Raw genomic sequence first — 103,819 nt, forward strand, 5'->3', positions numbered from 1 at the left:
ATAATATTATAATAATAATGTATATAAAAAATCCTTTAAAAACAATGGCTAATATTGAATAGGTTAAGATATTTTATAACATTAATAAGTAACACTTTATAATAATAGTCAAATAAATTAACTTATAATAAATTATTAGCTGATTTTTATTTACACAATAGATACATTAACCTGCATTAATATTTACATAATAGATACATCTATGAAAGTAAAAATGGGCATAGTGACACTGCATTTTTTAAATTTTATAGCAATATAATAATAGTCGATTATTTCCCACTCAATCATCAATGATAACCAATGATCATAATTATGAGAGCATTTAATACTAGCTGTGTACTTGTGACTCTGACGCTCCTGACTGGCTGCCAGTCCTTTCAATTTGTTGACAGCCCTATTCCGGTCATTACCAACCCAGTCATTGTTAGTCCGGTAATTGCGAAGATAAACGTAGCTAATGATCCTTAAGCAAATAAAAAGCAGATACAAGTTTTAGTATCTGCTTTTTATTTGCTTATTAAATGCCAATGAGAATTGATTAAAATTACCTTCTAATTAGTATCAGCTGCTGGCTGATGCTTGATAATCGTCTTCGCCAAGTGATCCCCATACCAAATAGCAGTATCAATATCGCCTTTACCTGGGGCTTCCTCAGGCGGTGCATTTGCTGACTGGGTCATGAGTCCTAAAAAGCTCGATAGGCGGTTCAAATCATTAATCTCATGCCCTGTTGGCATTAAAGGCATGCCAATCCAGTTCATACCATGCTGCATCGCAAATAAGCAAATCTGCTGTAATACTGACAGCTTATCACCACTCAACCCGCCTGAATTGGCGAAGCCTGCCGCCCACTTACCTTCCCATTTACGGTGGTACCAGCGCTTTGAGGTCTCATCCATAAAGGTCTTAAACGCTGCTGGTGCACTGCCCATATAGACGGCACTACCAAAAACCAACAAATCTGCCTGATCGACAAAATCCCAATCGACATCATGGACATCGACCGCTTTTACCTGCGTTGCTGGTAACTGTTGCCGCGCACCAATGGCTACCGCTTCGGCAACGCGCTTGGTATGACCGTAATTGCTATGATAAATAACAGCAATCGATACACTGGGAGCATTATCGGTAGTTATGGTGGTAGAAGGTGGTACAGAAGGCGTTACAGATGTATTCATACGTACTCTAATAATGGCTAATAAGTGATTAATTGAATAAAAACGGTAAAGTTAACAGTCTAAAGCTTACTCAGTGTGAATTGTATCAGTCATGGGTAAACTGCACACGATAATCAACGTCATATGTCCCGTCGCTGCCTGTTGAAAATGGGGCCGACGCCCATAAGAGCAATAACTCTTACTAGTATATCTACATTGATAAGGCGCATAGGAACATATGATAATACTAGTAGCAGTCAGTTGGTAGGCAGCAGACTTCGACAAGTTCAGCTTTATTTTATCAGGGTCTTTCTTATTAATGCTGAGTTTATTAGTGACTGCTTTATCACCGCTTACTTTAGCGAAATTTTACAGATTATCAACTGTCTTATGGTAAGCACTCATTATAAGTCTGAATATCAGCACCAAAATTAGTATTAGCAGGTAGACAAAATAACCGATCAAAGTAAACACCCCGCTTAACGTCTCGCTCCAACTCTTCACTCAAATAACGTTGCAGCTTATCCGTCGCCCCTCCATTTCACTTTCAGTCTGAGCAGGAGTGACACCAATTGCAGATACTACTTATGAGCTTCCAGTATTTTGTTCTATGCTTTCTTCTTCAGTATTTCTACGAGCCGTCAATACTAATCTTAGCACTAATGCCAATCTTAGCTAAGTTGCTGTTATTCCATATCTTCATATGCTAATTCTCATTCTTCTAGTACCTTCATTTTTATTTTAATAGAAATAGGATTATGATATAGCGATTATTCATCAGTCGTTCAATACAATTGAGGAATTTAGCTTGGTAAAGCCATGCCCCTTCGCTTTCGAGAGTATATTTTTCTTGCCGTTATTGACACCTGCTATATTGACAAGCTCAAAAAATCAACTTAAATATTCCAAAATATTATTATAAAACTTAATTCCGACAAAATGCGTTGGAAAAGGACGTTATTATATTGACTACTACTAGAGTTCAACCCGTGAACGATACAAAAGGTCCGATTGTAAGAGAAGATCTGGCATTGGATGCACCACAAAAAATCTTGATAGCGGGAGGCGCTATTGCGGGCTTTCTTCTACTGGTTTATTTACTGGATACCCAGCATATTTCTCAGTCGCTTCTGCTTGGAATTGGTTTACTACTAGGCTATACACTCTTTCATGCCCGTTTCGGATTTACCTCTGCATTCAGACGTATAATGTCGGTAGGTAATGGGCAGGCTATGCGCTCGCACATGCTGATGCTAGCGGTCGCCGTTACCTTATTTGCGCCAATCCTTGCTTATGGCACTACATTTTTTGGTGGGCCGCTCGCAGGTTATGTATCACCAGTAGGTGTCAGTCTTATAGTGGGGTCCTTTGTATTCGGAATCGGCATGCAACTTGGTGGCGGCTGTGCTTCTGGTACCCTTTACGCTATAGGCGGCGGACGTTCTGTCATGTTTGTAACTTTCATCTTCTTCATAATCGGAGCCACAGTTGGCGCTTACCATTTGCCGTTCTGGACAGAAGAGATGCCAGCTTTTGAACCATACTCGCTAGCCACGTCTACTAATCTTGGCTACAGTGGTGCTTGGCTTTTGTCTCTTGCGCTTTTCGGTTTGATTGCTTGGGTAACGTTGGTTGTTGAAAAGAAAACAAAAGCACCTAAAATGGCGCCAATTCCATCTGCGACCGGATGGAAACGAATTTTCCGTGGTTCTTGGCCAATATTTGCAGCAGCGATTGTTTTAGCCGTCCTTAATGCATTGACCTTGATGACGCGTGGCCAGCCATGGGGCATCACTTCCGCGTTCACATTATGGGGCTCTAAAATTGCTAGGACCTTCGGTGTCGATGTGGCCAGTTGGGGCTATTGGCAAGGGGCTAATGCAGCAGCGCTTGATGCTTCAATTTTTGCAGATTCAACTACTGTATTAAATATCGGTATCATCATTGGCGCTTTTATCGCTTCGGCTGCGGGCGGCTTATTCAAATTTACACAAGTTACTGCGGGCAATTTCGCCGCTTCCGTTATTGGCGGATTGATGATGGGCTATGGTGCGCGGCTGGCATTCGGCTGCAACATCGGTGCTTATTTTGGTGGTATTGCCTCGTTCAGCTTGCATGGCTACGTTTGGGGAATACTCGCACTGGCTGGAACTTTCTTGGCTTTATACTTGCGACCATTATTTGGATTATCAGTGCCAAAATCGAATGACTCTGTATGCTGATGCGGATTAATAGCTGCTATTAATTACTAAAAATTATTATTAATTAAAAAAAAGAGATAGCAGGCTAAAAACCTTCTATCTCTTTTTAGCATGCGTCATGGATAAATATTAAACAGGTAAGCTGCATGCGATAATCAGTGCCATACGTCCCGTCGCCGGCTGCTGCAAATGAGTCTGACGCCGATAAGAATAATAATGGGCATCAGCATAACTACAATCGACTGGTAAATCGATACACACCGTGATACCGACGGCTACTAACTGATCGTTGGCAAGTTTGGGTAAGTTCAGCTTTACTTTACCCGCGCCTACTGTAGCGTGATCGGATAACTTAGCACCCATCTTATCTAAGCGTTCAGTATTAGCAACATTATTAACAGCTATACAATACAGCTGATCAAAGTAATCAAGGTTAGAGGGTGCTAAGGTTTTATTTTTAACGCAACCTTCTAGTAGCTTATCGCGAACCTGACGGCCCACTTCATAGTGCGCTTGACTGATACTGACGCCAATCCACGCCATGATTTGCCCTGCTGCCGTAAAACGCTCAGCGGTGGCTTTAATAATGCCACAAGCCAGACCTTGCCAGCCAGCATGAATGGCTGCTATCTGTCCACTTACCGGTTGATATAACACGATGGGCACACAGTCTGCGGTCATGATGGCTAGACCCAGACTGGCTTGCTGACTGACTATCGCATCGGCATCCATTGGGCGCATAGTGAGAGTGCCGGTATCAACATCATAAATCTGCTTGCCATGGACTTGATTAACCCAGTGCAAACTTTTGATAGATAAACGCTGTTGTATCGCCAGTTGCTCATTAATAGCCGCTAACAAACGCATGCGGTTATCCAATACTTTGGCGGCATCATCATTAACATGCAAGCCTAGATTCAGCTCACCATAGCTCGTCTGCCTTGCTTGAAGTATGTGCTCGCTATTTTGTGCTGCGATATCAGTTTCAGCATCGATTGCGCTTTCGGTTACAGTATTTGCAAGATCGGCAGTCTGAAAAGCCGCTGTTTGAAACACAGTCACGTCACCAATCTGAGCAAGTGCAGTCATAGGAAACTTATTGGTCATGGCTTAACTACCATAATTTGTCTAGCAGGATTAATACATCACATCGTGTGATTTAAAAGTACCTGCTCAGCACCATTTATTCCATATCATAACCGTCACTTAAGACTGCCATCAGTTGCTGCATGTCTTCAGGTATCGGCGTGGTCACCTCAACATCTTTACCAGTAGTCGGATGAACGAAGCCTAAAGCATAGGCATGCAACGCTTGACGCGGGAAATTACCGATAGCTTGGCGCTGCGTTTCTGTTAAGCCAGCACGCAATTGACGGCGTCCACCATAAACACGATCGCCTACTATCGGATAGCTAATGTGGCTGAGATGGACACGGATTTGATGCGTACGTCCAGTTTCAAGTCCAACGTCTAATAAGCAATAATTGTCATTCAGCGGCGTAATATCTAATAAATGCGTCACTGCATCGCGTCCAGCCGTCATCACTGTCATTTTAGTACGCTGATTACGATGACGACCTATCGGCGCATCAATACGACGATGGCGCATTAAGCTTGCCTGATCACCCGCTACCACGCATTGATAATGACGGTATACTGACTTGTCTTTTAGCTGCGCCATAAGGGCCATTTGTGCCGGTTTCGTTTTACCGATGAGTAGCAGCCCTGAGGTGTCTTTATCGATACGATGTACCAGTCCTGCCCGCGGCAGATGATGCTGCTGCGGATAGTGATAGAGTAAGGCATTGACTAGCGTTCCCGTTTGATTGCCAGCTCCTGGATGCACGATCATGCCGACGGGCTTATTAATGACCAGCACCGCATCATCTTCATAGACCACATCGATATCTATGTCTTCTGGCAAGTCTTCACCATGCTGCTGCAAGGTGGTAGACAAGTGCAAAACATCTCCGGTTTTAATACGATGTTTTGACTTTTTCTCTTCACCGTTGCACAGTAAGCTACCATCGCTAACCCAGCCTTGTAATTGGGCGCGCGAGAAGTCCGTGAAGGCTAATGAAGCAAGTTTATCAATGCGCAGACCGGCTTCATTTTCAGTAACCGTATGAGTCACATCAATCACTTCTGGAACGGCAAGTCTTGCTGCAGATACGTCGTCATCTTGTTCGTCATCATCATCCAACGCTAATGCCTCATCATCAATTGAGTCGTCCATTGTCTCGTCACCATTAAGCAACTCGCCCGCAGATGCTGAAGGCGCAGCCCTCACATCTTCTAGCGAATGCTCATCTTGAGCGGCGTGCTCTTGCGCTGATAACTTAATATCCGAAGACTGAGTATCTGGCGACTGACTCGATTGTAAATTCGGTGGTACGTTTGTGGTCATAGCATCATTATTCATAGCAAATTCATATGTGGCAAAGCCACAACAGTGGCTTTATAAAAGAAATAGACGGACAACTCGCTAACTATTAACTGCTGATTAAAAACAAAAACAGCCCAAATAAAAAAACAAGTCCAATGTTATCATAGTGTAGCACGCCACGCGCTTAAGCCCTATAGCAGCACACTGTTATCTGTGGTCCTACCGTCATAAATGCCGAACTTAAACTTTTAGCTTAATCAAACGTGCCATTGCTGGCTATCATCTAATTCTAGCGGTGCTGAGCAGTTATTTATCGTTATTGGCGTCATTTGCCAGCACCCAGTAGCATCACCCGTGCTAAACTGTAAAAAATTATGGTGTCATGATGAGTGCCTACCTGCTAACGATAAGCTAAGTACAAATTAATTATAAACTTGCCTAGCAACTACAAAATAGATAACGAAAAAATAGACGAGACCTACTTTATTCTATAAAGTAAGCAATATTTTGCGGGTTGTAACGCGACAGATATTATCGATCACTCGCAGCCAATTTATTGACTGCCAGGGTCGTGATTGCTGTTCATCGTTACCCTATTCTATATTTTTACTATTAGCTTGTTCTATCCTTTTTACCATTAACCTGTTCTATAGTATGATAGCGCTGCTGCTATTATGCGTCTTGTGCGGAGAGAAGTATGCGCCCTGTTGGCAACACGTTTATCAAACTATCATCAGTAACTCTACTGGCCTTAAGTGTCAACTTAGTTGGCTGTCAGACCTTCAAAAACCTGACCGGTAAAAATGACGATGCAGTAGAGACTGCCGAGAAGTCAGAGCAAGGCTATTATAGTGATGCGGTTACTCAAATCGACAAAGACCGCTATGCGCAAGCCATTGAAGACTTGACCAATCTGCGTACTTTTTATCCAACTGGACAATACGCAGAACAAGCGCTGCTTGATATGATGTATGCTCAATACGCAAGCGGCAGCTATGAAACCGCTGCTTCTAGCGCTGAGCAATTTATTCGCCTATATCCTTCTAACCCGCAAGTCAGCTACGCGTATTACGTGCGCGGTGTGGCCAATATGCAGGGGTCATCTGAAGGTATTAAGCTGTTTAAGATGAATCAAGCTGAGCGTGATACTGCTTATTTGCGCATTGCTTTTGCCAACTTCCAAGAGCTTGTTAATAAATACCCAAGCAGCCCCTATGCACCAGATGCGGCTCAACGCATGACCTTTATCTATAACCAATTTGCCCAAAGTGAGCTAACGGCTGCCAATTGGTATATTGAACGTGAAGCCTATGTCGCTGCGGTTAACCGTGCTAAATGGGCATTCCAGTATTACCCACAGAGCGAATCCGTACCCGAAGCTATTGCTATCCTTGCCTACAGTCATGAAAAGTTAGGTCTGACAGAGTTGGCAACGGAATATAAAACGCTGCTGCAAATCAACTATCCAAATTGGCTCACCAAAGATGGTCGCGTCAAGCTCAATACAAAAGGCGACCGCTCATTACTGAATAAATTGACCTTTGGACAGCTCGGCCGTGTCAATCTATCAGACGCACCAAACGCTACCGGCCAATATGATAGCGCCACCAAAACGCAAATGATTCGTAGTGCTACCCAACTGCAACTGCCGAATGACAATGCGGCTAACGCTGCTACATTTGGTGCCGCTAGTCCCACGCGTACTGGTGGGATTAATATCGGCCTAGGTCTGCCTGAAAGTGCCACTGAACAAATCTCAGGCCAAGGTAGCTCTAGCGCCGCTGCAAAAGAAGCCGCTGTTGATCCATCAAATAGTAATCTAGGCCGCCGAACAACGCTTCCTAATGCTGACGGCCGTGATCGTATTCGTTTAGGTGGTATTGAAAATAATAATACTGATAGGGATGACGATAACTAAGATCATAATCAAGATGACAGTTAATATGAGAACAATTAATATGACCATAATTAACAACACAACAATTAAATTGTCTAAATAATTATTATCACTCTAAGTCGTCTATGACTCCCAATAAAAAGGTAAGGCCAACTGTATAGTTGGCCTTATTTTTCTGTTTTTATCCTGCCGTTATTGTCCTACTAACTTTGTCCTATGGTAAACTATTTTTTGTATGAGTATTCCCAACCATATCCTCGAACAACTAAATAGCCAATCTGATCTAATCAGCATTATTGGCCGCCACACCACGCTTAAACGTGCAGGTAGTGAGTATAAAGGCTGCTGCCCTTTTCACGGTGAAAAGTCGCCCTCATTTTATGTCAATCCACAAAAAAACATATATCATTGCTTTGGCTGTAGTGTCGGCGGCAATGCCATCAGCTTTTTGCGCGATTATGAAAACCTAACCTTTATCGAAGCCGTCAATGAGCTGTCAAAACAGACTGGCATCGAAGTACCAAAAGACGAGCAGCAAAATGTTAGCTATCAGCGTAGCAAACCTACACCAACACCTAAACCCGTTTCTAGGCCAGCTCCTAAACCAGTAACTGACGTCATAACCCAGCCAGCATCTAAGCCCGCACCCAATTTTTTATCGTCAGAAAATAGTCCCCCTAGCTACCATAACGAAGGCGATTCTACGTATAACGACAACGCAGGCTACGATAGCGCGCCAAATCATATTCCTTATGCCGATATTAATTACAGCAGCGATTATGGCGGTGCGGATTATATCAACACAGACTATAACCCTACTGAGCAACAGGGTTACCCGCCTGCATGGTTAATGGATGACGACTCTACAACTATCAGTAGTAATAACATTGCTGCTGATAAAGAAGGTAACTTATACGAATTATTATCCCAAATTCAACAATTTTATCAGCACAACTTAACCACCCACCCGCATGCCAAACATTACTTTACGGCACGCGGCGTCTCTGAGCAAAGTTTAGACACTTTTGGACTAGGTTATGCACCCTTTGGTTGGCAGCATCTTGAGCATCAGTTTCCGCACGATATCGAGGGTCTAAAGGCCCTTGGTCTCGTGCGTCAATCAGAATCTGGACGTGACTATGATTTACTGCGCGATCGAGTTATTTTTCCGATTCGTGATAATCAAGGACGGGTGATTGGCTTTGGCGGGCGGGCGCTTGATGATGAGGTCAAGCCAAAATATATTAACTCCTCGGACTCACCAGTATTTCATAAACAGCACGTGCTATACGGCTATTATGAATCCCGCCAGCAGCGTGCTAATAGCTGGATGGTGGTCGAAGGCTATATGGATGTGATTGCTCTTTACCAAGCGGGTATTTATGGTGCGGTTGCCTCAATGGGTACGGCAATCAACGAGAGCCAAATCTCGCGCTTATTAACCTTGAATCCGACTTTAACCTTAAGCTTTGACGGCGATGGTGCGGGACAAAAAGCCGCTTGGCGCACCCTTGAAGTCAGCCTGCCAGTGCTCAGTGATGATAAAGAACTGCGGTTTTTGACACTGCCTAACAACCAAGACCCAGATACGTTTATCAAAAGTCAGGGCGATGATGCCATGCGTGAGCAAATCACCAATGCTATGCCGCTATCACAGTATATCTTTGCCTATTTAAGTGAGCGCTACGACTTATCTTTAGCAGAAGGTAAAGCCAAATTGATGTCACAAGTGCGCGCGCTGACTGGCTCCTTGCCCAAAGGCAGTAGCTTTCGCTATCTACTCAACAATGATATCTATCAAAAGCTTGGCGGCAAGCGCAACCAAAATATTGAGGCAAAGGATGCTCTGCTCGACTTCGATGGCGATATGACCATCAGTCAGCAGTTGCAGCTGTGCTTCCTGTTCCAGCCGCGTGCGCTACAGGATGACCCTATTGAGGCGATTTGGCAGCAAGCCGGTATTAATAGTTTAGAGTTGCCTGCCCATATTAAGCGAAGAGCGCCTACCGATGCCAATCGACCCTTGGCTTGGGCAGATTTACAAGATGACGCCCTATTCGATGTGGTCAGTACCATTCAGCGCTGTTTGGCCTATTTGCCGCAAGATGCTAACGCTGCCGCGCATTTTATTTTATCCAATCTGAGTCCTTTAGCTCAAGAGGCGCTTAGCCGCAGTTGGGGCGCATTTTATAAAACCCTCACGGCAAGAAATATTCTGAACTTAGATGAACAAATCGAAAACCTAGTCATACAATTAATCAAGCTGCATATGCAAAAAAAGATGCAAGAACTGATAAAAAATCCGGATCATATCAAGCTTGCTATCGTACGCAAGCAGACGCAGCACTTAAATGACTGGTTACGCGAGCAGCAAGCGGAACAATCGGCACAGATGATTAGCATTTAATACTAGCAGTTTAATAAGGGCTATACATTGAATTTTTAGGGTTAACTTTTTGTTTATACTGTGTTTAGCGCTTAAATAATACGCTTACCCTTTAAAATAGGACATGTTGACCCCATTATATAAAACTATAGGCAGCACGATTGATAGCCATAGTCTGTATTCAGCATACTATGGTAAACTACGCTGCTGCTATGATTAATACAGATTTAATGCAGCACTAATGCAAAATCGAGGCAGGTTTTGGGCCGATTAGATTGGCTATATCAAATTGCATTTTTAATCATTATTTTTTAGGGTTTATAATATTATAATTTATTTTAAGACTCTTACTATTTAAGTATATTTTCTATTATTTAAGTACAATTCTGAGCATTTTACTGTAGTTTTTTGAGCCTTTATTCATATTAACTCATTTTCGTTGTTATTGATGCTGTTACTGCCGTTGCACTGCTTTTTGTGATCAATCCATAGATTAGATCAGCGCACGGAGCAAGCGGTAGCCCGTCATATCACGAAAATGTCCGACACAAACAAAGTGAGTATTTATGAACGATAAGTCAGTTTCTAAGTCCACGTCTCAGCTGGCCACCTTAATCCAAATGGGTAAAGAGCAGGGGTATTTGACCTATGCTGAGGTGAATGACCAACTGCCCGACTCTATCACAGAAAGCGATCAGATCGAAGATATCGTGCAGATGCTAACCGACGTTGGTATCAAAATATTTGAGTCCGCGCCTGATGCTGATGATATCTTGATGAACGATGATTCAAGTGATGACGAGTCAGCAGCTGATGAAGCAGCAGCAGTATTGGCGGCTGTTGAGACAGATCCTGGCCGCACCACTGACCCTGTACGTATGTATATGCGCGAGATGGGTACCGTCGACTTGCTGACCCGTGAAGGCGAGATTGCGATTGCCAAACGTATCGAAGAAGGCATCCGTGATGTTCAGCACGCGATGTCTTACTGGCCAGGAACGGTGCAATATGTGCTTGATGAATATCAGCGCGTATTGGATGGCGATAAGAAACTCTCTGACGTTATCACAGGCTTTTTAGACCCAGAAACTGAGGAAGATAGAGCCGCAGCAAAAGTGGCCAAAGAAGCGGCGAAAGAAGAAAGAGAAGCGGCTAGAGAAGAAAAGCTGAAAGCGCCGGTCGTTAAGCCAAAAGCAAATCCTAAAGTCAAAGCAGACAGTGATGACGAGGAAGAAGAGGTCGAAGAAGAAGCTGAAGAAGAAACCGGTGGTATTGACCCAGAAGAAGTACGCGCCCGTTTAGAAGAAATCGAAGGTTTATTTATTACTGCCAAACAAGCCCTGCTTGATTTCGGTCGTGGTAGCACGCAAGCTGACGAAGCTTATAAACAGCTTGCCGAGCGCTTTATGATGCTCAAATTGAATAACCGCATGTCAGACCAAGTTATGGCGATTATGCATGACGTCTATGATGATGTTCGTAAGCAAGAACGCCAAATTATGCGCCTTGTTATTCGCCGTGGTCGGATGCCGCGCGAGGAATTCCGTAAAACCTTCCCAAGTAACGAGACCAACGTTGACTGGTTGACTGAGCGACTTAAAGGCAAGCCGGCCTTTGCTGGAACGTTAGAAAAAGTCACTGACGATGTTATTCTATTGCAACGTCAAATTCTTGATTACGAGCAAAGGCTCGACATGGAAATCCATGATATGAAAGACGTTGCTCGCCGTATGGCTATCGGTGAAGCCAAAGCTCGCCGCGCCAAGAAAGAAATGGTCGAAGCCAACTTACGTCTTGTGATTTCAATTGCTAAGAAGTATACCAACCGTGGTTTGCAGTTCTTGGACTTGATCCAGGAAGGTAACATTGGTCTCATGAAAGCGGTCGATAAATTTGAATATCGTCGTGGTTATAAGTTCTCAACCTATGCAACCTGGTGGATTCGTCAGGCAATCACCCGCTCTATCGCCGATCAGGCGCGCACCATTCGTATTCCGGTGCATATGATTGAGACTATTAACAAAATTAACCGCGTATCTCGTCAATTGCTCCAAGAAATGGGACGCGAGCCAACGCCTGAGGAATTAGGCGAACGCTTAGAGATGGACGAAGTCAAAGTCCGTAAAGTGCTCAAAATTGCTAAAGAGCCAATCTCGATGGAGACCCCTATTGGTGATGATGAAGACTCACACCTAGGCGACTTTATTGAAGATGCAACTATCTCTAGCCCCGTTGATGATGCTACCTCAGCTGGCTTACGTGAAGCGACGCGTGATGTGCTTAGCAATCTAACTGAGCGTGAGGCTCGGGTGCTAAAAATGCGCTTTGGTATTGATATGCCAACCGATCATACTTTGGAAGAAGTTGGTAAGCAGTTCGACGTCACTCGTGAGCGTATTCGTCAGATTGAGGCCAAAGCCCTACGCAAATTACGCCATCCTTCACGCTCTGAGCATCTACGCTCTTTCCTTGAAAATGACTAGTTCTTGAAAATAACAAGCTAACCCCTTATAAAGGTATTAGCTTTTAAGTTTAGTACCTTTAAATCTAGTATTGGACATAACACTAAAAGCTGAGCACGTCTCAGCTTTTTTGTGGCTTATCGATAAGTGTATTAAGCAGCCAGTTAAACCGTACTATTAAATAATTCTATTAAACAGAAATAAGGATTCAATCATGAGCGACAACCAACAAAACCCTAAAAAAGAAGTCAACGTCTCTGATGTGTCATTAGGGAATGATGAAATTAAAGGTAAAAAAACGGACATTCAAAATCCTGAGCTATGGAACTTTCCCATGGACTATCCAATGAGCATCATTGGCCATGAAGGCGAGCATGAAAGCTTACTCAATGAAATCAAACTTATTCTTGGCAGTCAGTTCCCTGATTTTGACTTGGCCTCTATCGAAGTAAAACCATCAAAGACTGGGCGCTTTTATTCAGCACGGGTCAATCTTTATCTAACCACTGCTGAACAGGTTAATACCCTCTATGCGGCGCTTGATGACGCCAAAACGGTACGACTGGTAGTATAAGTAAATACTACTAAATTACATGTGTTTTAAAAGCAGAAATTTAAAAAATTATTAATGACAACCTGGATAATAACCACTGTCGTCACCCTTATGGGTGGCGATTTTTTATGGTCTCAGGTACAATCACTACCCCATTGTTGTGGCTATCAGAACGATTACTATAGATAGTTTGGTAGAATTATAAAAAGCAAAACGCAAGCCATTTTTTTATATTTATTTTATTTTTATAGAAATCTTACCTAACCCTTACCCCATCGTCCTTTGCTAAAAACTGGACACATCAAAGCCCCTCAGCAACATATTATCCAGATAAAATCAATATAGCATTTTCAGAAAATTACCGCTATATTGTGCCTACTTACTAACGAACACGCTATATGTAGTGCTCAGTGATTTTTATCATCACTATGAGTAGTGCTATGCTTTTGCCTAAAAAAAGCTGCGACGGTATGATAATGCGTAATAGTGACTGAGGTTAGTAAGCAATAACACAATAAATAAATGGTTAGTGGTTTTAGCCATATAACGAACAATATAGCAATTAACAACAGAGGTTAGCATGACACATATCGATAAAATCCAAGTGACCAAACGTGATGGACGTTTAGAGCCTATTGATTTAGAGAAGATTCATAAAGTCATCGAGTGGGCGGCTTATGATTTAGACAATGTGTCAGTATCACAGGTTGAGCTAAAGTCACACATTCAGTTTTATGAAGGTATCAAAACTCGTGATATTCACGAGACTATCATCAAATCTGCCGCTGATTTAATCTCTGAAAACACCCCGGATTATCAATATTTAGCCGCACGTTTAGCCATTTTTCATCTACGTAAAATTGCTTATAATAGGTTTACTCCACCACCTTTATTTGATCATGTAACCAAGCTCACTGACGCTGGCAAATACGATCAACATATCCTAGCCGATTATAGCCGTGCCGAATTTGATGAGCTCAATGACTATATCGACCACTGGCGCGATATGACTCTGGCCTATGCCGCCGTTGAGCAAATGGCCGGTAAATATCTGGTACAAGACCGTGTGTCCAAAACTGTATATGAGAGCCCGCAGTTCTTATATATGTTAGTCGGTATGTGTTTGTTTAGCCGATATGATAAAGCTGAGCGCATGGACTATGTGAAGCGCTTTTATGATGCCACCTCACAGTTTAAAATCTCTCTGCCAACGCCGATTATGTCAGGCGTACGTACCCCATCACGTCAGTTCAGCTCCTGCGTACTCATTGAGTGCGGTGATAACCTTGATTCTATCAACGCCACCACCAGCGCGATCGTACGCTACGTATCGCAGCGTGCCGGCATCGGTATCAACGCCGGTCGTATCCGCGCCCTTGGTAGCCCTATTCGTGGCGGTGAAGCACAACATACTGGCTGTGTACCTTTTTATAAACTGTTTCAAACGGCTGTTAAATGCTGCTCACAAGGCGGCGTTCGTGGCGGAGCTGCCACCCTTTTCTACCCATTATGGCATTTGGAAGTTGAGTCGCTATTGGTACTCAAAAATAACCGCGGCGTTGAAGACAACCGTGTCCGTCATATGGACTATGGCGTACAGATTAATAAGACTTTATATAGCCGTCTGATTAAAGGCCAAGATATCAGCCTATTTTCGCCATCTGATGTGCCAGGTTTATACGATGCCTTCTTTGAAGATCAAGATAAATTTGAAGAGTTATATACTAAGTACGAGCAAGATGAAACAATCCGCAGCCGTCAAATCCCAGCGGCTGAACTGTTCAGCTTGATGATGCAAGAGCGTGCCAGCACCGGTCGTATCTACATTCAAAACGTTGACCATTGCAATACTCATAGCCCATTTAATGCGAGCGTTGCGCCTATTCGCCAATCCAATCTATGTATGGAAATTGCGCTACCGACTAAGCCCCTTGATAATATTAATGACGAGGAAGGCGAGATTGCCCTATGTACGCTATCTGCGGTTAACTTAGGTAAAGTTGATAATATCAGCGATATCGAAGAGCCTGCTGAGCTGATTGTACGTGCACTTGACGCCCTACTCGACTATCAGGACTATCCGGTTAAAGCTGCTGAAAATGGCAGCATGCGCCGCCGTACCTTAGGTGTCGGTGTTATTAACTACGCCTATTATCTTGCTAAGAATGGCGTGCGCTATTCAGATGGCTCAGCATTAGGTCTAACTCATCAAACCTTTGAAGCTTTGCAATATTATCTCTTGAAAGCCTCAAATAAATTGGCAAAAGAGCAAGGCGCGTGCCCTGCCTTTAATGAGACCACGTATTCACAAGGTATCTTGCCGATTGATACTTATAAGAAAGACTTGGATAAAATCTGCCAAGAGCCACTACATCTCGATTGGGAAACGCTACGTACTGACATCACCACTCACGGTCTGCGTAACTCAACCCTAACCGCCTTGATGCCGTCTGAGACCTCTAGTCAGATTGCCAACGCTACCAATGGTATTGAGCCACCACGCGGTCTGGTGTCTATCAAAGCGTCAAAAGATGGTATCTTAAAACAAGTCGTACCTGATATTGAAAAACTGAAGCACAACTATGAATTATTGTGGCAAATGCCGAATAATGACGGCTATTTACAACTGGTCGCTATCATGCAAAAGTTCGTCGACCAAAGTATCTCAGCCAATACCAACTATGACCCCTCGCACTTTGAAGGCGGTCGTGTGCCTATGAAGGTCTTACTCAAAGACTTATTGACCGCGTATAAGCTGGGTGTAAAAACGTTGTATTATCACAATACGCGTGATGGCGCGAATGATGCCCAAGCGGATATGGAAGATGATTGTGCTGGTGGGGCTTGTAAGATTTGAGAACCGTTAAAAAATTGTACTGCAACTTTAGGTTCGCAAGAGAAATTCTTTAAATAGAATTTCTGACGGATGGCGAGTTTGGCTTTTGGGTTAAGCTCGCCACTAACTACTATTGAAATGAATGATAGAAAGGAGATGTAATATGATTAAGAATTAAAAAAGCCCAGCAAAGCTTTTTGAGCTCAAACTGGGCTTAGAAAACTAATTCAATAAGTGACCGTTCAAAGTGTAACTTGAGTAGTCACTGATAGTTAGTTCTCATGTCTTCGAGGACTTGATGATATTAACATCATTGATTATTGAATGTCACGCCTGAACGGTCACTAAAATTATTTTAATTTAGTTGCTATTCAGGAGCACAACATGAAGTGTAGTTATCCAAAAGCTGTGAGCGTATGCTCTTATATGCGTTTTAGATTCGGACGTTGGGAAATAGTACGCAGACATTGTCGTAGTTATCCTAACTAATTAATAATTATTTATATTTTAAAATGGTAATAGCTTTCGAGCTGTTATCATCCTTGACCATTAAATAAGTTCAATTTTCAAATACGATTAAGTTAGTCATACTTGAAAATTGAAGATAATAAGCTACATTATATTGAATTAGCCGAAGTGCAATCGAACTACTTAGATAAAAAGGAAATATAATTATATGAATAATACAAATTTAAACTTGGGTAACTCAATTTTCGACGGGTTCAACGACCAAAATGGCTTGATGATTTGTGGTTATGAATGGGGTTTTAGTAAGAAAGATGAGAAAGAGCAAGAATTAGGCAGTTGGGTTGAACCCAGTGAAGAAGTTGAGCATACTTTTGCCAATAAAGCTCGACATTGGGGTGAGGTTGCAAATACTTGGCGTTATGATAATAGTATTAAAAGATGGTTTGAACTCTGGGATTTTCCACTAGATAGCCAAGAGCTAGGAGGCGATTTTGAGAAGTCTATTATTCAAACTAACTGGGCAGACACACAGGGTAACTCTATTAACGATAGTGACTCTAATAAATTTCTATTAGAAGAGCACGTAGATAACTTTATACGTCACGTTGAAGCTTTAAGACCAAAAGTTATTATCTTTATGGGTAGTAAACTAATGGACTACCTCCAAAACCCTGCTGTATTGACTAGATTTGAAGACATAATGGGTGAGATAACAGAGCCACGCCATATCGTTCAAAAAGAGTCTTCTCACACAAAATTCAAAGTTCAGTTTCAATCATTTGAGAATTGTCAGGTAATTGGGTTCCCTCATCCTAGTGGTAGCCATGGTATATCGTATGACTATATCGAACTGTTTCAGCCAGAGATGAACGAAATAATTTCTAAATTTAAAGATGAACGTAAGTTTTAATTAATACCACTCTTATTAAAACTTACTACTGAAATCTCTTACTTTAAAAAAATAAAGGCACCCTCATGACTTACTCCATTTTTAATCAAACGCCAAATGACGCTATGAAAGAACCGATGTTTTTTGGTCAACCAGTCAATATTGCCCGTTACGACCAACAAAAGCATCCTATCTTTGAGCAGTTGATTGAAAAGCAGCTGTCATTTTTTTGGCGTCCAGAAGAAGTCGATGTCTCACGTGACCGTATCGACTTTGGTAACTTATCTTCGCATGAGCAGCATATATTTTTAAGCAACTTGAAGTACCAGACCCTACTCGACTCTATCCAAGGTCGTAGCCCCAACGTCGTGCTATTGCCGTTAGTCTCTATTCCAGAGCTTGAGACTTGGATTGAAACGTGGTCGTTTTCAGAGACCATTCACTCACGCAGTTATACCCATATTATTCGTAATATCGTCAACGACCCTAGCGTGATATTCGATGACATCATGACCAACGAGAATATCCTTGAGCGCGCATCTGACATCGCCCAATACTATGACGAGCTGTATCATAGCTCGCAATTGTATAGTTCCTATGGACCGGGTACGCATACCATCAATGGTGAGGAAGTTACCGTTAATTTAAGGTCACTGAAGAAACAGTTATACCTTTGTATTACAGCCGTTAACGTCTTGGAAGCGATTCGCTTTTACGTGTCATTTGCTTGCTCCTTTGCCTTTGCTGAGCGTAAGCTTATGGAAGGTAATGCCAAGATTATTAAACTTATTGCGCGTGATGAAGCGCTACATTTAACCGGTACTCAGCATATGCTCAACCTGATGCGAAACGGTAAAGATGATCCAGAAATGGTAGATATTGCCAATGAATGCTATGAGCAAAGTATTGAGATATTCCGTAAAGCGGCTGAGCAAGAAAAAGAATGGGCAGGTTATTTATTTAAAGATGGCTCTATGATTGGTCTTAATAAAGACATTCTGTGCCAATATATTGAATATATCACTAACTTGCGTATGGAAGCGGTTGGCTTGCCATCAGCATTCCCGCATTCTAAATCAAATCCGATTCCATGGATTAATACGTGGCTGTCATCAGATAACGTGCAAGTTGCCCCGCAAGAGACAGAAATTAGCTCGTACTTAGTCGGTCAAATTGACTCAGATTTATCAAATAGTGATTTTGATGACTTTGAACTATAAGATTTGAGTTGTAAGCTGACTCTTAATAGAGTAATGATGGAAAACTCATCGAATTAATAAGGCAATGCTCAAAACCTCTTGCGCCTGACAGAACTGATTACGACAGGATCAACCATGACTTGGGTAGTGACCAATAAGATGACGTTTTATTTACATGACGATGAGAGCCTACTCGATGGGCTGCTGCGTACGGGTCACAAGGTCGATTATCAATGTAAGGAAGGCTATTGTGGCAGCTGCCGTATACGCCAAGTGACCAGCTCACAGCCGATTGATTATCCGTTTGCACCTTTAGCGATGATCGAAGACAATGAGATATTGCCTTGCTGTTGCCGTGTCCAAGGGGTGGTTTATATCAATCATGAGCTGACAATAAAGTAAAACGCTGGATTTTTAGTATTAACTACCAGCCACAAAAAAGCGCGCTATCTTCAAGGAGATAACGCGCTTTTTTTAATACTTTACTTGCTATAAATCACCAGCTATAAGCTATAAGCTTTGAGCGCTATTGAGCCTCGGCATCTTTTTCGAACAGTTTCAGTAGCTCTTCGCGCTGACGCAAACGCTCTTCTTCTGACATCATCGGTGTATCTTGAGGGTCATCATGATAGTTTGGCTGACCGTCGAAACCGTCCTCATAGAAGACGGTTGGCGGAGCCACTGTAACTTCTTCTTGTGCAGGGCGTTCCATTAGCATGATTTTGACTGGTTTATTTTTACCATTGCGCAGTACTTGTGTATTTAGCTCAGTATTAGGTGGCTTACGAGCAACATACTGCACGAGAGTATTGTCATCAGTCATCTCGACTCCATCAATGGATAGGATAACATCACCAACCTGTAGACCACTTTTGGCAGCTGGACTCTTAGGGATAATATTAAGGACTTCTACCCCAGTTGAGGTTTCCAGACGCGTAGGATCACGCATCTGTGACTGTATCTCAATGCCTAACCAGCCGCGACTGACGCGACCATCTTTAATTAAGGCATTCATAACCTGTTCAACCAACGCGGTCGGAATGGCAAAGCCAATACCCATAGAGCCGCCTGAGCGTGAAAAAATCACGGTATTAATACCGACCAATTCACCACGGGCATCGACCAATGCACCTCCTGAGTTACCAGGGTTAATAGCCGCATCCGTTTGGATGAAGTCTTCAAACTTATTGACCCCAAGCCCCGTACGACCTGTCGCCGAGATGATACCTTGGGTAACCGTTTGTCCTACCCCAAATGGGTTACCAATGGCCAAAGCTAAATCACCAACGCGAATAGGTAATTCACGGAAGCCAAGCGGCGTCAGCCCCGTCATATCAACTTTAATCACGGCCAAATCACTGTCAGGATCAGTACCGATTACTTTGGCGCGGCTCTTACGACCATCGTTAAAGGCGACGGTAATCTCATCTGCTTTTTCTACCACATGCGCATTAGTCACGATATAACCATCTTCTGACACGATGACTCCAGAGCCTAAGTTGGTAGGTCCCTGATCTTGTGGCGACTCACCATGAAACTCAAAAAAACGGCGCAATACTGGGTCATCCATATAAGGATGCTCAGCCACCGTTTGGGTGGTATAGATATTGACCACCGACTGCGAGGCACGCGCTACGGCATTATGATAAGAGGATATCGGCGCTGGGTCATCAGCATTTGGAGCAGAAGCTTGTTGCTCAGCCGGCGTGGTTCTGGGCGGCTCCCACGTTGCATTCGATGCTGTCTTCATACTTGCGAACAACCAAACAAACGCTACAATCACTATGAGCAATAATATCCAAGGCAGCCATTTTATAATAGCAGCCTTATCGTTGGTATTCGGGAATGACGACATAAGAAAACCTCTATAAATTCTATATAAATAAGCGTTAATAATGGCTATTAGCTGAGCACTTAAGATGCATACGTGCAGGTATGCAAATTATAACCGGCATCATCATACAATAGTAACGCATCGTGTACCATTTCAGTTATTACGTTCGTCTTAAAGCTTGCAGGGCTGTGATAACATGATGGTCAGGAGTATTCTAGCGGCTTGTTTTTAGGTGATGAGCTTTAGTTTAGATAAAAACGCATCATATAATAACCTACAGTGAATACAGCACCCCTATTTAGTAAAAATAATTTAGATAGTAGCTTTTAATAACGAGCTTAATAATAAATTTAATAGCAATTTTGAATAGTAATAAGGAAATATCATGACGACAAAAGATAATGCACCTCGATCGACGGCTACCGTTCACCAGCCTCTAACAGCACAAAGCCTAACGCAGTTCTGTGATGATTACTTGTCCGCTGATTCTTATAAAGACTACGCGCCCAATGGCTTACAAGTTGATGGTGGCAGACCCATTCAACGTATTATTACCGGTGTTACTGCTTGTGAAGCGCTAATTGATGCCGCGATTACGGCTAAAGCCGATGCGATTATGGTACATCATGGTTACTTTTGGAAAGGTGAGCCGGCTCCCATCGTTGGGATGAAAGGCCGGCGTATCCGCAAGTTATTACAGCATGGTATCTCTTTAATTGCCTATCACCTGCCCCTCGATGGGCATCCGGTCATCGGTAATAATGCTCAACTTGCCAACATGCTAGGCTTGACCATTACCGGACCACTTTATCCGAATGAGTCGCATCCCGTCGGTAATATCGCTACCTGCCCACCGCAAAGCGCAGAAAGTCTAACCACTACCATTACCCAAGCATTGCAGCGCACACCACTACACATCTCAAGCAATTATGACCAATCAAACCTCTCTACCAGTAATCACTCTACTAATAACCAATCGGATGTAATTACTCCAAAACTTATCAAACGTGTGGGTTTATGTACCGGCGGCGCACAAGATATGATCGAGCAAGCAGCAGCCACGGGCTGTGATGCCTTTATCTCCGGTGAAATATCCGAGCGTACCACTCATAGCGCCCGTGAATTAGGCATTGATTACTTTGCTTGCGGCCATCACGCTACTGAGCGCGGCGGTATTCAAGCATTGGGCGAGCTAGTATCGCAGCAGTTTGACGTACCGGTGACCTTTATCGATATTGATAATCCAGCTTAATAAATTAGCTCAATAAGACTCTTAAACTGCTGACCATTAATAGTAGCGCCCTTATTCTTATTTAACCACACCAACAACTGAGTGACTTTAAGAAAAATACAAGAAACTCTCAATTCATCCGCCTTTATTTATAAAATTATAATAAAAAACCGATTCGATTTTGACTGCTCGTATCGTGACTATTAAGTCATTAGCACTCTTTTGTTAATTCAACTTGAATAATATACTTGAAAACCATATATAGTATAATTGTAAGAAAATGTTTTGTCATGAAACTTCCTATTTATTACAGCCTCCGGTTATGAGCACTTGCTGCATAGAGCCTTAGAAGTTCAGAGGTCTCCCAGTGTTGCTCGACGATAGCGTATTAATAGCACCCTGTTCTATAAGTTATTTATAGAACAGGGTGCTATTACTGATTTTTAAAAACTAGTAATTTTAACGGTTCGGCGATAAATATTTTATTTGTACCTTTATTCTAAAATAAATACTTGGTTTTACTCTTATCGCTTACGCTTTTGTCTTAATAACTTATTCATGACCTTACCTAGACTTAATATATCGGACTTTACGTTAATTACCGCTATATTTAAGCAGTCATATGCGGCGCTCATACCAATAGATAGTGAGTGGTCACATGATTGAAAAATGCTTTGGCTTCTGTTTGTCATTCATGATCGTCATTGTTTGTTATTCATGATCGTTATTTATATTGATGAACTAGATATGCGCCAAATTTTTTTCTAACAGGTAAGTAGGATGGCTAAATCAGGAGACATCCATGCAGCGTATTACTTATCGTGTCAAAGTATCTGCGCAAGGTGCTAAACGCCGTATTTCTTATTTACTGCGTCCAAGCAAAGGCCTACTTAGCACCAAAAGTAACTTCGTTCCTTCCGTTACCTCTATTCAAGCATCACGTTTTACCAAAACCAAAAGACTGATGCAGTTATCTAGCATTGCATTCCTCTCCCTGCCCGCTGAGAGTCTAACGACTATGAACGCGCCGATGCCGACCTATGACCATGTCATGCTACAGAAAACTTTGACTATTGCTGCGGTACCAGGTGATAGCACCTATTTTGCTACCGATGGTTTTCAGCATGGTTTTGGTTATGATTTAGTGCGCAGCTATGCGAATGAGCTGGGCGTAACTATTAATCTAAAGGCCTATGCTAATGAAGAAGCCGCGCTTAAAGCCTTAAGATTAGGCTCTGCTGATATGGCATTGACCACGGCTAGTACACAGCTCAAAAATGAGCTAGGTCTATCGTCAATTAATGTGAGCTGCGGTTATGATAGTAGCTTGACTAAAAATGGCCTGCATCCTAAGGTCAGCTGGACATTTAAACAAGCGGACGACCCCTTATCACAAAAGGCCAGCTACTTTTTATGTGACAATATAAAGTTAGAAAACACCCAAAATTTGGCAGCATTTTATAATCAGAACCTACTCAAAGACGCTTACAGTCAAGAGCATTTTCAAAAAACCCTTACCGAAAAACTACCTGATTATCAAACTTCTTTTGAAACACAAGCTCAAAGCTACAATCATGACTGGGAGTTATTAGTGGCGATGGGTTATCAAGAGTCGCATCTTGATGCCGATGCGGTATCACCGACGGGGGTACGCGGTCTCATGATGCTGACCAGTAATACCGCTGAAGCAATGGGTGTCTCAAATAGGGTAGATCCACTACAAAGCATCGGTGGCGGAGCAAAATACTTAAAAGAGATGAAAACTAATTTTGCCGATGTGCCAAAGACAGATCGCATTTGGTTTGCCCTAGCCGCTTATAATATGGGCCCCAATGCTCTCAAACGCATTCAGAGCAAATTAACGTCACAAGGTATTGATGATAAAAATTGGGCAAATATCTATGCCTATCTATCAAAAAACCAGGCGTCAAACAGTCGTTATGTTCAGTGCATGCAGTATGTGAGTAATATTAGAAGTTATCTTGAGAGCATTAAAACACAAATGGTATAACCAGCGAAATGTGAACCGTATAGCGAGTAAAATGCAAAGTATTGAACCAAAAAAGCTGCTCTTATTAAAGAGCAGCTTTTTTTATAGTATGGTTTCAGCTAATACTGTCTTTTTCAAACCACTAACGATTGGGAACGGTTAGACGTTGGCCGCGCTGTAACATGGTATCAGCAGCAATCTTATTCATGTCAGCAAGCTCTTGGGCTGAGACCCCATATTTACGTGCCAGCCCAATCAAGCTATCACCTGAACCTACGGTATAACTGACTGTGGTTTTGGGAACTTTGATAGTTTGCCCAAGCTGTAACTGTCCAGTAGTCGCCATATTATTAGTCGCTGCTAAATCATCGACTGAGACCCCAAAACGCCGCGCTAATGCAATCAAACCATCACCGGGTTGGACTTTATAGCTCTCAATATTACTAAGGTCTTTACCACCGCTACTGCTCGACGATGTGCTACTACTACTTTTAGACGTCGATGGCGTAGCCCTGCTACCATTGGCAGGGATAGTAATACTGCGCCCTAATATTAAGTTTGAATTGGTGTTTAGCTCATTGGCTGATGCCAAATCACTGATACCGATGTTGTAGCGTTTTGCCACGCCCGTCAAGGTGTCACCTGACTGTATTTTGTAGCTGATTGGCTTGGCATTTAACTGGCGTTCAGCTTGTGCCTTAGTTACCGGTACTTTAATGGTTTGCCCACGTTGCAGGCGGGCTTGGTTATCAAAGCTGCTGTTGACAGCGGCTACTTGGGTAGCACTGACGCCAATACTATTGGCAATACCTGTTAAGGTATCCCCTGATTTTACCGTATAGTTACTGGTAGGCGTCGAGGTGTTTGTGTTGCTGCTATTGCTAGAACTGCCGGTGTTTTTAGAGCCAGTACTTGCTGTGGCAGATACTTTACCAGCTATTAACCACAGCTTTTGATCTCTCAATAAATCCGCATGGGTACTTAAATTGTTATAAGTAGCCAGTTGAGATACTGATAAGCCAAAGCGATTGGCGGTACCAATTAGCGTGTCACCTGCTTGCACAACATAGCTATCAGGTTTTCTGGGTGCAGTACTGGCGCTAGAGCTGCTGTTGCTAGTAGAACTGTTACTCTTGGTGCTAGAACTAGTGGTGCTTAATGGCTCAATAGTTTTAGCATTATATAAATATAAGGTGCTGCCAGTGTATAGCTTAGCGCCTGGATCTATTTGGTTCCATTCAGCGATATCACGCCAGCTAAGATCTGCACGGCTGGCAATATTAACTAAGGTATCGCCACTTTTTATCTTATAAGTCGTTCGGGTGCCCTTAGGTTTTGGCGTACTGGCTGGAGTGCTAGCAAAGCTAAGCTTCTTATCTTTGCCGCTAGCTTCTAGGATAGATAGCTGTGTCTGTACCGCTGACAGTTTAATATTACCATCGATGGCACTAATCACATCACTCACGCCTGGTGACTGTCGCATAATTTGGGCAGCAATGAAATCGCGCTCTTCTCTAGTTAGCGCCGGCTCTTGGGTAATCGTATTGTTTTGGGTAATTTGGGCTGAAGTGGTCGGCAGGCTATTACTACTTTTTAGCTCAGCATTAATTCTACTGGTTTCTTTACTAGTAATAGGAGGCTCACTACTGATAGGCGTATTACTACTATAGACAGAACTGCTAATTAGGGTGGACGATGGCGAGATGTAACTGGTCGTTTGCTGTGGCACATTAGCGCTGGCAGCATATTCAGCTAAGCCGCTCCCCGTAGAGGGTAATGATGAGTTGCTATAAGGCTGGTTATTATAGCTTGGCGTTGTAGTAGTAGAACTAGATTTCGGTGGCGTGTAGCTAGGACTGGGACTTGGCGTATAGCTAGGGCTTGGGCTGCTACTAGGCACACTTGAGGCTATCACATTACTGGTGCCGTTGCCTTTTAATGAGCTGAGACTAGCATCAACGTTAAGATCAACATCATTAGGAATGATGACTCGCTGTGGGCCTGAACCATCAATACGCGCTGAAGTAAGGGCCGTATTAAGCTTTTCTAGCTCATCGTAACTGACCCCTGTCAATTGTGACACTTCCGCTAAGCTCACGCCATAATTAGCTGGTACACTGCGAAAATGCTGACGGTTAGCAATCGCTGGTAAATACACACCATACTGCTGAGGATTGGAGACAATATCTGCGACAGCTAAAAAACGTGGGACATAATTCATGGTTTCGGTTGGTAGTTTAAGCGACCAATAGTCAGTTGGCAGACCACGCGCAGCATTGGCATCGATCGCTTTTTGGATACGGCCAGGTCCAGCGTTATAAGATGCTAAAGCCAGCTCCCAACTGCCGAACTGATTGTGTAATGCCGTAAGATAATCATAGGCAGCGCGCGTTGATTCAATCACATCGCGGCGACCATCATAGGTGCTACTTTGATTCAGGCCAAAGATACGACCGGTACTAGGAACAAACTGCCACAAACCTGCCGCAGCAGCACTACTAGTCCCACTAGGATCGTAAGAGCTTTCAATCACTGGTAACAATGCCAGCTCAGTTGGAATGTTACGGCGTTCAGCTTCACGCACAGTGTGGTACAAGTAACGGCTTGAACGAGCAGTCAAGCGGTTTAGATAATCCTGCCGACTGGTAAACCAGCTTTTTTGAGCTTCAATACGTGGATCATATTTTACTTTACCACCGTTAACCTGATAGCCGGCACGTAGCCTGTCCCACAAATCCCCGTACTGTTGAATAGCGAGCTGACTACTCTCAACCATCGTCATATCAGTTGCTTCTAACAAATCTGCCAACTCATCTAAACTGTCTGCATCCAGATAGGCAGTTGAATAGTCATCGCTGGTTGTAGGCGTATTCGATGGCCTAGGTCTGGGAGTGGCGGCAGTATGATTGACTGGACGTTTGGTCACAATAGGCGTGCCAGTAGTCGCACCTGTATTTTTTACAGTTGACGTATTACTACTACAGGCGCTGATGAGCAAGGTCGAGACGGCAAGCGTGAGTGGTAAAGCAATGAACGAGCGATAATTTAAGGTCACAATAGGCATGATAGTGAGATTTTCCTAACGAGATAAATAAGAATAGACTAACAATATAGTATGCAATATAAGCCAAACGCCTCTATCCTATAAAAAGGATAACGGACAAAATCCATACGACTCAGCTAACTAATCAATAGTCACTTGCGATACAGCACGCAATAATACCGCATTACCAGTCGTTACTGTCAGCGTTACTCGTGAAGTGGTGACAAACGAGACATTTTTGCCATCTTTTACCCAGCTCTCAGTCGTATTAACATTGGCTTTAGCTTGCGAGCCAGTAGTCACGATATTATCAATACTGATATCATAGCGATAGTTTGAGGTTTGATTCCAGCTGCTTTGGAGCAATTTTAAATAGGCATTCTTATCCAAACTGGTAGATTTTCCTTTTCTTGACAGTGAAATAAGCGCATCATCAGAGACCAATTGGGCCACTTGATTGATATTTTTACTATTAGCAGCTGACTTCATAGCAGTGGCATAGTTCTGTACCAAGCTTTCATTCATGGTTGCAGCCTGCGCACTGATAGTAACGGTACTTGCGACAGCGGCTAAGCCACCTACGCTGATGCTTTTTATCAATAGAGCCAATAGCCCTTTCTTCCAAATACGTTTCATCACAGTCCTTAGCTTAGTCTTTAGCAATTTTGCTTTATTTTATTGACGATCTGATTGACGTTTTTTGATTAACGGTTCGCACTTTTAATTAATTTTATCCACTTTATTAATTCTTGTTTAAATTTTAGTAGTAACCACTTATGCTATCACTAAATTCTCACACCTATGTAACGCCGTGTGCAATTATTGATAGCATAAATGGCGGTATATTTTTCAATATTTATTCATTTCAGCCACTAATCATAATGCACCGAATGTAGCCTTTAAGCTCTTTGCTCGGTAAGCATGATGCTATTTTAATATTTAGAGTCAGTCACCACTCCATCATCATAGGACTCATCATCATTAATTTTCATGCCAAGGCGCTCAACGCGTCTGTCCATCATTTGCCGAGCCAGCGCCTGCATGTCTTCAACGCGGTCTATCTCATCGACAATCTCAAGTCCGAGCAAGGTTTCGAGCACATCTTCTAAGGCGACTAATCCCTTAACTTCACCGTATTCACCGACGGTAATGGCAATATGTATGCGGTTTTTTAGCATTAGATCTAATAAGTCAAACAATTTCATTTTGGAGAATACAAAGGTAATCTCGCGCTGAAACTGAGTCAGCGGCTTATGCACCGCGTGATTAACCTTGGCTAATAGCATGTCGGTTTTTAATACAAAACCGGTAATATTATCCAGATCGCCGTCATAAATTGGCAAGCGCGAAAAGGTCAGCTTAGGCCGATCGACTAACAATTCAGCGACCGTTTTATTTTCCTCAAACGCCAGCATTACTGAACGCGGGGTCATGATATCTTCGACCTTAATCGCACCGAATGCCAGCAAGTTACGAATAATACGCGCCTCTAACGGATCAATTTGGCCAGCTTCCTCACCAATACTGGCAAGGGCAGAAAACTCTCGGCGGCTAAACACATTGGTATCTTTACCACGTACTAGTAGTTTAGTTAGACGCTCAGACAGCCAAATAAGAGGATATAAAATAACAATAATGCCGCGCACAAAATAAGCCACTGGGCCGCTAAGCTGTCGCCAATATACTGTGCCCAATGTTTTGGGGATAATTTCAGAAAAAGTCAAGATAGCCAACGTCATTAGCGCTGAAAACAGTCCAAACCATGCGCTACCAAATACAATGGTTGCTTGTGCACCCGCGCCAATAGAGCCTAAAGTATTGGCCATCGTATTCAAGGTTAAGATAGCGGCCAGTGATTGATCGACTTTGTCTTGTTTTAAGCGCTTGAGCATTTGCGCTTTTCTAGGGTTGCTGTCTTGAACATCAGCAATATAGGAAGGCGTCATGCTCAGCAGTACTGATTCTGCCATCGAGCAGACAAAGGACAGGCCAATTGCCATACTGACAAAACCAATCAACAATACCACATTGGTAGTAGTGGGCTCGGTAATGGTTTCAGCGGCTAGGGCTGGATAAGGCAATAGAGTTAATAATAAAGTTATAATCGCTGTTACAACGGTCAAACGTGAACGATAACCGGTTGTTGTCGGGGGAGGTTTAGAAGACGCCGCTTTACGACAAGCGCGCGGACGACATAAACGGGGTGCAAATAAAAAAGTGTTGAACAAGTTAGGTAACCTAGACAAAGAAGCGAGATAAGAAAGGCGGTAAACATTTGCGCCTTTTAACTGTAAACATAGCGATTTTATATTAGCATTGATAGTCCAATTTAACAATAAGTCGCTATTTCAGTTGCTTGTTTCAGTTGGGTGCTTCGATAAGCTGTTTTAATCAATTATTTTAGATATATTCAAGTAGCGGCCACCCCTACTCCAGCACGTCATTATTTAAACTTTATTTTCAAAACTTTCTTAATATGAATAATAGTCTAAAAGTATTGCTATCGATGGCGACTAGAATGATGCTGGTCAGGCGATAATAGAAGAAAAATAGGCGTGTCTTATGATTAACAGTTACCAAGTCTGGGAATTTTTGTTACTATGCGTCTAATTTATTATCGTCTACAACTCATTGAGAGATATTATGAGCTTTTTTATTCAGTCTGCCCACGCCGCTGACGCGGCTGGTGGCGCTTCACTATTCGGTCAAATCTTACTGCCAGTAGCTTTTTTTGCTATTTTTTACTTTTTGGTCATTCGCCCACAGTCTAAACGTACTAAAGAACACCGTACGATGGTGAATGCGTTAACCGTTGGCAGCGAAATCATCTTTGCTGGCGGCCTCATGGGTCGTATCAAAAAGCTTGAAGGCGACTACGCTATCGTAAGCTTGAATAATAATACCGATATTAAAGTACAGCGCGCCTCGGTCATCTCAGTATTACCTACTGGTACTATCGAGAGCGTTTAATTATTCAGATTGTAATATCAGTTATGGTATGAGTAACCCTGTTTGTACTTATCTTTATGATAGTATTTATGACCGTGTTTAAGGACGTTATTTAAGAGAGTGACCGCTAATAATTCGAGGTCACTTTCTACTATATATTATATTGTTAACACTCCATAGCTTTACGCTTTATTATCATAGCGGATAAGCGCAATGATGGGTGATTGCAAACGCTGAACATTTATGGCTGCCCATAGCAATCGCAAACTTCCCATCTGCTGACTTGTGGCCTGCATCGCCAGTATTTTATCAACCTAAAGAAGTGATTATGCAATATCCCGCTTGGAAATACTTTGTCATCCTCCTCGTACTCATCGTTGCCGGCCTGTATGCTGCTCCTAATCTTTACCCTGATGAACCTGCGGTACAGATTACTAGTGCAGCAGCGGGAACGCAGCTGTCTGAAGGTATCTTAACCCAATCACAGAGTCTACTCGAGGATGCGGGCGTGAGCCATCATGACGGTACCTTTGAGGGCAATAGTGCACTGGTACGCCTAGACAATCCAGTCGCTCAGCTCAAAGCACAAGAGGTCTTACGACAGAACTTGGGCGATGACTATGTGGTGGCGCTTAACCTTGCGCAAACGACGCCGCAATGGCTACGTGACATCGGTGCTAAGCCAATGAAGCTGGGTCTAGATTTGCGCGGCGGGGTACGCTTTGTCTTAGAAGTGGATATGAATAAGGCGCTGGAGCAGCGTTTGACCAGTGCCAGTCGTGATGTGCGCCGTGACCTACGGGCTGAGCGTATTGCTATTAAAGGGATTAAAACTGAATCCCAAGGTGTTGTATTACATTTTGCCGATACCGATATTCGTAACCGTGCTCAAAACATCTTGCAAGGCTCGATGGGCAATACTTTTACATTGCAGTCATCTATTGATGATCAAGGTCCTGCGCTAATCATGGCATATAACGATGCCACCTTAGACGAGATTAACAGCTATGCGGTCAACCAAAACTTGACTACCCTGCGCAATCGTATTAGTGAGCTTGGCGTTGCCGAAGCCTTAGTCCAATCACAAGGTGCTAGCCGTATCGTCGTCGAGCTTCCAGGTGTACAGGATACTGCTGAAGCCAAACGTGTTCTTGGTCGTACCGCGAACCTTGAGTTCCGTATGGTCGCCAAAGACAGCGCAAACTTCATGGGCGGCATTCCGCCTGCGGGCACCGAAGCTTTCCCATTTAGAACGCTTGATGGTCAGCCAGTATTGCTAGAGCGCCAAGCGATTGTTACCGGTGATAAAGTGACTAACGCGCAAACCAGTCTCGATGAGAGCGGTCGTCCTGAGGTTAATATTACCTTGGACAGCGCGGGTGGTAAGCTGATGCAAAACGCTACCCGTACTGCCGTCGGTGAGCAAATGGCAGTTCTGTTCATTGAAAATAAACAGAAAGTTACTTATGAGGAAGATCCAGCTACTGGCGAGACCGTTGAAGTACGGACGCCTTATGCAGAAACCAAAGTAATTAATCGTGCTAATATTCAAGCAGTACTGGGATCATCATTCCGCATCACAGGTCTAGATAGCAATGCGGAAGCGGCCGAACTGGCATTATTATTACGCTCAGGAGCACTTGCTGCACCAATGTATTTCGTAGAAGAACGGACGATTGGTCCCTCACTGGGTCAAGAAAATATTGATAAAGGTCTGTTTTCAACGCAAGTCGGCTATCTATTAGTCTTTGCCTTTATGATTATTTTCTATCGTCTGTTTGGTTTAATTGCTAACGTCGCCCTAGCGATTAACGTCATTATCATCATGGCAATTATGTCTATTCTAGGCTCATCGCTGACTCTACCCGGTATTGCTGGTATCGTACTGACCATTGGTATGGCAGTAGATGCCAACGTACTGATATTTGAGCGTATACGCGAGGAGCTAGCAAATGGGGTGCGACCCAAGTCCGCTGTTACGGCAGGCTTTGATCGCGCCTTTAGTAGTGTTTTCGATGCCAACATCACCACGTTATTGGTCGCATTTATCCTGTTTGCTATCGGCACCGGTCCGATTAAAGGTTTTGCGATCACCTTAGCAATCGGTATTGTCAGCTCGTTATTTACGGCACTTTTGGTGACGCGTGCGCTGGTACAAATTGCTTACGGTAAGCGTAAATCACTCAAACGTTTGAGCATCGGCTAGGAGAAAAATATGGCGATTGAACAGAACAATCCCCCAAGAAAAGAAAATACGCCAGCTTCTAACAGCTCAGGTGGCGGCTCAAACGGCAATCCCAATGACCCAAATGAAAAGGTGCGCCGCCGTAATAAACCACGCCGCGACGGTAAAGGCAGCAATAATCAAAAAAAAGCCTCTACTCGTCCATCATCACGCAAAGGTAAATCACAACGCGGTGACAAAAGCGGTCAAGAGCTAGCGACGCAAGCACCTATTACTGATATCGATGACTCTAATGAGTTGATGGATAGTGCTGATGATGCGGCAGCAAAAGCTGAAGGTGGTATTAAAGCCGTTGGTAATATGCGCATTATTCCTTTTATGAAGATAGAAAAGCCAATGGCAATTTTATCTATCTTTTTAGTCATTGCTAGTATTATTGCCATTGCGGTTAATGGTCTTAACTTTGGCCTCGACTTTACAGGCGGCGTCTCTACAGATGTCCGCTATGAACAACCTGCTGAGCAAACTGAGGTGGTTAAAGCATTAGCAGATAATGGCTTTGATGATGCCGTCGTGCAGTATCTCGGTACGCGTCAAGAGCTGCTAGTGCGCTTGCCGCCACAGTCTGATAATATCGAAGGTCTAAATACAACCCTTAATGAGGCGCTAGATCTACCTAATAACAAAGCTGAAATCAGTAACGTTAATATTATCGGTAGCCAAGTCGGTAACGAAGTCTATTTAAACTCAGTGATGGCCTTGGCATTAGCCTTGGTCTCCATGCTAGGTTATGTCGCCCTGCGCTTCCAATTTAAGCTAGCACTCGGCGCAGTGGTATCGTTATTTCATGATGCTATCGTGACTATCGGTGTGTTTGCCTTGTTCGGCTTTCCGTTTGACTTAACCGTATTAGCAGCGATTTTAGCACTGATTGGTTATTCGCTGAACGATACTATCGTGGTCTATGACCGTATTCGTGAAAACTTCCGCCGCGTGCGTGGTATCAGTCCACGTCAGACTATTGATTTGTCACTAACAGAGACTTTACGTCGTACTATTATGACGATTTCAACGGTCATGCTGGTCGTATTAGCGATGATGTTCTTAGGCGGTGATGGCCTCTACTGGTTCGCTGTCGCCCTATTCATCGGTCTGATTGCTGGCACCTACTCATCGACCTATATTGCAAGCTCTATTCCACTAAGCATGGGATTGTCGCGAGATGACTTTGTGGTAAAAGTGAAACCCGAGTTTGAAGAAGAAATTGTCACTTTTAATGATCCAAAGATGTTTGAACAAGACTGATATAGTCTACTAACAATAAAAGCAGCAGATACCAAGCCGCCAACCTACAAAGCACCTAATTCAATAGGTGCTTTGTTTTTATGTCATTTTCACTTTTATTCATGCTACATTTATTAAATATTAAATTATTTATTCTGTCGCCACACCATAAATGGGTGGTTAACATCACCTGTATTTTTGCATAAGTGATTATTTTATGCCCTCTACTGTTCCGCCAACTGCAATGTCGCCTATCGATACTCGCTATGCCCATATTATTGCGATTGCTGTGCCGGTACTGCTCGCTAATTTGGCCATGCCGCTACAGAGCGTGATTGATACCGCAATTGTGGGAAATATGCATGATGCTGCCAAGCTTGCTGGGATGGGATTGGCGATTCAGCTGTTGTCATTATTGCTGGTCAGTTTTAATTTTCTGCAATATGCCTCCTCTGGCCTGTCCGCACAAGCCTTAGGGCAACTTGCTGAGAATAATCACGCGCCAAGTGGTCACTCAGAAAATAACCCGCAGATGCAATCGCCATTGCTATCGATTTTGCAGCGCGCACTGTTATTAGCATTGGCTATTGGTGCCGTGTTATTACTGGCAAAACCTTGGCTCATTGATTATGGGCTACAGGCATTATCTGCTAATCCTGAAAGCGGGCTCGCCGCAAAAACTTATTTAGACGTGCGTTTTTGGGGTGTGATTGCGGAACTGATGAACTTTGCCTTTATTGGCTGGTTTGCAGGACAAGGTAAGACCCGTTACATGCTTTATCAGCAAGGTTTTATTGCCATTCTTAATATTATTCTGACCCTGTTTTTTGTATATGGTATGCAAATGGGCATAGCAGGTGTGGCATTAGGGACGACTATCGCCTTTTGGTCGGGTGTGGTCTTAGCGTTATGGCTTAGCCGTCGTCATCTACAACTGACTTGGACCGCCCTATTCGCTGTAGACTCACAGCATTTTGCTAAAGAAAAAATGCTTAGGCTACTTTCTTTAAATAAAGATATCTTTATACGTACCTTAGTTTTAACTTTAAGCTTTGCTTGGGTTACACGTTTATCTGCGCAGAGTGGCGATTTGGTACTGGCTGCCAATGCGATTTTATTACAGGTATTGAGTATTTCAGCCTTTGCACTCGATGGCGTGGCTGTATCAGCGGAGACTCTAACGGGTCAAGCCGCAGGACGACGAGATTGGCCGCGTTTTAGCATTATCGTCAAGCGTACAGGAATAGTTAGCTACGGCCTCGCCTTAGGGTTAAGCATCATTTGGTGGTTAAGCATGCCCACTTATTTGCAGCTAATGACCAATATCGAGCCAGTTCTAGAACTGACTATGGCCTATAAAGGCTATGCAATACTATTACCAGTAATTGGTGTGGGAGCATATTGGCTCGATGGGATATTTTTTGGCTTAACTGCTGGTCGAGTAATCCGTAATGCCGCTTTAATATGGGCAGTTATCTTCTTTCCGCTCAGCTGGATGTTATATCAGCAATGGGGTATGACGGGTATCTGGCTCAGTGTGTGGAGTATATTATTGCTGCGAATGCTGGTGCTTAGTGGGTTTTTATACCACGCGCATGCAAAAGGTGGTTATGAGACCTTGCAGCCCAGTTTATAATTGATAATCAGTAATATCATTTAAGTACTATGACACTTGATTATTATAAGCATTAAATAGTATGACGCTTGAGTGGTAATATGCCTGAGGAATGAGCAAAAAATTAATTAACCCGTTAGAAAAATTTAGGATAGCACGTGAGCATTCATTCTAAGCAGCAACGACAGCCGACCTATCAATGGGCTGGCGGCTTTAAAAAAAGTATTCCGGTAGCAATGGGTTATATTCCAGCTGGCATTGCTTTTGGTGTATTGGCACAGGTTGCAGGCGTGCCTATTTGGGCAACCATTATGCTGAGCATCGTATTGTACGCTGGTGCTGCGCAGTATGCGTGCTTGCCGATGCTCAGTGCTGGACTACCGGTTGGCAATATAGCCACCAATATTGCCGCTATTAATCTGCGCCATGTGTTTTATGGTGCGCCATTATTGCAATATCTACCGACTCAAAAACTTGCCAAGATTTACTGTTTATTTGCCCTCACAGATGAGACCTTTTCGGTGATGACCAGCTTACCTGCCGATACAAGGCAAGCGCTGATACTACCGATAAGTTTATTTAATCAAAGCTGGTGGGTATTGGCGACGGCTATTGGCGTAGTAATAGGTAGCGCCCTCGACGATTTAGTACCGCACTTAGATTTTGCTCTGATTTGTCTGTTTGTTATCTTGGCTTACGAGCAATTTCAAGCTATTAAACGCTACTTCCCGATTGGTATTGCCTTTATTGCCTTAGCTATTGCCTCTTTATTTACCAGTCATTGGTTATTATTGGTGGCTATTGCGGTTTGTATGCTACTGATTTTAGCACGTGCATTTTTGTTACAGCGTACGGTGACAGGAGGTTTTCATGACCAGTAGTTACCTAATTACAGCGACCTTTGCCATGGCGACAGTCACTTTTATTACCCGTGCTATACCAGCATTAATACCGCAAAAATTGCTGGATAAGCCATGGCTACATCGTCTTAATGAGAGCTTACCATTATCAGTATTGATATTATTAATTCTAACCAGCCTTGCCTATCAAGATTTATCACTAACAACTGGCTTGAATGACGCTGCGCTGCATTTATTACTGGCTCAAATTGGCGCTTTATTGCTAGTATTACTCATCTATCATATCAGTCGCCAACTACTGGTCAGCATGGTGGTTGGTATTGCCGCTATCAACGGTTTACTATGGTTATTTAATCACTTTTTATAATTTATCTGATTTTATAAGTGAGTTGCGTCTTATAAATAAATACGCTATATCAAATTGACCATAACAAAACAGGCTAAACCCTATAGAGGATTTAGCCTGTTTTTATTTAAACGAGCTTATTTTTGGGCGTGCTTTTACATTTCTTCTACACCCGTCATATCGACAGGCGTATCTGCAACCACTTGCACGCCTTTTTTACCAGTTTTGGCAGTTTCACTACGCAGCTCTTGTAAATGATCAAGATACGCTTCGTTAATTTGACCGGTGATATAGCAGCCATTAAATACTGCACAATCAAAGCCTTCAACCTTACTGTACTTGGTGTCTTTCACCGCATCAATCAGGTCATCTAAATCCTGAAAAATCAAACGATTAGCGCCGATAATTTGGCGGACTTCTTCTACGCTATGACCTGAGGCAATCAACTCGCTGCGTACCGGCATATCAATACCATAGACATTAGGGTACTTTACTGGCGGCGCGGCGCTCGCAAAAAAGACCTGTTTAGCACCAGCATCGCGTGCCATTTGGATGATCTCGTGGCAGGTGGTTCCGCGCACAATAGAATCATCGACTAATAGCACATTCTTACCTTTGAACTCTAGCGGTACTGGGCTAAGTTTTTGACGAACCGACTTTTTACGCTGCTGCTGACCGGGCATAATAAAGGTACGCCCAATATAGCGATTCTTCATAAAGCCTTCACGGTACTTAATGTTCATCATCAGCGCTAATTCCATCGCGGAAGTACGCGAGGTATCAGGAATCGGTATCACGACATCAATATCGTGATCTTCGCCCCACTCTTTAAGAATCTTTTGGCCAAGCTTTTCACCCATACGTAGGCGGGCTTTATAGACTGAAATGTTATCCATAATCGAATCTGGACGTGCAAAATAGACATATTCAAAAATACAGGGCGTATACTCTTGTTGCTCTACGCATTGATGGGTATGCAATTGGTGGTTTAAATCAATAAATATCGCCTCACCCGGTTTGACATCACGAATAATGCTAAATCCTGAACCGGTAAGCGCAACCGACTCTGAGGCCACCATATATTCTGTGCCCCCATTTTCTCCTAGACGCTCACCGAAAATCAATGGACGGATACCGTTCGGATCACGAAATGCGAGTAAACCATGACCAGTAATCAACGCTACTACGCCATAAGCCCCTTCGCAGCGGCTATAAACTGCCGTTACCGCTTCAAAAATATCATCAGGGGTCGGATGAGTTTTATTGAGATTTTGCATTTCGTGCGCCAATACATTCAATAAGACTTCAGAGTCTGAGTCAGTATTTAAATGACGACGATCATCTTGATACAACGACTTTGCCAAGCTCTCAGCATTGGTCAAATTGCCATTGTGCGCCAAAGTGATACCATAAGGCGAGTTGACATAAAAAGGCTGCGCCTCAGCACTGCTAGACGTGCCAGCGGTAGGATAGCGAACGTGACCGATACCGAACTTACCCACCAAACGCTGCATGTGCCGATTCATAAAAACATCGCGTACCATGCCATTTTCTTTACGCAAATATAAACGCCCGTCTTGTAAGGTCACAATGCCCGCCGCATCTTGCCCGCGGTGTTGTAACATGGTCAAGGCATCATAAAGAATTTGGTTGACTGGCTCATGAGCTGCAACCCCAACGACTCCACACATAGTTATATCCTATTTTTAGCCACGCATTAGTAAGGCAATAATGACACGGTTACTGACAACACTATCTGTCAGACAATCGGTACTGATGATTTTGCTTGCTGAAATTAGAGTGTTATTAAAGATAAAGAATTGATAATCTATGAATGTTGCTTTATGAATATTAAAATTATGAGTATTAAAAACCATAAGCGTTAAAAGCTATGAGCGCTAAATGAGGTTAGCTAACCGTTTATCAATGGCTCATTTAACAGGGCTTGATTCAAAACAGTCCTGTTGATCGACGCCTTATTTATCATAGCTTATGATTCATTTATTTGATCCCAAGCGACATCTAGTATATCTGACGCTAAATTCTTGGCCATAGGGGCATAAGGTAATAATTCAGGCGCTAATACTGACGTTTGCCATTGCGGCATCTGTACCAATAACGGCGCACTTACACTGAGTACTACTAAGATAATGAGGACATTTTTGGCCGCACCAAGTACGCCGCCAGCCATTTTATCTACTACGCCCAGCCGTAAGGTTTTAAGCACCCCTGAGAATACGAATGCCACCAGATGCATAACCGCCAATATGACTATCACTACTAATAAAAACGCCATTGCCATTTGTAGTACAGGGCTTTCTATTAACCCTGACAACTGCGGCGCGATGGCACTTGCCAGCCTAGTAGCAGCAATTAGAGCAATAAACCACCCTACCAAACCGACTGCTGTTTTGATCAAACCCACTTGAAAGCCGCGCCATAAACCCATTAAGACAACAACGGCAATCACAATATCCAGACCACTCATGTTTACCACCTTGTCTTTATTGATCTAATTAACCAAGTTGTTAAGTAGGCTATTTAACTTTCCATAGCATCATAATAGCCGCCAATCGCTTGAATACAGGACTGTACCAAACCTGGACCTCGGTAAATAAGTCCGGTATATAATTGCACCATATCGGCACCAGCTTTGATTTTTTTCACAGCTTTTTCGCCGCTATCGATACCGCCAACCCCAACTAATGCAACTTTATCATCCAACTGGTCGGAGAACTGTTGTAATATTTGAGTGCTAATGTGGCTGACCGGACGACCTGATAAGCCGCCAGCTTGCTCGCCATCGGTTAAATCTTCGACACCAACTCGGCTTAGAGTAGTATTAGTCGCAATCAAACCATCAATTTCGAAATCTAGTAGTTGCTGCGAGATATAATCGACCTGTGTTGGTTCTAAATCAGGAGCGACTTTGAGCACTAGCGGCACATAAAACCCATATTCGGTGGCCAACTGGTCGTGACGATTTTTAATAGTATCTAACAGACGAGTTAAGGCCTCGCCGCTTTGTAGATCACGTAAATTTTTAGTATTGGGTGAGGAGATGTTAACTGTAATATAGGAAGCATGCGGATAGACGCGCTCAAGACAATAAACATAATCATTTGCTGCATTCTCAACGGGCGTACTGGCATTTTTACCGATATTAATACCGATATTGCCTTTATACTTGCAGCGTTTGACGTTCTCAATTAGATAATCAACGCCTTGATTATTAAAGCCCATGCGGTTAATAATCGCATCTGCCTGTCTAAGCCTAAATAAGCGCGGCTTGTCATTGCCAATTTGCGGTTTTGGAGTAACAGTGCCCACTTCGATAAAGCCAAAACCCAATTCGGCAAGCGCATCAATATAGTCACCGTTTTTGTCCAAGCCTGCTGCCAGCCCAACAGGATTAGAAAACTGCAATCCCATACAATCTATCGGCTGCATATGCTGACCATAAACCAAGCCTAAGGTACGCGCTTTATGGGCTTTGGACAATAAAGACAAGGTCATATCGTGGGCGTGCTCAGGGTCCATCTTAAACAAAAACGGGCGAAGTAAGGCGTAGGACATAGTAACGATGAACCCTGATTAAAGAAAAATGGTGAATGGGACAAAATGTATCAAATTAAGCGCTGTAATTATATCAGCTTAACAGAAATAAGACCGAAATTTCATACGCTAGGACTTAAAAAAGACAGATTAATTAATCAATAGTCAATGAATAAAAACTTAACTAACCTAAACAATGTTATGGCACAGGACGATTATCCGTCAGTGCAATCCAGCCACGGACAATACGGTATAGGTGCCAAATAAAGGTGAATGCCATAATAAGCAGACCCAGTCCAGTCAATAAAATTGACCCGATGGCACCGTTACCACTATCTGCCATCACACTCACGCCTAGACCCCCTAAGGCAAATACTAATAACATACCACCGATTGCAAACAAGACGATGCTGTACCAAAAGGTCTTAATCTGCCAATCAAAATGGGTTGCTAACCATGAACCATCAGCATCATGTCGCTTAGTATAGTTCATGACAATAGGCACAATCCACAGCAGTCCAGCCGTAAAATAGCTCACTACATATAGTAAATAGGTTATGTGGTTATAAGTAATTAAAGTGCGTTGTTTATCATCAGTCATTACGCTACCTTGACGGCTTCAGTTAGGTTAATGGTTAGGTTCTCAGCTAGCCTCTTGGTTAAATTAGTTTAGCCGTTCTTTTAAATTATAGCTCTTAGAATATTGTCTTGAGAACAGCCATATCTTTATTATCATTGTGGCAATGACGCCTGTTTTCAAGATGATGGCTGCATCTATCTCCTAACAAGCATCGTTAAAAAATCACCGTCGCTTGTACCTGGATATTCTTGGTAATAACGTCTTGCTGTATGGATAATTGCGTAAATTGCCAGCCCTGCTGTTCAAGCTTCGCAAGTGCCGCACTGACGATGGCTTGGCTAGGATAGTTAAAACTAAATTGCACGGCATCACCAGTTGCAACGACTTGCACATTGTCGACACCGGAGGCACTAAGCGTAGCATTCACACTACTAGCCGGTAGCATTGACGCGCCCTCTTGGCCAGTAGCCGTATTTAGAGTGCTATCAATATTACCCGCTTGCGAACGCAGCCAAAAATAATCGGCCACTTGCTCTTGATAATCCGCCTTACTGTCTGTAGCCGCTTGGCGCACGCTATAACCGCCGTAACCACCAATGAACAATAATAAAAAAGCCAACAATATGTATAAAGCCAGCTGATCGCGAGGTGGTAATAGCTGCCAGCGTGACCACAGCAGGTTTTGATACTGAATAATACGCCCTGACAAAACACTGGCTGTTGGTGTACGGATTTTGACACGATGCTGTAATATTTTCATCACTCAACCTTGGTTGCTTATGCTACTTACTAATTATTAAGCACTAATTACTATCATGTCTAAAAGATGTGAATCGTGAACAATGACAGATATATTATCGATGCTGTTAGTAGTACATTGATTAGTAGTGCATCCACGCTGCTTTAAGATTCAGTAGCCGAAGCTGGTGCTGAGCTGTCGGCTATCACATTCACCGTTATTTGACCGCTAAATTGCCCTTGCTCATTACTATCGACCCGCTCCAAATTAGCACTCAAACCTTGTGTATTAAGCGTATTAGCAAACTCATCAAGGCTACTACGGTCTGGCGCGATTAATGTAAATCTCAATACAGACGGCTCCATAACCAGAGCTTGCGCTTGCAGAGAGGACTGTTTAATGAGCGGGGCTATGCGTGCCAATAAGGCAATATGAGAAGCCGGTGCTTGGCTATCATTGCGCAATTTTGGTTGCACCTGTGCTTGCAATTTCGTACGAGTGCTCAACGCCTCATCAGGAAACCACGAATTATACTGAGCAGCAACCTCTGTCTGCGTGACAATAGCAGCTTCACTGTAGCGATACCACTGGACGCCATCGGTGGCTATTTGCAGCACCAAAGCCGATAACGCTACCATCATAGCCACGCGCAGATAAGGCGATAAATGCGAGTCTGACGATTTAATAAAGAAGTTAAGCGCATGACGCTCAGGATTGTCAATAGGCGTAGGCGTAGCTGGTAGGACGGTCAGTAATAACTGACGTTCTGCAAGTAGCGCGGCTGTTTCTTTCGCTATATTGCTTGCTGGATTTGACCCTGTTTTTTGTAAGTTAATGCCGTTATCTGCATTGTCTGCACTGTCAATAACACTATTAACTATGGAGTTGGCAGAGATATCGAGCATCGGTAGCACACAAACTTCGTTTAACTGTGGCAAGCGCTCAAAGATTAGTGGCAAATAACTGACCGCCAGCCCTTGGTATGATGACTGGCGTAGTAAGGTGGTATATTCATCTTGATATAACACCACTTGCTGCCTTGCGCCCTCCTCGGGAACGGGTAACATTAAAAAATCAGGCAATAACGCTTGAATGGTCAAGCCTGCTAGCACTGCGCTTTGCTGCCAAGTCTCGATATCACTTTGCACCAGCGCATATAAATAATGATTATTAGCATACCCAATCTGCCGTACGGCTAATTGTTCGACCGGAGTAAGGGACGTCTCTTCAAATAAATATTGTTTGCCTGTACTCCCTAATTGCTTAAGCTGGGCAATGCTAAGCTCAGTATCTACTTGTAACAGATTGCTTGAAGGGAAATATAGACATAGGGTTTTATGGCCATGTATGCTATAGATATCATGCAACTGTTGCCAGCCATCGACCGCATGCCACTGTTCTGTATTCTCATGCCAAACAGCCAGCGGACTGTGCTGCGCTCTTAACCAAACGTGTAACACTAAGCGTGTCCTTAATTGTTAAACCGCTTATTAAAAAGAGCTGTCAATATTAACGCGGCTGGACAGAAACGAAGCGATCAATCTCTTTTGCCATACCAGACATAACAAATTCCATCTCAAATACCCGCGCCTCTGCCAACGAAAACGACTCAGGACTGACGCCAGTGAGTAAGCTAGCAATATGCGCCACAATTGACATATGGCAGACCACTACCAAACATTCTGCTTCAATATCTGCAAGTTCTGTTAAGGCGGCGCGCGCATCATCAGCTGGGGTGATGTTATCTTGAACTGTTACGGGTACATTGGGCGCTCGCGTTTGCAATTGTGTTAAGGTTTGCTGCGCTCTATCATAAGGGCTAACCACAAAATAATCCGGCGTATAATGCGCGGTAATATAATCAGCTGTTTGGGCGGATTGCTGTTGCCCAAAGTCGGTTAATTGACGCGCGCTATCTGGGCGTGTCTCATCTTCAGCTTGCCCATGGCGCATTAGTATAATTTTCATAATAGTTCCTATACTTCTTATTAATTGCTTCTCAGCACATTTTTCTTACTGAATTTTTTTATATATTGTTTTTAGTCGTCAGTATTGTCAATGCTGTCATCACTTGCGGCTTGCATCTGCGCTGTGAGCGAGGCGTTACTCTGGTCGTGGGCCATTACAAACTCGACATCACTACGAAAGCCAGCTTCCATTAAATGTAAAGCCACGCCAAGAGCGGCTTTATCTTCATAAATGACGGCATATAACGCATGAGTAATGGGCATATAAATACCTTCTTTGGTCGCCTTTTCATGCACTTGCTGAATAGTATTCACCCCTTCAGCGGTTTGTCCGAGTTTTTTGACTGCCGCATCAATATTCATGCCGCGCCCCAGCATATTACCGATACGATAGTTACGGCTAAGCTCTGAGTTACAGGTGGCATATAAATCACCAACACCTGATAAGCCTAAGAAGGTTAATGGATTCGCGCCCGTTTCTACTCCAAAGCGGCTCATTTCTGCTAAGCCACGCGTTAATAGCATTGCTTTAGTATTTTCGCCGACATCATAAGCAGCTGCCATGCCCATGGCTATGGCGTAAATATTTTTGAGCGCCCCGCCAAGCTCGACGCCGCGAATATCATCACTGGCAAATACCCGGAAAAAGGCACTGTGCAGCGCTGCTTGTACCGCATGGCGTAACGGCTCTGAATCACTGGCAATTACCGTAGCAGACGGCATATTTTTCATGATTTCTATCGCAAGGTTGGGGCCTGACATAACTCCAAAATTCACTTCCGGCAGCTCATCTTTAATGATGTCGCTCATCAGCGCAAATGTATCTTTTTCCATACCTTTAGTCAGGGATACAATCGACTGTCCAGTAAGAAAAGGGGCAATATTTTTGAGAGTTTCTCGAAAGGCTAAGCTGGGAACCGCAACAAAAACGATATCTTTATCTTCTATAGCATCTTCTAAATCATGGCTATATTTAAGGCGTTCATCAAGCTTATAGCCTGGCAGATACTTTTTATTCATCTGCAATTTGGCCATTGACTTGACGGTACGCTTGTTACGGACCCAAAGCGTGGTATCACAGCCATTACGCGCTGCTAAGTTCGCCATTGCGGTACCAAAGCTACCGCCACCCAAAAATGCTAAGCGCAGTTTGGCAGGATTTTTGTGGATTTTTTCCATATTTCTAGCAACATCGGCTTCAACGCTGCTCGGATCAATCTTTTTACGGCCAAGTCCTGATTTGGTCGCGCGTTCAATAATACCTGCCAGCAATCCGCCGTGCTTTTCATTATGGCTGCCGTCGTTTTCTTCCTTTGGCTTAAGGGGTTTCTTTTTATCAACCACTTTTTTAGCAATTACTTCTTTATTAACAGCCACCTTATCAGGGGTGTTATTTTTGCTAGTATTTGCAGCTTTACTGTCGTTAGCAGAGTTGTCAGCGTGATTTTCAGTAGGGCTTGTCATATCCAATCATCCGTGTTGACCGATTTATATCGTTCATGCAGCTTATACGCTTGGCATAAGAAGGTATAGCATTATATTGCGCTTCAACGCCCAATAGTGTAAGCATGTAAGCTTACGACTCAAAGCGTATCAGCGGCTCAATATCAATAGGTTTACGCACAGGCGTATCACAAGGACTGGTACCCGTATAAACAAAAGCCGTGACATAATCATCTGCGCCCACATCAAAATAAGCTTTTACAGCTGGCTCATTACACAGCAGTCCGGTACGCCAAACGGTGCTAAACCCTTGTGCTTTTAAGGCTAAAATTAGGTTTTGTACCGCAGAACCCGCGCTTAGCATTTGCTCAAAGGGCGGCACTTTTTTATGTTCTTGCATCTTAGTCACGACAGTTATAATAACTGGGGCACGTAGTGGCAAATTAGACATTTTTTTACGCTCTTTGTCCGAAAGCTCATCCCCTTCTCTAGCAGCTTTTGCTTCAGCAGCGGCCACTAAAGCACGACCAAATTGGTGACGGGCATTGCCTTCGGTGATAATAAAACGCCATGGACGCAGTTTTTTATGATCAGGAGCGGTAGCCGCACAGCCAATCGCCGCTTTGATTTGCTCATGTGTGGGCGCAGGAATGCTCAAATTACCAATGCTGCGTCTTGACTTTATCCAGTTAATCAACTGCTCATCAGTCACTTGCGCATTTTTATTGTCTACTTCTATAGTATCTATTTGGGCTATACTTACTCTCTGGTCTTCAGTTGCATTTACTACCGTATCTTTAGACGTGCTCATTATTTATCCTTATTTTTATTAATCTGAATACTTTATCATTAATACACCATCAATATCCTATCAGTAGCCCATCAATAAAGTCTCTACGCGGCATCATCAAGACGGTGCTTCATTTTTAGATAATCTTCCGATTGCATCTCAAGCAGTCGTGAGCGCGTACGCTCAATCTCAAACGACAGCTTTTCGCCTTGATATAAGTCAAGAATAGACTGCTCAGCACGAATCAATAGCTTCACGCGCCGATCATAAAACTCATCAACCATATAAATGAAGCGGCGAGTCGGATCGCGCAAATTATCATCTAAGGCCGGTACTGCATTGACCAAGACTGTACTGTAGCGATTGGCAATTTCAATAAAATCAGCCGCTGAACGAGGCTCCATACATAAATGACGGAAGTCACAGAATAAAATGGTTTCCGTTCGGGCATTAACTATTATCTCACGACCATTAACTTCAATCGGCTCATTACTTATTTTTATATTGTTAGAGAGACTGGCAAAACGGTTCGCAAGCCAATTGTGATTACTTTTAGTCATTGGTGATTTGTAAAGCTCGGCTTGCTGCAAGACCCGTAAGCGATAGTCAATGCCCGAGTCAATATTCATGATCAGCGTGTGGCACTCGAGCTCAGCAATGGCGGGCATAAAACGGTCACGGTGTAGACCATCTTTATACAGTCCGGACGGCTTAATATTGGAGGTGGTGACTAAGGTAATACCTCGATCAAAGAGCATGGTAAATAAGTCGCCTAAAATCATCGCATCGGACACGTTCGAGACAAAAAACTCATCGAAGCAGATAATGACCGCTTCTTTATAGATAATATCAGCGACTTTCTCTAACGGGTCAGACTCACCATGGATGTCGTTTAGCTCTCGATGAACGCGTTGCATAAAATGATGGAAGTGCTGACGCATCTTGCGCTCGATGGTCAACGAGTCATAAAACATATCCATCATCCACGTCTTACCGCGCCCAACTCCTCCCCACATATACAGACCCTTTGGCGCGACAGGTTTCGCTTTTAAAAAGCTAAAAAAACCTTTTTTTTGTTCTACGCTATTCTCGAGCTGATGGTATAGCTCATCAAGGTAACTCATAGCCTGATACTGCTGGTCATCTCGAGTAAAATCATCGGTACTGATAACTTGCTCGTAGCGCTGCAATGGAGATAATCTCATAAGGCGACTCGTCTTTAAACAAAATGAATAAAGTGTTAAGACCGTCAGCTACTACTAACTTATGATTTTTGCACTGAGACAGTAGCAGCTGATATATCAAATGGCTCATCACGTCCATTCTTTAGGTTAACACGGCTTTAGGTATAACCAACAAACAATAATCGTAAGCAATTAAATGCAACCATTGATGACTTCATAAAAATAGAAATACACGCTAATAACAAATGACACTTTGAATCAGGGCGAGCAAAGACTAATCCACAGTAATTAATCTGTATTGCCAAAACTATGCTTTTCTAACAGCTTTTTCAACTCAGTCAAGCGCCCGTGAAAGAAATGTCCAGCGCCATCAACCACGCTGACATCAATACCCAAATTATCAGCAAAGGCTTGCATATTAGCCGGTGCAATCACCTCATCAGCATTACCATAAATCTCAAAAGTCTTGTCGATGGGTAAGCTGATATCACTACTGTCATTTTTTTCTATTGACGGTGAGATGAGGGCAACTTTATTAATCTCAAAATCACTCAGGCCCCACACCTGTGGCGACACCAGCACTTGCTCAGCGACACGCGCCGTTACATAACCGCCAAAAGAGAATCCGCCAAGCCATAGTTTGCGTGCATTAGTCTGCCCTGCAAGCCATTGTAGCACGGTCATTGCGTCCAGCACTTCACCGTCAGCATAGTCATGCTCGCCAGTCGATTGCCCAACCCCGCGAAAGTTAAAACGTACCACATGCATGTCATTATCACGGGCAAAACGGTACATAGTGGTCACGACTTTATTATTCATCGTCCCTTCAAACAAGGGGTTGGGATGACACAATAATGCTACCGTGTCGGTATTCGGATCATTAGGATTGTCTTGTTGCCACAGCGCATCAACTTCTAACACGCCAGCAGGAGCAGGAATTAAGGGCATATATTTCATTACTAATTGAGAATGGAGGGGCTAATTATCCTAGATATGATTTATATTTCAAGTCATTTGCTGTGTATCTACCGTGTTTACCTTATTTAACGTCTAATACAAACCAATAACTATTAATAGTTGCTGCAAATTGCATGCTGCATAAGTAAACCCTGTTAAGCATCACTTCGTAAATAGGAGCAGGCAACATGACCGCAATACCGCACACAATGACCGTCTAGACGCTAAGGATATAAATAGGTTAAATATATAATGCTTACTGCCCGATTCTATGTTTATTGATTAATTCTAACCCATTTCTTATTTTTGTCCCATTTATAGGAAAATTTTATGAACACTTTCATCAAAACTGCCGCTTTTACTAGAACCGCTACTTTGACAGCCACTTTAGCAGTGGCGATGGCCTTGAGTGCCTGTCAAACCACTACATTATCTCCCGTTATTCAACGCGCGGACTCTACTTATGAGACCACTGGTATTAGTGATACAAAAGCCAAAGCGCAGCAAAATGCTCTCGACAGTGCGAAGAAAAATTGCGGCTCTCGTCAAGTAATTATTGTCGATGATGAAGCCAAATATAACGGTATTTTAGGTGAGCGTACTGGTCGTGTGATTGGACAAATAGGCGGCGTATTGGGTGGTGTGTTAGGTACAGGTTCACCTGACTTATCGCGCAATGATGATTATGAATATAAGATTAATTTCCGTTGTCAGTAATCTATTTAGCATCACTGTTTTGAATGAATAATAATTGCTATTTTTTCTGATTGTTTGTTATTTAGTTTTCTAAAAGCAAACTACTTTCTAGCTGTTAGATAAGAAGTGACTTCCAGCCAATAAGTATGGGATAAGGATAAATTCCTGATTGCAGTTTTATTGGCGATGCCTTTTATACCTACATTTTTTATAAACAAGCTTTTTGTCTGCCTAATTTTAGGCTAAGCTATCAGGCTGGCACCTTCATACTTTATATCTTTTATATCTTTTCTAACTTTTATAGATTTTATTCTCCCTATATCCTCTTGGTCAAATATTATGCGCAAACCCAATCTTGCTAATCTCGCACATGCAAACGCTAAAAAAGATAAGGCGGCTAAGGTAATAGTACCTGCCAAGGATTTAGCGACTTTAGAGGCTGAGCTTGCTGAGCAAGAAAGCAGTCTTGAAAACCATCTTGAAGATACCGTGCTGCGTCTCAGTGATTATTTAGCAGCGGTAGAGATGGTCGTTAAGCAAACCTTTGAGCATCGGGTATGGGTCAAAGCTGAGATTCGCAATCTATCTAGCAAAGGCGGGCACTATTACTTTGAGTTGGCCGAAAAAGACGACGATGGCAAAGTAGTGGCGAGCTGCCGTGGTAACCTTTGGCGCTTCAAAGCGGCGCGCGTATTAGCAAAATTTGAGCGTGCAACCGGCATGCCACTCAGCCGTGATTTAACGGTATTACTAAAAGTGTCCGCCGGTTTTCACCCGCAATACGGCTTTTCACTCACTATTGAAGATATTGACCCCAGCTATACCTTAGGTGATTTAGCCCGGCAATACGCTGAGATGATAGACCGCTTAACCGGTGAAGGACTGATGCATCTCAATCAGCAATTACCTGCCCCGTTCGATATTGAGCACGTTATTGTTATTGCTCCTGAAAAGGCTGCCGGATTAGGTGATTTTCAAGCGGATGCTGATAGATTGGCCAGTACAGGTGCTTGTCAATTTCATTATCATCACGCTACCTTTCAAGGTAATCATGCGCCAATGGAGATTCGCCAAGCGATTGTTAGCGCCCAACAGCAGTTCTATACGACCTATCAGCGTCTGCCAGATTTGCTGGTTATTATTCGCGGTGGTGGTGCAGTTGGCGACTTGGCCTATCTTAATGATTATGAGCTGGCCGCGCTGGTTGCAGAACAGCCCGTTCCGGTATGGGTCGGCATTGGTCACGAGCGCGATAAGGTCGTTTTAGATGAAGTCGCGCATATTAGCTTCGATACCCCATCAAAAGTCATTGCGGCCATTTTTGCCCACTTAGCGCAATTAGTAGCACAAGTTTTAGGTTACCAAGGGCAAATTAAACAAGCCGCTCAGCGACAATTAAAACTAGCTGAACAGCAAGCTACGCGGCAACTCAGTCAAGTACAATCGCAGACTATCGGCCAATTGACTGCCTTGCAAAAGGACAGTAATTTTGCGTGGCAAAGTATTCAGCAAAGTGCCCATCGGCAAGTAAAACAAGCCGCGCGACTAACAGCTGATTGGCAGAAGCAGGTACAGACTGCTGCCTATCAACAACTAGGCAAAGCACGTAATGACAGCGCTAATTATCAACAAGTAATCATGCACTATGCTCAGCAGCATGTTATACAAGCGCAGCGAGAAAGCGTACATCTACGTGATATCGTACTTCTGCATCGCCCAGAACGGGTGCTGGAACAAGGCTATACCATGCTCACCGATGAGACAGGCAAGCAGATATTAACCAGCAGCGCCCAGCTTTATTCTGAGCAAACCGTTAAAATTATATTAAAAGACGGGCAGGCGACTGCGCGTATCAGTCAGGTCGAAATATCCGATACAAGAGACACGGATATTGAATCCATATCAGATGATAATGAACTAAGCTAAAGGTATAGAAAGATCTACCTACTATGTTGTTAACTTTAAATCTAAAAAATTAGGATAAATGATGACCGTCACTCAAACCAAACCAGCCACTCGCAAACGTAAAAAAGCCGCCCCAAAGACCTTTAAGGCGGCTTACGATATCCTAAAAACCAATGCCGCTGAATTGCAGCAACAAGATGAGCCAGATATTGATAACTTAATGACTACCGTTGAAGAGTCTATTGCCGCTTATCGAGTATGCGAGACTCGTATTAACGCTGTGCAACAAGCTTTAGATGCTGCTTTTGCCGAAGAGACTGATAACAGCGCCAGCTAAGTTACTGATAATCTAGACCGTTAAATCTATTTAGGCTCATCGACTTCAAATACTTGGCGCAGATAAGCCAAATAGGTATCGTTATTAATCATGGTTTTGCCAGGACTATCAGATAGCTTAGCTACCGGCTGACCGTTACACTCGACCAGTTTGAGGACGATATTCATCTGCGTTAGGCCCATATCATTGGTCAAGTTTGTGCCAATACCAAAGCTGGTTTTGATGCGGTCTTTAAAATACTGATGTAGCTCCCAAGCTTTATTTAAATTTAACCCATCGCTAAAGGTTAATACTTTAGTTTTTGAGTCTATTTTTAATTTTTGGTAATGGGCAATGGCTTTATCGCCCCAAATGTATGGATCGCCACTATCATGGCGCAAACCATCAAATAGCTTGGCAAAATAAAGATCAAAATCACGCAAGAATGCATCCATTCCGACCACATCAGTCAGCGCAATACCCAAATCTCCACGATATTCATGGACCCATGCCTCTAAAGCGGCTTTTTGTGAGTCGCGCAGGCGCACATCTAACGCCTGAAAAGCTTGCATAAACTCATGTGCCATTGTGCCTATGGGAGTCATCTCTAATGTTTTGGCAAGCAGCACATTGGATGTACCACTGAAAATATCTGGTTCTGCTTTATGTAAAGTTTCTACCACATGAGCCTGCCACTGTTTACTAAAACGCCGACGCGTCCCAAAATCAGCAACGATAAAGGGCGGTGCATCTGTCTTTTGCTGCTGAGCATAGCTATGTAACAGCGCAACCTTTTCGTCCAAGCGCTTTTGCCCCTCTTCCATAACGCTAGGGTCTGTTAAAGCATTAAAATACAGCTCATTAACGATAGCCAATACAAACACTTCAAAGAACATCGCTTGAATCATCGGGCCTTCAATATCGATAAACAATCGCCCTTTACCATCGGTGCTCACTGTAACGAAACGACGTTTAAGTTGGAATAGTTCTAGATAGTCAACGAAATCTGAGCGCATAAAGCGTAAGTTACGCAAATAATCAAGCTCATCTTGTAAAAATCGCAATTTACATAAGCTGTCTAATTGCTTCTCAAGTGCCTCCTTGATATCAGCAAGAGGATAAGCGGCATCTTTGTTATTGCGACAACGAAAACGATAAACACCATGGGTTTGTGGAAACTGGTGCAGCATGGCTTGTAGCATTGTGAATTTATATAAATCGTTATCAAGTAACGAGGTAATGATAGGGGCATGGGCAACGATCATGTTACGGCCTTAAACACAAAAATAAAAAAACACCGCTTAATTAAGTTAAGCGACATCATATAAGGGTAAAAATGGATAACGCTAACTCGTAGCGAGCCATTGATAATGGCGTTAAGTATAACGGCATTTGCTGCTATTTTCAGAGTTCAGGACTGATCGCAGCAAAACTACTACGTTTAATAAAGCCGTCTATAAAATTAACTCGTAAATGCCTGTCATAAAAAAGGCGTTAAGATTGAATCTTAGCGCCTTTTTTATGAATTAGGCTATAATTATACGGCGGCTATTAATAACTAACGTATGAATCTTAATAACTAGGATTTAACCAATTTTACCAATGGCGCATAGCCAGATTGCGGCATCACATCCACAGGAATGAATTGTAGCGACCCGCCATTGATACAATAACGCAAACCACCACGATCTTTAGGGCCATCAGGGAATACATGACCTAAATGCGAATCAGCGACTCGTGAGCGAATCTCGGTACGTGCCATATTAAAGGCCATATCGTCATGCTGAGTAATCACTTGCATATCAATCGGCTTAGTAAAGCTCGGCCAGCCACATTGTGAATCGTATTTATCTGTTGATAAGAACAACGGCTCACCGCTTACCACATCAACATACAAACCTGGCGCAAATAAATCATCATATTCGTGACTAAACGCGCGCTCAGTACCCGCATTTTGGGTGATATTATATTGCTCTTTGGTCAAGGTATTTTTGAGTGCGTTTTTATCCCCTGCCGCATAACGCTTAGGATTTAAAGTTTCAGCGACGGTATTAACTGGGGCCAGCTTAGTACGGGCCGTACCGACAGGCTTATCATCCGCAAGACTTAAGTCAACATGGCAATATCCATTTGGATTTTTGGCAAGATAGTCTTGATGATACATCTCAGCCACGTAGAAGTTATCTAACGCCTCGTTCTCTACCACGATTTTTTGTTTATACTTGCCTTGTTGCTCTTTAACGGCGGCATCAATGACGGCTTTATCTTTGCTATCGGTGTAATAAATGCCCGAACGATATTGTACGCCGCGATCATTACCTTGCTTATTCAGGCTGGTCGGATCAATCACTCGGAAGTAGTACTTCAGTATGGTATCGAGATCAGTTTTATCGGCATCATAGGTGACCTTAACCGTTTCAGCATGTCCAGAGCCGCGCATGACCTGCTCGTAACTTGGGTCTACCTTATCAGCGTCGCCATTGGCGTACCCTGATACCGCATCTACCACACCGTCAACGCGTTCCATATAAGCTTCAATACCCCAAAAACAGCCACCAGCAAGATAGATTGAGCGGGTGTTAATTGGTTTGCCTTGAGCGTTATAGTAAACGTCACCTTTTTGCTTAATGGTTTCAATCTTACTGTTGTTATCTAGCGCTTGAGTTGCAGCCGGTTTCATATTACCGCTTTTAAGCTCAGCGAAGTCATTGCCGGCATTTTCAGCCAACGCATAAGCTTGCTCAGCGGTCATGTTACCTTTAACTAAATGTACTAAATTACCGTTTTTATCCAATATTGCCCAGCTTGGATAAACCTGTACCCCCAGCTTATTAATGAGCTCGCCTGAGGCATCAACCAATACTGGTAATTGTGGATAATCCGCTTGCACGCCTTCATACCAAGTACTGAATTCACCATCGGCTTTTTCATTCAGATGCCCAGGACTGGCAACCGTCACTACGTTGAGGTCGGCAAACTTAGGATCAGTGCGCCAGCTTTCCGTTTCTTCCAGCGTTCCTAAGCACAATGGACACCAGCTTGCCCAAAACTTTACCAAGGTCGGCTTATTAGGATCAATGACTGCAGCACCATTCGCACCAAGCCCTTTGGTTAATTGCGGCAACGCTTGCATTTGCTTGAGCATATCAGATGGCAGCATATCGCGTGAGCTGGTCACGCCGCTATTTTGGCTGCCCGATTTAGAGCTACTATTAGCACTATTTTCCGCACCACTCATTTGACCGCAACCGATTAATATGCCTGCGCTTAGTACACTGGTTACCCCAAACGCACTAACGTTTTTTAGCCAACGTGATGATTGACGCTGCGACTCTAAAGCTGAATCTAGCATTGAATTAGTATCGCTATTATTTCGGTCATTACGAGGATTTTTATGTGGCATTGTATGTCCTTTTTACGAAGCCTTGCGGCTATATATTGCATGAGAGCTTATCATCTACTTGAAAGTGCCCTATCAAGGACTTCCTAAGTAATAACGGTATTCAATAATAGTTCTTTATAAAAAAATGATTTTATAGAAACAAATATTATAAAATAAAAACAGTTTAGAAATTTAAGAAGAAACCTCATTTGTAGGTAGATATTACAGGGATATGACCATAAATACCATTAGATAATATTAATAAGCAGTATTTATAATTTAGTTTAAGTTAACAGTAAAATACGCACTGACACATTTTTTTAACAGGTCTGTAAGAGCACGAATATAGAAGGAAGATTAATGAAGATTTGAATTGCGGTTCACAACCTATATAGGGATAAATGCGGAAAATCAGATATTATTAAAAGATAATATAAAAATAAAGATCATGGTTTCACACTTGCAACTTATAATATATACTTAGGCTATTTATGATTTAGCCGTCATAAACTGTGCTACATAATCATCAGCAGGATGATGGCGTAAGTCGGCTGCAGTCCCAGTTTGTATTAAACGTCCACCATTTAAAATGCTAATACGCTGACCAACTTTTACCGCTTCATCAATATCGTGAGTGATAAATACAATAGTTTTATTAAGCCGTGCTTGCAGCTCAAGCAATTGATCTTGTAATTGGGAACGAATAAGTGGATCAAGCGCAGAAAATGCTTCATCCATAAGCAAAATTGGGGTATCAGCGGCCAAAGCTCGTGCCAGACCCACTCGCTGTTGCATACCGCCTGATAGCTCATCAGGATAGCTGTGCTCTAAGTTAAGCAGACCGACTTCATTAAGCCAATGCCGTGCAATATCATGACGCTCGGCGGTCTTCATCTTACGGACGCGTAACCCATAGGCGACGTTTTGAATCACAGTCATATGCGGCACTAAACCAAAATGCTGAAATACCATGCTGGTCGTTTGCTGACGATACTGCTGTAACGCTTTCTCTTCAAGCTCTAAAATATTAATAGGAGCTGAAGATAAAGCTTTTGGAGAAATATCGTTTGCGATATTAGTCTGCGCATCAATAGCCGTATCGACCCATATTTTACCGCTGCTGGGATCAATTAAGCGATTGATGTGACGTATCAGCGTTGATTTCCCAGAACCTGATAACCCCATAATACAATGCAGCTCGCCCGCTTTAATCGCTAAATTAATATCATAAAGCCCCACCGAATATCCGGTCTGAGATTTTACTTCGATGCTATCCATACCTTCGGCCAGTAGTGCCATTGCAGACTGTGCTTGGACCGCGTTAGCATTATAAATTTTACTGATATTTTCTAACCGAATATGATTCATCATTGTTCTCTTTATAGTTTTACGGCAATTGGTTTTGCAACAACTGGTTTTTGCATCTTATGAAGATAAGCTCTAAACGAACCTTTTAACCAATCTGTCGTCTACCCGCTTTGATGGTCTTTTGTCTTGCACGCCGACCTTGGCCAAAGGCTTGGGTAATACGGTCGATAATAATCGCCACAATGACGATTGCCGTACCCGCTTGTAAGCCTTGACCGATATTAAGAGTCTGAATCGACTGCAATACGTCCTCACCAAGACCGGGCGCACCAATCATAGAGGCAAGCACCACCATCGCCAGCGACATCATCACCGCCTGATTAATCCCTGCCATTATATTCGGTAGCGCTTGTGGTAGTTTAATCCAAATTAATAGCTGCCAATGCGTACTACCAAATGAGCGTCCTGCTTCGACCATTTCGTGATTTACTTGAGTAATCCCTAAAGTAGTCAGGCGAATGAGCGGTGGCAGAGCGTAAATGACGGTAGCAAATAACGCGGGTACTTTACCAATACCAAAGAGCATCAGTACGGGTATTAAATATACAAAGCTGGGCATGGTTTGCATGACATCAAGTATCGGCGTAATGATTTTGCTCAGCAACCGACTGCCAGACATCGCAATACCAATAGGGATACCGATGACCACTGTCACCAATACCGATATGATTAATAGGGCTAAGGTATCGATCAATGCGCCCCACAAACCAAAGGCACCAATCAAGAATAGCCCGACCCCACAAGCAAGTGCAAACCATATTTTGCGCACCCCAAACCATGCCAATACCGCTACTAAGGCAATGATTAACCATGGTGGAATGAAGGTGAGAAAGCGCTCAATGGGTAATAATAAATAGGTCAAAGCGATTCTACTAATACTACGAAAGACATCGCCATAATTTCTGACAACCGTGTCTAACGACTCATTGAGCGGCGTTTCAAGCGACCATGACGGAAAGCTTGATGACAGCCCTAATATATTATTAGTTTTTGCAGTCGTATTAAGCGGTGTATTGATGCTGGTATTGCCAGCACCATCTGCTGTCAAACTAACATTAATTGCAGCGGCAAGGTTATTAGCCGCCTCGTCCGACAGCCACGCTTGCCAGACATTCGGATTGTCCCGCAAAAATTTAAGCGCTTGCTCATCACCACTGCGCTTACTTTCACTCATCTCTAAAATAGCGCCATTAAGCTCATCGGATGTAAGTTGCACTTTTTCAAATACCGCCGACAGCTCGGGATTGGCATTAAGAAAAGGCGTCGATACCGCAATTTTAAGTGGTGATACTGGCGCGCCAGAGACACAATCTGAGGTGCCATTAGCCAGTAGCAAGTCTTGCCAGCAAGCTTCATTATGAGCGGGAAAATTAAGTTCGGCAAAGTCGTATTTGGCGATTAAACCTGTCGGCTGCCAATAATAAAATAATAATGGTTTACGCTGCTCAAAAGCAGAGGCAATCTCCGCATCAAGTGCAGCGCCCGTTCCGGGATGGACATTATTAAAGGTCGTATCCAGACCGGTATTCTTAAGTAGACGAGTATTAAAAATTTCACATGCCCAGCCTGACGGACAGTTCATAAACCTTGATTTGTTTGGGTCTTCAGGGTCTTTGAACAGCTCAGCGTATTTTGGTAAGTCTTGATAACGACGTAGACCGGGATTGTCCTCCATCACATATTTAGGAACGTACCAGCCTTGGGTCGCACCGCCTTTCAGTGTGTCACCAATCACAGCCACCTTATTATCATTAATGGCCTGTTCCATAATAGGCGATCGCCCTACCCACTGCTCACCGATAACTTGAATATCATTTTGAGATAAGGCGCTCTCCAGCGCAGGACCTGCTCCTGGTACTTCTTCAATAGTGCAATTATAGCCACTCTCAGCAATATATTTCAGGATACCCGTAGTGAATTGACCACTTTCCCACGTCAACGCACCGAATTTAATCGGCGTTGTACATGCCGGCGATGTTGCCAAGGCTGCCGATGCGGAGAGGGACAATAATAGTGAGCTTATCAATAGTAAACTTAACGCAATCCATTGGCGCACGGCAAATCCTATTTATGTTATCGTTAATGTGGTTATTGATATTGTAGCTATTAATATTATAGTTATTCGGATATTTATGAGAGCGTGCCAAAGCTTATGTTCGATAGTAAATAGAAACATACTCTCATTAGCGTTTAGTCTTACTATGAAGTGTAGCGATTTATGTTATTGATAACAAACTTTTATTTAATGATTATTAAGCAATATTTTTAGTTAAATAATTTATAAAAAAATAGCGCCTAAATTAATAGACGCTATTACAATGAAATAGTCATAATTGAATAGAATTTATTTTAATAACAATGCCATGCCTTTCTTGAACAGCTCGCCATAAGGTGGCAAGAGCAGATTCATACCATTTATTTTGGCTTGTACAAAGACGGGTTTCATATGGCTGAAACGCTCAAAACCGGTTTTGCCATGATAAGCGCCAATCCCAGAATGCCCAACCCCGCCAAATGGCAAATCATGCTGCGCCACATGAATGATGACCTCGTTGACACAAACACCGCCCGACACTGTATGGGTGCGGACTTTTTCAATATCGTCATCATCATTACCAAACACATAGAGTGCTAATGGACGCGGACGCGCATTAACAAACTGAATGGCATCATTAAGGGTTTCATAATGTATCAGCGGTAGAATCGGCGCGAATATCTCGTTTTGCATTACATCACTGTCAGCGGCAGGTTCAGTGACAATAACTGGCGGCATTAAACGGGTCTCAGTATTGACAGCAACGTCCGTTAACTGATGAATACTATCCGCTGGTAAGTCTTGCAGATAACCTTGTACCCGTTTGAATTGTGCGTGGTTGATGATATGAGTGTAATCTTGGTTGTTATCAATATTAGGATAGTGCTCTTGCATCCACTCTTTTGCTAAACTAATAAAACGCTCATGATACTGGCGCGGAATAAGCACATAGTCAGGGGCAATACAAGTTTGCCCCGCGTTGAGAGTTTTACCCATCATGACCCGATTGACCATACTTTCAAGATTGACATCATGCGTTACAATAACGGGAGATTTGCCACCCAGCTCAAGGGTTACTGGGGTTAAATTGGGAGCTGCAGCAGCCATTATTTTTTTGCCTACTGCAGTCGAACCGGTATATAGTAAATGGTCAAAAGGCAGTTTACTAAAGGCTTCGGCAATATCAACCTCGCCGATTACCACACAAACCATATCCGCTGAAAAATAATGAGCAACGGCTTCAGCAAAGGCATCTGCAAATTGCGGCGCCGACTCGCTCATCTTAATCATCACCCGATTACCAGCAGTTAACGCATCAATCATCGGCCCTATCGCTAAATATAAGGGATAATTCCACGGTACCATAATACCTACCACGCCCAATGGCTGCGGCTGAATTTCGTTATGGGCCGGTAAATATAGCGGTGAGATAGAAGCGCGGTAGGTTTTCATCCATTTTTTGCCATGCTTTTTGGCATGACTGATGCCTGTAAAGCTTGGAAATAATTCAGCAAACTGGGTTTCTGACACGCTACGATGCCCAAAGTCGACGCTAATGGCTTGCGCTAAACTGGTTTGATTATCACTTAATAGCGCGTCTAAATTGTCTAGTTGAGTGGCGCGAGTGGCCCAATCCAGAATTGGCTGAGTGCGACTAAGCGCCTGCAGACGCGAAAACTGCGCTTGCAGCTGCTTAATGCTCGTAATCGTACTAAGCACAGAGTCAGTATTGCTGGTGGTCTGGTTGTTATCGGTCATGAGTCGTCCTTGTCATATGAGCTAGAGTCAATATGCTCTAGCCAGTTGCTATTTAATGTAGCGTATTGATTAATGAATAGAAAGGGCGTTTGGCATACTGGTAAGGCTGTATAAAATTATTTTTGGCTTTTCATAAACGTAACTGCTACCTCATTATCAAAACTCATCCTGATTTAAACTTGGGAGATAATATTAAAAACTGCTACACTCAATAGCATTCATAAACGATAAAAAATAAGACACCTATCCTAATGACCCAACAAATGAATGATACTGTTATCAATAATACTCTAATTAGTAAAACCCTGATAGCCGCCGACTATAATCCCACTCATGAAGCCATGCTAGCGCGTACTTTAGAACGCATCGCCTTAAAAAAAGAACAAGGCTTGCGCACACCTGATGAGCTATGGATTGTCGATCATAACGATGTTTATACTCTTGGACAAGCTGGCAGAGAAGAGCATATCTTGCAGCGTACCGATACGCCTATTATTAAAACTGATCGCGGTGGACAAGTCACCTGGCACGGTCATGGACAGCTGGTCGTTTATTGGCTGTTTGATTTGCATAGTCTGGGCTGGAGCGTGCGCAACTTAGTCTCCCATGCCGAGCAAGCAATAGAAGATGTGGTCAATGCTTGCCTAAGTCATTATTCAGCACCCAATGATACGCATAGTAAAATCAGCGCGCATGCCCGCCGTGATGCTCCAGGCGTATATTTATATGCGAATTCGTCTGACAGTACTGACAAGCTTGATAGCGAAAATGGTGACGAACGCTCTCATACGCCAGCTGCTGATGATGATAGTAGCGCTATTATGCTCGGTAAAATTGCCTCGCTGGGCTTTAAGATCAAGCATGGCTTTAGCTACCACGGTATTGCGCTCAATATCAATTGTGATTTGTCCGCCTTTAATGCTATTAATCCTTGTGGTTATGCTGGAATGCAAATGCTAAGGTTGTCAGACTTTTCGACAATAAATGAGAATATCAATGAATTACTAAGCTATGAGCAAATCACCCAAAAACTCATCGATAATATCACTCAGCGTCACTCAGGATTAATCGAGTTACGCCTAACAGCCTCCTCTAAATAGAGACTTAACCATAATATTTATAGCGGATTTAACATGCTGAGTCTTATTCTGCATAATATCGTGCCCGCTTAGACTTAAGCATAACGAGAAAAACGAATCCAAACTTGTTATACTCACAGGCGACACAAATTAGTCGCAGCAATATCTATCCTTGCCGTGCCTATAGTTTTTTGCTTAACCATAAGATAAATGGCAAGCAAGATTATTATTTTTACCAATCCTCTATCTTTCAACCATTCATAACAAAAGCAGCTAGGAGTACTTTATGGCAGATTTTAATAAAATTTTAGATGCAGGCGACGTCGACAGCGGTATCATTAACGTGGTCGTTGAAATTCCAACGGGCAGCAATCAAAAGATCGAATGGAAACGCGAGTTGGCCGTATTTGAGCTGGACCGTATTGACCCACAGATTTTTGCTAAACCTTGCAACTATGGTTTTATCCCGCAAACCCTTGATGAAGATGGCGATGAGCTTGACACGCTAATCATCACTGAGCATCCTTTAACTACGGGGATTTTCTTAAAAGCCAAAGTTATCGGTATAATGAAATTCGTCGATGATGGCGAAGTCGATGACAAAGTAGTAGTCGTTCCCGCCGATGATCGTAACAACGGCAACGCTTATAACAGTTTAGAAGACCTACCTGAGCAGCTGATTAAGCAGTTACATTTCCACTTCAGCCACTATAAAGATCTTAAGAAAAAAGGCAGCACCGTGGTCGAATCATGGGGCGATGTGGCTGAAGCGAAAGAAGTAATTAAAAAATCTATCCAACGCTGGAAAGACAAGTAAGTCATCATTTTTTATAAAAATAGTCGCACCCAAATTTGCCGCAATCATCGAAATGATTGCGGTATTTTTTTGCATACGTTTTATGTGTATAAAGTTGCTGATATAAAGTTGCTATAATAACTTATATTATAAGTACGCATGTTCGCGCCAGTAGACGATAAGAATAACCATAAAGGATAACCATGTTCAACTCTGATCCCAACTTAAAACCAATAGACGCCAAGCTGCCCAAAGCCGTCATGATGATGATCGAAAAGAACAACCTAGTGATGGCCATTAAAACCTTAGCTGAAGATGAAAATATCAGTATGGACGCTGCAAAAGTCCGTATTGATGCTTATGAGACTGAGCTTAAGGTGAAGCAGCAGCAAAAACTAACCACTATTGCCAGTAAACAAGGGATTCCGAACGAGGCGCTGAGCTTTGATAGAGAGCAGTCCGACAAGATTCACCAAGAGCAACTGATTAAAAATCGGGTTAAGACCACTCCCGATGAACAAGGCTTTAAAAGTCTGCAAAGCGGCGTTGATAGTCAACTCAATAATTTAGGTTATAAAAAGCGGCTCATACCCTATTGGGCCAAGCGGCTATTAGTTATTGCTATCATCATGGCAGGCCTGTTTTTGATATTATGGAACATCTTTGGTTAGCTGAATCTTCAGATTCATGAGCCATTATTAAGATGATTTTATATTAAAGCGGATTTAAATAACTTCAAAACTGTTGAGCTCTGAAGTTATTTAACTTTAAAATCATTCATGAGCACGCAGAAACTCTGCTACCACGCGGAACTGTCCAGCGGTGCTCTCTTCACCATACATCGCTTGGCGAAAGGCGTTAGAATTAGGAATACCCGTGGTATACCAAGCGATATGCTTGCGGGCGATACGGCAGCCTGAATATTCGCCGTAGAAGTCATACAGCTCTTGCAAATGAGCCAGTACAATCTCTTTAATCTCGCTGACACTAGGTGCAGCAAGCATCTCGCCAGTACGCAAGAAGTGCTCAATATCGCGAAATATCCATGGCTGTCCTTGCGCAGCGCGCCCTATCATCACCGCATCACAGCCGGTTAACTCATAAACGCGCTGGGCTTTTTGCGCGCTATCAATATCACCATTAGCAATTACTGGAATACTGATGCTTTCTTTAACTTCGCGAATCAGCTCGTAGCGCGCCTCCCCAGTATACATATCTTCGCGGGTGCGCCCATGAATCGCAATGGCGGCAATACCTGCCTGCTCAGCACGGCGCGCCACTCGCAGGATGTTCTCGCGTCCGTTTTCATAGCCCAGTCGCGTCTTTAACGTTACGGGTGTATTAACGGCATTGACTGCGGTATCGAGCAAGCGCGCAACCAAGTCTTCATCTTGTAATAGTGCTGAACCTGCCAGCTTACGGCAGACTTTTTTAGCTGGACAGCCCATATTAATATCAATAATCTGTGCACCATTATCGATCTGATAGCGGGCCGCTTCAGCTAATTTATCGGGTTCTGCTCCCGCTATTTGTGCTGAGATGGGCGCAATTTCACCGTCGAAATTGGCACGATATAGCGATTTTTTACGCGCATAAAGCGCGGTATCGGCAATTATCATTTCACTAACGGCATGACCAGCACCAAACGACTTACACAGTTTACGAAAGGGATTGTCAGTTACCCCTGCCATCGGTGCCACTATTAAACGGTTTTCAATCGTTAATCCGCCAATTATCAATGGCTGCAATAAAGGATGGTCATTATTATTTTTTACTTGCAGCATAGAGTTACCTGCTGGTGGAGAACGATCATCTGAAGTATTTATAGACATAAAAAACGGCTTGATTTGCAATGAAAACAAGCCGTTATTCTATGCATTCTTACGCATATTGCAAGTTATTAACCTGAATAACTTATTTATCAAACACACTACCCTGCTCTAAGGTAATATCATCATCGTGCTCCTGCATACGCCACGGCAAAGTATCTGGTGAGATATTTATGAAGTGTAAGTATTTCTCAAACTGATCAATGATGTCATTAATGACTGCGTCAGACTCATAACCATATAAATCATAGATCTGACCGCCACGTCGCAGGTACACTTCAGCGCGATGGTCATGCTGTTGCGCTAACTCATCCGCGCCCTCCTCAGTATAATAATCCGGTGCCTCATGCTCAGACAAGCGAACCTCATACCAAAACTCAACATCATCACCGCGTTGTAGCTCTAATACCACACGATTATTGACCACATCATAATTGACCTCAGTCGTCCAGCCGGTTTCCCCAAACTTGGTAGACACTTCGACCATTGATGGCATCACTATTTCTTTAATATAACTCAAAACCTTATCACGCGTTGGCTGATCATTAAGATAATCAATCCGGTCACGCCATGATGATAGCTTAAGCAGATGCGGCGGTATCCTATTATTGCTCCCTAAGCTTTGATTACGATACCCTTCAATTCGCAATGCCTTCCACATGCCAAACATCGCCATCAGCATAATAATTGCAAATGGTAGCGCACTGACGATAGCCGCCGTTTGTAGCGCTGTCAGGCCACCTGCGAGCAGTAATACGGAGGCGACCAACCCTTCCGCCACCACCCAAAATGTGCGCTGCCATGCTGGTGTATCGCTGCGACCGCCTGCTGCTAATGAATCAATGACCAAGGAGCCTGAATCTGACGAGGTTATAAAAAAAGTGATAATCAGCATCACTGCGAGTGAAGACACAATTTGGGTAAAGGGTAAGTTTTCCAATAATTTAAATAAGGCAATCGCTTGGTTGTCTTGTACATCAGTGATTAATGAGGTGTAACCATCAACCATAATCATATGTAGCGCCGTATCCCCAAACACTGCAAACCAGAAAAAGGTAAAGAGGGTTGGTACCAACATCACACCAACAATAAACTCACGAATAGTGCGACCACGGCTAATTTTGGCAATAAACAGACCGACGAAAGGCGCCCACGAAATTGTCCATGCAAAGATAAATAGCGTCCAGTTACTAATCCAGTCACTGAGCCGATAAGCTTGCAAGCTAAAGGTACGCTCGACGATACTGCCAAGATAGCTGCCCGTATTTTCCATGAAGGCATTCAGAATAAAGATGGTCGGCCCAACGATAAACACAAACAGCATTAGCGCCGTCGCTAGTCCCATATTCAAAATAGAGAGCCGCTTCACACCTTTATCCATCCCAGCAAGCACTGATACCAGTGCCGCTGCGGTGATTAACGCGATAGCGATGACCTGTACTGTACTATTAACCGGAATCAAATCGGGTAGCAGATAGTTTAACCCGGCATTAATTTGTGAGACAGAAATGCCTAAGCTGGTTGCCAGACCAAACATAGTACCCAAAATCGCAAACACATCCACCGTATGTCCTATAGGACCATAGATTTTGTCGCCAATGATAGGATACAAGGTTGAACGCATGGACAATGGCAGTCCGTGACGAAAGGAGAAATAGGCTAACGTTAACGCAACCACAGCGTTAATGGCCCAAATATGAAAACCCCAATGGAAATAAGCAATCTGCATCGCCTCTTTTGCTGCCGCAATAGTCTGCGGATCCGACAGTGGCGGACTGGCAAAATGTAGTATGGGCTCCGCGACCCCAAAGAACAGTAATGCAATCCCGTAACCAGCTGAAAACAACATCGCAAACCATTCGCCAAATTTATATTCTGGCTCCGCATGATCCGGCCCCAGCTTAATACTGCCATAAGGCGAAAATGCCAGCACAATAATAAACATCAAAAACAATGCCGTTGCCAGCAAATAAAACCAGCCAAAGGTGTCAGTCATAAAATTAAGCACGTTACCAAATAACGCGCCAGCCGCCTCGGGATTAAGAGAGGTACCTATGACCAGCAGTATAATAATGACTGCTGCCGGTACAAATACTGGCAGCAGAATAGTAGATCGGGGAAGCTTACTCATAAAACGGTCTCACAGAAATAAAATCTTTAAACAGACTTTGAATATCAGCCTCTAAAAAGAGTTTTCCTCAAAGTATTAAAGCATATTTGATAATCACAAATAGACGCTATCGATGGTTAAAACTGTCTCGGAACAAGGTTGGGTCTATTGCTATACAACAAAAAAGGCAACTTGTCAGCTGCCTTTTTTGTTTGTTGGAAAAACTAAGCATTTAATACTAAAACTTTAAAAAAATCAATTAAATCATACCTCAGTAAAGACTTTATTTATCAAATACACTGCCTTGTTCCAGCGTAATATCATCATCATGCTCTTGCATACGCCACGGTAGACTGTCTGGCGAGACATTTAAGAAGTGTAAGTACTTCTCAAATTGGTCAATAATGTCATTAATGACTGCCTCGGACTCATAGCCATACAAGTCATAAGTCTGACCACCACGGCGCAGATAAACCTCAGCGCGATGATGATGCTCTTGCGACAAGTCATTGGCCATGTCCTCTGTATAGTAGTCCGGTATATCATGCTCAGATAATCGCACCTCATACCAAAACTCGATATCCTCGCCGCGTTGTAACTCTAGTACCGCCCGATTATTAGCGGCATCATAATTGACATCAGTCGTCCAGCCGGTTTCCACAAACTTAGCAGATACCTCAATCATTGAAGGCATGATCACTTCTTGGATATAGCTTAAGACTTTATCGCGAGTTGGCTGTTCGGTTATATAATCAATACGATCACGCCATGCAGACGGCTTGAGCAAATGCGGCGGCAGTCTGTTATCGTTGCCAAGACTTTGGTTACGATGTCCTTCAATTCGCAATGCCTTCCACATGCCAAATATAGAAATAAGGATAATAATCGCAAAGGGTAATGCACTCACAACGGCGGCGGTTTGCAAGGCCGTTAGACCACCAGCAAGAAGTAGCACAGCTGCCACAGCCCCTTCAGTTATTACCCAAAACGAGCGCTGCCACCATGGCGTATCACTACGTCCACCAGCAGCCAACGAATCAATAACTAATGAGCCTGAATCCGATGAGGTCACAAAGAAGGTAATGATTAATAATACCGTTAATGAAGAAACAAACTCAGTAAAGGGTAAGTTTTCTAACAATTTAAATAAGGCAATCGCTTGGTTATTTTGCACATCAGAAATTAATGAGGTGTAGCCATCATACATAATCATATGTAGCGCGGTATCGCCGAACACTGCAAACCAAAAGAAGGTAAAGATGGTTGGTACCAACATCACACCGACTACAAACTCTCGAATGGTGCGACCACGGCTAATCTTGGCGATAAACAGACCGACAAACGGCGACCATGCAATCGTCCATGCAAAGATAAATAGCGTCCAGTTACTGATCCAATCACTGAGCTGATACGCCTGTAAGCTAAAGGTACGCTCAACAATATTGCCCAAATAGCCACCAGTATTTTCCATAAAGGCATTCAGGATAAATATGGTCGGACCCACGATAAATACAAACAACATCAGCGCAGTCGCTAGCAACATGTTCAGAATAGACAGCCGCTTTACGCCTTTATCCATCCCTGCCAGCACCGATACCAGAGCCGCTGCAGTAACCAGCGCAATAATAATGACTTGGACCGTGGTACTCACCGGAATCATATCTGGCAGCAAATAGTTTAAACCGGCATTAATTTGCGATACCGACAGCCCTAAGCTGGTTGCAAGTCCAAACATGGTACCCAAAATCGCAAACACATCCACCGTATGCCCGATAGGGCCATAGATTTTGTCCCCGATTATAGGATATAAGGTTGAGCGTATCGATAATGGCAAGCCATGACGAAAGGAGAAATACGCCAGTGACAACCCTACTACCCCGTAAATGGCCCAAATATGAAAGCCCCAATGAAAATAAGCAATTTGCATCGCTTCTTTTGCTGCTGCAATAGTCTGCGGATCCGACAGTGGCGGACTGGCAAAATGTAGCACAGGCTCAGCGACCCCAAAGAACAATAAGGCAATGCCGTAACCCGCTGAGAATAGCATGGCAAACCACTCGAGGAATTTGTATTCCGCCTCAGCATGGTCAGGCCCGAGCTTAATACTACCATAAGGCGAAAATGCCAATACGATAATAAACATTAAAAATATGGCGACTGCCAGCATGTAGAACCACCCAAAAGTATCGGTGGTAAAGTTCAGCACGGTGCTAAACAATTCACCAGCAGCTTCAGGGTTAATAGCGGTGCCAATCACTAACAACAACATAATGATAGCTGCCGGCACAAATACCGGCAGCAAAATAGTGGAGCGTGAGAGCTTACTCATAAAAAGGGGTTTCCTCAAAGCAAAAGCGCCTAATTTAAATGACTTTAAATAACCAATCTTATATTAAGAAAGTGAAATCACTAAGGCGCAAGGGGCGATAATGCCCAAATAAAAGTAATGTGTACCATAATCTTGCCGTGAACCCCAGCGCAGCTTGATATTTGTAACACTATTTTAACGAATATTACATGACTGTTACCCAGCAATAAAAAAGGCAACTTGTCAGCTGCCTCATTATACCCATTAAAAAACTTAGACTATTCTGCTAAAATTTTAAAAATCAATAGCATTACTCGCTATCTCATTATTCGTAAATTAGGCATTAATCACAGCGGCAAGCTGTTTAGCAGTAGCAGCAAGTTTTGCATGGTCAGCTTCTGTCGCCGCATGACGTCCCAGCTCATGAATATTGGTAGGAATAAGATGCACATGATAGTGAAAGACGGTTTGTCCTGCCTGTGCGCCATTTAACTGCATTTGGATAATACCTTCACGCGCGAAGACTTGACGCTGGGCTAGCATGACTTTCTTGGACGTCATGAGTACAGCAGCGGCGTACTCGGGTTCAAGGTCACCCAAATCAATGGCTTTTTGCTTCGGTATTACTAATACATGACCTTCTGCTTGTGGCATAATATCCATAAAGGCCAACGTTTTGTCATCTTCATAAACCTTGTGGCATGGAATATCGCCATTAAGCATTTTGGCAAAGAGGTTGTTGTCGTCATAAGCGGCTTGGGTATTATTACTAGGCTGGCTCATTGAATTATCCCTTCATTAGTTATTCATTATCGGTATGGTGTATGTTAGCTAGAATATAATGGACGAAACTCTATGACAGTACAAGTTACGCTTTTATAAGCGTTTAAACGTTAGAATTGACATAAAGCATGCGTTTGTAAGGCAGATGATAACGTCGATTGTTTAAATACGCTAATTTATTGATGAATATGGCGGTTTAAATGTTATATTAAGGTATTACCTTTCTAACCTACGTTTATGGATTTGACTGCCTTGCCAACTCAATTATCAGAACATACTGAACCTTACCTAGAACCAATCAATGCTATAGCAGCGCCTACTTCAAATAGCGAGGCGCAAGAGTCAGATGCTGATAGCAACAATAATAAAATTGATCCAAACACGATTATCTTGGCACAGGCATTGACCGATACGGCTATTAGCTGGCGTATTCATAATTGCAAAATAAGTAAAAAGACAATCACGCAAGACATGCCATTGCTGTTCTTATATCACTATGATAGCTTGGACGACTCTATTAAACAGGCGTATCCACTAACGCCGGTCTTGCTGGCGCAATTTAATACCCCGATGACTGCTGCTGCTGCTGCCAAACTGATTGGTATTGCAGACGATTTATTGGTAAGTCCTTGGCATGTGAAAGTTGTTGGTTCATTAGTCATTTTCAGTGAAGCATTGCAATTGGCGGTACGTTTGCATTGGACCAATACGGGTAAGAGCACGCAGCAGATTTATACTCAAAGCGCAGAAGAAGCCGTTACTGCCGCCTTTAAAGACTGGCAGTTTTTTGGCCGTATTGATGTGCTCTATAAAAATGGCAAGCAGACGCTAGTTAGTATTGATGAAGCCAGCGATGATGATGAACAGTTACTTGCTATTGATACTAGCGCCGACTACCAGTACCTACCAGCGACTCATGCATTGGCCGTTATTGCAAAGCTAGAAGCGGATAAAGCAGAGCTGCCGTGGTTTGAGACGGCGATTCTAGAACGCCTTGAGTAGCGTTTCGCACCCAAGTCCTTTATTATTGATTGACCCCTTTTTATTATTGTTTATGAATCCGCTATGTCTCTATAGATAGCACTTTGCCTCTTATATTTAAAATTTAGCGTTATAAACACTACCCTTTCTTAATTTTAACCAAGCGTTTAGCATTTAATAATCAGCGCTATCTGCCTTGTTTCGAATACACATCGCCTAATCGTAAGGAATATTGTATGGATTATCTCTCAAAAACATCTACCGGTGGTCGTAATATGGCAGGTGCGCGAGCACTATGGCGCGCCACGGGCATGACTGATGGTGACTTTGGCAAACCCATTATCGCCATTGCTAACTCATTTACCCAGTTTGTGCCCGGTCACGTACATCTTAAAGACTTAGGACAAATGGTCGCGCGCGAGATTGAAAGTGCTGGCGGCGTCGCCAAAGAATTTAATACCATTGCAGTCGATGACGGTATCGCGATGGGACACAGCGGCATGCTGTACTCCTTGCCCAGCCGTGACTTGATTGCTGACTCTGTGGAATATATGGTCAATGCTCACTGTGCGGATGCCTTGGTGTGTATTTCTAACTGCGATAAAATTACTCCGGGTATGGTGATGGCAGCAATGCGTCTAAATATTCCAACGGTATTTATCTCAGGTGGCCCGATGGAAGCGGGTAAAATTCTAGCCAGTACGGTTGGTAAAAGCCATAATACTGACGACAGTAACGGCAGTAAGGTTCGTAAACTAGACTTAGTCGATGCGATGATGGACGCCGCAGATGACAGCATTAGCGATGAAGATGTCGCCGCTATTGAAGCCTCAGCTTGTCCCACTTGCGGTTCGTGCTCTGGGATGTTCACTGCTAACTCTATGAACTGCTTGACCGAAGCATTAGGCTTAGCATTACCAGGTAATGGCTCGCTGTTAGCGACTCACTCGCTGCGTCGCGAGCTGTTCTTAGAAGCCGGACGTACTATTGTGTCCCTTGCCAAACGTCGCTATGAGCAAGATGATGATTCAGTTCTGCCGCGCTCAATCGCTACTAAAGCGGCCTTTGAAAATGCCATGACCTTAGATATCGCCATGGGTGGCTCGACCAATACCATTTTGCATTTACTGGCTGCCGCTAATGAAGCAGAAGTCGACTTTAAAATGCCTGATATTGACCGCTTAAGTCGCAATGTGCCTTGTCTGGCTAAGGTTGCTCCTGCCTCGGAAAAGTATCATATGGAAGATGTGCATCGTGCTGGTGGTGTATTTGCGCTGTTGGCCGAGCTTGACCGTGCCGGCTTGCTCACCACTGACTTGCCGACCATTCATAGCCCGACAATGAAAGAAGCGATTGATAAGTGGGATATTATGAATCCTGACAATCTTGAGGCGCGGGCACGCTATATCGCAGCTCCAGGGGGCGTACGAACGACTGAGGCCTTCTCACAATCACAAGAATGGTCAAACCTCGACGTTAACCGTGAGTCAGGCTGTATCCGTAGTGCCAAGCATGCTTATTCAGAAGATGGTGGCCTTGCGGTGCTTTACGGTAATATTGCCGAGCGCGGCTGCGTGGTCAAAACCGCCGGCGTTGACGACAGCATTTTAGCCTTCACCGGACGCGCGCGACTCTTTGAGTCACAAGATGACGCGGTAGCCGCTGTATTAGCTGATAGTATCGTTCCCGGTGATGTAGTCATTATCCGTTATGAGGGTCCTAAAGGTGGTCCCGGTATGCAAGAGATGCTTTACCCTACCACTTACCTGAAGTCCAAAGGTTTGGGTAAAGAGTGTGCGCTATTAACTGATGGACGTTTTTCTGGTGGTACATCAGGCTTATCGATTGGGCATGCCAGCCCTGAAGCGGCTGAAGGCGGCGCGATTGGTTTAGTACAAGAAGGCGATACCATCCACATCGACATTCCGAACCGTACCATCAACATGCTGGTTGGTGACGCTGAATTGGCTGCCCGCCGTGAAGAGATGGAAAGTCGTGGACGTGATGCGTGGAAGCCTACCAGCCGCGTGCGTCATGTATCACCTGCTCTACGCGCCTATGCTGCGATGACTACCAGTGCCGATACTGGTGCTATACGTGATGTGAGCCAAGTCGAGCGCTAAGCACCCTTTAAAATACTCACGCTTTTTTTATTAGGGTGGGTGTTTTAAAACAGTTTAAAGCGATTTTCAATCACTCTTAGTTTTTTAAGTTAAATGATTCTTAGATTAAAAAGAAGCCTGCTTAATGCAGGCTTCTTTTTCACCAAAAAACAACGTAGTAGCCGTTCTGATAACGATTGTTTGCGGAACTTGCCTGCTTTTACCGTCATGATAGGCGGCAGGTTACCAGTTGACTATAAACCTTATAACCATCCGCTTTAAGACTCTATTCCTGATTAAAATTAATATAACCGTGTGCGCCAAACTTATGATTGAAAACTATAATTTATTCTTATTAGTCTGCGGTATCGCATTTTTATTTGGGGCATTGTTTCCCATTATGTTTAAACGCGCGCCTATATCCTTACCCATGCTACAGGTGAGTTTTGGAATGATGATGGGCTACTGGTGGACAACCTTGTCATTTTTAGACCCGTTAAATCACGGCTTTATTATCGAGAAGCTCACTGAAATTGTGGTGCTGGTATCGCTAGTCGGTGCAGGTATTAAAATCGATACGGATCTCGCTTGGCGATTATGGCGTCCTACCGTGCGTCTATTACTCATTACCATGCCGATTGGTATTTTTGCAATGGCATTTTTGGGCTACTACGCATTTGGTTTGAGCATGGGGGCAGCGATTTTGCTCGGGGCGGCACTTGCGCCTACCGATCCCGTGCTGGCCTCCAGTATTCAGGTGGGACCGCCTAACACCGGCGGTGAAGATACAGCGCGCTTTACCTTAACCTCAGAGGCAGGATTAAATGATGGCTTAGCATTTCCCTTTGTTTATTTAGCAATTAAAATAGCAGAAGCCTATGATAAAGGGCAGCGTTTCAGCGGTGAGATGTTATGGTCGTGGTTTACCTATGATGTGCTATGGAAAATCGGTGCAGGCTTAGTAGTTGGGGTAATGGTCGGCAAAATTTTGGCGAAATTAATATTCTCAAAACGTACGCACGGTACTGCGATTTCTCAAGGCTATGTAGTGATTGCACTGACATTACTCGCTTATGGGGTGGCCGAATATGTCAACAGTTATGGTTTTATTGCCGTATTTGTCGCCGCTTTTGCATTTCGGCGATCAGAGTGGGAGAACACTTACCATCAAAAGCTGCACGATTTTGCTGAACAGTCAGAAGGCCTTCTGATGTCACTGGTACTGGTGACTTTTGGTATATTTATCGGACAAGGGTTACAATCAGGAGTCGAGCTGACGTGGCGAGTATATATTGTTAGTTTTATATTCTTATTTTTAATACGCCCAATTGGTGGGTTTATTGCACTATCAGGATTGAAGCTGCCACGTACAGAAAAATACGCCATATCCGCGCTAGGTATTCGCGGTATTGGGACGCTATACTATTTATCTTATGCACTCAATCAAGGTTTTTTTAGCGAAGATGACGCGATTAAATTATGGGTGGTCTGCTCTATGGTCATCTTAACGTCCATCTTTATACATGGGATTCGTGCGCCAAAATTGCTAAAAAAGACACCTATTAAGGCTAAGCCAAGTGCATAATATTTACCGAACTTTATAACAGCCACTCAGTAAAAAACCTACCGTTATTTTTAACGGTAGGTTTTTTTACATCTATTTAAGCGTTATATGCTGAATAGTCTATTAATTCCCTAACACAGCACGGGGATCAATGGGATTACCACCAAGACGTACTTGGAACTCTAACCCTACCTGATTGGTCTGGCCAGTCTTACCCATGCTAGCAATACGCTGACCTCGTTGTACGGGATCACCCTCTTTTACCATAATCTGACTGTTATGTGCGTAGGCTGTGATGTAATTTTCACTGTGGCGAATCATAATAAGGTTACCATATTCTGACAAGCCATTACCGGCATAAAGTACGGTGCCGCTTTGGCTAGCAAGTACGGGATCCCCTTCTTTACCCGAAAATAACATACCCAGTTGATTAGCCGCCTCATCAAAATTACGAACGACAGGATTACTACTTGGATATTCATAGCCTGAAGTAGCATTGGCCGTCACTTCATAGGCATTATTGGATGAAGAGTTGGGAGATGAGCCTGGCGTCTGATTATAGACTGGTGCTGAATTGGCATTGCTATTAGCAGACTGAGATTGACCACCTTGCCAGAGTTTGAGCATCTGCCCACTATAAATAGTGTATTGACTATCAAGCCTATTAAGCGCACCAATTTGACGATAGCTCAAGTGATAACGTGAGGCAATCTGGCTGACGGTATCACCGCGCTTCACCAAATGGTAATTAGGCACACCTTGGGCATTAGTAATAATCTTAGGGCCTGACGATGCCGGCTGATAAGTAGGCTTAGTTGCACAGCCCGTCATCGCAAGCGTCAGCGTACCGACTAATGCTGCGGTCGCAAGCTGCGATCCAAAAGTGAGCTTTTTCATACAAGGTTTCCTATACTTTATGTTATTCATGAGCACGCTATGGCATTTGGCAGTATACATCGCTTAAATCATACGCAATGTGGAAAATGCGTTAGTCATTATATAGGCCGCAACTTATAATGCCAATGCTGACAACTAATCCAGCGTGGTGGTCGGCGTATGATGCAACCTAACGGGTGATAGACTAATATAGCCTGCCGTCACGGCCTGATCATCTGTATCGTTAGACCAATAGGCATCACGCCCGCGTGGATCAACCACATGAGGTACCGGCTGCGCCAGCTGACTGTGATTTAGACGTGTAATTTTGCGCCCTTTGATACTGGTTGGCCTTGTCTTGCCCGCTACCTTTAATAGCGCCACCAACTAAAGAGGTGGCAATCGCTGGTATCCCAAACAACTGCGCGGACAATGCTGCCCCAAAAGTACCCGAAAACAACACGTCTTGCCCTAAGTTCGCGCCTGAATTGATACCTGTAATCACACAATCAAAATCTATCTCACGATATAATTGGTGCAAAGCCAAATAGAAACAATCCGCTGGCGAGCTATTAACAGCTATAAACCCTGACGCCAGTTCATGGGCATATAATGGCTGGGAGATATGCAGTGTACTAACAGAGCCGCTTTGTTCGGCATCGGTGCCGACAACCATCACCTCCCCAATTTCAGACAACGCCTGATACAGTGCCAGCAACCCTGGCGCATGTACCCCATCATCGTTACTAATCAAAAACTTCATGTCGGCTTTTATACTCATAGCTGCTACTCATATCTGACCGTCTGTCTGCTTATCCATTTTGTTATTATAAAATTGCTATAATAAGCCAACGCTTTAATGCTGTTCTTGTGCTTTTGTTATCCTATTTTGCAATGATAAGCATTAATATATAGATAGTAGCATCCTATATAACACTATTATGAAAATAGCTTTTTATTGGCAAGACAAGCAGTTGGATATAGATATGAAAGGTGAAAGATAAAGTCTTACACATAATATTTGCACAGAAGTATTATGTAAGACTACAATTATTAGCAATAGCAGAAGTTGGCTAGAGACTGACTCACTCTTAATAAATCCAAATCGGCAGGGCAAGCTTATAACTTTAGGGCGAGTATACCTGAATAGTGAACGGTCATAAACTAAGTCTTAACTTAGATGATAAATACAAACCGTAAATTAGCAAGTTAATGTCAAATTCTTAAAAAGTGGTCTATCATCCAAATTAACTTACCATCAAAAGTGGCTCAAAATATTAGTTCCCTAGAATAAGCACTCCTGTCATTGTCATAAAATATATTCTACCGCTAATGTTACCAGCCGCAACAATTTCCACTCATCTATTAATCTTGGCGTAACTTGTTAGCAGATGCTACGGATTTGTTGCTACAGACGGCCATTAGGTCACAAGATATCTACACATAAATCAATATTTTATGTGACTTTTGTTTTTTTTCCCATTACCATAAGACCATCAAATAAAGCAAAGCGAGTGTGATACTGAATGAATATGCAATCGATATTATCTATAGTTTCCATGGCATCAAAAACAGCATCAAAAGTTGGCGTGGTGGGGCTGATAACTTCGGTTGCCATGCTGTCTCAAACTACCAATGCGGCCAATAACACAACGACTATTCCGCTTGATATGTCTGGAATGAATATTACCAAACATGAAATTGCCGTGATGCAAGTGTTGTCTGAGATTTGTCCGCCGATGCTGAATGGCAATCAAAAGCAGCGTTTTTATAAGTCTTATAACGTACAGTTGCATGAATTAATGCCAACTTTGGATGATCCGAAAGCAGCGATTCAATATCTATCTACTCAGCAAGACTATCGTCAAATTCTACAAGGTATTCGTAGCTGGACGATGGGTTTCTCTAAGCAAGATAACAAAGCGATATGTGAAGATTTAGCCAATGCTGATTTTTAAAAAGTAATTTATGTAAAGAGCATGCAAACTGTAAACATGTAAAACATAAAAGGTAATGATAATCACGACCTTTTATTAGTTACAAGTAATTTTTATTAGCGAAGTCTTAGTTAAGCCGCATGAAATTTAGTAAAGAACTTGCTGCCAGCCGTTTAAATATTAAGTGGTTTGCAGCAAGTTTTTTTTATGCTTATAGATAAATCTAAGTGATACTGCCCCTGCCTATTGCCGCGAACTGCTTTTTAGACTATTCTTGCCTGCGTTATTAATATCTTATGTCAGCTTAGCTATCGTTTCCTTTTAAGGAAGTATATTGCCGCGGTAAGGCCTTAATCTTATGTCTATCGTTCTTTATAGTCACCCCTATTAGCGGATGGCAATCGCAGCGTTAGACCACTTGGTTTCATGATGTGGTGTAACAGTTTATGACAGTAAAGCATGTAAAAAAACAGTTCGTACAACTGGTAGTGAGTATCAGTATTTCTATGAGCGTAGGGATAGCGAATGCTGCCATTCAACCGCCTGAAATGGAAAATGTGGCCTATGTATTGATGGATTATAATACCGGTGAAATATTAGCACAAAAAAATGCCGATCAGGCGCTGCCACCCGCATCACTGACTAAGATGATGACCAGTTATATCATTGAGCAGCGTTTGGCTGCAGGTGATCTGACTGAGGAGGAACAAGTGCTGATGAGCGAGAATGCGTGGTGCCGTGGTAGTAGCAGCCAGTCTTGCATGTACGTACCCGTCAATAAAACAGCCAGCGTTATCGACATGCTGCGCGGCATCATCATTCAATCCGGCAATGATGCTTCTAAAGCCATGGCTGAATATATTGCCGGTAGCGAATCTTCATTTGCCACGCTAATGAATGATCAAGCAAAGAATCTAGGGATGAAGAACACCCATTTCGTGAACGCCACCGGAATGCCTGATGTCGGTCATGAAGCTTCGGCAATTGATTTGGCCACTCTCGCCCGTGCTATTATTAAGAACAGCGGTAAATATTACGATATCTATGCGGAAAAAGAGTTTACTTATAATGGTATCACTCAAGGTAACCGTAACGCTCTACTCGCTACCGACCCTACTGTTGATGGCCTAAAAACAGGTCATACCAATGCCGCTGGCTATTGTTTGGTTGCTTCAAGCAATCGCGATGATATGCGCCTAATTTCTGTCATTATGGGCAGTAAGAGTCAGCAAGAACGTGCCGATCAGTCGCGCGAGCTACTCAACTGGGGCTATGGTCACTTCACTACCGTTACTAAGGCGCCTACAGGACAGTTCGTTGGCAATCTACCAGTATGGTTCGGAGAAGCAAAAGAGATAGAACTGGCTACCGCTGATCACCTGCAAGTCCTAACCCGTAAAACTGAAAGAAATAGAATCTCTACCGCCATTGATATTCCAGATAGTGTAGAAGCACCTATCAAAAAGGGCCAGCAAGTTGGCCAAATGATGGCCGTGATTGATGGCAAAACAGTAGCTTCAGTGCCTATCGTCGCGACCAATGATGTTGCACAAGCAGGCTTTATAACTCGTATGTGGCAACATGTAATGCGCTGGGCACAAGATCTATTCTAAGCTCTCGCAATAAACAAACCGTATAATCCCCAATAAAAAAGAAGCCTATCTATTGATATTTGGCGTCTTTTTTATTACCATCGGCAATTAATTATAAACACTACTTAAGCCAGCCATTTTTTGAGCAGATTGCGTAGTACCTGGCTATCGCTCGTCGCACTATGACACAAATCAACGCCCACTGCCCTTAAACCATACTCAAAACTGTCCAAAGAATAGCTTTTATGCGGCGGATACCAATAGACTAATAATACCCGAGTGGTACCCTCCTGCTCACGGATATAACGCGCTAACTGGACGGCTTTCTCCGGCAATACACCTCTGCAACCATCACCATATCTACGTGAGTCATCGTCAACTGTTCTACGACGGATAGCTCATACTGATGACAGCTTACCGAAGCCCCAAGACGTTGCAGCTCCTCAACGATAATTTGTCCTGATACCGTAAACTTAATGGCATTTTCTATTAATGTCGAGATGACTTGCTTAATTTTATTGATATCCCCTTCAAGAGCATAGTCCATATGTTGAGTTCGGCTGGTAAGCTCTAGGCCTTTTTGCTTAGCTATTTGCTCGAACTCAGATAATAAATCCGCTAATAGCTGTAAGGGATTAAAGTCACCGAGACTGACCCCAACTTGGCCCTTTTCTATCTTATTTAGCTGAATAATTTGCTCAAACGTGCTGTCTAAATGCTGACTGCCTTTATGTATAATGGCTAATACGTCATTTTGCTCCTCATTCAGCGTTTGAGGATTTAGCAGCTGTAAGCCGCCAGAGATGGCATTTAACGATGTTTTTAGCTCATGAGTGATCATACTTTGCAAGTTGTAACGCTGAACATCGAGCGACAAGTTTTTATTGTGCAGCTGCTCCTCAAAAGCGGCCAGCTTCTCAACCTTTTGCTCCGCCACTTTTAAGCGGTCAAATAAGGTGGTAAGTGCCAATCTCGCAAACCTTTGCTAGATTCGCGATGTCTTTAGATAGCCAGTTCAGTTTACGCAAGATAAAATATATCCAGCCCAGACTCAAGCCAATAGTCGCCAGCCACAACCAAATATTTCTAAAAAACCAATTCCAACGTAGCTTATCAATATCTATAGTGATATTAATATAACCGACTAGGATATTGTGATCTGATAGCGCATCATTAATCACATTCGCAGCACTGCTACTACTAGACAATGTCGTTGATAGCTGCTTACTAAGATTAGAGTATTGGGTCCCGCTGCCGGTCATATAATGGCTGGTGACCGCCCGGTTGAAGCTGATACTATCGGCAAACAAAGCGTTGTACCAATCATTGGTTGTCTGTCCGACGGCGGCTCGATTAAGGGTAACGACTGGATGATCGGTTGAATAAAAGACAATGCTTTCGATACTCAAATCATCTTCTAATAAGACGCCGACTTGTCAGACGACCAAATTAGCACCATCAGCAGTAGAGTCACTGTTGATAATGAGGGACAAAGCCATAAACAAAAGATAATAAAAAAGTGGCGATAATAACAATGGCAATCGCTTGCAGGACAGAACGTCGAATATGAGTAGGGATAGTTCTAGCAGAATATGTATACATGCGACTTAGTAACGTTGGGAGCACTTAGGTTGATATTACATGATAAGAAAAAATTATGTTTATTTAGTGATAATTTATAATGATGGCTTCTGGAGCCACCATTATAAATTACGGGTAAAAAGTTATAAAAACAGATAATATAAAGACAAAAAATATTGGAATAAAAAATAGTGAAAAACTTAATAGACACCTTAAGCAGCATATTTAACGTTTTTTAGTGCTATTTTTATCATTCTTTTTATCACGCGTTGTGAACTTTTGCGCACGATTACGCTCACGCTGGCGCAGCTGTTGCTCTTTTGCTTTGGTTGGGGTGTCACTTTTATTAGCGAATGGATTTTCATTGAGCTTAAAGACCACATTAAGCGGTGTGCCCTCTAACTTAAATACTTGACGGAATTGGTTTTCAAGGTAGCGCTGATAGCTCTTAGGTAGAGAGCCCGTTTGGTTACCATGAATAACAATCACCGGTGGATTATGACCGCCGATATGGGCATAACGCAGTTTAATTCGGCGACCACCAACGGTTGGCGGTGGGCTGGCTGCAACGGTATCTTGCAAGATTTGGGTCAAGCGATTGGTTGATACCTCGAACATCGACGATTGATAAGCACGCAAAATTGATGGATATAAATTGCCGACATTAGTACCGTGCAAGGCCGATATTAGATGCACTTTAACATAGGGTATAAAGTTAAAACGGCGATCCATTTCTATCTTAATATAGTTTTTTTGATCGGAGGTCAGACCATCCCATTTATTAATCGCCACCACTAAGGCGCGACCCGCATCAAGCGCATAGCCAATCATATGCAAATCTTGATCAACGATGCCTTCTTGCGCATCAATGACAATGATGGTGACATTGGAATCTTCAATGGCTTGCAAGGTTTTAATAACCGAGAACTTCTCTACTTTTTCATCGATCTTGCCACGGCGACGCACGCCTGCAGTATCAATCAATACATAATCTTTGCCATCACGCTTATAGGGAATATAAATACTGTCGCGAGTGGTGCCTGGCATATCAAATACTACCACTCGGTCCTCACCTAACAGACGGTTAACTAAGGTCGATTTACCCACGTTTGGACGACCAATAATGGCAAGCTTTAGGCCATTCGGCTCCTGTACCGTCTCTTGTTCAGGCATATCTGCGGTGAGCACTTCTAGTAAATTGCCCACCCCGCGCCCATGACTGGCTGCCATAGGATAAGGCTCGCCCAAACCTAAGGCATAAAATTCAGCGGGTGCGGAATCATGAACGCCATCAACTTTATTAGCAACCACATAGACTGGCTTGCCTAATGTATGCAAAAACTTGCCAATCTCAGCATCAGCACCAATCATACCTGCACGCGCATCGACCACAAAAACAATGATATCAGCTTCATGAATCGCAGTATGCGACTGCTCAGACATATAATCGTCAATATCACCCCTGCCATCGTCCGCCTCACCGATACCACCGGTATCTACAACGATAAATGCTTTACCTTCATATTCGGCATCACCGTACTGACGATCGCGGGTCAGACCTGATAGGTCGGCAACCAATGCCTGCCGACTTTTGGTGAACTGATTAAATAAGGTAGATTTACCTACATTTGGGCGACCAATCAAGGCGACCACAGGCTTAATACTCATGTGTTACTCTCAGTGACGGACAATGATGACAGCGAATAGGCTGTATATTACCGCAAACTTAAATGGATTATAGTAATAAAAAAAGTCATAATAAGATAGATAGCTGACGGCTACTAAACGATTGATTAGTATAGCAATTTAATTTGATGGCAATCGATCGACCACTCAATAACAAATCAGCGTTTAACATATAGCGAATTTGCTAAGGGCGCATAGATTACGCGAAACAAAGGTTTTAAACAAGTAATTTACACAAGGCGTTAAACGCTGTCCAAGCAGCTTTTAAATTTTATACCATTAAGAGTCGTTTCTTTACAATTAAGCTCGATGATAACCATTAATCAAAGTCTTATAAATAGTCATCACTGAGCTTAACATGCTAACGGCTTAACGTGCTAATTGCCAAAAGGCTACTTGCCCTGATTTACTTTGGGTCATCAAGCGGCTGTCTTGTACTTGTAAATTGGTCAGCGCCCCTTTGGTCTGGACGCGGCTCACGATATTACCAGTCGCCGGATCGAATAAATGCACCACCCCATCAAGGTCACCGACAGCAATATAATTACCAATCATAACCGGATTGGTTAACTCACGATAACCGAGCGCGTCACTTTCCCACAATGTTTGTCCATTGCTGCGGTTATAGGCGATAACCTTGCCGTCTAAACTGGTGCCAATCACTTGCTGGTTATTGACTGCCAGTGCTTTAAGACTGGCAAGCTCATTGACGAACATGACCTGCCGCGATGCCAAATCAATGCCTAACAGCTGACCGCTATAGCTGACTGCAAACAGCTGATTATTATCAACGATAGGCATGCCATCGACATCGCTCATGCGTTCGACTTCGCTACTACCCACGCCCACACCGACGCGACGTGACCACTGCGGCAGACCGCTATCAGTGGTAATAGCATGTAAGCGACCATCAGCGGTAGCAATCAGTGCGGTTTTATCATCTAATAGCGTTGGTGCCGCAGCGCCGCGCACACTGATTGCCGGTACTTGAGTGGTAAATTGCCAAACCGACTGACCCGTTTGTAGCGACAAACCATGCAAGAGACCATCATTACCCGATAAAATAACGCGGTTATTACTGATCAATGCTGGCGTCAACACTGAGCCTGATAGCTGCTGCTGCCAGCGTTTAGAACCTGTCATACTGTCAAAGGCCAGCACTTTCCCGCCACGGGTACTAATAACCGCGGTTTGACTGAACGCATCTAAGGCCACGCCGCCAGTGATTTGTTCGCCGACATTGATTGACCATAAGCGCTGACCAGCATTATCAAAACCGGTTAAATCACCACCCCTTGAGGCAAGAACGATTTGGCCGTTATCATAGCCCACTTGTAAACTGAGCGGATCTTTTTTGCTGGCTTTTTTATTGCCAACATTGACATTGAATACTGGCTGCAGCACACTAATCGGCTGGGCAATTTGTACTAATTTTACAGGATCATGAATAACCGGTTTGATACCACGGTTACACCCAATAACAGCAGTCGTCATCAGCGCCAACACTGCCACTTGCATGACAGTCGCTTTTATAGTCTTGCCTGTTATGATTTTATTGGAGCGAATAGATGGGTTCATTATATGTTCTCACTACGAATAAATGGACTATTATTTAACCAATAAATGACTAATATACCCGCTAGCAATAAAAAAGCAAATAGCGCTATGCATTAATATTAGTATGACAGTATTACCTGTTTATATTATTCTACTGACTTACTGTGTCGCTTGGGCTGGCGTGCTTGGAGCATTAGGTGCGCTAGGATTATTAGCAACTTCACCTTCTTCAATATTCTCGATGACTAACGGCTGCTCAGAGGCAGTAGAAGCTTGAACAAGACTGGCTTGCTCACTGATTGCTTCAGGAACAATACCCAAACTTTCCATCTTTAGCCCTAATACCGCACGCGTCTCATTGCGACCGCGCAATAATTCCCAAGCATTACTATAAGATTTAATCGCGGCATCTTTATTGTTTCTTGCTAAATGAATGTCACCCAACAGCTCTTGCTGACTGGCTTCAAACGAGCTTGGCATATCATTATTAGCTTGAGCTAACGCCGCATCAGCATCGCCTGAGGCTAGCAAAGTTTCGGCATAACGCAGACGGGTCACGGCACTTAAACCGGCATCACCCAAATCAATCGCTAAGGCCTTTTTTAGACTATCAGTTGCGCCTTTAAAATCATCACTATCAACTTGCCCGCGCGCTTTAATCATGAGCGCTTGCCACGCATAAACAGAGCCGCCATGGGTGCTGACCAGCGCATCAATGTCTTTATTGAGCTTTGCACGACCGTCTGCAAGTGCGGTTTGGGCTTCTGCCTCTAGGTCTGGATTTTGCGCAGCCAAACTGACTTCTTCATTTAGCCTTTGAATATCTGCATATTGATCGGCGGCAACGGTATCTACGCGAGCATGGTTATCTTGCCAGTACGTCCAGCCAAAATAACCAGCTAGCGCCAATAAAATAGCGGTAATGATATAGCTACCATACTGCTTAAGCGCTTGCGTCGAATTGTCTGCATTTGGCGAATTAGGGGTCAGAGCCATGTTTGTTTACCTGATAAAATCTAGTGACTAGAGGTATAGTTGCTATAAGACTAACTTCTTAAATTAAGTCTATATACAATCATTTATTTATATTGAGAAATTTTCTGCAGCCGATAACCAATCTTGCGCGGCAGTCGTTTGCTCACCGGTCTGCATGTTTTTAATACTGATAATATTATCTTCAAGCTCTTGCTGCGCCAAAATCACTGTCAAAGCGGCCCCTGACTTATCGGCCTTTTTCATTTGCGATTTTAAACTGGTGGCACTCGCCATTTTAATCCGCAAGTCTGGACGATCATAACGCAATTTTTGCGCATAATTAATGCCAGCGCTATACACCTCAGGGTGCGTAACCACAAAGATATCACAAGCTGAAGTCTCAGCAAATGGCGCAACCGCATCAATCAATAATAATAGACGCTCAAGACCCATCGCAAAGCCAACAGCAGGCTCAGACTTAACAGGTTTATCATTACGGGCACCGATAGATTTTAATTGTCCAATCAGCCCGTCATAACGACCGCCGGCACAGACTGTCGCTTGGCTACCAAGCTTATCCGTTACCCACTCAAAGACGGTTTTATTATAATAATCAAGACCGCGTACCAGATGCGGATTGATTTCATAGTCGATACCAAGCGCCGTTAGATAGGTTTGTACTTCTTCAAAATGTATAATACTATCGGCACCTAAGAAGTCAGCCAGCTTGGGGGCATCGGACAACACGGCTTGAGTGCTCGCCTCTTTACTGTCTAAAATACGCAGCGGATTGGTAGTCAAGCGGCGTTTACTATCCTCATCTAACTGATCGTGCTTATCGGTTAAATAAGCAACTAGCGCTTCACGATACGCATGGCGCTCATCAAGCTCACCTAAACTATTTAGTTGCAAACGCATCTCATCTTTTAGGCCCAATTCTTGCCACATTAGATGAGTCATAGCAATGAGTTCCGCATCCGCATCCGGTAGCGGACTACCGAAGCTTTCCACCCCTAATTGGTGAAACTGACGGTAGCGACCTTTTTGCGGACGCTCATAACGAAACATCGGGCCGATATACCATAATTTGGGCGTGTCACTGCGCAATAGATTATGCTCAATGACCGCGCGTACTGCACCAGCTGTCCCTTCAGGACGCAACGCGAGCGGCGTGGGTGGATCAGACTTATCCGTAAAGCTATACATCTCTTTTTCGACAATATCCGTAGCACCACCAATAGCACGAGCAAATAAATCAGTCTGCTCAACAATAGGCAAGCGAATATGCTCATAACCATATCTGCCTAATACGTTTGCCAATACGGCCTCTAAATGCAGCCACTTTGCCGATTGTTCTGGCAAAATATCGTTGAACCCTTTAATTGCTTTAATCATGGTACGGTGACATCCTCAAACGTTATCGCTGTTATCTTTATTTTTAGTACTTAAATTTATATTAATGGTGCTAAACGCTATTTTACCCGAATGATTTCATTTTCGCGTAACTTCGCTAGCTCTTCGGCATGAGAACGTACCATACCTTCAATCTCATCGACCAAATTATTGGTATCGATAAGATGGCTTTTTTCGCCCATGCGATATACTAGCGATTTTTTTGTGGCACCGACAATACCAATATCTGCTTCTTTAGCTTCACCAGGGCCATTAACTTTACAGCCAATCACTGATAAATTCATTGGTTCACGAATGTCTTCCAAGCGTGACTCTAAAGCGGTCATCACTCTAATCACATCAAACTCTTGTCTTGAGCAGCTAGGACAAGCAATAAAATTGACGCCATTAGAACGAATATTAAGCGATTTTAGAATATCAAAACCAATTTTAATTTCTTCTTCAGGTTCCGCAGCTAGTGAGATACGGATAGTATCGCCAATACCATCGAGCAACAAGCCGCCGAGCGCAATAGCAGACTTGACCGCACCTGTACGATATACACCCGCTTCGGTGACCCCTAAATGTAGCGGATTATCAATTTGCGCTGATATTAATCGATACGCATCCAAGGTTAAAAATACATTACTGGCTTTAACCGATATTTTATATTGGTCAAAGTTTAAACGCTCTAATATATCAATATGGCGCATGGCGGATTCGAGCATCGCCTCACCTGTCGGCTCACTATATTTGCGCTGGATTTCTTTTTCTAGCGAGCCAGCATTTACACCGATGCGGATAGGAATATTATGATGCCTAGCACAAGCGACCACTTCACGGACTTTAGCATCGCTACCGATGTTACCGGGGTTAATACGCAGGCAATCAGCACCCGCTTCGGCAACGGCAAGAGCAATTTTGTGGTCGAAATGGACGTCTGCTACTAACGGTACACTGACTAATTTGCGTATTTTACCAAAAGCTTCTACGGTATCCATCGTTGGCGTAGATACCCGCATAAAATCGGCACCGGCCTCAACACAACGCTCTATTTGCGCTACGGTTGCTGCCACATCACAGGTGTCAGTATTGGTCATACTTTGTACACTAATTGGTGCATCGCCACCAATGGCAACATCACCGACGTATATTTTTTTAGTAAGACGACGGTTAATAGGCGCTGACGTTGACATACAAAAATCCTTAGATTGAGCAAAACATATAAAAATAGAAATAGCGGCTTAAAAAAACGACTGCTTAAATAAATTATAAATTAGGGTGACAATTCAAAACTCGCCCGCTTACCTGCTGCATATTGATCGAGAACAACAGTTTCTTGGTCTAGCAATAAGCGCACATTATCGACATTATCAATTTCAATATTGAATGGCAGCATGCCCGTTAGTTTATAATCACCGCGAGTCTGACTGCCGCTCATAAGGCTATTGCCGGAGGCATCAGTGATATTAATAATGGCTGTATCAGTCAATATCACTTGTAAGGAAGCATAGCCTAGGCTCTGATTATCGCTATCACCGCCCAAATTGAGCGCAGAACCAGACGCGCCAATCTCATTACTTTGAGTATTAATCGCTGCGCCTTGCGCTTGTTCTGTGGCGGTTAATTCATCAGTAACCGGACTTGTTGCTTGGTCATTTTTACTGGCATTACTGACCATACGAAATAAGAATATCACTAAAACAATCAGGGCAATAACGGCCACAATCAATAGTGGATTAAAACGAATTCGGCTCTGGCTATCACGCTGCAAAGTGCCCATAGGCCGCAGTGGTAACTCGCTGTTGCTTGCTGCGCGCAACTTAAGCGCCTCAGGATAAGTGGCATCAAAGCTGGTCGCTACTTGAGCGGCGTCTAAATCCAAAAACTTCGCATAATTGATCGCAAAACCGCGAGCAAAGGCGGCTTGTGGCAAGTCATCAAAACTTTCATCTTCTAGCGCCTGCAAATGACGCTTTAAAATAAACAGCTCACTTGATGCCTCCTCTAAGCTCAATTTTTTACTTTGTCGGGCGTGCTGCAACATAGCCCCAAAGGATTGTTGAGCTTTAGCAGGCTGTTCGTTTGATAGTGATTGGGTCATGTCCAAGGAGCCTGTGGATTATTAAGCCAAGTTTTAAGCTTTTTGGCCTCCTCACTTAATGGATAAGCGGATAAAAGCTGCTGCGCTAACTGCTGACGCGTAGGGGTATCATTTTGAGCGGCGGCAAGTTTAATACCTTGCAATAGCAAACGCGGACTTGTACTCTGACCTTGCACCAATATCAACGTCTCTTCATAGAGGCGCTGTGCTTGCGGTATACGCTGCTGTTCAAGCAACAAGTCAACCAGCTCAATATGAGCAATTAAACTATTACGATTGCCATCTAATGCCCGCAAAAAAGCTTTTGCGGCAGCAGGATGGTCATTCAGTGTCATATAAGTGCGGCCCAAGTTTTCAAGCGCCCCAATACGGCCGTCATAACCAAGCGCTGACCCTGCAATTTCAAACTGCTCTACCGCCTCACTATAGCGATTCATCTGTGATAAATACACACCATAATTATTACGTGCCTGCTCAAAGTCTTTATCAAGCGCAATCGCTTTTTTAAAATATTGATCCGCTTTTTCAAGATTAAGACGACTGCCTTCTTGCTGCAATAAAACGCCCATCATATCATAGGCCGGCGCGTATCTGCTATCTGCAGCGAAAGCTTTTTCCAGTTGCTGCTGCGCAGAATCAAGCTCATTTTTACGAATATATTGCGCGGCAAGCGAGGTGCGAACACGTGCTACCTCTTCTTTATTAGTGTTACGGTTATTGCTCGGCTGCGTTGACGTTTGATAGCTTGTGCTACCCAACAAATCATTCGTTGGAGAATTTTGACACCCTGTCAGTAAGACGGCCAATAGCGCAGTTGCTAGTAAGTAAACGTATTTTTGAGATTTGATCTGACAAGAATATTTAGAGCTCATTATGGCCGCCATCATAAAACTGAGGATCGATATCAAGGTTCATCACTGTAATTCAACGAGCCATCAGTTTAATGGATTTAGTCTGCATAAGTACAGTTTAGTTGCTATAACTACATTTCTGTTACCATCAACGTGGATAAACAATAACTGACGCGCTATAAATGACTCATTTTTAAGCGTTTTCACGATCTTTAATACTTTGCTGCCACGCCGCAGAACGTCTGGTACGATCCGCGACCTGTCCAACCAATTGACCACAAGCGGCATCAATATCATCGCCGCGAGTTTGGCGAATGGTACAAACAAATCCGGCTTCGCTTAAGATATTACTAAAGGCATGAATACGATTATTACTAGATTTATCGTAACCGGCGTGTGGAAAAGGATTAAATGGAATCAGATTGATTTTGCTAGGCAAACCTTCTAATAAAGCTACCAACTGATGAGCATGTTCATCGTGATCATTGACGCCATCTAGCATGACATATTCAATAGTGACATGTTTCTTATGGCGGGGATTAACGTCATGCACATAATTTTTTGCAGCGGCAATCAGCTCATTTAAAGGGTATTTTTTATTAATCGGAACCAGCTCGTTACGCAATTCATCGTTAGGCGCATGCAAAGATATCGCCAGTGCCACATCGACATCTTGCGCAAGCTGATACATTTTGGGTACCACACCTGAGGTTGATAAGGTAACGCGGCGCTTGGATAAGCCATACGCATGATCACTTAACATCAGCTCCATAGAGCCAACAACTGGACGGTAATTCAACAGCGGCTCGCCCATACCCATCATGACTACATTAGTCACTTGGTTGTCCCATAAGGTATGGTCAACGCCCTCTAAGCTGTCTTGATCATCGGTCATATAAGAGGCGTTAGCGACCCACAACTGACCGATAATTTCAGCGGCAGTCAAATCACGCTCAAAGCCCTGTTTACCGGTACTACAAAAGCTGCAATCTAATGCACAACCCACTTGTGATGAGACACACAAAGTCTTACGGCCATTGACCTTGCTATCATCTGCCGGTATCAATACCGTTTCGACCAACGAGCCACCAGTGACTTCAAATACCCATTTACGGGTGCCATCATCACTATATTGACGATGGATGACTTTTGGCGGGGTCACACAAGCATTGGCTGACAATTTATCACGCAAGCCTTTGCTTAAATTGGTCATCTGTTCAAAGTCGGTGACCCCCTGCTGATAAATCCACTTAATTACTTGGGTAGAACGAAATGGCTTTTCGCCAATACTTTTAAAGTAGTCAGCAAGTTGCGTTTTTGTCATACCTAATAGATTAGTTTTAGCCTGCGTCTCATCCAATAGCTTGATGCTATTGTTGCGTTTAGCTGGGGTGTGCGCTTGTACTGGCTGAGCGTGCGTGGCAATAGTTGTGGCATTAGTTTCAGTGAGAGTTGACATAATCGGTGACCTGTTGGCATAGAAGCTTATTAACGTAAAAGCTTGTTAGCATGGAAATTTGTTAGCTTAAAAGCTTGTTAGCATAAAATAAAAATGCAATAAAATCGGGTATTAGCAATCCATTATGAGCGCAGATGGTATGGCTTATATATTAAGTCTATGCTGATAAAGGATTGATAACGCTGGTTAATTAACAATGGTTGGTTTTTATGAATGATTGGCTTTTAAAATCCATGATATAGAATGAAGATACACTTATCATGAGGGAAGCGGACAGCAATTTCAATAAGCAATCAAACCTATGAAGCAATTAATAATAGGTCAAACGGCTTATACCCTATCGGATATAAGCCGTTTAGCAATGCTATTTTGTTGCAACACTACTGGTTAATCCTAAACCCTATTGATAGTTATAAATTCATAGGGTTCACTATTAATATAATACTTAGCGCGTGCGTGCACATACTTCGTCATCATTGAAGAAGTAGCTGATTTCACGCTTGGCTGATTCAGCTGAATCTGAACCATGAACCGCGTTTTCATCGATGCTGCTAGCAAAATCAGCACGGATAGTGCCTTTGTCAGCGTCTTTTGGGTTAGTTGCGCCCATGATTTCACGATGCTTAGCAATGGCATTTTCGCCTTCTAGCACTGATACCAATACCGGACCTGACATCATAAAAAATTTTAGATCATTATAAAATGGACGCTCAGCGTGCTCAGCGTAAAAACCGCCTGCTTTTTCGTCATCAAGTTGCAGCATTTTAGCCGCAACGATTTTTAGGCCGGCTTGTTCAAAACGGTCGTAAATTGCGCCAATATGGTTGCCAGCAACAGCGTCAGGTTTGATGATAGATAAGGTACGTTCGATAGCCATGAAAATCTCCTAATAAATGAAAAATTGATACACAAAGCATATTATATATGATTACCATGCCTAATAACTTTATAGTGGTTTACTAAGCGTATGATTGTTGTCTATTATAATGATTGAGACTATAAATGATAGGGGCAATTTATGAGAGCAGCCTACCTAAACGTAAACTTAATGTTCATGCTATGAATAAAACCTTATATAAATAGTATAAAAAACCCCAATGCTTAGCACTGAGGTTTTTTTTCAATCACAACAAGCTATTTTAACTATATAGCAGATAAACTATGCATCATACGGATCACGTAAAACGATAGTCTCATCACGCTCAGGACCGGTTGAGATGATATCAACTGGGCAATCGATTAACGCTTCGATGCGTTTGATGTAGATTTTGGCGTTTTCAGGTAAGTCATCATAGTTAGTAATGCCAACGGTAGACTCACTCCAACCTTCAAGCGTTTCGTATTTTGGCGTTACTGACTCATAGAATTCAGCATCATGTGCGCCGGCACATTCGGTTTCTGGTAAATCATAACCAACACCAATAAGCAGCTCTTCTAAACCGTCTAAGACGTCAAGCTTGGTCAAGCAAATACCTGTTAGTGAATTTAATACAACTGCACGACGCAAGGCTGCAGCATCGAACCAACCACAACGACGCGCACGCCCAGTAGTCGCACCAAATTCATGACCAACTTTGGCTAAATGTGCGCCAACATCATCGAACAATTCAGTTGGGAATGGGCCACTACCCACACGGGTGGTATAAGCTTTGGTAATACCCAATACGTAGTCTAAATATAATGGGCCAATACCAGTACCGGTAGATACGCCGCCAGCGGTAACGCTTGAGCTGGTCACAAACGGATAAGTACCGTGATCGATATCAAGTAAAGTACCTTGTGCGCCTTCAAACATCAGGTTTTTACCGGCACGGCGCAGTTGGTCGAGCTCTTCGGTCACGTCAGTAACCATACCTTTAATTGCTTTTTTCCACTCTTGGCACAGCTTATAAGTCTCATCAAAATCAATAGCATCGACTTTATAATACTGAGTCAATTGGAAGTTATGATATTCGATAAGGTTACGTAATTTTTCTTCTAAGTCATCACGGAATAAGTCCACAAGCTTAATCGCACGGCGCGCGACTTTATCTTCGTACGCAGGCCCAATACCGCGACCAGTAGTACCGATTTTACCGCTACCGCGCTTGGCTTCACGAGCTTGATCCAGTGCCACGTGATAAGGCATGATAAGCGGGCAGTTTGGAGAGATACGCAAACGCTCACGAACCGGTACGCCATTATCCTCTAGACCTTTCATCTCTATAAGCAAAGCATCAGGTGCTAACACCACGCCATTACCGATGAAGCAGGTAACACCTTCACGTAGAATACCAGATGGGATTAAATGTAAGACGGTAGTTTTACCATCTACAACTAGCGTATGCCCTGCATTATGACCGCCTTGAAAGCGTGCAACTGCTGAGGCTTTTTCGGTAAGCAGATCGACGATTTTACCTTTACCTTCGTCGCCCCATTGGCTACCTAAAACTACGACATTCTTACCCATGATCAATCCTTACCTTTATGTATTGAGGTGTGTACGATAACTATTCTTATACTTGAAATTAAATACTAGAAAAATTCGATATTAAAACTATTAATTGCTAAAATTAAGAAAAAAACTGTAAGTTAAATGCTTGTGAGCTGCCATTGAGTGCCCGCACCGTTTAAGCGGTGCGTGACGCCTACAGGACAGTCATCTATATCTAACGGCATAGTGACGCGATAGCCTCGTTGGCGTAGACTCGCAACTTGTTGCTGTAATGCTTGTAGTTGTGTTTCATCTGCATCATTCATAGCGGTATAATCGACAATAACGACTGTCGGCTTATCAAGCTGAATATGAGCCAACAGACGACTGACATCCATACTAAAGCCCGTTGCAGCGCGAGGCTGTTGCTCATTACTATTACAGTTGCTTTGACTGTCGCTTTGCAAGCCATCAAAACGCCCGCCGCGAACTAAGGGTTGGGTCTCATTATTGATATAGCCGTTAAAGACGATACCGGTATGATAGTGATAACCTGACAGCTCAGTCACATCAATGCTGACTTGACATTGCCATTGGTCTTGCAAATGAGTGGTTAAGCGTTGTAATTCATCAACCGCTGTCGCGATATACGCGTCTTTTTGAGCGGCGTCTGATAACTTGGTCAATAGCTGCGTCATGTCGTGCCCAAAGCGCGCCAAGGCATAAAAGTCATCACCCATCGGTAAGGCTTGGCAGACGCGCTTGAGCTCAGGCAAATTCTTATTGGCATATAAATGCATGAGTTGTTCAGTGTCATTATCAGACAACTGCGCTAATACTGCTAAGCGCTTGAATATGGCCACATGACCCAAATCGACATGCAACGCAGCGCTCATATTTAGCTTATCTATCATACCAAACAGCACATCTATCAGCTCAATATCGGCGCTAAGTGACGCACAACCGAAAATCTCCGCGCCTAATTGTAATGGCGTACGCGAACCAAATAAGCCCGATGGTAAAGTATGAATCACATGACCGGCGTAACAATAACGCGCAACACCCTCGCCGCCATGATGCGCATCAATACGCAAAATCTGCGGGGTAATGTCCGCACGCACGCCCATTAAACGACCAGTAATTTGGTCAATAATCTTAAAAGTTTGGCGTTTTAAATCTTCTGAGGCTTCACTCAACAAAGACTCAGTAAACTCAATCATTGGCGGACAAACCATCTGATAGCCGTAGGTGACAAGCTGTTGGGTCAACTGATGACGCAGCATTTCTTGTTTTTGGGCATCCTCAAATAATACATCAGCCACGCCATCAGGTAGCAGCCAGCTATTAGCGACTTCGGCCGCGTAGTTGCTTAAAAAGAAGTTACTTACAGAAAAATTACTTAGGTCAGAGATAGAGTTATTATTAACCTCAGTACTATCAGGGCTAGACTCAGCATTATTTGTCGAGGTTAACGGGGCGGGTACAGCAGAATCAGAACTGGCAGACACAATAAATCCTTGTTTGGCGTATCGCTTACCAAAAAACGCGGCATTATAAGGAATTGTTTATCATCAAATCAATGAGGCACACTGGCTGTTTTTAGGACAGTTTTTTAGCGCGCAACCTCATTAGCCCAATTATCATAAACAAACTAGGTAACACCAAAAAGGTGATACTAAAATTAATTTAAAACTAAGTTAGAATGACAAAACGACTAAATTAATGCGATAAATAATCAAGGCACTTTATGCCCAAGTTTAGCATAGCTACCAAGTTTCGCCTAGTCACAATTAGGCCTAATCTTTAACTGAATCATTATTAAATATCAGTGTGATACTGTAAGCTTAACGGCAGTTTTTTACAGTTATTAGCGTAGTTTTTTGCCTTTATAATATAGCTCAGTAACCGAGCTCAACCTTACTCTAGTGTCGTCACCGGCACTATTTGCGCTACGCCTACGCGGCTGACTCATGTTACACTGGCGCAACTTTTTATAGGCTAATTATTTTGCCCGTTAATTTATAACAAATTATTTATTGCTTTATAATGCATGGTTTATAGCCAATCATCCTCGGCCCCTCTTCTATTCACATTATCTATCACGGAGATCTTATGTCCTCTGACTATCATCCCAATCCTGCCATTAACCAAACCAATGTGTTAGGTACTGAGCTTGCCAGCTGTTGCTTTGATCCCATTACCGGCTATTACCGTAACGGTTTTTGTCATACAGGTAATCATGACGTCGGACAACACACCGTTTGCGTCAAAATGACCAGTGAGTTTTTAAACTTCTCCTCTAGCCATGGCAACGATTTGATTACTCCACTGCCTGAATACAACTTTCCGGGTCTAAAGCCAGGTGATTATTGGTGCATCTGCGCCCTACGCTGGGTTGAAGCATTAGACTTGGATGTCGCACCGCCAATTAAGCTGACTGCGTGTCACGAAAGCTTATTAACCCTAGTCGATATGGAAACCTTAAAACGCTATGCTTTATAAGGTTTCGATGAGGGTTTATTAACACTTATTTTATTAATGTAAGTTTTCATTAATAACACTACTTTTATTACAATTTGAGGGAGGGGTATGAATCAGGATAACGACCCGTTGGTCAGTACCAAAACTCGTATCACCCCTAATACGAATGTTAGCCGTATTTACTCTGATAATATGGCTGAGCTGCCGTATATGGACAATTCTGACAGTTATATCTATGGCGATGCGGATGCGACGCCAGAAGATACCATTGAGACCATGACGGTCTATGATCCCGAATCTGAGCGCTATGAAGACATTGATGTATCAAGCGATGATGAGGTAGTCAACTGCTACGCCTATTCGCGTAAAACCGGTGAGCCGATCAACAAAATAGCGCTTAGTGATGTCAGTAAAGCCTTGACCAATAATGGACAGTTCATTTGGCTTGGTCTGTATGAGCCTAGTCTGCAAACTATCGCTGAGGTGCAAGACGCATTTGATTTGCATGAACTGGCGATTGAGGATGCATTCGCGGACCATCAACGTGCTAAAGTCGAAAGCTATGATAACGATACGATATTTGTAGTGATACGTACGGCTAAGCTTGAAGATAACGTTATTCTCTATGGTACCACCGCGATGTTCATGGGTAAAAACTATCTAATTACTATCCGTAATGGCCCTTCAAACTCTTACGCACCAGTACGCGCGCACTGTAACCGTCGCCCTGAAAAGCTGCGAATGGGACCCATTTTTGTCTTGCACGCTATTCTTGACTTTATTGTCGATAACTATATGCCGGTCACCGATCGTTTAGGCAGCTATTTACGAGAACAAGAGCGTAATATTTTTACTTATGAGTTTAATAAAGAGACGCTAAGAAACTTATATGAATTAAAGTCGCAATTGGTACATATGCGCGCCGTTATTTTACCCGTACAAGATATCTGTAAGTTTTTTATCAATCATAACAAAAGTGATTTGGTCTCTCCGTTTTCGCATGCTGCCAAGCCCTATTTCCGTGACGTTAATGACCATCTGTTACACTCGTTAGATGCGATTAACGGTCTTAACGAGATGCTAAGCGTAGTGATGAATACCTACTTAGCTATGGTCAATATGGGACAGAATGAGGTCGTCCGTAAGCTTGCCGCTTGGGCAGGTATCTTAGCGGTACCGACAGCGATAGCGGGTATCTACGGTATGAACTTTGACTTTATGCCTGAGCTACATTGGAAATATGCCTACCTCGCTATCATTGCGTTTATCGGCTCATTATGTAGTTTTTTATACCTCAACTTTAAAAGACTGGGCTGGTTATAAGCATAAATTTGTCAATATGGTTTAACCGTCAAGTAGAATTAATAGAAATTACACTATAAAAAAAGGGCCAATTATTAGCCCTTTTTTTATAGTGTAATAGTCAGACTCTATTTTAGCTAATCATACTGACATCGAGACCGGCTGACTTTTCAGCAGCAGTGACTGTTTGGCGGATCAGAGTATTAATAGTCATGGGACCAACACCACCGGGTACTGGGGTATAAGCACCGGCGACTTCTTGCATCCCTTCTCTTTGCGTGTCGCCCACACCGCCAGTTTTGGAGGGATGGAAACCAGCATCAATCACCACTGCACCCTCTTTTATCCATTCTGTTTTAATTAGCTCAGGTACGCCCACAGCCCCAACAATGATGTCAGCGCGCTTCACATAAGCGGCCAAATCTTCGGTATGCGAGTGGCACATAGTCACTGTACAGTTGGAGTTGAGTAGCATCATCGCCATTGGCTTACCTAAGATAGGACTGCGACCGACTACGACTGCCTCTTTACCGGATAGCTCAATATTATAATGACGCAGCAAATGCATCACACCCTGCGGAGTGCAGGAACCGAAGGCTGGCTGCTGCATACTCATACGCCCAAAACCAAGACAGGTCACACCATCGACGTCTTTTTCGAGGTCAATCTGCTCAAAGCAAGCACGCTCATCAATATGATCAGGCACCGGATGTTGCAGTAGAATACCGTGGACGTCTTGGTTGTCGTTGAGCTCATCAATCTTGGCAAGTAGCTGCTCATTAGTAGTGACGCTTGGCAATTCTACCTTCATAGAATCCATACCGACACGCTTACAAGCGTTACTTTTCATACGTACGTAAGTGGCAGATGCTGGATCGCCACCGACTAAAATAGTTGCCAAAATTGGTGTACGACCCGTTTTTTCTTTAATCACATCGACGCGCACGCGCAGCTTTTCTTCTATCTGCTTTGCCAGCGCTTTACCGTCCATCACAATGGCTGATTTACGGTCAGACGAGGTCTGATCCTCGTTGGTTTTAGTCGCAGTTGGCGTAGCAGGTGACATAGCGGTTGGCGCATTTGACATAGTAACTCCATCAATTAGGCGATAAAAGGTAAAAATAGCACTAAATTAAGCATGGTATTGTACCTGCCTCGCTAGTAAAAACCTAGCCGTTAACACTACCTAGATTAAAATTCTTAGTGATTCTTTCTTATTAGCTTATCACTACCGATATCAACTTCTCACTGCTAACGACACTTTAAACATAAACCTCATAACTGGATTCCAAAGACCAAGAATCATTAATCATTAATCATTAATCATTATATTTATTTGTTTTCAATATGTGCGGTAGGATTGACTTCAGAATAGCATCTACACGGACAGATTTGAGATTGCACACATAATAGGTTACCCTCGTGTCACATAAATGTTACATATATTTAACATAAATGTCGTTTTCTTCATTACTACTACGATTAGTTATGTCTCAAATACCGTTGATTAGTGAAAAGTCACTTATCAATGTGCTTATTACAGCTGTTACAGGCTGTCTAAATTTAGCACAGGTTAACGACCTAGTGCTTATCTGTATTTATGCTATGACTGCTTATTATATGAGCACTTATTAATAGTAGCCGTTACTACTGCATATAACTTTTTTAAGCATCATGACACCCTCATGATAAGCCGCTGGTATTGAGAGTCGTTCCTATTATTTTATCCATACCATTCACGGGGTAAATGGTAATTAGAACAGAGTTATGACACTCATCTTTACCATTTTTCTATGACTGCAGGTTATAGCGTGGCCCAATGCAGTAGATTTGTGGTCTGTATTATATTTCAAAAGTTAGGTTTCTCTAGTAGAAGCCAAATTTTATTCATCTATAACAATTGCGAGGTATGAGTTTGAAAACTGAGTCATTGTTTCAATTTTCAGCGTTAACTATCATTTTATTATTAGTGGCATTTTATGGAGGGACTTATTTCTTATCTTTATTAATTAAAAAAGACAAAGAGACGACCTCTGGTTTTATGGTGGCAAGTCACAGCGTCGGCTTTGGTATGGGGGCGGCAAGTATGACTGCCACATGGATTTGGGCGGCATCATTTTATGCAGCGGCCACTTCCGGCTATAAATATGGGGTTTCAGGGCCGATACATTATGGTTTTTGGGGCGCGCTGATGATTTTATTCATCTATCCGTTCGGGATGCGTTTTCGTGAGCTGGCACCCAATGGTCACACCTTAGGTGAGCTGATTCACGCCCGCCATGGCTCATCAAGCCAATTAATTTTAGCCATATCCAACATTATGGGCAGCTTAATTAGCTTGATGGTCAACTTTACTGCTGCCGGTGCCCTAGTATCTGTATTGTCACCGCTATCGTTCCAGACGGGTGTGATTATCGCTGGTGTCGGGGTGCTTAGCTATACCTTATACCTTAACCTCGGGCTTTCGTGCCTCGGTGTTTACCGATTTTGCTCAATTGGTCGCCTTGATGGCGATTGGTATCGTTATTATTCCAGCAGTGCTATTCTCTATGGGTGGTCCTGCAGTTATGGTTAGCGGACTATCAAACCTAACTTTTGAGCAGCAAGATTTCTTTTCCTCTGAGGCCTTTTTACAGCAAGGCGCGCCGTTTTTTGTCGCCGTTTTGGCTTATGCCATCGGTAATCAGACCATTACTCAACGCTTATTTGCGATTGATAAAAATAAAATAAAAGCCACCTTTATTACCGCCACTGTCGGCTATGCCGGTATCGTCATCGGCCTTGGCATGATAGGTCTGATGGCAGTAACGATCGGTGTAGAGCCGCTTGATGGCAATATGAATAACCTGATTCCACAGATGGTTAGTATGTATCTACATCCAGTATTTATTGCGCTATTCTTTATTTTAGTTATCGGTTCATTATCGTCAACCGCTGACTCAGATTTATCAGCCCTGTCAGCTATTATGATGGCCGACGTCTATGGCAAGAATATTGCCAAAAAAGGCGGCGTGAAACCCAAAACTATGATGCTAGTCGGTCGTGGCACTATGATTGTCGCCACTGCCGCCGGTCTTGTTTTTGCCAGCTTTAAGCTTGATATTCTAGTGATGCTAGTATTTGTGGGTGCATTATGGGGCGCAATCGTCTTTCCGGTTATCGCCAGTGTGTACTGGAATCGCGTGACCAATACTGCCTTTACCGCAGCGGTCATCGTAGGGCTATTATTCTTTTGCATCGCCCGCTTTGAGCTGATCCCTATTACGGGTGTCACAGCCCTATTCTTTGAAATCATGGCTAGTGTTGGCGGCGCTGTCGTCATCGGCCTAATGGTCTTTGGTTTCTTAGGTCGCAAGATAGGCTTGGGAGCCGCAGCCATTGCCCTAGTACTGATGCTAATATTTGCTACAGGATTTTTACGTCAATATATGGTATTGGTCGCCTCGCTAACGGCTTATGGTGTCAGTACCATCGTTTGTGTCATCGTCAGCCTGATGGGTAATGAGCACTTCGACTTTGACTTAATTAAACAGCGAGTCGGTAGCTACGATAAAAAGACAAAAGTTAATACGCAATCGACACGCGACGCTTAAGGAGCTAATATGGACAATGTTTACGTCTACGGATTTTATATTTTAATTTGGCCTGTGATTACGCTTGGGGTGTTGATACTAATCTGCACCGCAACCTATCGCGATATTAAAAAGGCCCGCCGTAATAACAAAGACATCATTTAGGTTTTAAATTAAATACTTATATCCTCACTGAGCAGCTGCTTGGTGAGGATTTTTTAGCTAATAACATTGAGACAAGATACTTAGTATGTTGATAACATATAGAACTAGCAAGTGAGTAAAACAGGGAGTATTAAGCCTTTTAGGTACCAATAAAAGCATAAATACGCTGGTAAACGTAAATAAAATGGCTTTAACCAAAAAATGACTTGTAATTTAAATTATTTTTGCTAATATAGGCCACCTTGATTGGCTGGGTGGCAGAGTGGTCATGCAGCGGACTGCAACTCCGTTAACGCCGGTTCGATTCCGACCCCAGCCTCCAATTATTTATTTTAAATATTTATCAGCAGGACGTTAATTTAGGCTTGCATTATCAGCATAAATGCTTATAATAGCGTCCACTATCTAACAAGTAGATTGCTTATCCAATAGCATCCGCTTAGTAGATAATACAAGTTTTGCCCGGGTGGTGAAATTGGTAGACACAAGGGATTTAAAATCCCTCGCTAGCAATAGCGTGCCGGTTCAAGTCCGGCTCCGGGTACCATTATAGCAGTACAGAAAATACCGCAAATCATTATGATTTGCGGTATTTTTTTACGTAAAACTACAGCGCTTGCCACAACCCTTCAACATTAATAGCATCTGCTTTAATAGTCGGATAATCAGCAAAGGTTAATTGATAACCACCTGTCGTATTCGAGCTAATCTGACAACGCGCCCCTAACGGAAAGCTTTGCTTACGTTCGATATGACCAAAGCGCATACCATTATAAATAGGCAGTCCGGTCAGCTTATGCAATTGGCGAATGACGACCGACACATCATAACGCGCATCGTAGCTGTCCTCGCCCGCCCCTGATAACGCGCCAAATATAATCGCTTGTTGATTTTTAAATATGCCGGCTAAATACAAATCATAAAGCATACGTTCAATACGATAAGGCTGCTCACCAACATCTTCTAAGAATATAATACCGCCGTCAATACGGGGCAGATACGGACTGCCTGCCAGCGCTGATACCACGCTCAGATTACCGCCCCAAATCGTTCCTGTTAGTGTTTGGCCTAACATTTGACTGCTATCTGTCATCAAAATTGTTGGTAGTTTTGAACTGGTCAAGTCTGCGTTTTTTACATCAATGCTCAAATTAGGATTAGTCAGCGCCTCGGTAAACTGTCGGCAGCTACTCTCATCCGGTTGCGACTTGCCAAACTCGCTATATAGCATCGGCGCAGCGAGCGAACTCACACCCCCTTGCGCGAGTAACGCACACTGAATAGCCGTGACATCACTAAAGCCGGCCAGTATCGTCCCGCGCTCCTGCATAATGCGACCTAGCGTCTCCCAATCAATCATCGGCAGCAGACGCATCGCTCCGTAGCCGCCGCGCACACCAAGTAATAGTTTGGGAGCGGCAATAGCACCCGTCGCAATGTTTTGTAAATCACTCGCCCGCTGACCATCCGTACCGGCAAAACGCAGATATTGCCGACTGGTAATGTCAGAATTTTGAACCTTAAAGCCGGCACAGGCCAAACGCTGTAATGCCAATTGGTTACGTGCATCATCGCTGCCGACATTAGAGCTGGCAAATAGACGGGTCTCAATACTAGCTGCAATACAATTCGGGCTGGATAGTGTTGTCGATGATAAATGGCTGCCATTACTCAATGACTGTCGTTTACCATTACTTAATGACATAGGCAAATCATCTTTAGTAAATACAGTATCAGTCCCTGCCAACTCTTTACTATTCGCTAAAGCTGCCGGGATACTCTGCATCACCAATAAACTTACCCCAGTACCTATCCCTATTTTGGTCAGGAATTTCCTACGGCTTAGTTCAGAATTTTCTGTTTTATCAGTTGATGATCGCTGTAACTTTATCTGTAATTGCGGTTCAATTGCTTTCATGTTGTATTGTTACCTTGGACAAGTCATCTTAAAAATCATTATAAATTGCTTTTTCAATCCTAAAATTAGTTGCGCAACCTTTATTCATACCTACCTTTTTTGCTATCGTAAAACGGTATGACTGTCTACATAATCGATAGCTGCCATTACCAGCGCACAATAAATAAGAGAATAATCACGTTTGGGGTAGCGCTATGCTTACTATAGTACGGACTCGCTAATAAACCAACAATAAGGAGTAATGATAATGACGGACAAAAAAAATGATGATACTAACCTTAGTAACAACAAGCTATATAACGATAAGTTGAATGGTAAAAAAGAAGAGATGCTAAACGCCGCAAGAAATGAAAAAATGATGGATGCTAATATTGAATATATCATTGAGAAAGAAGAAAAGCTGAAAGAAAAACTTAAAAAAAGCTCCCATCTTGAGCGCTTTACCACTGATGTCACCTTGTTCATAAGTTTGGTTAAGGACTATTCTCAAGGTAATTACCGCGAGATACCTTACAAAACCTTCTCAGCAGTCGTTTTGGGTCTACTCTATATTCTTAATCCTATTGATATCATTCCAGACTTCATTCCCGTTATTGGTTATATTGATGATGCATTAGTTATTGCGTTTTGTTTAAAAATGGTCGAAAAAGACCTGCAAAATTATCAGACTTGGAAGCAAGAGCAACCATCTACTGATGGCACTGCTGATTCAAATGTGAATGAATAAATGTTTATACTTTTAAAAGCGTATAACACTCATTATTAATAATAGTACAAACAACAGTACGGCCGATGAAACAAACATCGGCCGTACTGTTGTTTAAAGCATATTAAAAAAGAATAATCATAAATCAATCTAACTTCGAATGTTCAGCTCAGCCATATTCTAATCCATTGCAACCACTAGCGTTAACACTAGTTTTAATCAGGCACGTCATAACTCGATTTTTCTGGATTTAGCCCAAATGAATAGACGAAAGTAGCCACTAAGCTATTAACAATAATGAACGGTAAATCAATGGTGACGTGTCCGAGTACATAGCGACCAATTAGCCATGACACAATCAGCATAATAATAAAAAACCCAGCCATATATCCTAAAACAGCTGGATGTTTTAGAGTGTACGGCTGCTCTGAATCAGACTGTTTTTCCAATACATAAGTGCGTATCGCCCAGCCAGCTGCATAAGCAAATCCGCCTAACACCACATAACTTAAAAAATTCATATCATTTGACTCTATTACATGACTATTTTTATTACATTGTTTCCTGCTAAATCATTTTACTGAACTATTGTTTTTATATCACGACAATTGCATTATCATTTCATGGTTAACAATATTGCCAACTTGTAGCATTGCTAAATGTTTTTTATACATTGCCATTAGCTGCTCTCATTAACGTTATCAATAATGATGTTGGCATGGGGATTGGCCAAAATATCAGTATTAATCTCATCACACTCTACCCGATAAATAGTATTTGCGCCCTTATAGATATAGGATAAGTATTCACTATCCAGTAGCGGGTCGATATTGGCATAGACAGGTTTGATATGCGCCATGACGAGCACTCTATCAGGACGCCCAATAACGGCATCAACATTATCAGGGTCAATAGAGAAAAATTTGGGTATCTCACTGTTATCGAGCACTTCTAACGGTTCAGGTGTATCCCAAACACGCTTGGCGCTGGCAGGCTCTTTCATCTGCATGACCCATGTGTCATTTTGCTCACTGACTTTTATTTGTGCTGGCTCGTCATGACTGACCGTATAACACCCTGCAAAGACAGATAAATCAGGCTTAGCAGCAGTAATCTCACTATCTGTAGTCGAGTTAGTGTCATTACTATTGTCACAACCCACCAAAAATAGCACACTGCAGGCGGTGATACTGGCAGCCAGCAGGGTGAGTTTTTTGCAAATAATGTCTGCGCGTCTGGTCATCATAGGGTCATCCTGCATGAAGGCGTTAAAAGGTTTGGCTAGCCCTGTTATTTTAACAGAAAATGAGTGCGCTGCTATTTTGATATGTGCTTTTGCTATTTTATATATTGTTTATAGATTGATAGCACCCATGTGCACAAGGGATTTGTTATAATCAGCGCAGTCGAGCCGCTGTATTTTTACATGTACTCTAAGCGCGGTCATAGCGCATCAGTACTATTGTAACAAGGGTGCCTGTTTTATCCCTTATTAAGCTGTTTATTAGACCCTTTATTGAGCCAATGAGTTTTTATGCCAGATAATTTTATGTCGTCATTACCCTCTACCAAGAACCACGCTGCTGATCCAATGGCAGCCAAAATAGACGCCACCGTAGCCTATACCGATGGCGCATGCAAAGGCAATCCTGGCGCCGGTGGTTGGGGCGCGCATTTGATATTTAGTGATGGGCGAACCCAAGATTTGTATGGCGGTGATACGGAGACTACCAATAATCGCATGGAGCTGATGGGTGCCATTCAAGCGCTCACACACAGTCCGCGTGAGCTTAAAGTTGAGATTTGGACTGACTCAAGCTATGTCAAAAAAGGTATCACCGAGTGGATTGCGAACTGGAAAAAACGCGGCTGGAAAACGGCCAGTAAAAAGCCGGTTGCCAATCAAGACTTATGGCAACAGCTTGATGCGCTTTGCCAAACGCACGATGTGGATTGGTACTGGGTCAAAGGACATGCTGGGCACGCCGGCAATGAAAAGGCGGACGAGCTGGCAAATCTTGGTGTGACTTCTAGTAGTGACCAATCAGCGGTCACGACTCATGACGATAATGCTAAAAAAAAAGTGCAAATAATGTCTAATAAAAATAAAGTAGCCTCTGACAAAAACCAGACAAACAGTAAGCAAGAAACAACTAACACCGATTGGCTTCTTGATGATCCTCTAGGCTTTAATATGATGGATGATGAGGCCGATGAGCTTCTAGTTGATGATAGCAAGGCTCATGACTTTATAAATAATGCTATCCCGCCGATTAGTAATGATTCGATGAGTACTGATACTATGACACAGAATACTATGGCCGCGAATGAAGTGGTATCTGATAACGTTATACCGAATGATATGCCAAATGATACGCTAAATGATGTGCCAAAATTCGATGGCGATACCAGTCGTGCTAATCCGCATTTCCGTCCATTATTGCCCAAGCCGATTCATCGCTCTAAGGCCAATCGCCAGCTGATTATGGATACTGAGACCACAGGACTTGATCCGCTAAAGGGCGACCGTGTTATTGAGGTCGGCATTGTAGAGATGATTGGGCGTAAATTCACGGGTGAAAAGCTGCACGTTTATATCAATCCACAGCGCGGCATGGATGAAGAAGTCATTCGCATTCACGGTATCTCTGAGGCATTTTTGGCTGACAAACCAACCTTTGATCAAGTCGCTGAATCACTATATGAGTTTATGGATAGTGCCGAGCTTATTGCTCATAATGCCTCGTTTGATATGAACTTTTTGAATATGGAGTTCGGCAAGGTTGGGATGACAGACTTTGCGCAACGCGTGCAAGTCGTTGACACCCTCATTATGGCTAAGCGTCAATATCCTGGTCAGAAGAATAACCTTGATGCCTTAGTACGCCGATTAAACGTAGGCAAGCAAGACCGTACTTTTCACGGCGCACTATTAGACTCGGAGATTCTAGCTGAAGTCTATTTAGCGATGACCGGTGGTCAAGTGGCGTTAGCGATTGAAGAAGTCAGTCACTCTGATAACGGACAAACCACTCATGCCCATTTTGCCAGCCTTGCGGCGTTATTATTAGAATCCACTACAGACAGTACCGCCAATCAAAGCTGGTTTGCAAGCTTAGCCGATGAGTATCCAGAAATTAAAGCCCAATTAAGTCAATGGTAATTATTATTCGTTTTTATTAGGGTCTGTATAGAATTCAAATCAGCGGCAGCCAAATAAAGACACAGGCTAGAATCACAGCAGCTTCATAACT

The 103,819-nt window shown here is 43.1% G+C and carries 84 protein-coding genes and 2 tRNA genes; 37 read left to right on the plus strand and 49 right to left on the minus strand.

Annotated features, from left to right (window positions below):
• Positions 1–551: 551 nt before the first annotated feature.
• Positions 552–1,178, minus strand: coding sequence for a flavodoxin family protein (locus JMY06_RS05420; RefSeq protein ID WP_201616921.1), 627 nt, complete (start codon positions 1,176–1,178; stop codon positions 552–554).
• 968 nt (positions 1,179–2,146) lie between these two features.
• Between JMY06_RS05420 and JMY06_RS05425 the strand changes: the two genes are divergently transcribed.
• Positions 2,147–3,379 (plus strand): YeeE/YedE family protein, encoded by a 1,233-nt coding sequence (locus JMY06_RS05425; RefSeq protein ID WP_265087875.1) that lies wholly within the window; start codon positions 2,147–2,149, stop codon positions 3,377–3,379.
• Positions 3,380–3,487: 108 nt separating this feature from the next.
• Here the strand turns inward: JMY06_RS05425 and JMY06_RS05430 are convergent, their stop codons facing one another.
• Together JMY06_RS05430 and JMY06_RS05435 are read right to left on the minus strand one after the other, a co-directional pair.
• Positions 3,488–4,465 carry a polyphenol oxidase family protein gene (locus JMY06_RS05430; RefSeq protein ID WP_201616923.1) on the minus strand — a complete coding sequence of 326 codons (978 nt, stop codon included), beginning with the start codon at positions 4,463–4,465 and terminating at the stop codon, positions 3,488–3,490.
• Between the two features lie 76 nt (positions 4,466–4,541).
• Positions 4,542–5,594 carry an RluA family pseudouridine synthase gene (locus tag JMY06_RS05435; RefSeq protein ID WP_413786890.1) on the minus strand — a complete coding sequence of 351 codons (1,053 nt, stop codon included), beginning with the start codon at positions 5,592–5,594 and terminating at the stop codon, positions 4,542–4,544.
• Positions 5,595–6,441: 847 nt separating this feature from the next.
• On the opposite strand from JMY06_RS05435, the gene JMY06_RS05440 reads away from it, so the two are divergent.
• The 8 genes from JMY06_RS05440 to yfaE all read left to right on the plus strand — a co-directional run bounded on the left by JMY06_RS05440 (position 6,442) and on the right by yfaE (position 18,836).
• Positions 6,442–7,662, plus strand: coding sequence for an outer membrane protein assembly factor BamD (locus JMY06_RS05440; protein WP_201616925.1), 1,221 nt, complete (start codon positions 6,442–6,444; stop codon positions 7,660–7,662).
• Between the two features lie 214 nt (positions 7,663–7,876).
• The gene (locus JMY06_RS05445; protein WP_201616927.1) at positions 7,877–10,048 is read left to right on the plus strand and encodes a DNA primase; all 2,172 of its coding nucleotides are present in this window, start codon (positions 7,877–7,879) and stop codon (positions 10,046–10,048) included.
• 545 nt (positions 10,049–10,593) lie between these two features.
• A complete protein-coding gene (rpoD, locus tag JMY06_RS05450) occupies positions 10,594–12,510 on the plus strand; it encodes an RNA polymerase sigma factor RpoD (protein WP_201526635.1) in 1,917 nt (638 codons plus the stop codon).
• 193 nt (positions 12,511–12,703) lie between these two features.
• Positions 12,704–13,063 carry a YbeD family protein gene (locus JMY06_RS05455; RefSeq protein WP_201526637.1) on the plus strand — a complete coding sequence of 120 codons (360 nt, stop codon included), beginning with the start codon at positions 12,704–12,706 and terminating at the stop codon, positions 13,061–13,063.
• A 559-nt stretch (positions 13,064–13,622) separates the two neighbouring features.
• Positions 13,623–15,899: a class 1a ribonucleoside-diphosphate reductase subunit alpha gene (gene nrdA, locus JMY06_RS05460; protein ID WP_201616929.1), complete on the plus strand. Its 2,277-nt coding sequence runs from the start codon at positions 13,623–13,625 to the stop codon at positions 15,897–15,899.
• A 655-nt stretch (positions 15,900–16,554) separates the two neighbouring features.
• A complete protein-coding gene (locus JMY06_RS05465; RefSeq protein ID WP_201616931.1) occupies positions 16,555–17,256 on the plus strand; it encodes a hypothetical protein in 702 nt (233 codons plus the stop codon).
• 65 nt (positions 17,257–17,321) lie between these two features.
• Entirely contained in the window at positions 17,322–18,455 is a 1,134-nt protein-coding gene (nrdB, locus tag JMY06_RS05470; protein WP_201616938.1) for a class Ia ribonucleoside-diphosphate reductase subunit beta, read from the plus strand.
• A 114-nt stretch (positions 18,456–18,569) separates the two neighbouring features.
• Positions 18,570–18,836, plus strand: a complete 267-nt coding sequence (gene yfaE / locus JMY06_RS05475) for a class I ribonucleotide reductase maintenance protein YfaE (protein ID WP_201526646.1) — start codon at positions 18,570–18,572, stop codon at positions 18,834–18,836.
• Between the two features lie 124 nt (positions 18,837–18,960).
• Here the strand turns inward: yfaE and JMY06_RS05480 are convergent, their stop codons facing one another.
• Complete coding sequence (locus tag JMY06_RS05480) at positions 18,961–20,289, minus strand: S1C family serine protease (RefSeq protein WP_201616940.1); 1,329 nt, start codon at positions 20,287–20,289, stop codon at positions 18,961–18,963.
• Positions 20,290–20,653: 364 nt separating this feature from the next.
• Between JMY06_RS05480 and JMY06_RS05485 the strand changes: the two genes are divergently transcribed.
• Positions 20,654–21,520, plus strand: a complete 867-nt coding sequence (locus tag JMY06_RS05485) for a Nif3-like dinuclear metal center hexameric protein (RefSeq protein WP_201616948.1) — start codon at positions 20,654–20,656, stop codon at positions 21,518–21,520.
• Positions 21,521–22,301: 781 nt separating this feature from the next.
• Entirely contained in the window at positions 22,302–23,510 is a 1,209-nt protein-coding gene (locus JMY06_RS05490) for a transglycosylase SLT domain-containing protein (protein ID WP_201616955.1), read from the plus strand.
• 121 nt (positions 23,511–23,631) lie between these two features.
• On the opposite strand, the gene JMY06_RS05495 is transcribed toward JMY06_RS05490, so the two are convergent.
• From JMY06_RS05495 to JMY06_RS05505, 3 genes are all read right to left on the minus strand, one after another.
• Positions 23,632–26,553, minus strand: coding sequence for a lytic transglycosylase (locus JMY06_RS05495; protein ID WP_201616963.1), 2,922 nt, complete (start codon positions 26,551–26,553; stop codon positions 23,632–23,634).
• 120 nt (positions 26,554–26,673) lie between these two features.
• Positions 26,674–27,168: a hypothetical protein gene (locus JMY06_RS05500; protein WP_201526666.1), complete on the minus strand. Its 495-nt coding sequence runs from the start codon at positions 27,166–27,168 to the stop codon at positions 26,674–26,676.
• Positions 27,169–27,464: 296 nt separating this feature from the next.
• Entirely contained in the window at positions 27,465–28,760 is a 1,296-nt protein-coding gene (locus JMY06_RS05505; protein ID WP_227672188.1) for a hemolysin family protein, read from the minus strand.
• A gap of 415 nt (positions 28,761–29,175) precedes the next feature.
• Between JMY06_RS05505 and yajC the strand changes: the two genes are divergently transcribed.
• The 6 genes from yajC (at position 29,176) to JMY06_RS05535 (ending at position 35,792) form a co-directional block, all read left to right on the plus strand.
• Entirely contained in the window at positions 29,176–29,502 is a 327-nt protein-coding gene (yajC, locus tag JMY06_RS05510) for a preprotein translocase subunit YajC (RefSeq protein ID WP_201526669.1), read from the plus strand.
• Positions 29,503–29,809: 307 nt separating this feature from the next.
• Complete coding sequence (gene secD, locus JMY06_RS05515) at positions 29,810–31,687, plus strand: protein translocase subunit SecD (RefSeq protein WP_201617064.1); 1,878 nt, start codon at positions 29,810–29,812, stop codon at positions 31,685–31,687.
• 339 nt (positions 31,688–32,026) lie between these two features.
• The gene (gene secF, locus JMY06_RS05520; RefSeq protein WP_413786251.1) at positions 32,027–32,971 is read left to right on the plus strand and encodes a protein translocase subunit SecF; all 945 of its coding nucleotides are present in this window, start codon (positions 32,027–32,029) and stop codon (positions 32,969–32,971) included.
• 196 nt (positions 32,972–33,167) lie between these two features.
• A complete protein-coding gene (locus JMY06_RS05525; RefSeq protein ID WP_201616967.1) occupies positions 33,168–34,586 on the plus strand; it encodes an MATE family efflux transporter in 1,419 nt (472 codons plus the stop codon).
• A 215-nt stretch (positions 34,587–34,801) separates the two neighbouring features.
• The gene (locus JMY06_RS05530) at positions 34,802–35,446 is read left to right on the plus strand and encodes an AzlC family ABC transporter permease (RefSeq protein ID WP_201617066.1); all 645 of its coding nucleotides are present in this window, start codon (positions 34,802–34,804) and stop codon (positions 35,444–35,446) included.
• Positions 35,436–35,792, plus strand: a complete 357-nt coding sequence (locus JMY06_RS05535) for an AzlD domain-containing protein (protein WP_201616969.1) — start codon at positions 35,436–35,438, stop codon at positions 35,790–35,792. The genes JMY06_RS05530 and JMY06_RS05535 overlap by 11 nt, the downstream gene beginning before the upstream one ends.
• A gap of 134 nt (positions 35,793–35,926) precedes the next feature.
• On the opposite strand, the gene purF is transcribed toward JMY06_RS05535, so the two are convergent.
• From purF to JMY06_RS05590, 11 genes are all read right to left on the minus strand, one after another.
• On the minus strand, positions 35,927–37,462 hold the full coding sequence (gene purF, locus JMY06_RS05540) for an amidophosphoribosyltransferase (RefSeq protein ID WP_201616971.1): 1,536 nt from the start codon (positions 37,460–37,462) through the stop codon (positions 35,927–35,929).
• A gap of 299 nt (positions 37,463–37,761) precedes the next feature.
• Positions 37,762–38,259 (minus strand): CvpA family protein, encoded by a 498-nt coding sequence (locus JMY06_RS05545; RefSeq protein WP_201616973.1) that lies wholly within the window; start codon positions 38,257–38,259, stop codon positions 37,762–37,764.
• Between the two features lie 53 nt (positions 38,260–38,312).
• The gene (locus JMY06_RS05550) at positions 38,313–39,347 is read right to left on the minus strand and encodes a quinone-dependent dihydroorotate dehydrogenase (RefSeq protein WP_201616975.1); all 1,035 of its coding nucleotides are present in this window, start codon (positions 39,345–39,347) and stop codon (positions 38,313–38,315) included.
• 178 nt (positions 39,348–39,525) lie between these two features.
• Entirely contained in the window at positions 39,526–39,927 is a 402-nt protein-coding gene (locus JMY06_RS05555; protein ID WP_201616977.1) for a DUF4870 family protein, read from the minus strand.
• A gap of 193 nt (positions 39,928–40,120) precedes the next feature.
• Positions 40,121–40,666 carry a type II secretion system protein GspM gene (gspM, locus tag JMY06_RS05560; protein ID WP_201616985.1) on the minus strand — a complete coding sequence of 182 codons (546 nt, stop codon included), beginning with the start codon at positions 40,664–40,666 and terminating at the stop codon, positions 40,121–40,123.
• Between the two features lie 143 nt (positions 40,667–40,809).
• Positions 40,810–42,105, minus strand: a complete 1,296-nt coding sequence (gene gspL, locus JMY06_RS05565) for a type II secretion system protein GspL (protein WP_201616987.1) — start codon at positions 42,103–42,105, stop codon at positions 40,810–40,812.
• Between the two features lie 49 nt (positions 42,106–42,154).
• A complete protein-coding gene (gene sixA, locus JMY06_RS05570; protein WP_201616989.1) occupies positions 42,155–42,613 on the minus strand; it encodes a phosphohistidine phosphatase SixA in 459 nt (152 codons plus the stop codon).
• 71 nt (positions 42,614–42,684) lie between these two features.
• Positions 42,685–43,791, minus strand: a complete 1,107-nt coding sequence (locus JMY06_RS05575) for an NAD(P)H-dependent glycerol-3-phosphate dehydrogenase (RefSeq protein ID WP_227672201.1) — start codon at positions 43,789–43,791, stop codon at positions 42,685–42,687.
• Between the two features lie 397 nt (positions 43,792–44,188).
• Positions 44,189–44,866: a nitroreductase gene (locus JMY06_RS05580; RefSeq protein ID WP_201616991.1), complete on the minus strand. Its 678-nt coding sequence runs from the start codon at positions 44,864–44,866 to the stop codon at positions 44,189–44,191.
• A gap of 83 nt (positions 44,867–44,949) precedes the next feature.
• A complete protein-coding gene (zapE, locus tag JMY06_RS05585) occupies positions 44,950–46,050 on the minus strand; it encodes a cell division protein ZapE (protein WP_201616993.1) in 1,101 nt (366 codons plus the stop codon).
• A 267-nt stretch (positions 46,051–46,317) separates the two neighbouring features.
• The gene (locus JMY06_RS05590) at positions 46,318–46,977 is read right to left on the minus strand and encodes an alpha/beta hydrolase (RefSeq protein WP_201616995.1); all 660 of its coding nucleotides are present in this window, start codon (positions 46,975–46,977) and stop codon (positions 46,318–46,320) included.
• A gap of 339 nt (positions 46,978–47,316) precedes the next feature.
• Here JMY06_RS05590 and JMY06_RS05595 point away from each other — a divergent pair, with 339 nt between their 5' ends.
• The 3 genes from JMY06_RS05595 to xseB all read left to right on the plus strand — a co-directional run bounded on the left by JMY06_RS05595 (position 47,317) and on the right by xseB (position 49,924).
• Positions 47,317–47,703, plus strand: coding sequence for a hypothetical protein (locus JMY06_RS05595; RefSeq protein ID WP_227672189.1), 387 nt, complete (start codon positions 47,317–47,319; stop codon positions 47,701–47,703).
• Positions 47,704–48,021: 318 nt separating this feature from the next.
• A complete protein-coding gene (gene xseA, locus JMY06_RS05600) occupies positions 48,022–49,608 on the plus strand; it encodes an exodeoxyribonuclease VII large subunit (protein WP_201616997.1) in 1,587 nt (528 codons plus the stop codon).
• A gap of 61 nt (positions 49,609–49,669) precedes the next feature.
• The gene (xseB, locus tag JMY06_RS05605) at positions 49,670–49,924 is read left to right on the plus strand and encodes an exodeoxyribonuclease VII small subunit (protein ID WP_201617070.1); all 255 of its coding nucleotides are present in this window, start codon (positions 49,670–49,672) and stop codon (positions 49,922–49,924) included.
• A 26-nt stretch (positions 49,925–49,950) separates the two neighbouring features.
• On the opposite strand, the gene pncB is transcribed toward xseB, so the two are convergent.
• From pncB to JMY06_RS05630, 5 genes are all read right to left on the minus strand, one after another.
• The gene (gene pncB, locus JMY06_RS05610; protein ID WP_201616999.1) at positions 49,951–51,168 is read right to left on the minus strand and encodes a nicotinate phosphoribosyltransferase; all 1,218 of its coding nucleotides are present in this window, start codon (positions 51,166–51,168) and stop codon (positions 49,951–49,953) included.
• A 314-nt stretch (positions 51,169–51,482) separates the two neighbouring features.
• On the minus strand, positions 51,483–53,306 hold the full coding sequence (gene msrAB / locus JMY06_RS05615; RefSeq protein WP_227672190.1) for a bifunctional peptide-methionine (S)-S-oxide reductase MsrA/peptide-methionine (R)-S-oxide reductase MsrB: 1,824 nt from the start codon (positions 53,304–53,306) through the stop codon (positions 51,483–51,485).
• 468 nt (positions 53,307–53,774) lie between these two features.
• Positions 53,775–54,653 carry an ATP-binding cassette domain-containing protein gene (locus JMY06_RS05620; protein WP_201526774.1) on the minus strand — a complete coding sequence of 293 codons (879 nt, stop codon included), beginning with the start codon at positions 54,651–54,653 and terminating at the stop codon, positions 53,775–53,777.
• Positions 54,654–54,738: 85 nt separating this feature from the next.
• Positions 54,739–56,709 carry a glycine betaine ABC transporter substrate-binding protein gene (locus JMY06_RS05625; RefSeq protein WP_201617001.1) on the minus strand — a complete coding sequence of 657 codons (1,971 nt, stop codon included), beginning with the start codon at positions 56,707–56,709 and terminating at the stop codon, positions 54,739–54,741.
• 288 nt (positions 56,710–56,997) lie between these two features.
• Entirely contained in the window at positions 56,998–58,446 is a 1,449-nt protein-coding gene (locus JMY06_RS05630) for a coniferyl aldehyde dehydrogenase (RefSeq protein WP_201617003.1), read from the minus strand.
• Between the two features lie 263 nt (positions 58,447–58,709).
• Between JMY06_RS05630 and JMY06_RS05635 the strand changes: the two genes are divergently transcribed.
• The 3 genes from JMY06_RS05635 (at position 58,710) to JMY06_RS05645 (ending at position 60,992) form a co-directional block, all read left to right on the plus strand.
• The gene (locus tag JMY06_RS05635) at positions 58,710–59,546 is read left to right on the plus strand and encodes a lipoyl protein ligase domain-containing protein (RefSeq protein ID WP_227672191.1); all 837 of its coding nucleotides are present in this window, start codon (positions 58,710–58,712) and stop codon (positions 59,544–59,546) included.
• A gap of 265 nt (positions 59,547–59,811) precedes the next feature.
• Positions 59,812–60,342 (plus strand): inorganic diphosphatase, encoded by a 531-nt coding sequence (locus tag JMY06_RS05640; protein ID WP_201617007.1) that lies wholly within the window; start codon positions 59,812–59,814, stop codon positions 60,340–60,342.
• 182 nt (positions 60,343–60,524) lie between these two features.
• A complete protein-coding gene (locus JMY06_RS05645) occupies positions 60,525–60,992 on the plus strand; it encodes a hypothetical protein (protein ID WP_201617008.1) in 468 nt (155 codons plus the stop codon).
• Positions 60,993–61,094: 102 nt separating this feature from the next.
• Here the strand turns inward: JMY06_RS05645 and dusB are convergent, their stop codons facing one another.
• From dusB to JMY06_RS05665, 4 genes are all read right to left on the minus strand, one after another.
• Positions 61,095–62,105 carry a tRNA dihydrouridine synthase DusB gene (gene dusB, locus JMY06_RS05650; RefSeq protein ID WP_201617074.1) on the minus strand — a complete coding sequence of 337 codons (1,011 nt, stop codon included), beginning with the start codon at positions 62,103–62,105 and terminating at the stop codon, positions 61,095–61,097.
• 130 nt (positions 62,106–62,235) lie between these two features.
• Positions 62,236–64,281, minus strand: a complete 2,046-nt coding sequence (locus JMY06_RS05655) for a BCCT family transporter (RefSeq protein WP_201617010.1) — start codon at positions 64,279–64,281, stop codon at positions 62,236–62,238.
• Between the two features lie 262 nt (positions 64,282–64,543).
• Positions 64,544–66,589, minus strand: a complete 2,046-nt coding sequence (locus JMY06_RS05660; protein WP_201617012.1) for a BCCT family transporter — start codon at positions 66,587–66,589, stop codon at positions 64,544–64,546.
• 315 nt (positions 66,590–66,904) lie between these two features.
• The gene (locus tag JMY06_RS05665; protein WP_201617014.1) at positions 66,905–67,351 is read right to left on the minus strand and encodes an HIT family protein; all 447 of its coding nucleotides are present in this window, start codon (positions 67,349–67,351) and stop codon (positions 66,905–66,907) included.
• Positions 67,352–67,603: 252 nt separating this feature from the next.
• Here JMY06_RS05665 and JMY06_RS05670 point away from each other — a divergent pair, with 252 nt between their 5' ends.
• The 3 genes from JMY06_RS05670 (at position 67,604) to JMY06_RS05680 (ending at position 72,019) form a co-directional block, all read left to right on the plus strand.
• Complete coding sequence (locus JMY06_RS05670) at positions 67,604–68,353, plus strand: hypothetical protein (RefSeq protein WP_227672192.1); 750 nt, start codon at positions 67,604–67,606, stop codon at positions 68,351–68,353.
• A 215-nt stretch (positions 68,354–68,568) separates the two neighbouring features.
• A complete protein-coding gene (gene ilvD / locus JMY06_RS05675) occupies positions 68,569–70,455 on the plus strand; it encodes a dihydroxy-acid dehydratase (RefSeq protein ID WP_201617017.1) in 1,887 nt (628 codons plus the stop codon).
• 307 nt (positions 70,456–70,762) lie between these two features.
• Positions 70,763–72,019, plus strand: a complete 1,257-nt coding sequence (locus tag JMY06_RS05680) for a cation:proton antiporter (RefSeq protein ID WP_201617019.1) — start codon at positions 70,763–70,765, stop codon at positions 72,017–72,019.
• Between the two features lie 102 nt (positions 72,020–72,121).
• On the opposite strand, the gene JMY06_RS05685 is transcribed toward JMY06_RS05680, so the two are convergent.
• The 3 genes from JMY06_RS05685 to JMY06_RS05690 all read right to left on the minus strand — a co-directional run bounded on the left by JMY06_RS05685 (position 72,122) and on the right by JMY06_RS05690 (position 73,655).
• A complete protein-coding gene (locus JMY06_RS05685) occupies positions 72,122–72,895 on the minus strand; it encodes a M23 family metallopeptidase (protein WP_201617021.1) in 774 nt (257 codons plus the stop codon).
• Between the two features lie 135 nt (positions 72,896–73,030).
• Entirely contained in the window at positions 73,031–73,156 is a 126-nt protein-coding gene (locus tag JMY06_RS11890) for a hypothetical protein (RefSeq protein ID WP_265087877.1), read from the minus strand.
• The gene (locus JMY06_RS05690) at positions 73,149–73,655 is read right to left on the minus strand and encodes a 5'/3'-nucleotidase SurE (RefSeq protein WP_227672193.1); all 507 of its coding nucleotides are present in this window, start codon (positions 73,653–73,655) and stop codon (positions 73,149–73,151) included. Before JMY06_RS05690 ends, JMY06_RS11890 begins: the two co-directional genes overlap by 8 nt.
• Before the next feature lie 751 nt (positions 73,656–74,406).
• On the opposite strand from JMY06_RS05690, the gene JMY06_RS05695 reads away from it, so the two are divergent.
• Both JMY06_RS05695 and JMY06_RS05700 read left to right on the plus strand, forming a co-directional pair.
• Positions 74,407–74,832, plus strand: a complete 426-nt coding sequence (locus tag JMY06_RS05695) for an MCR_0457 family protein (RefSeq protein ID WP_227672194.1) — start codon at positions 74,407–74,409, stop codon at positions 74,830–74,832.
• 425 nt (positions 74,833–75,257) lie between these two features.
• On the plus strand, positions 75,258–76,424 hold the full coding sequence (locus JMY06_RS05700) for a D-alanyl-D-alanine carboxypeptidase family protein (protein ID WP_201617023.1): 1,167 nt from the start codon (positions 75,258–75,260) through the stop codon (positions 76,422–76,424).
• A gap of 104 nt (positions 76,425–76,528) precedes the next feature.
• Here JMY06_RS05700 and JMY06_RS11790 read toward each other — a convergent pair whose 3' ends face one another.
• From JMY06_RS11790 to JMY06_RS05760, 15 genes are all read right to left on the minus strand, one after another.
• On the minus strand, positions 76,529–76,738 hold the full coding sequence (locus JMY06_RS11790) for a hypothetical protein (protein ID WP_227672195.1): 210 nt from the start codon (positions 76,736–76,738) through the stop codon (positions 76,529–76,531).
• Positions 76,714–77,373, minus strand: a complete 660-nt coding sequence (locus JMY06_RS11795; protein ID WP_227672196.1) for a sensor histidine kinase — start codon at positions 77,371–77,373, stop codon at positions 76,714–76,716. Before JMY06_RS11795 ends, JMY06_RS11790 begins: the two co-directional genes overlap by 25 nt.
• The gene (locus tag JMY06_RS11800) at positions 77,351–77,812 is read right to left on the minus strand and encodes a hypothetical protein (protein WP_227672197.1); all 462 of its coding nucleotides are present in this window, start codon (positions 77,810–77,812) and stop codon (positions 77,351–77,353) included. Before JMY06_RS11800 ends, JMY06_RS11795 begins: the two co-directional genes overlap by 23 nt.
• Positions 77,813–77,873: 61 nt before the next feature.
• Positions 77,874–78,005 (minus strand): hypothetical protein, encoded by a 132-nt coding sequence (locus JMY06_RS11895; RefSeq protein ID WP_265087878.1) that lies wholly within the window; start codon positions 78,003–78,005, stop codon positions 77,874–77,876.
• A 204-nt stretch (positions 78,006–78,209) separates the two neighbouring features.
• Positions 78,210–79,652 (minus strand): ribosome biogenesis GTPase Der, encoded by a 1,443-nt coding sequence (gene der, locus JMY06_RS05710; protein ID WP_201617032.1) that lies wholly within the window; start codon positions 79,650–79,652, stop codon positions 78,210–78,212.
• Between the two features lie 387 nt (positions 79,653–80,039).
• Positions 80,040–81,248: an outer membrane protein assembly factor BamB gene (gene bamB, locus JMY06_RS05715; RefSeq protein ID WP_201617033.1), complete on the minus strand. Its 1,209-nt coding sequence runs from the start codon at positions 81,246–81,248 to the stop codon at positions 80,040–80,042.
• A 138-nt stretch (positions 81,249–81,386) separates the two neighbouring features.
• A complete protein-coding gene (locus JMY06_RS05720) occupies positions 81,387–82,223 on the minus strand; it encodes a YfgM family protein (RefSeq protein WP_201617035.1) in 837 nt (278 codons plus the stop codon).
• Between the two features lie 87 nt (positions 82,224–82,310).
• Positions 82,311–83,597, minus strand: coding sequence for a histidine--tRNA ligase (hisS, locus tag JMY06_RS05725; protein WP_201617037.1), 1,287 nt, complete (start codon positions 83,595–83,597; stop codon positions 82,311–82,313).
• 77 nt (positions 83,598–83,674) lie between these two features.
• On the minus strand, positions 83,675–84,790 hold the full coding sequence (gene ispG / locus JMY06_RS05730) for a flavodoxin-dependent (E)-4-hydroxy-3-methylbut-2-enyl-diphosphate synthase (RefSeq protein WP_201526801.1): 1,116 nt from the start codon (positions 84,788–84,790) through the stop codon (positions 83,675–83,677).
• Between the two features lie 80 nt (positions 84,791–84,870).
• Positions 84,871–85,698, minus strand: coding sequence for a helix-turn-helix domain-containing protein (locus tag JMY06_RS05735; protein ID WP_201617039.1), 828 nt, complete (start codon positions 85,696–85,698; stop codon positions 84,871–84,873).
• On the minus strand, positions 85,695–86,570 hold the full coding sequence (gene pilW / locus JMY06_RS05740) for a type IV pilus biogenesis/stability protein PilW (RefSeq protein WP_227672198.1): 876 nt from the start codon (positions 86,568–86,570) through the stop codon (positions 85,695–85,697). The genes JMY06_RS05735 and pilW overlap by 4 nt, the downstream gene beginning before the upstream one ends.
• Positions 86,571–86,742: 172 nt before the next feature.
• Positions 86,743–88,008 carry a 23S rRNA (adenine(2503)-C(2))-methyltransferase RlmN gene (rlmN, locus tag JMY06_RS05745; RefSeq protein WP_413786888.1) on the minus strand — a complete coding sequence of 422 codons (1,266 nt, stop codon included), beginning with the start codon at positions 88,006–88,008 and terminating at the stop codon, positions 86,743–86,745.
• Positions 88,009–88,453: 445 nt separating this feature from the next.
• On the minus strand, positions 88,454–88,885 hold the full coding sequence (gene ndk, locus JMY06_RS05750) for a nucleoside-diphosphate kinase (RefSeq protein ID WP_201617040.1): 432 nt from the start codon (positions 88,883–88,885) through the stop codon (positions 88,454–88,456).
• Positions 88,886–89,167: 282 nt separating this feature from the next.
• Entirely contained in the window at positions 89,168–90,457 is a 1,290-nt protein-coding gene (locus JMY06_RS05755; RefSeq protein WP_201617042.1) for an adenylosuccinate synthase, read from the minus strand.
• A 122-nt stretch (positions 90,458–90,579) separates the two neighbouring features.
• A complete protein-coding gene (locus JMY06_RS05760) occupies positions 90,580–91,929 on the minus strand; it encodes an ATP phosphoribosyltransferase regulatory subunit (protein ID WP_265087879.1) in 1,350 nt (449 codons plus the stop codon).
• A gap of 604 nt (positions 91,930–92,533) precedes the next feature.
• Between JMY06_RS05760 and JMY06_RS05765 the strand changes: the two genes are divergently transcribed.
• Together JMY06_RS05765 and corA are read left to right on the plus strand one after the other, a co-directional pair.
• Positions 92,534–92,923 carry a DUF2237 family protein gene (locus JMY06_RS05765; protein WP_201617043.1) on the plus strand — a complete coding sequence of 130 codons (390 nt, stop codon included), beginning with the start codon at positions 92,534–92,536 and terminating at the stop codon, positions 92,921–92,923.
• An 87-nt stretch (positions 92,924–93,010) separates the two neighbouring features.
• Positions 93,011–94,225 carry a magnesium/cobalt transporter CorA gene (corA, locus tag JMY06_RS05770; RefSeq protein WP_201617045.1) on the plus strand — a complete coding sequence of 405 codons (1,215 nt, stop codon included), beginning with the start codon at positions 93,011–93,013 and terminating at the stop codon, positions 94,223–94,225.
• 112 nt (positions 94,226–94,337) lie between these two features.
• Here corA and folD read toward each other — a convergent pair whose 3' ends face one another.
• The gene (gene folD, locus JMY06_RS05775) at positions 94,338–95,195 is read right to left on the minus strand and encodes a bifunctional methylenetetrahydrofolate dehydrogenase/methenyltetrahydrofolate cyclohydrolase FolD (RefSeq protein WP_227672203.1); all 858 of its coding nucleotides are present in this window, start codon (positions 95,193–95,195) and stop codon (positions 94,338–94,340) included.
• A gap of 918 nt (positions 95,196–96,113) precedes the next feature.
• Here folD and JMY06_RS11900 point away from each other — a divergent pair.
• From JMY06_RS11900 to JMY06_RS05790, 5 genes are all read left to right on the plus strand, one after another.
• Complete coding sequence (locus JMY06_RS11900; RefSeq protein WP_265087880.1) at positions 96,114–96,779, plus strand: sodium:solute symporter family transporter; 666 nt, start codon at positions 96,114–96,116, stop codon at positions 96,777–96,779.
• Positions 96,679–97,797, plus strand: a complete 1,119-nt coding sequence (locus tag JMY06_RS05780; RefSeq protein ID WP_265087881.1) for a hypothetical protein — start codon at positions 96,679–96,681, stop codon at positions 97,795–97,797. The genes JMY06_RS11900 and JMY06_RS05780 overlap by 101 nt, the downstream gene beginning before the upstream one ends.
• A gap of 9 nt (positions 97,798–97,806) precedes the next feature.
• Positions 97,807–97,941: a putative transporter small subunit gene (locus JMY06_RS11805; protein WP_227672199.1), complete on the plus strand. Its 135-nt coding sequence runs from the start codon at positions 97,807–97,809 to the stop codon at positions 97,939–97,941.
• Between the two features lie 248 nt (positions 97,942–98,189).
• Positions 98,190–98,263, plus strand: a tRNA-Cys gene (locus JMY06_RS05785).
• Between the two features lie 138 nt (positions 98,264–98,401).
• Positions 98,402–98,488, plus strand: a tRNA-Leu gene (locus JMY06_RS05790).
• A gap of 60 nt (positions 98,489–98,548) precedes the next feature.
• On the opposite strand, the gene JMY06_RS05795 is transcribed toward JMY06_RS05790, so the two are convergent.
• Positions 98,549–99,859: an LD-carboxypeptidase gene (locus JMY06_RS05795; protein WP_201617048.1), complete on the minus strand. Its 1,311-nt coding sequence runs from the start codon at positions 99,857–99,859 to the stop codon at positions 98,549–98,551.
• 247 nt (positions 99,860–100,106) lie between these two features.
• On the opposite strand from JMY06_RS05795, the gene JMY06_RS12005 reads away from it, so the two are divergent.
• Positions 100,107–100,586, plus strand: a complete 480-nt coding sequence (locus JMY06_RS12005) for a YkvA family protein (RefSeq protein WP_413786889.1) — start codon at positions 100,107–100,109, stop codon at positions 100,584–100,586.
• Positions 100,587–100,780: 194 nt separating this feature from the next.
• Here the strand turns inward: JMY06_RS12005 and JMY06_RS05805 are convergent, their stop codons facing one another.
• Both JMY06_RS05805 and JMY06_RS05810 read right to left on the minus strand, forming a co-directional pair.
• Positions 100,781–101,086 (minus strand): hypothetical protein, encoded by a 306-nt coding sequence (locus JMY06_RS05805; protein WP_201617052.1) that lies wholly within the window; start codon positions 101,084–101,086, stop codon positions 100,781–100,783.
• Positions 101,087–101,244: 158 nt separating this feature from the next.
• Positions 101,245–101,811: a hypothetical protein gene (locus tag JMY06_RS05810; RefSeq protein ID WP_201617054.1), complete on the minus strand. Its 567-nt coding sequence runs from the start codon at positions 101,809–101,811 to the stop codon at positions 101,245–101,247.
• A gap of 288 nt (positions 101,812–102,099) precedes the next feature.
• Between JMY06_RS05810 and dnaQ the strand changes: the two genes are divergently transcribed.
• Positions 102,100–103,728 carry a DNA polymerase III subunit epsilon gene (dnaQ, locus tag JMY06_RS05815; protein WP_201617056.1) on the plus strand — a complete coding sequence of 543 codons (1,629 nt, stop codon included), beginning with the start codon at positions 102,100–102,102 and terminating at the stop codon, positions 103,726–103,728.
• The last annotated feature ends 91 nt before the right edge of the window (positions 103,729–103,819 follow it).

Origin of the sequence: Psychrobacter urativorans (genome assembly GCF_904846675.1) — a bacterium.
Taxonomy (GTDB): domain Bacteria; phylum Pseudomonadota; class Gammaproteobacteria; order Pseudomonadales; family Moraxellaceae; genus Psychrobacter; species Psychrobacter urativorans_B.

Excerpts from the sequence above, each read along its gene's own strand:
- JMY06_RS05495 (WP_201616963.1), bottom strand. The coding sequence starts at position 26,553 with ATGCCTATTGTGACCTTAAATTATCGCTCGTTCATTGCTTTACCACTC.
- JMY06_RS05535 (WP_201616969.1), top strand. The coding sequence starts at position 35,436 with ATGACCAGTAGTTACCTAATTACAGCGACCTTTGCCATGGCGACAGTC.
- JMY06_RS05810 (WP_201617054.1), bottom strand. The coding sequence starts at position 101,811 with ATGATGACCAGACGCGCAGACATTATTTGCAAAAAACTCACCCTGCTG.
- JMY06_RS05655 (WP_201617010.1), bottom strand. The coding sequence starts at position 64,281 with ATGAGTAAGCTTCCCCGATCTACTATTCTGCTGCCAGTATTTGTACCG.
- JMY06_RS05700 (WP_201617023.1), top strand. The coding sequence starts at position 75,258 with ATGACAGTAAAGCATGTAAAAAAACAGTTCGTACAACTGGTAGTGAGT.
- yajC (WP_201526669.1), top strand. The coding sequence starts at position 29,176 with ATGAGCTTTTTTATTCAGTCTGCCCACGCCGCTGACGCGGCTGGTGGC.
- bamB (WP_201617033.1), bottom strand. The coding sequence starts at position 81,248 with ATGAACCCATCTATTCGCTCCAATAAAATCATAACAGGCAAGACTATA.
- gspM (WP_201616985.1), bottom strand. The coding sequence starts at position 40,666 with ATGAAAATATTACAGCATCGTGTCAAAATCCGTACACCAACAGCCAGT.
- dusB (WP_201617074.1), bottom strand. The coding sequence starts at position 62,105 with ATGCTGCAAGTAAAAAATAATAATGACCATCCTTTATTGCAGCCATTG.
- JMY06_RS05720 (WP_201617035.1), bottom strand. The coding sequence starts at position 82,223 with ATGGCTCTGACCCCTAATTCGCCAAATGCAGACAATTCGACGCAAGCG.
- ispG (WP_201526801.1), bottom strand. The coding sequence starts at position 84,790 with ATGTCAACGTCAGCGCCTATTAACCGTCGTCTTACTAAAAAAATATAC.
- JMY06_RS05485 (WP_201616948.1), top strand. The coding sequence starts at position 20,654 with ATGACGACAAAAGATAATGCACCTCGATCGACGGCTACCGTTCACCAG.
- JMY06_RS05465 (WP_201616931.1), top strand. The coding sequence starts at position 16,555 with ATGAATAATACAAATTTAAACTTGGGTAACTCAATTTTCGACGGGTTC.
- purF (WP_201616971.1), bottom strand. The coding sequence starts at position 37,462 with ATGTGTGGAGTCGTTGGGGTTGCAGCTCATGAGCCAGTCAACCAAATT.
- JMY06_RS05445 (WP_201616927.1), top strand. The coding sequence starts at position 7,877 with ATGAGTATTCCCAACCATATCCTCGAACAACTAAATAGCCAATCTGAT.
- rpoD (WP_201526635.1), top strand. The coding sequence starts at position 10,594 with ATGAACGATAAGTCAGTTTCTAAGTCCACGTCTCAGCTGGCCACCTTA.
- JMY06_RS05595 (WP_227672189.1), top strand. The coding sequence starts at position 47,317 with ATGAACACTTTCATCAAAACTGCCGCTTTTACTAGAACCGCTACTTTG.
- JMY06_RS05420 (WP_201616921.1), bottom strand. The coding sequence starts at position 1,178 with ATGAATACATCTGTAACGCCTTCTGTACCACCTTCTACCACCATAACT.
- JMY06_RS05480 (WP_201616940.1), bottom strand. The coding sequence starts at position 20,289 with ATGTCGTCATTCCCGAATACCAACGATAAGGCTGCTATTATAAAATGG.
- JMY06_RS05635 (WP_227672191.1), top strand. The coding sequence starts at position 58,710 with ATGAATGATACTGTTATCAATAATACTCTAATTAGTAAAACCCTGATA.
- xseB (WP_201617070.1), top strand. The coding sequence starts at position 49,670 with ATGACCGTCACTCAAACCAAACCAGCCACTCGCAAACGTAAAAAAGCC.
- JMY06_RS05630 (WP_201617003.1), bottom strand. The coding sequence starts at position 58,446 with ATGACCGATAACAACCAGACCACCAGCAATACTGACTCTGTGCTTAGT.
- rlmN (WP_413786888.1), bottom strand. The coding sequence starts at position 88,008 with ATGTCAACTCTCACTGAAACTAATGCCACAACTATTGCCACGCACGCT.
- JMY06_RS05695 (WP_227672194.1), top strand. The coding sequence starts at position 74,407 with ATGCAATCGATATTATCTATAGTTTCCATGGCATCAAAAACAGCATCA.
- JMY06_RS05580 (WP_201616991.1), bottom strand. The coding sequence starts at position 44,866 with ATGAGCACGTCTAAAGATACGGTAGTAAATGCAACTGAAGACCAGAGA.
- JMY06_RS05685 (WP_201617021.1), bottom strand. The coding sequence starts at position 72,895 with ATGAAAAAGCTCACTTTTGGATCGCAGCTTGCGACCGCAGCATTAGTC.
- JMY06_RS05530 (WP_201617066.1), top strand. The coding sequence starts at position 34,802 with ATGGGTTATATTCCAGCTGGCATTGCTTTTGGTGTATTGGCACAGGTT.
- nrdA (WP_201616929.1), top strand. The coding sequence starts at position 13,623 with ATGACACATATCGATAAAATCCAAGTGACCAAACGTGATGGACGTTTA.
- pncB (WP_201616999.1), bottom strand. The coding sequence starts at position 51,168 with ATGATCGTTGCCCATGCCCCTATCATTACCTCGTTACTTGATAACGAT.
- JMY06_RS05440 (WP_201616925.1), top strand. The coding sequence starts at position 6,442 with ATGCGCCCTGTTGGCAACACGTTTATCAAACTATCATCAGTAACTCTA.
- JMY06_RS05550 (WP_201616975.1), bottom strand. The coding sequence starts at position 39,347 with ATGTCCTACGCCTTACTTCGCCCGTTTTTGTTTAAGATGGACCCTGAG.
- JMY06_RS12005 (WP_413786889.1), top strand. The coding sequence starts at position 100,107 with ATGACGGACAAAAAAAATGATGATACTAACCTTAGTAACAACAAGCTA.
- JMY06_RS05455 (WP_201526637.1), top strand. The coding sequence starts at position 12,704 with ATGAGCGACAACCAACAAAACCCTAAAAAAGAAGTCAACGTCTCTGAT.
- ndk (WP_201617040.1), bottom strand. The coding sequence starts at position 88,885 with ATGGCTATCGAACGTACCTTATCTATCATCAAACCTGACGCTGTTGCT.
- JMY06_RS05545 (WP_201616973.1), bottom strand. The coding sequence starts at position 38,259 with ATGAGTGGTCTGGATATTGTGATTGCCGTTGTTGTCTTAATGGGTTTA.
- xseA (WP_201616997.1), top strand. The coding sequence starts at position 48,022 with ATGCGCAAACCCAATCTTGCTAATCTCGCACATGCAAACGCTAAAAAA.
- ilvD (WP_201617017.1), top strand. The coding sequence starts at position 68,569 with ATGGATTATCTCTCAAAAACATCTACCGGTGGTCGTAATATGGCAGGT.
- JMY06_RS11900 (WP_265087880.1), top strand. The coding sequence starts at position 96,114 with ATGAGTTTGAAAACTGAGTCATTGTTTCAATTTTCAGCGTTAACTATC.
- JMY06_RS05590 (WP_201616995.1), bottom strand. The coding sequence starts at position 46,977 with ATGCCCTTAATTCCTGCTCCTGCTGGCGTGTTAGAAGTTGATGCGCTG.
- nrdB (WP_201616938.1), top strand. The coding sequence starts at position 17,322 with ATGACTTACTCCATTTTTAATCAAACGCCAAATGACGCTATGAAAGAA.
- JMY06_RS05430 (WP_201616923.1), bottom strand. The coding sequence starts at position 4,465 with ATGACCAATAAGTTTCCTATGACTGCACTTGCTCAGATTGGTGACGTG.
- sixA (WP_201616989.1), bottom strand. The coding sequence starts at position 42,613 with ATGAAAATTATACTAATGCGCCATGGGCAAGCTGAAGATGAGACACGC.
- JMY06_RS11805 (WP_227672199.1), top strand. The coding sequence starts at position 97,807 with ATGGACAATGTTTACGTCTACGGATTTTATATTTTAATTTGGCCTGTG.
- pilW (WP_227672198.1), bottom strand. The coding sequence starts at position 86,570 with ATGAGCTCTAAATATTCTTGTCAGATCAAATCTCAAAAATACGTTTAC.
- JMY06_RS05525 (WP_201616967.1), top strand. The coding sequence starts at position 33,168 with ATGCCCTCTACTGTTCCGCCAACTGCAATGTCGCCTATCGATACTCGC.
- hisS (WP_201617037.1), bottom strand. The coding sequence starts at position 83,597 with ATGATTAAAGCAATTAAAGGGTTCAACGATATTTTGCCAGAACAATCG.
- msrAB (WP_227672190.1), bottom strand. The coding sequence starts at position 53,306 with ATGCCACATAAAAATCCTCGTAATGACCGAAATAATAGCGATACTAAT.
- JMY06_RS05575 (WP_227672201.1), bottom strand. The coding sequence starts at position 43,791 with ATGGAAAAAATCCACAAAAATCCTGCCAAACTGCGCTTAGCATTTTTG.
- JMY06_RS05680 (WP_201617019.1), top strand. The coding sequence starts at position 70,763 with ATGATTGAAAACTATAATTTATTCTTATTAGTCTGCGGTATCGCATTT.
- JMY06_RS05690 (WP_227672193.1), bottom strand. The coding sequence starts at position 73,655 with ATGAGTATAAAAGCCGACATGAAGTTTTTGATTAGTAACGATGATGGG.
- JMY06_RS05640 (WP_201617007.1), top strand. The coding sequence starts at position 59,812 with ATGGCAGATTTTAATAAAATTTTAGATGCAGGCGACGTCGACAGCGGT.
- JMY06_RS05555 (WP_201616977.1), bottom strand. The coding sequence starts at position 39,927 with ATGACTGATGATAAACAACGCACTTTAATTACTTATAACCACATAACC.
- JMY06_RS05620 (WP_201526774.1), bottom strand. The coding sequence starts at position 54,653 with ATGAATCATATTCGGTTAGAAAATATCAGTAAAATTTATAATGCTAAC.
- JMY06_RS05805 (WP_201617052.1), bottom strand. The coding sequence starts at position 101,086 with ATGAATTTTTTAAGTTATGTGGTGTTAGGCGGATTTGCTTATGCAGCT.
- JMY06_RS05660 (WP_201617012.1), bottom strand. The coding sequence starts at position 66,589 with ATGAGTAAGCTCTCACGCTCCACTATTTTGCTGCCGGTATTTGTGCCG.
- JMY06_RS05765 (WP_201617043.1), top strand. The coding sequence starts at position 92,534 with ATGTCCTCTGACTATCATCCCAATCCTGCCATTAACCAAACCAATGTG.
- der (WP_201617032.1), bottom strand. The coding sequence starts at position 79,652 with ATGAGTATTAAGCCTGTGGTCGCCTTGATTGGTCGCCCAAATGTAGGT.
- JMY06_RS05490 (WP_201616955.1), top strand. The coding sequence starts at position 22,302 with ATGCAGCGTATTACTTATCGTGTCAAAGTATCTGCGCAAGGTGCTAAA.
- dnaQ (WP_201617056.1), top strand. The coding sequence starts at position 102,100 with ATGCCAGATAATTTTATGTCGTCATTACCCTCTACCAAGAACCACGCT.
- JMY06_RS05665 (WP_201617014.1), bottom strand. The coding sequence starts at position 67,351 with ATGAGCCAGCCTAGTAATAATACCCAAGCCGCTTATGACGACAACAAC.
- corA (WP_201617045.1), top strand. The coding sequence starts at position 93,011 with ATGAATCAGGATAACGACCCGTTGGTCAGTACCAAAACTCGTATCACC.
- JMY06_RS05435 (WP_413786890.1), bottom strand. The coding sequence starts at position 5,594 with ATGGACGACTCAATTGATGATGAGGCATTAGCGTTGGATGATGATGAC.
- folD (WP_227672203.1), bottom strand. The coding sequence starts at position 95,195 with ATGGACGGTAAAGCGCTGGCAAAGCAGATAGAAGAAAAGCTGCGCGTG.
- JMY06_RS05795 (WP_201617048.1), bottom strand. The coding sequence starts at position 99,859 with ATGAAAGCAATTGAACCGCAATTACAGATAAAGTTACAGCGATCATCA.
- yfaE (WP_201526646.1), top strand. The coding sequence starts at position 18,570 with ATGACTTGGGTAGTGACCAATAAGATGACGTTTTATTTACATGACGAT.
- JMY06_RS11895 (WP_265087878.1), bottom strand. The coding sequence starts at position 78,005 with ATGTATACATATTCTGCTAGAACTATCCCTACTCATATTCGACGTTCT.
- secD (WP_201617064.1), top strand. The coding sequence starts at position 29,810 with ATGCAATATCCCGCTTGGAAATACTTTGTCATCCTCCTCGTACTCATC.
- JMY06_RS05735 (WP_201617039.1), bottom strand. The coding sequence starts at position 85,698 with ATGACCCAATCACTATCAAACGAACAGCCTGCTAAAGCTCAACAATCC.
- secF (WP_413786251.1), top strand. The coding sequence starts at position 32,027 with ATGCGCATTATTCCTTTTATGAAGATAGAAAAGCCAATGGCAATTTTA.
- JMY06_RS05645 (WP_201617008.1), top strand. The coding sequence starts at position 60,525 with ATGTTCAACTCTGATCCCAACTTAAAACCAATAGACGCCAAGCTGCCC.
- JMY06_RS05500 (WP_201526666.1), bottom strand. The coding sequence starts at position 27,168 with ATGAAACGTATTTGGAAGAAAGGGCTATTGGCTCTATTGATAAAAAGC.
- zapE (WP_201616993.1), bottom strand. The coding sequence starts at position 46,050 with ATGAGATTATCTCCATTGCAGCGCTACGAGCAAGTTATCAGTACCGAT.
- JMY06_RS05755 (WP_201617042.1), bottom strand. The coding sequence starts at position 90,457 with ATGGGTAAGAATGTCGTAGTTTTAGGTAGCCAATGGGGCGACGAAGGT.